The sequence below is a fragment of the Chryseobacterium sp. genome, from assembly GCF_022869225.1.
Classification (GTDB): Bacteria; Bacteroidota; Bacteroidia; order Flavobacteriales; family Weeksellaceae; genus Chryseobacterium.
Genome location: NZ_JALIHL010000001.1, coordinates 4,554,414 through 4,669,756, shown reverse-complemented (window position 1 = coordinate 4,669,756; position 115,343 = coordinate 4,554,414). Strand labels below are relative to the sequence as shown.

Genomic DNA, 115,343 nt, shown 5'->3' with positions numbered 1-115,343 from the left:
ACATTATCAAAGTAAAATTCTCCTAAATTATTGGTTTTTGCCTGATAAGACGTGTTGACAAGTCTTAAAAGAGCATTTTTTACAGGTGCCTGTTCAGACAGCATGACCTTGCCATGGATACGTTCGCTCTGCTGTGCAGAAAGAGAACTTGAAGATAAAGCAAGTGCCAAAAGTAATATAAGGGTTTTAGATGTTTTCATGCTGTAAGTTTTGTAACAGGGGATAATTTATTTTACCGTTTTGTGATAATGGAAATGATTCTATAAGTTCGGTGCGTACATATTGGGGATTGATACGCAGTTTATTTTTGATGGTCTCAGTGATGACCTGAGGGTCTATTTCCGGATTGTCATAAAGTACAACGATCTTCTTGTCATTGGAATTCAGACAAACAAAAGTATTTCCCTTCAGTTCGTTTTTAAGAATAAATTCCACCTCATCCAGATTCAGACGGATTCCAAAAAGTTTCATGATACGCTTGATCCTTCCTGTGATATAATAAATTCCATTCTGCCCTTTTCTGGCTGTATCTCCCGTATGCAGTACCAGCGGCTGTTCATAGGCAGTGAGATCTTCCAGCTTGTTCGCATACCCTCCAAAAATACTGGAGTGTGAAAAAAGCAGTTCATCTGTTTCCGGGTCTATACTGAAATTCCCCCCATGTACAGGCGTTCCTATGGACGTTTCCTCTTCCAGTAAACCGTCCGTAGTAAGATAGGCCATCCTTCCGCCGGCTTCTGTCTGGCCGTATTGCGCAAAGAATTCTTTTTCGAATTCATGGCAATAAGAAAAAAGTGTTTTTCTCAGCTCCCCGTTGATCACTCCTCCGGTATGGGTAAAATATCTTAAACCCGGGCTGTCTTTTCTGAAGAATCCTATTCTGTTCAGATTTTCATAAAGATAAGGAACGCCGCCTAACGTACTGTAGCCATACTCTTCCATTTCTTCCCAGAATGCCTTCTGCATGATATCCTTATCGGAACACACTATTCTTCCGGCACGCATACAATTGGTGGTAAAAATAGAGAAGCCGTACACAAAATTGATAGGTACATTTAAAGGAACTACATCAGATTCCAGGATAGGCATATACTGAAGAATACTTATGGCATTCTGATAAAGATTATCATCCGAAAGCTTCACCAGTTTCGGAACCCCAGTCGTTCCTGAAGTGCTCAGAAGGATTTTGATTTCCGGATGAATGCTAATCTCACTTTTATAATCATCCTTCATAAAAATCTTAATGGTATCTGAAAATTCTTTCAGGCTGTATCCGGGAATTTCTTCCCTTTGCGGATCGAAGATGTATTTGGGACGGTATTCCGCTTCAATACGGTCTTTGAATTCGGTATGCAGCTTCTGTCCCAGTAAGGCAATGGTATGCGCTGTCCCGTAAAAATTGAGCAGTACCTCTATGCCGGGCAGTTGATTGTCATTGTACAAAAATAGCAGCCCTTTTTCTACAGGATTTAAGCCTAACGACCGGTAAAGGGTTCCCACCGGAATTGTCCTGCCGCTTGAAGCTTCTGTAAACAACAGGTTCTTGTTGGCAATTATATTTTCTAAAATTTTCATAGGTCTAGTTTTCTACAAATACCTCGTATTTTTTCATTTTCTCACGAATTTTTCCGACAGTACCCATCTCCAGAATATCATTAAAATCAAATTTGATATGATAAAACTGTTCAAGTGCTTCTACAATGAGAAGATGAGACATGGAATCCCACTCCGGGATTTCCTGATAGGTAAGGTTTTCATCTACCAGTTCTTTTTTTACTGCAATGGCAGAAGCGATGATTTCATAAAATTCTTCTGTTGTGTTCATTTTAAATTTTTATAGTTTTCCATTTTCCATTTTTAAAAATCAATAAGAATAATACAGCCAGTACAATTTCCGAAGAAACAATGGCCGTAAAAATTCCTCTCAGTTCCCATTGAAATCTTACCCCTAAGAGATAAGCCATAGGAAGCTGAATAACATAAAACATGATGATATACAGCAAGGTAACCTGCATGATATTTCCTGCCGCATTAAGGGCACGGCTGATCACCATTGTGAATCCCAATAGCAGATAAGCCATAGAAACCACATGGATATACTGAACGGCATACCTCGCAACTTCAGGTTCTGCAGTGAAAAACTTCACCACATATTCTGCGGCAAGCTGCCAGAACAAGGCTACAGCAACCAGATACGTCATATTGATTGTTCCTGCTCTCCAGACTGTTTTTTCAGCACGGTCCGAATCTCCGGCCCCTAAATTCTGTCCCGTAAGGACTCCGGCAGCGTTTCCTATTCCCCAGGCAGGCATTGTTGCCACCGAAGCAATACGCTGGGCAATAATATATCCGGCAAGAGCGGTGGTTCCGAAAGTGGAGATTATTTTCACCATAATCAGCCAGCTGGATGTTGGGATGATATACTGAACCAGCCCTCCGAAAGCTATTTTCAGAATCTTTTGCAATAGTGGTAAGTCCAAATGAAAAGGGACTAAAACACTGATGCTGGTCTTTCCGGACAGCAGTATAAAAGCTTGATATAAAACCGCCAGCAGTCTTGATAAAACCGTAGCATACGCCAGGCCCATCAGTCCAAAAGCGGGAATAAATCCTATTCCAAAAACAAGAATCACGGCAAAGACAATATTAGAAATATGACAGATCCAAAGTGATTTCATAGCAAGATCAGCATCTCCTGCCCCTCTGAAAAGTCCGTTCACAGAAAGACGCAGGATTACCAGCCCTATACTCAGAAAAACCAGTCTTGAAAATGACAGTCCTTCATTGACTGTATCAGCATTGATTCCCAGGAAGCCAACGATCTCTGAAGCGAACAGGCAGGATATTCCACCTATCAGCACGGCAAAAAACAGGGCCAGCAGAATAATATAATGAGCAGTTCGGCCCATCCCCTCCTTATCTTTTTCACCAGCTCTTCTGGCGGTAAGGGTTGCTGCAGCGATACCAAGCCCTACAGCAATGGCATAGGCAAAATTGATATAATTATCCGTGATCCCTACCAGACCCAGAACCTTATCTCCTAATTTGGCGATAATTAACAGGTTAACGCTGACAAAGACGGATTCCATCACCAGCTCCATCACCATCGGTATGGCTAAGCTAAAGATGGAACGGTTGATACTTCCGGAGGTCAGTTCGACTTTTTTTCCGGCTAAGGCCCCATAGGTAAAAACCGTTCCTTCTTTTAGTATATGCAGGAATTTCCTCATATTACTGCTACAGAATTTTTATTGGCGATCTGATACAGCGGGTTAGGCAGTGCACCATCCTTTCTTGGGATAGCAAATACTTTGTTCTCGCTGTACCCGTTATTTTTCAGACGCAGACTGTTGATGTAAAACCTCTTGAATGAAGGAACATACAGATCATATTTCTCGTATCTCTCCTGCAGGTGGGCATTGTCTGCTTTGTAGCGTTCAATACAGTCATGAACAAGTGTCCAAAATTCCTCTTCCTTGAAATCTGAATACGTATGCAGTACATTGGACAGGTATCTGAAGAAAGCATCAAAAACCCCAAGAAGAATAAACAACGGAATATTTTCTTTATTGGAAGACTGGATCAGTCCGTCAGCTAAATGGGCAGGAAGTTTTTCTCTTGCTTCCGTCGTAAGTACGATATCATCCACAAAGTCTTTGATCACGATTCGTTGAGGAACTCCATTTTTTAATACCACCATAATATTTTCTCCATGCGGAGTTACACATAATGAGTGGGTATAATAAATATGGAGTAATGGAGTAAGATAAGCATCAAGATAACTTTCTATCCATTCTTTGATATTCATTCCGGCTTTTTTTGCAAAAGCTTCTACCAATGGAAGTCCGGTTTCATCTACATAAAGCAACGAAGCCATGGTTACCATTTGTTCATCCTCTTTCAGGTAATTTTCTGCACTTTCACGCCATAAAGCTCCAAGGAATTCGTTGTACTGATAAGGTACATTGGCAATAGCTCCGTACTGCGGATGCAGATAAGCGATTGAAGCTTCTTCACCCAGGAAAATGGTTCCTTTCCTCTCCAGATAAGAATCATCTTTAATCAGGCTTTTTACCCATTCTGTAATGGAAGGGGCTATCTTCATCTGCTTAGGAGACAATCCTCTGATATTTCCCGTACTCAGGATAGAAACTGCCGTTTTCAGATATCTTTTTTTAGGATGATCCATATTGAATAAAGTACGGATGCTCTGCTGCGGACTGTAGATATCATCTCCTTCTCCCAGCTGGATCAAAAGTCCTGATGCGATATCCCCTGCAAAATGAATTTGAAGCTTATGTTCCCACTGCCAAGGATGTACAGGAATAAAATGATAGTCCTCAACACATTTTCCTTCGCTTATCAGTTTTTGCTGAAAATCGTTATACAGCAGCTCTCCAATCTCGGAACGGTAGAACTCTTCCCTATTGATATGCTCCAATGACTGGAATGCCGATCTGCTCTTATGGGAAGCCAGCCAGATAACTTTTAGGTTCTCTTCAGCTTCGGGAGCAAAGGTTTTCAGATCACGGGGAGAAAAGCCCAACCTGCTTTTATTGACGATCACCCAAGGATGCCCTGTCATATGGTGCTCTACGGTCTGATAATCTGCTGCGGCCAAATCTTGTGAAGACATAATGCCTTTTGACAAAATCAAGGCATCACAGTATAAGGTATGCAGCAATTCTTCCGTATATCTTGCAATAGTATAAGGATCCAAATCAAATACAGACTGCATTTCTAGGAAGAAAGCCGCTACCTCCACAAAAGATAAGACCTCTCCGTTTTCAGTTTTTGTGATGCTGTCTTTATCAATATGCCAGTAATCCATCATTCTTTCCTGTCCGCGGAAGCTGTAGACTACGTTTTCAAATCCTGTTTCAAGCTGAAAAACCGTATACCCTTCCTGATCTTCAAATGCAGATACCGGTTTTAAGAGTTCTTCGTGCATTAATTCTGCAATCGTTTTGGCCATTAGATTTCTGTTGGCCTGCTGCCAGTTGTCCTGGCTTATCGTATTTTTTAAGTTGGTGTTCATTTTTTACAATTAAATTTGGGCAGTGGGTAAATCAGCGTATTTTTCTACATCAAAATCCTGAAAAGCGATTTTTTTCTCAATTTTATAATACTCCCTTCCAAGGATATCATTAATGATGTAAGAATTTCGGTAAGCAGCCATCCCCAGGTCTGTGGAAATATAGCTGTGGGTGTGTACTTCTGCGTGAAGTACATAAATTTCACCACCATTATGGTCTATTGAGTAATTTCTGTTGACGTCAAATAATCCGCCGGAGTCTCTTTTTATTCTGGACTGGATATTCTTTAAGAATGAAGGCTCATGATAACGGTATCCGGTTCCCAGAATCAGGTAATCCGCTTCCTGCTCGTAAGGAACTTCCTGTTCCAGTTGAGTAAATTCAAGATGGATAAGTTCCTGGCTGCTGTTGTCAACCCTATTCAGCTGGCTGTTCGGAATAATTTTAAGCAGAGTGTCAACATTGTCGATATTCAGATCGTAAATAAAATCATAGATATCGTTGATCAAATCATAATTGATTCCTTTAAACTGGCTTTGCTGCTTGCTTAAAATAGTTTTCCTTGCCGTTTCTGTTCTGTTAAAGAAATATTCTACATAATCAGGCGAAGTAAGCTCCAGGGTCAGCTTGGAGTATTCCATAGGGAAAAATCTGTCCGGACGGGAATACCAACCAAGTTCCGTTTTTTCATTCCTGCTCTGAAGAAGATCATAAAATACCTCGGCAGCACTTTGTCCGGAGCCGATAATTGCTATTTTCCTGCCTTCAGATAAGAGTTCTTCCTTTCGGTACAGATAAGAACTGGTATGGATGATACGGGAATCATCTTTAGGAATAAAAGGTGGGATGTGCGGCTGTGTTCCGGTTCCCAGGACCAGTCTTTCCGTTTTAAAAACGGTTGTTTCTTTGGTTTTTGTATGAACCGTAGTGATCAGATAAAGACCGTCCACATAATGAATGTCTACGACCTGGGTTGAAAAACGACATTCCGGAAGCTGTTCAATCACCCATTGGCAGTATTTGTTGTACTCTTTTCTGGGGATAAAGAAATTTTCCCGGATAAAGAACTTATAAAGCCTTCCGGTTTCCTTCAGGTAATTCAGGAGGCTTAGGGGATTCGTAGGATCAGCCATGGATACGCAGTCACATAAAAAAGGAGTCTGTAGGGTCACATGATCGATCATTAACCCCGGATGCCAGTCGAAACCATCTCTCTGGTCAAGAAAAAGTGTTTTCAGTTCCGGAATCGGGTGAGATAAGGCTGCCAGTCCAAGATTAAAGGGACCTATTCCTATGCCTATTACATTATATATGGTTTCATTATTCATTTGTGGTGATGTTTGCGGTGATTTGTACGTCTTTGTTTTGCGGAAACTTTTCCCAATACCATTCGCGGTAGCAGAAATTAAGATTGGCTTTTTTATGCGGCATTTCGATCACTTTTTCCACTTTGAAGCCAACGTGTGCCTTATTCATCATGGATGCAAGAGAATCTACAGATCCTTCCCCTACCATTTTACCTACCTGTGGCTGTGCAAAAACGTAGTCGACCATTGATTGTGTAGATGGAGATACATATTTCTTCTTTGGATCAATAGGGGCAATGAACTGATGGGTTCCATAATCGGTAGGCAATACTTCATAATAATCTCCTACGATATCCCTGCAGGCCCAGTAAATCTCTATATTACAGGTGGGTTCATCATTGCTTGCTATGATATAGCTGTGGGCTTCATCATCTGGAAGCATCAGCCTGTAATACGTCTCCAGCTCGTCGATTGGCCAGTTCATTTGCCATATTTTTACAGCATGCTCGCGGTTAAACCATTCGTGAAGCATTTCAAGATCATTTTCAAGGTCTATCGGACGCATGCTCATCGTCACATCTTCTTTCTGAAAATAACGGGTAAAGAAAACTTCTTTTCCTTCCGGATGGATCAGCTGGTCTGAAAAGAAATATTTGTGAAGAAGATTAGGTACTTTAGCATAGGAAATTGCAGCAGCATTTACCCCTCCATCTACCTCAGAAACCGCTGACTGAAGGTTGGATTTCGCAGCCCAATATCTTTGGTGCAAAGCATAAGCTGTCAAAGCTGAAGGCTCGTACTCATGAAGGTTCTCAAATTCCCTGTACAGAATATTGATCAGCCTTCTCTCGCTGACCAATCCTGTTTTACCTATTGAGGAGATCAGGGCACTGAGATTACTCACTAAAAGATGATGAGAAATGATATCTAAAAGACGCTCATCCCTGATAAAAAGGTCATCAACTTCAGGACAGTTCTCTATTAGCAACTGGTATTTCTCCTTAAAGCTTTCTTTCAGCAGATATCCCTGCCCGTCCCGTACATAGAGTGTCTGGGGAAGAAGCTGATCATCCAGCTGGATCATCAGGTTCTGCTGGTGGACTTCCGGTGCCATCCCTAATTGGCTGAATAACCTGTTTAAAGGCGAAAGCAGAAGATCCACATATTTTTCAAACCAGATGATTGCTGCTTTCTCCGGTTCCATGCCCAAGTGATCAGCAACATTTTTAAAGAAATGTGTTATAAAACTGAACCCGTCTATGGATTCGTCCTGACAAAGCCTTGCCAATAAAAGAACCTTATCATCAGTGGAAAAAGGATTTTCACGGATCAGGATATTCAGACTTTCCATATTCTTACCTTCATAATGAACGCTTAATGTGGAAGGTTCCATCAATAATTTAAAATTCGGGAAATTTTCTTCAAATAAGGCTTTTTCATTTTGCCACCATATTGCAGAAGCATATCCTCTGTTCAGGTCTTTTAAACTGTTTGTTCTCACAGATCCCGTCATTAAAACATGCAGGGAAAACTTCAGCATCCAACTGAAATCGGGATTGTACAGCGTCCTTATAGAAGAGGTTGCATAAAAATCTTCTCCCAGTGGCCCGATATAGATGATTTTCCCTGATCCAAGCATTTCCGGATATTCTTCTGTTGACAAAAGATACTGCGCTTCCCATGGATGGCATGGTACGATGTAGAAATCATTTGTGTTGTCAAAATCGTAACTTTCTGGTATTGACACCCATTTCTCGAATATCTCTTTTGCTGAAATTCCGGGAAGTGATTTTTCAGAGATACAGTCTTTGTGAATCAGGAAATAATCAAGTTGAAATCTTTTTCCATATTCAGGACCGTACAGCACATGCTCCTCTTCAGAAAATCCCATCCTGGATTTAGTGAACGGATGCAGATTGTGGCCTGCCGGGAGCATTTGCTCGGACTCTAAAAATGAATAGGACAAAGGTTTTTCTTTTTGAGAACAGGCCTCGGTAGTCAGTTCCAGATTTTTCAGGCTGCTCTTAACCCGTTGGGCAAAACGTTCAAAACCTGTCTCACTCTGGGTATCGGAAAATTCCTGATAAATAAGCTCGATAAGCTTTTCTGTGCCTGCTTCAAAAGTCTTTTGATTCTCATGGTCAACAGCCCAAATAGGAAATCCGTATTCATGAAAAGCACTTTCGGAGCGGTAAGAAACAGGAGCAAATAAAAAGATTCCGTTTTTCTTCATCTCAAACCTCATATGCAGTGGATAGTCACTTTTTTCAAGGGCCTGTGCGGTAAGAAGATCATATTTCGGACTTCCCTGATAAAATTTTCCGTTTCCCAGCTCTCTCAGCATTCCGTTGAGCAGAATCCTTAAGGTCATTTCACGGGCCTTCTGGCCGGTTTTATTTTTCTGTACTAAAGTCTTTTCCATGCATTTTGATTGTAGTGAGGATGTGATGAATGTCTTCTGTGGTGGTTATCGGGTTCAGGAAGGTAAACTTCAGATAGAAATTTCCGTTGACCTTTGTACTGGCTACCAGGATTTCTCCACTGTAGAAAAGTTTCATTTTGATATACTGGTTCAGGGCATCCTGATTGCTGATTTCCGGTCTTATATACCGGAAAACAAGAACACTCAGGTCAGAATCGGAAAGAAGTTCAAATTCAGGATCTTCAGTGATCATTGCAGCAGCATCTTTGGTAAGATCGATAACGGTATCCGTGTATTCTGCAAGCTGTTCCTTACCCATCATTCTTAAGGTAAACCATAGCTTCAGAGCATCAAACCTGCGGGTACTCTGGGTAATGGATTTATTGATCTGAGCAGGAATTTCCTCTTCATCCATTTCTTTGGGATTCAGGTAATCTGCATGATGCTTCAGGATCAGCAGTTCCTTTTTATTTTTTACAATAAAGGCGCTGCTGCTGATAGGCTGGAAGAAAGATTTATGATAATCTATCGTTACCGAATCTGCCCTTTCAATTCCATTCAGCAGATCACGGTATTTCTCACTTAATAATAAAGCACAGCCATAGGCAGCATCTACATGCATCCATATGTTATAGTGTTCTGCTATATTGGCGATATCATCCAATGGATCAATATTGCCAAAGTCGGTAGTTCCTGCAGTGGCCACAATACCAATAGGAATATTTCCCATCTGCTCCTCTCTTTTAATATACTTCTTCAATAGAGAGATGTCCATACGGAATCTTTCATCGGTAGGTACTTTAATAATACATTTCTCACCCAATCCCATTATGGATGCATTTTTGAGGTTACTGAAGTGAGATTTATCAGAAACAAAGATTCTGAAACGATCTGCTTCACGGGGCAGGCCATCCGCTTTAATGTTGTGATGGTACCTTTTTTGGGAAAAGCAGTCGCGCATCATGACCAATCCCATTAAGTTGCTCTGTGAGCCTCCTGCTGTGAATACACCATCACTTTCGTTGAGATTATAGCCAATCTGCTCTGCGGTCCAGTCAATGAGTTTTCTTTCCATAAAAGTCCCGCCGGCGCTCTGATCATAAGTATCCTGGGAGGAGTTGATGGCACTTACAAGAATCTCACCTGCCAAAGCCGGAATTACCACCGGGCAATTGAGGTGGGCTACATATTGAGGTAAGTGAAACGCTGTAGCATGTTTTACATAAATATCATCTACCTCTGCAAGAAGTTCGTTATAATTTGAAAGTTTTTGATTAAGGTCGATCTGTTGTACCATCCCTTTCATTTTTTTGGCTTCTATACCGCTGAAAGGTTTGTCATTTCTATGAAGAAATTCTTGTACAAGGTCTAAAGTACTGTTGACAGCATTACGATAATGATCATAATTGTCAGGATGAAAAATATTCCCAAAATTCCCCAAAATGTGAGGTAAGGTAGTGCTTGATAGCTCTTCGAGGGATATTATATTGTTATTCATAAAAGTTTTTGTAAGGTGATTTTTTTAATCAATGAGTTGTTGTGGTTTTTTGATATATAGCATTATATATCTGATAGTCAGGTTTTTAATTTTTACATTTTTTTTATATTTTATTTGGTGGTTGCATAATTATTCATAAATTTGAACTCGTTATTGTTATTTAGAATAATTAAAAACAAATATAAAAATTATTATTTAACACCAAATTTTTTTTTAATGAATTCTTTAGAAATTTTAGATAATGACAGTATTACCGAGGTAAAACTGCTTCCTACAGCAATTGAGCTCACTTCTCAAGAACGAAGAATGATAAAAGATGCAGCGGAGCATCTTCAGAGAAAATATGGCAGCTATGAAAATCGTGACTTTATAAGACACGTCCATCAGCTGGCTTCTTATTTTTTACCCGAGAGAATTTTACATATAGCGGCTGATTTTGCCAGTGACTTTTCTAAAAATCAGTATGGTGCATTGATCTTTAAGGGATTAATGGATATCGACCAGGAGAGTATAGGCTCTACCCCGCCCAATTGGCAGTCGGCCGATTATTCAAAGTTTAATTTATATGGTTTTGCCTGTGCCCTGATTCATGGAGCCTTGCCGTCGAAACCTGTACAATACTATTCCCAGCGCAAGGGAGGAGGATTGATCCATGCGATCATTCCCGATGAAAAAATGAGAGAGACACAGACGGGATCAGGATCTTCCACCGATCTTTATGTACATACTGAAGATGCTTTTCTGAAGCACCAGGCCGATTTTCTGAGCTTTATGTATGTGCGCAACGAAGAGCAGGTACCTTCAACCCTCTATTCTATCCGTTCTCATGAATCCATTGGCGAAAACTACAGGCCTCTTTTTGAGCGTATTTATAAAATACCCAAAGATGCGAATCTGGAAACCGGCATGAATGAAGAAGAGACTTTAGATGCTGTGTTGTACGGGAACTATAAGCTTCCATTCATGAGATTTGATGCTGCAGAGCAGCTTTTCAATTCAAGTATCAGACAATCGGATGAAGCTCAGCATCATTTGAAGGAATTCTGGGAGGAAGCAAGACATTTGATCTATTCTGATTTTACGCCTCAGGCAGGAGATGTTATACTGGTCAACAATCACTTATGTGCCCATGGAAGATCAGCTTTCCGTGCCGGAGTAAGAAATATTGACGGGGTGGAACATCCTTGTGAAAGAAGAATTATGCTCCGTATGATGAGTAAGGTAAGCCTTATTGATATGAGGGCACATACCCTTACGGAAGACCCGTTCTTTGTCATAGAAGAACATTTGGGCAAAAATTTTCAACATTTTTAGAATGCACCCATAGCATTTGAACAATCAATCAATGAAAAATCCTTTTTAAGCAAGCGCTTAAAAAGGATTTTATTTTGAAAATATCTTTTATTTAAAAAACCAGTTAAACAGGGTCAGCTGTTCAGATAGCGACCTGCTCCAATAGACCGGATCATGGATTCCTAAGGATTCTATATATAAATGCTGAATTTTAAGCTCAGTAAGTTTATTATGGAATTTTCTGTTCATCCCGATCATCTGGACATCTTCTGTTCCGCAGTCAAAAATATATTGCTGGCCGGCACCTGCCATCAATTTTACTTTATTATCCGTTAGAAAAATAGGGTTGATAGATTCCAAAGGTCCCAGTACTTTATTGACCATATATTTTGCGTAGCCTTCCCCGAAAGAGTTAAAATCCAATGCTCCGCATGAGCTTCCTACAATTCCAAACGTTTTGTTATAGGTAATTCCAATGTTGGTAGCCCCATAGCCTCCCATACTCCATCCCAGAATGCCCCGGAACTTTTTTTCTGCTTTCACCGGATAGTTTTTATCAATAAAATCCACAAGTTCTTTTCCAATGAAAGTCTGGTATTGAGAATCTTTAACGATTGGACTGTCTACATACCATGAACTATAATTTCCATCCGGCAGAATATAAATGGTCTTATATTCCTGAGCTTTCTGAATCAGGTCAGGAATATCCTGTTTGATGATCCTGTCCGGATTACCGCTGAAACCATGGAGTATATACACAGAAGGATACGTGGTCTTAGGTTCAATGTCGGGAGTAATAATGATCGTTTTGATCTTTTTATTCATTTTGGGACTGAATACTTCCTGATGAATAATTTTTTGTGCTGAAGCCTGAACAAACGCAGTCAGGACAACAACAATGCGGATTAACTTTTTCATGCTGTAAAAATGTTTAATGAATGATAAACATAATATCAAAGTACATCTGTATAAATGTAGGAATTTCTATTGGTATTCCGGGGTTTTGATGAAGATATTCCTTTGATCTTATGATAAGACAAAAATGAGGCGGAAATAATAAAAAAGCCTCAACATATGTTGAAGCCTTTGTTAATTTATTTCCTTTTTTATACGACTAAGTTGCGTGGGGGTAATTCCCAGATAAGAGGCAATCTGGTACTGTTTCAGCCTTTCGTACAAAGATGTGTTTTCAAGCAGTTGCAAATAGCGTTGTTTTGCAGTTTCATATTTTAAAGAAACTTCCAGCGGTTCCTTTTTGACTACCCAGTTCTTTTCCAGATAATATAAGTGAAAGAGAGCCAGATCATGGTACTTTTCCAGTAATTCCCGGTAGGCTTTTACCGGATATTGGATTACTGAGCAGTCCTCAAGCGCAGCAATAGTAAAATCACTCGGCTCATTTTTTATAATGGAAGCGGTAGAGGCAACGAAACTGTTTTCTTCAAAGAAAATTTTGTAAATATAATCTCCTTGTTCATCGATTGTATAATAGCCTATTAATCCGGATTTCAAAAAATAATAATGTCTTGCCATGCTTCCCGATTCCAGGAGAAGATCATTTTTACGGTATTTTTCTTCCGTACAGATATCCAATAAAGCCTTAATAGTCTCATCAGATAATGGATAGTACTGATTAATTTGTTGTAAAAACTCTGAATTGTTCATATTCTGGATAAGCGCAAAGTCACAGAGGATTTGATCTCTGATTCAATATAACGCTGTATTTTTCATCTATTACTATTATTTTATCTATGCTGATTTACAGATTATACAGGTTTTTATGCAGATATCTGCATTATCCCCCTTGATCTTTGAGAAAAATTGAGATTAGTTTATATCGCGGTAAAAATCTAATCCAGTATTTTCTTCATCATCAGATCTGTCTGTTCCTCTTGTCCGAGTCTGAAAATATGTTTGTCGAATTCAACGAATCCGTTTTTTCTGTAAAAGTGCAAAGCTCTTAAATTTTCTTCCCAAACTCCTAGCCACAGATAAGATTTATTGAGTTGTTGAGCCGTTTCCAAAGCCTGGTTATAAAGAAGCTGCCCTACTTTTTTGCCATGATGGCTTTTCTTTACGTAGATCCTTTCAATTTCAAGACCGGCTTCATCCTGTAATTCTGTCTGAGCTTTGCCGGAGTTCACTTTCAGATAACCGACAGGATCGTCCTCCTCCCAGGCAATGTAAAAAAGAGAATCCGGATTATTAAGCTCGGACTTCACTTTTTCAGTATTGAAACTTTCTTCCAGATACTTTTTCATAGCCTCTTCGGAATTATCTTCTGCAAATGTTTCAGAGAAGGTCTGTATTCCAATATTTTGGACGACTTCAAGATCTTTTACTCCAGCTTTATTAATGATTATTGATGACATATTATTCATTTATTGATCTAATTTATTAATAAGTTTCTTTATTTCAGGTATGCTTAATTCTGTTTTTGTTCCTGTTTTTATTATATTTTTTAAAATTCTGCTGTAGGCGGCCTTTAAAGCATTTTCAGCTTTTACTTCGTGATCAGGAATTACTCCGGTATGTTCCCAATTTTTATGATGTACTGAAGAAGAGATTTCCCCTGCCGGAACAAGCAGTAAATATTGATTTTGAATAACAAAATGATCTACCGGATTGGCAGCACCTCCGGTTTTTTCACCGATTACTTCAGCCAATGTATGTTGCTGCAAAAAGTAAGCAAGCCCTTCAGCTGCGGAAAAGGTCTCTTTGCTGGTAAGAATACAGATTTTTTTATGAAGATATTTCGGCCCGGAAACATTGGATTGTGTACTATTTACTACGGTTTTATCTTCATGTCTGAAATAAGTGGTATAAAGCTCCGTTTTTTTATCAAAAAAATAACTGCAGAATAACAGAAGCATTCCATTATCTCCCCCACCATTCTCTCTAAGGTCAATAATCAGAGCGTTGGTATTGGCCACAAAATTCATGGCAGCAGCCAATGTATTTGCACTGGATTCAGGGGATGCAAAACCTTTGAAATTGATATATCCGATATTACCTTCCAAACGCTGAACATTTTCAAAACCAAAATTTTCAAGACTGTTAAGGAAATTGGTTAATTTCTCTTTTTCTTTCTCACCGACCAGCTTTTCAGGACTGTAGTTTTCGAGATATTTAACGAAAAGATGCTTATCCTTTATTGCTGTTCTCAACTTCTGGGTCAGCAGTTCTGCAAAGTTTTTTTTATTCAGATTATGGAAAGTACCTTTCTTAAGGTCACTTTGAAATAAGGAATCTGCTGTTTTATAAGCCTCTTTATCAATATAATATTTTTTTACTTTTTCTGTAATATCAGAAAGCACTTTGGTATTGTCATCTTTCTGCGCATTAGAAAAGAATGCATAAAAAAAGAGGATTCCGGCCAGTAATTTTTTCATCGAAACAGGGTTTACTATTTCAGCAAATGTATTTCAATGAAAATCATATAAATTGTAAAAATGGAAACTTAAATAAACAACCAGATATTATTTTGTTCGGTATCTACATGATCAAAGAATTTTCCGGGACTTATTTTTGTTAGTTCTTTAAAGTCTTTAATAAGATGCGACTGGTCATAAAAAAGATTTTCGTAGGAAAGTTCCGTAAGGTTCCTGTTTTTTTTATTTGACATCAACACCTTACGGAATCTCTGGATCTTTCTGAATTCAGATGCTGGTTTGGCTAAATATCGTTGTGAGATCTTATTTACATACTGTCTCGTTATTTTATTTTTTTCAGCAATTTCTTCGATGCTGAGTTCAGTTTCAAAATCGGCCAGGATTGAATAAGCCAGGATTAAATTTTTCTGCCGGAATTTTGAAAGCCAATAATTTTCCAGCATTTCAATTTGTCTCTTTCTGTCAGCCTCTTTTAAAATAACATTCATCACTTCTTTAAAATCCGAAAGGTGAATGTTTTCTTGAAAAGCTTCCTTTCCGTCATCATCAAAAAAGTGATACATACCCAATGGCTTAAAGTAAACAGTAACTTCATTAACCGATTGCTGATAAAAAATTTCAGTAGGAACAGAACATCTCAAAACTAAATCGATCACAATATTTTCTGATAAGGACCGGTAAATTTCCACCCATCCTTTATCCTGAGTAATAGATACATCCTGACATGCTGATAGAATGAAAAAGTTGTCCGGAAATGTAAGATACCTGACCGGCTGATGATGATCATCTTTTGCTACAAAATAATATCCTTCAATATATTTTTTGAGAATAGGATGTACCGGTTGATAAAAAGTCACTTTCATAATTGGAAGCCTGCATGTAAAAATAAAGAATATAATCCTGGAATTTTCTTAAGGATTTATTTATGAAAACAATATTTTCTTAAATGCTTCAGAGGCCAGGTGTACCTGCACACTCCAATCGTCTGCAGCATCACTTCCCGCATCGTCAGAAATGTATTTCAGACATAGAAACGGAATGTTTTCCTTTTGGGCAATCAATGCCAATGGATACGCTTCCATATCCACAATATTGTAGTCCGTTTCGGAATGGTTCATTTCAAAACTGTCGCCACTTCCGCAGATCCCTTCTTGTAAACTATCCATTTTAAGACCATATTCCAATACGGGAGGCACTCCTGATAGTGGTGTTTCATACAGTTCAAATCCAAGTCCCCTTACATCCATATCCCGCTGGATGAATTTTGTGCAGCATACCACTTCTCCTTTATGAAATCCTTTACTTCCCGCTGAGCCTAAATTAACGATCAGTTTTGGTTTTCTGAAATGAATTTCTTTGGTCAGCTCTATGGCAGCGTTGACTTTCCCGATCCCGGTTATTAATTTATTTTTCCCGTCAAATACAGTTCCCGCTTCTGAATCCAATGCAAAAACAAAAAGGGTATCATCCACCGGATAATGAGTTTCGTTATTAATTTTTATCATAAAAAATTAGATTTATTGCGCTATTTATAAAGCTTTACAAAGATACAACAGGTTTTTCTTTTTTTGCATTGAGAATGATGAATATCAAATAGCAGATGATAAAAATTGATAAAGGAATTTGGAATGATAAATAATTAAACCGTTCAAGGGGGATCTGTACCATTCTGCTAATGAGTGGCAAGAGCATAAGTATGAAAATTAAAATTGTTACTGGAATCCTGTTTCTCCATCTTGTCACATTGAGCACAACCCCTAAAATCCCCAGAATTGCAAAAACCTGATCAATGTTTCCAACATCAACAACGGTAAATAAAAGCCAGCAGACCAATGGTACTCCAATCATTTCACCCGATAAAATAACGAGTAAATAAGAAAGAATAGAGACTATTCTCAGTAGGTTAATAATCTTCATGACAGCTTATTTAATAACGATATCCATATTATCATTTTATTGCTTAACTTAAAGATTTAAATTAAAACCCCCAAACTATAAATAGCTTGGGGTTCATAAGTATTAAATACTGCATCCGTCAGCGTCACACGAGGAGCCACTGCCGCCGGAAAGATCCTTAAAAGGACTCACCGTTTCTTTATATGTCTGCTGAAGCGCATCTTCAAATACCGCTGCCGGTTGTGCTCCTGAAACAGCATATTTTCCGTTGAGTACAAAAAAAGGAACACCGGAAATACCATTATTTCTGGCTTCCTGGATATCCTGATTCACCTCATAGTCTAAGTGGTCAGAAGTAACAGCCTGTCTTGCTTCTTCCTTTTCTATTCCTAAATTTTCAGCAATCGACACTAAGACTTCGGGATCCCCTACATTTTTGCCATCAATAAAATGAGCGATAAATAAAGCTTCTTCCATTTCATTGGCCTTGCTGTATTTTTTAGCCAGATGAAGCAGCTTATGGGCACTGAAAGTATTCGTGATCAATGCTTTTTCAAAATTAAAATCAATCCCGGCACCCTTACCCATTTGAGTAACCTGGCTTAGCATCTGTGTAGCCTGGTCTTCAACGATTCCTTTCTTTTCTTTAAAATATTGAATTGTATTTTGAGTTTCCTTGGGATCCAAGGTTGGATCCAGCTGAAAGCTCTTCCACTCTACTTCAACTTGATCTTTAAATGGCAATTTCTCTAAAGCCTGTTCAAAATTATTTTTCCCGATATAACAAAACGGACACATTACGTCCGACCAGATTTCTATTTTCATTGTATTTAATTTTAAATCAAATTAATAGGACAAAGATAATACATTTTTACTAATGTAACAAAAAATGTTACAGTTTAGTTTTAACAGGTAGAAAGCCTTCTGTGTTTTTCAAAAATAGTCTTTAAGATCATCATTAAAAAGGCAAGAAGGCCAAAGCCAAAGCCAATCCATGGGGTATACTCTGCTCCTTTTGTCATGATGACCCAGCCTCCGATCGTTGTTCCTAAAGTAACTCCCAGGTTTCCAAATGAGGTGGCCAGGCTGTTGGCAAATTCCAGTGAATCCGGCGCAGAAGAAATCATGTAGGTTGAAGCATTCAGGAAACTTGGCGAATAAAGAAATCCCCAGATTCCTATGACCGTAACGGTTGCCAGTAGATTTCCATCAGAAATAGACAGCAGTATAGGAACTAAAATGGTTCCTGAAAGAAAAAATGCTGTAGTTCCGGCTACATTTTTATTGAGCATTTTACCCGCGATAGAGTTGGCTAAAATTCCTATAATTCCGAACAGGAACAGCATATAGCTTACCATAGAAGTATCCATACCCTTCGCTTTGTTCAGGTAATCCGCAAAAAAGCTGTAGGTAGAAAACCAGGCGGTGATCATAAAAAAGTTCGTCAGCGTACTTAGAATAAACGGAGGATGCTTCAAGATGATGATCTGGCTTCCATACGTCTTTTTCTCTTTAACAGGCATTGGCGGCAATAGAAAATGAATGGTAATCAAAGCAATCAGACTCACTCCGGTCTGAATCATAAATGAATTTTCCCAGGAACCAAGCCCGGCGACCCATGTGGCAAAAGGAACCGTTGTGACCATGGCTATAGCGACGCCATTGAATACAATGCTCATCAGTTCATTTTTTCTGCGGTCATCTGCCCGGGATATGGCGACAGATAATGCGGTCGCAATATACACCGGCTGTAAAAATGCAGGAAGAATCCTTACAAGCAGCAATAACCAGAATGGAGGTGAACATGATGACACAATTCCTGTAATCAAAAACATAAAAATAGCCGTGATCATTATTTTTTTACGGTCAAAACCCGATGTAAGGAGTGTCATAAAAGGGCCGGTAAGGGCAATGACCAGGGCAAATACGCTTAATAGATAACCCGCCTTATCAATCCCGATATGATAGTGTTTTGCAATTTGTGGCAGAATCCCGATAACACCGAATTCTGTTGTGATTACTGCTATAAACCCCAGACATCCAATGTATGCATATTTCTTCATCGCTACTTTTGGATTACCGTTTCAAAATGCTGTTGAGCAAAAGTGGCCATTTCATCTACCGCAATTTGGGTCTCATCCAAGACTTCCCCCATATGCATAAATCCATGCACCATATCTTGATAAAAGCTTATTTTAACAGATATTCCTGCATTTTCCATATTTTCAGCCAGCTGCTTTCCATCATCGAGGAGTGGATCGTGTTCCGCTAAGATGATTAAAGTTGAAGGAGTAGCTTTAAAATCTTTGATTAAAACAGGAACAGCAAGAGGGTCATTGGCTTTATCTTCAGGAAGATACGCTTTCCAGGCTTCAATGCCTCCCGGTTTATTCAGGACCGGTCCGTTTTCATAGGTTTCCCATGATTTTGAATTGAGATGATTGTCGGTCGCCGGATAGATTAACACCTGGAATTTCAGATGCTCCCCTATTTGTGTAGAAACAGCTGTTGCAAGAGCCCCACCTGCGCTGTCCCCCATAATCCCGATTTGATTTTGGTCAATTCCCAAAGATTCTGCATGCACCATGACCCACTTTGCGGCATCAATACAGTCATGTAAACCTGCCGGGAAAGGATATTCCGGGGCAAGGCGATAGTCAATAAAAATAATTACTGATCCTGTTTTATTAGCCAGTTTTCGGGCTACAGCATCATGGGTTTCATATCCTCCAGCAATAAACCATCCTCCATGAATATAAATAATAGCTGATGATTTCTGAATTTCCTTTCCATTGGGACGGTAAATCCTGATGGGAATCCGGTGATTTTCCTTTGGTATATTCAATTCTTCTATCATGGTCATAGATTCTTTTTTTCCGCTAAGCTGAAGGGTCATGACTTCAAGATATTTACGGGTATCGTCTAAGGAATCCTGCACATTGAATGATTGTATTTTTTCTAAGTGGCTTACAATCTGGGTGATCTTTGGGGTTAACTGCATTTTATTTTTTAATTTAAGTTGATATTCTTTTTTGCAGTGAACGGTAGCGCTATTGTTCTTTACTGCTGCCTATTTTCTGCTTCTGTTGACAAAATTAAAATTCAAATCTTACATTTGCACGGTATACAATGAATTGTATGGTACTAACAAACTTGTAAGTAATGGGTAAGATCAAAGAAAATTCAACGAATAATATCAACAGACAATATATACATGAGTGTGATCTGACCTATGCCGTCTGTAAGATCGGAGGCAGATGGAAACTGCTGATTTTAGATAAGCTTAAAGATGGAAAGCTCCGTTTTAGTGAACTTAGAAAAGCTATTTTAGGAATAACAGAACGGATGCTCACCCTTCAGTTGAGAGAACTGGAAAAAGAAGGTTTGATAAAAAGAACGGTACATGCGGAAGTTCCTCCGCGTGTAGATTATGAACTCACAGACATTGCCAGAGAACTGATTCCCATCTGGAACGAGCTGAGTAAATGGGGTGGAAAACATAGAGAACTAATCCAGGAACAAAGTATATCTGAAGAATAGTTTTTTTATGTTCCTCATAACCCTGTGCCATAAGTGAAACCGGAGGGAAAATTATATTATTGTGAAACACCTATTGATTGGTACTGGAACCGCAAATGTTTTACTAAAGATTTACTACCGTCAAATGATAACCGGATCTTTATGAATACATTAATAATCCATATATTTTTGCCACAAACGCACGAATCAAATCAGTCGTGCATTTGTGACAATGATATTAAATTTTATTGTAAATGACTCTTTTTTCAATCAAGCTTATTTACTTTTTGAGAAAACAGGATATGAGCGATCAGTGCCAGTACTCCAAATAATGTCCCTATAAAGCAGACGCCGCTCCATTGTGCTTTTTGCCAGGCTATTGAAGCCAGCCAGGTGCCTAATGATCCACCGATGAAATAAGAAACCATATACACCGTATTTAATCTGTTGACAGCGTTGGATTTTATCAGGAAATAATTGGTCTGGTTCATAATATGGCTGGACTGCACCCCAAGATCGACAAGAATTACGCCTATGATAAGTCCCCAATACGTTTCTCCGGCAAAATAGGTGAATCCCCAGCTTCCAATAACGATCAGTAATGAATATAATATGATCCGGTTGATATCCAGGTATTTCTGTAATTTCCCTACTTTCGCGGCCGCCAGGGCGCCTACTGCACCTGCCAGTCCAAAACTTCCCACAACAGACGATCCTGCATTGAAAGGCGGTTTTTCCATATGAAAGACCAATGTGGTAAACAGGGCGCACATAGAGCCGAAAGCCATTGCTCCACGGAATGAGGCAAGCTGGAGAATAGGCTGTGTTCTGGCAAGATGAGCTACGGAACGCATCAGCTCTTTATAGCTCCCTTTGAAATTTGGCTGCAGTTCCGGAAGCATTTTATAAACGGCCAGCCATACTAAAATCATTAACCCTGCTGCAATACCAAACATAGCTCTCCAGCCCCAAACTTCTCCCACAATCCCTCCTACGAAGCGGGAAAGGAGTATCCCAAGCAGAAGCCCGGACATCACAAGACCAATATTGGAAGATTTTTCCTTATCCGAAGAAAGTTCTGCTGCAATAGGAACAAATAACTGAGGAATGACCGACGTAGCTCCGATTAATAAGCTGGCAGCATACAGCATCCATAATTGATTGGCAAAAAGTCATCCACAATAAAGATCCAAAAACAAGAAAAAGGTCTATTAAAATCAGTTTTTTCCGGAAAAATTTGTCTCCAAGCGGTACAATCAGCAATAATCCCAATGCATAACCGATCTGGGTGAGCACAGAAATTCTGCTGGCCGCAGCTTCGGAAACATGAAGATCTTCAGAAATAAGCGCCAGCAAAGGCTGATTATAATAATTATTGGCTACTACGAGCCCGGAAATAATGGCCATCAGCCAGATCACTGTTCTAGAAATGCCGTTAGAAGAACTCTCCTGCATATTGCATATAAAATTTGGGTGAATAGAAAACCGTTTCAGATGACTGAGCCTCATTATGTAATACTGTCAGTCAGAAACCTGTTGCTTTTAAGAGCCCAAAGGTAGTCATTTAAATAAAAAGAAATGATCTATATAATCTGTTAAAATAATAGATGATCTTTCTCAAACAAGCTTTAATAAAGTATTTTTGAAGTATTGTCCAGTTTTATCTTACATTTGTGATCTACACTAATGTTATGAATGATATGGATTCCAAAGAGCAGATCATAAAGAGGTCTATAGAAGCAAAGGAAATTTACCTCCCTCATATTTCAGCAGATCCGGTTATTTTTGGTTTTGATCAGAATGAACTGAAGGTGCTGCTGGCAAAAATGAATTACAGAAAACAATGGCTTCTTCCCGGGGGCTACGTACAGAAAGATGAGGATTTAGATGATGCCATATCAAGAATTCTGGAATCCAGAACGGGTCTGAAGAATATTTTTCTTGAGGAATTTGGTGTTTTCGGAAAGAAAGACAGAAGTGAGTATTACTTTGAAGATTTTGATGATAGTCTTTTCCAGAAACAGCGTTTCATTTCAGTGGGATATTATGCTTTGTACAAGTCTTCAGCTATCAGCCCTGTTGCAGATGAAATGAGTGAAATATGCGAATGGGTGTATATAAAGAACCTTGCTGAAATTGAGCTGGCTATGGACCACCGGGAAATTATAGAGAAAGCATTGCTTACCCTTCGGGAAAAAATTTCATATAAACCTATCGGATACAATCTTCTTCCTGAAAAATTTACCCTTCAGGAACTGCAGAAACTGTATGAAGCTTTATTAGGCAAAACGCTCAACCGCGGGAATTTTTACAGAAAGATTAAAAACTTAGGAATATTAAAAAAACTGGAAGAACAAAGACGCGGGGGAGCTCATAAGTCACCCGACCTCTACTCTTTTGACCGGGAAAATTATGCAAAAGCTTTAGAAAATGGTTTAAGCAACTGGTAGATGCTCCGTATGATTGTTTTTGTTGATGATTTACATTGATGAAATTTCTTTGAATTTTTAGAAATATTAAGGAAATTTGCAGGATGAAAATCATTCCGCTCAAAGAAGGCAATTTCTCAGCCAGTAAAACCAAGGACTTCACACTTTTAACAGCAGAAAACCTGGATACAGTTAAAGGGATTAAGATGTCTGTACAACCCTTTCTTGTTATTACAGAAAACGATTATATCCTGCTGGATACAGGAATAGGATGGAAAAATGATGCAGGAACATCTGTTGTTTCTGAAATCCTGGAAAGAGAAAATATCAACCCGAACCAAATCACCAAAATATTGCTTTCCCACCTCCATAAAGATCATATTGAAGGAGCTTTGATACGTACCGGCCGCGGTTTTGAAGCTGCATTTCCCAAGGCGGAAATTTATATACAAAGGCGTGAACTGGATTTTGCAATGGAAAATAAGGGGAATCCTTCTTTCGATTTTGAGATATTGGAAAAACTGATTGAACTCCCCAATATCATCTGGATGAATGAGGATATAGGCCAGATCACTGATGAAATCTCCTATGAAGTAGTAGGCGGTCATACTCCTTTTATGCAGGTTTTCTGGATCCGTGAAAATAATGAAACCGTTTTCTATGGTGCTGATGATCTTCCTCAGGCTTCCTATTTAAAATACCACTTAGCGTACAAAAGTGATTTTGACGGAAGAAAAGCAATGGAACTGAGACTGAAATGGGAAAAAGAGGCAAGAGAAAATCATTGGAAAATACTTCTGTATCACGATCTGGACAAAGCCATTGCAGAAGTTTGAATCTAAAAAAATGGTTTAAATTTCATTAAACCATTTATAGATATCAAATTCAGAGGGAATATTGAGTTTCTTTCTGATCCTGTTTTTCCGGTTTTGTATAGCTTTGGGCGTGACAAAGATACAGGTGGCAATTTCTTTTGTCGTCATATTGAGCTTCAGATAAATACAAAAGATCAATTCTGAGTTTTTAAGCCCTGGCTGTATCGCAGCTAACTTTTCGAAAAAATCCGGATAAACCAGTCTGAATTTATTCAGCAAACGAGGAGAATTTGCCTTGGCTAATGCCATGATTTCGTCTTGTACCAGAATCTTTTGATTCAAATCCTCTAAGTTGGTTTCAGGTGTTTTGTTTTTCATAATGCTTTCTCATCTCTACTAATTTCTGATGCAACATCCTTTTTACATCAGAACAAAATTTTTTTCCCGGGCTGATCCTATAATCCGGCTGGAAAATAATTTTTATGTATTCAAAACTTTATTTTTTCTTTGAATATAATTCAATAAAATTCCATATGTGACTCATTTCTATTGAATGATTATGTTAAAATATTTACACATATGAATTCTCCTCCATTTTACATACGGCAAAGAAATAAAAAATGATTATAATTTTATTAAAACCGTGTACCACATACGTACCACGTTACGTTTTTAAATAAAACATCATAACAGCTTTTATCAGACTGTTTGCCAATATTTATATTGACCGCTTTTAACAGGGATTAAATGTAAAGGATTCCTTTGTTCTCTTTTTATGATCTCGATCAATACTTTCAAATTTTATAACTCAAATTTTACCCGATGGAAAAAGGTTTTTTTAAAGCTATGAATCAATGAAAAACTTCAATAATAACTCTTAATATTTAGTAAAAAGATCACATTCAGGACAAAGTATAAGCAGGATATTTGCAAATATCCTGCTTTTTTAAGCTATAATGTAAAGCATATTACTGTTCAGTAGGGTTATTTTTTATAAATTCCAGATGTTGGAGATAAGTATAACAACCCTCAAAATCAAAATACTTTTCTTTTAATAAGTGTGCCTGATATGAGATAGGCAGAAATTTCCCCCATTTTGAAAAGTCAATGATTTCAGGGGTGTTTTCCAGTAAATCAATTAACATCTTCTGGGTATTTTGATTTCTGTCAATGCCTTTAAGGGATTTAATCAAATCAGCAGCGGTCAGATTGGACCGGAGAAACGATCTCCAAAATCAATCGGAACGTCTGTATTTCCGGAAACATCAATAATAAAATCGTCAGCATTTAAAGATGAAGCATGATTAGTCGGCATGATGATATGGGAATTTATTATTATAGGATTTTCTGAAGAAGTTTCTCTTTAATCTCATCAAAAACATCTAATTCATGCATCAAAACAATGATATGTCCTGATTTCCTAAGATCCAGGGCTTTATCTGCTCTAGTTTTAGAGGTAAGGACCTGTAAGTCAGAATTTTCAAATTGGGTCATCTTAATACAATTGAGTGATGGGTTGATTAGTGGTCTTGATAGTAAAATCAATTCCCTAATATAGCAATATCTTGTGTCAAATGTAGTAAAGACAGGAAAATATTACTTACGGTTTCCTGTAAATAAAGCAAATTTGAAAAATAAGAGCAGTGAATGTTTTACATTTCTATACTCAACTTCTTAAATTTTTACAGATCGAGCTGTCGTTGAAATTCCGCTACATATTGGGCAAGATGAATTCCGTCTGCCAGACCATGGTGGGCTTCGATGGAGACAGGAAGATATTTTCTGCCGTCACGGATATTGAATTTTCCAAAAGCAATCTTGGGTACCGATTCACCGGTATTAAAATCTGTTGGGTGAAGAACAGCACTGAATGAATTCCATGGAATAGCCGTGTGCCGTATGTGGTCTTTTCCCAGTCTTTCATTGCTTAGCCTGAGCCCGGAAGACTGATATACCCCTTTTATTTCTTCCTGTAATGCAGCATTGAAAACTTCAAAATCCTCTGAAAAATGGGTAAATGAAAAGCCAAAGGTCCCGTCTGGCCGGCCAATGGTGCTCCCGGCATGAACCGTATCAAACTGAACCACTTTTCCATCGATAATTCTAAGCTTCAGTTGATCCACGGTATTGATCGCAACCATAGACTTATGAAAATAATACGCGAAGAAAGAATATCCTTTTTCTTTAGCAGTATCATACGCTTTTGTACAGTCTACTTCCGTTGTAAAACCGAAATAAGGACTTGCCATATTAGAAAAAAATTCAAAATGCTCCTTTCTGTTCCAGTTTTCTATATCTACGATCTTCATTGATTCTTATTTGGTGCAAATTTCAGGATTTTTTACCGGTTTTTAAGTCTTAGAGAATAAAAATTGAATGCAGATCATCTATTTTTATTGAAAATATGGGATAAAGCATAATTATTGCATTGACCTGCCTGTTAAAAGACGATCAGCACTGAAATAAGCTGGCTGAATACAAAGGTCCCATTTACCGGAAGGTCTTGATCTTTTAAAAATATGAGATGTTTGGCTTTAAAATAGAGAGCAAAATATTCAATTCGTTTTATAATTAATAAATCTTAGTAGTATGGATGTACAAAATTTCAAAGGAAATAACTGGTCAGCCAAAAAGGCTGGCTCTGTTTATCTCGTAAGTCTTAAGAATCATTCGGGTATTACAGAAACGTTAACTGATTTTATTCAGGATCAGAATATTCTGGCAGGAGAAGTGACGGGAATAGGAGCTGTAAGTGAAGCAATTCTCCGTTTCTTTAATCCGGCAACCCAAAAATATGTTGATAAGACTTTTAAAGAACAGATGGAAGTCACCAATATCTCAGGAAATGTTTCTGAAATAGAAGGAAAATTGACCCTTCATCTTCACATTACGTTGGGAAGAGAAGATTATACCGCTTTGGCCGGACACCTTTTGGAAGCAAAAATTCAGGGCGCTGCAGAATTTATTTTTTATCCGATCAATACCAGGGTAATAAAAATCAAAGATCAGGAGACAGGTATTAATCTCTATGATTTTGAAAAATAAAGCTTGGTTGGTATTGAAAATATTATTTTTGATGAAATATTTGTTTGATGTTTGATGTCCTGCTTTCTTATATTCAGAATAAGGTTCCCTTAGGTATTGGAAAAACACAGAGACACAATTTTTTGAATGCTTTATGCGATAACCCGCAAAGATTTTACCTATACAGAAAGTGTACTGCTTCCTGTTTATGCAGGTTTACAGAAAAGTAGTATCACGATTAGTAAACAGCATTGGTGAGTTCTCTCGTTGATTCTCCGTAGTTTGTATTAACTCATTTTAAAAGGATTCTACAATGATTTTTCTTCTTTGGTGTTCTTATACTGATTTTAATTTTGGAAGTGTAGAACATAGGTTTTTGAATGTAATAACTGAAAATAATATCTCAGAGGTTAATTATGATTTTGAGTATTTGAATATTTCACGTAATTAGCTCATACAAAACATACGTATGAATAAACTTTGTATTTTCTCTATTTTTCTGTATTGTGTTTCCCTTGGTCAGGAGAAAAAAGATTCGATAAACTCGAAGTCTAACCCATTTTATGAATTTAAATTCCGTTGTTTTCAGTTGCCAGGTTCAAAATGTCCTGAATCGCTTGATTCAAAGGATAATAAAAATGAGAAAACTAAAAAACCTCAAATAAAACAACCACCCAAAGAAGAAGAGCCATCTGCTTATTATATTTATTCAAAACAGGCTTAAATAAAAATAACTGGCTCTACCACTGTTTATATGTAGTGAAACCAGTTATAAAATGTCGAATAGTGACGATTTATCTATATTTTAGAGTAATCTCGATTATAAATGATTACTTTTTCCTTATTTGAAGAATCAATAAGATTATCAAGATGCCAACTTTCACTAACATTCTGTAAATTAGTTTGAATATGTGAAACTAATTGATACCATCCCAATGTTTCTTCATTAAAACTATAATTTTTTGTATCTGTATAAATATCAATAAAAATCATCGGGTTTTCATAAAAAGTTACACTATATGAAATTATTTGTTTTATATCTATCCATTCAATGAAATCCTGTGTTTTGTTATCATTTATAGAAAAACCTTTTTCTGAAAATTTAAAAATTCCATTATCTGAAAAAGATTCATAATTTCTGTGTGGGGTCTTTTTCATAATTCCCCAATCATCAATTTGTTTAAGAAGTAACACAATAAAAAAAGTGGCAGACAAATAAAATAATACCCAAGGAATTATAGTATCTAATTTTACAATCAGAATAATTGAGATAATTACTAAAACACAACTTAATATAAAATATTTATTAATCTTCAATTTTAATATTTTTATTTATCCCAACCAATATGATTTTTTAAAGGAGATGGATTGTATATTTTATTATAACCAACAGGTTTATAAAACATTAAAGTTATTATTAATGGTTTTTTAATATTACCATTATTTCCTTGATTATTAACTACATATTGCACATATTTTTGTTTGTTATTCGAAAACATAACAATAGTATCTTTTATTTTATAGTTTTTCAATAGTATATTATTAGGATTTATTTTTTCATAGTTTTTATGAAGAAAAAATAAATCTGCTTGTATTCCTCCTGAAAACTCTTCATTTTCATCAAAAAGATTTTTATATGTTTCTATATCATTATCTTTTATAGCCTTCCAATATTTTGTGACAGTCTCTTTTATTTCCGCATCATCACTATTTTTTGGAGCATTACAACAATTAATGGTTAGAAGTAAAATAGGTATTAATAATAGATTTTTCATAATTATAATTTATCATCTGGAATTTTAGAATTATTATTTGGTTGTTGCTGTTGTACAGGAATTCCATTTGCTTTCATTATTGTATTTCCTATAAAAATAATTTGATTGTTATTCGTATCTTTAGATAAAGTTCCATCAAAAATATAGTTAGTTACCCCAGCTTTCATTTGAGTATCCATTTTTATACCACTTGAATTTACATACCCCATAGCATCATCCATTCTCATTGCTTGATTCTCAATTGACTTAATATCTTTAGAGGCTTGTACAAAATCATTAGTACTACTAATTGCTTTTGGAATATTAATAGCCGTGTCAATTGTTTTCACCAATTCTTTAACACCACTATTGATTTTACCTGCCTTATCTATACCTGTATCATAAATTTTATTCCATATATTCGTTGGACGGTCATTACCTCTTATACTTTCCATTTTTGCTTCTGATGGCGTTGGTCCGTCATATCTATAAGAATTTAATCTTAACCCTGTTCCTCCAGAACTCATTCGAACTGCATTTGGGTTATATCCACTTGTAGTCAATCCAATGTCTCCAGCTGTAAAAGTTGGACTTCCATTTAAATCTCGTTGAGAAATTGGAGCCTGTTTTACTGTCATTTCATTTCCTTTTATGGCAAAATATCCTGTTTGATTCTTTAATAATTCAAGTCCTTCTAACTCTTTACCCAATCCTAACTTATTTTCCTGAAATGCATACGTAGAATTATACGCATACTTTTCACTCAAAGGATCAATATTGAAAAATCTTCCGAGTTCAGGAATACTGTTTCTGTATTTAAACGAGTTCCATCCCGTTTCCTGTTGTCTTTCCTGCCCTTGGAAGCCGTATCTGTAATGTTGGTTTTGTGTATTAGTTCCATTATACCCCTGATATTCCATCCCAAAAGGGTAATAGTTTGTTTCTTTATCAATAACGGCGATATTGTTGGCATTCCTGTAATATGCTAATCTTATATTTCCAACTTGGTCTGCATAATTGTAAACATATCTTTTCTTTACAAAATCATAATATCCTTCACTAGTCGGAAAAAACTGCAAATTTCTGAGTCCGCCTTGTTCTACATATTGAAATCCATCTAAATATTCAGTATTTTCCGTGAGCATCATCCCGCTTCTCGGATTAAAATAAGTGTAAGCTTTATTTAATTTAACTCCGTCTGCCCTGTATAAAAAAGCAAGATTATTACTGAATGTCAAACCTCCCTGCTGAAAAAGAACACTATTAGGTAAATTTAAGAAATTATACGAAATATTCTCAAGTCCTTTATCAATATGATTTATCATATTTCCGTTCAAATCATAACCAATTGTATTTCCTCCTACCGAATATCCTAAATTATTATTACTATTGTCAGTAACGGTTATCAGCTGATTTCCTTTATAATTGCTGTAAATCAAATCATCAATCATCATCGCAGTATTATTATAGGATTGATACCTTTTCAGGGTTTGGATATTTCCGTTGGTGTCATACGTTAAAAACTCACTATATCCGTTGGTAACAGGAACAGTAGCTAACGGTTCGAGGTAAGAGGCATCTGTCATTCTATCCAATTTGTCATATTTGTAGGCATATCTTCTTAAAACATTACCATTAGCCGTTTTCCAGTCGGTCTCTGCTATATTTCCATTGTATTTGGGTGTAATATATATTGATGTACTTGCGGGATTATCATATTTTAACTCCAAACCAAATAACTTTCCGTTAAAACTGTTCGGATCGTTCGGATTATTTACCGAAGTCATCCAACCTCTGATATTATATCCATAATCAATTGACTGCAAAGGAGCTCCTGTATTGTTTCCTGTTTTCTTATTGATTAACTGCCCGATTTCATTATAGGTATTTTCTGCCAATAATTCTTCCTGCAAATTATCAACCTGATGGTATTGTTTTACCAATCGGTTTTGATTATCGTAGATAAATCTTTCCTTTACCTTAATCTCCGTATCATTAGCAGTTCTTTTATGGTAGGTGTAGCTTTCTTCCGGTAATCCTGTAAAGTCTACTTTAAGATCTTTATTGGTGTATCCTCCTAAATGGTTAACAGATTTTGTAGCAATAATTCTTCCTTTTGTATCGTAATAATTAAATGTTTTTGTCCAATTGTCGTCTTCAATATTCTTAATATAAGAAGCCGTTTGCAGACTTTTTGTAGAAGCTGTATCATTTGCTCCTAATGTTTGTGGTAGTGTATATTGTCCTAAAACAGTAGCAGGAATAGCCGGTGCTTCAGAGGGGTAAGTATCATAATAATTAACCGTTAAAACAGCAGCAAGGTCAGAAGAAAAATAATCATTGGTATAGTTAATAGTTAATCCATTTTTAGTAAAACCTGATGTGTTTCTGGATTCTCTGATAGTTAAACTACTAATCAGGTTTTGTAATGTAGCTCTGTCTCCTCCGTTGATAATTCCTGTATAGGCAACTCTTCCAAACATGTCGTATTTGGTAATGAACCATTTGCTCTGAGATTTCAACACGGAATCCTGATTTAATATTAATCTGTCGGCTTTATCATAAACAAAATATTCTTTTCCTTTGCCTGGCAATTTCCTCTCAACCTGCCTGTCCTGACCATCATAACTATACTGGTAACACAAATCATCCAAAATAGCCTGTGTAACAGTGTTTCCGTTATCCTTAATTTGTTTTACAGCTTTGGGAGGAATAATGAACGCTTTTTGATTATATTCATTATATACATAATAGGTATCAATGTTTTGGGTTCCGTCTGTTTTACGAATTAGCAGAACTCGCCCCTGTCCATCTGTAAATTGGGTTACAGGGTTTCCGTCTTCATCCGTTACGGTAGTTTTATAAAGTTGTGCTTCCTTAAAATATCCGTTTTCGGAATTAACATCAGTTGCTAAGTTGATAGCGGATGAAGTTGCGCCATTTACCCAGTTGGTATTGGTAACAAACTTCAATACTTCATTAGCGGAGTTAGCTTCGTACTTCATTTTCTGAGTATGTCCTGAGCTTAATTTCCACGAATCCCCTGCATGAGCCTGCTGTAGTACTCGGTCTAACGGTGAATTTTCGATTTCTTTTTCTGCATAAGCATTAGTAACTCCATAATAGGAATTAGCCGTACCTTCGTTGGTTACTCCTGCGTGTATTGCTGAATTTAAACTGCTTATCGGGGTTGGCAATATATCTTTTACCTGTCTCCCGAATCCGTCATAGGTAACAGGAGTAACCAAATCTTTCCCTGTGGGAGTTGCTTTTACATTAACAACCTGTTTGGGTCTGCCTAAACCATCATAATAAATTACGGTTTCTGCTTTTTTACTCCCATCTTCCGATAAATAGGTTTTTGTATAAACATAGTTTTCAGTAGGGCTAAGCTGTGCAAAAAGTTGGTTAGTTAATGCTAAAAAAGCAATCAGTGATAAATATTTTTTCATTGAGTTGTGATATTTGCTAAAATTAAGATATTTTGGTATTATGGGCAAATCTACTTTAGTAACACGTCAAAATTCGTCGTGTTATAATTATTTTCCTTTTATATTACTATGAAATGCGGTAAAATACAAAGGCAGTCCTCCTAAATTATTTGGGTCTGACTTTCCTAGCAATATGGTACAGCTATAATTTTTAGTTCCGACTTTATGAGGTTCCTTGATAATGTACAAAACATCATAATCCTGTTCGGTTTTTGTAATCGAATAAATATCTGCCGCCGATTTGTTTTTAATCCCCTCATATTTAATAGTAACTGATAATGGGTTTGGTTTGTTTAGATCATTCATTATAATGGTAGCTTTCCTTCTACTCTCTTTACGTGAGCCGTTATAAGTTTTATCAAGCTGGTAGTCGCTGTAAAACTGAATTTGTCTGTTCCGTTGTAATATTAATTCCTTTGATATTTTTTCAGAATAAACAGAGATTTTGTATTCTGTAAAGCTGTAAGCAGTAGTCAATAAGGATAAATAGACTCCTAAAGTAATTGTTTTGTTTTTCATAATATTTTGGTTTTTAACCACACTTGAAAACCAAAATGTAAAGACAAAAAAAACAGGCTTGAAACATTGTCAGTACTCGTAATCGAGGGAGTCGAAGCCCTGTACAACAAAGTAAAGCAATGCCCAAGCCTTAAACCTGAGCATTTTGCTAAACTCCTTCCTGTTGTACATGAAATTTTCGACTTTTCGATTACATAAATCAGTTCGCTAAATGCGGTATATCGTTATTTTATTTAAATTCTAATTATTTATCGGGTATAGTGATAAAACAACAGTTTCCAACTTCGGGTGGTTTTCAATGGTTAATCTGAATGTATATTGTAGTTTCATAGGAGATAAGTGGTTCTGTTTCCAGAACCTTAGCTTATCTCCGTAATGTTTAATTTGTGTAAATTCTTCGTAAAACTGTTGTAACGCAGTATCACGATTAGTAACAAAAATAATGTCAATTAATGGTATAAAATGTCATTAAATGTCACTCAATATTTTTATAAAATATTGATTAAATGCAGTATTCATAAGGGTTTACAGAGAAAGGCTATTTACCGATGATAAAATGTAATAGTCTATCTATTTTAAGATATTGATCTTTGATCTCTCACGGATTTCAAGGCTGACACCGTTGTGTACGGGGAAACCCTGTGGGAAAATAATATTAGCATGCTGCTTTTAAGATGCAAGAAAATCAAAGATTCTCAGAAAGTATATATCATTTATTTTTTGCCATGGATGCACGAATAAAATAATTCGTACATCTGTGGCAAATTTAAAACCCTTTGCTCCTTTGCATTTTCAATATCTATTTAAATGATGATAATTTTGTGTTTTTACCTTCCGGAGCTCATTTACAGTTATATTTCTGATGTCGTAACTCCGAATTTCTGTTTGAAAGAGAAATAAAAATGGGATAAATTCTCAAAACCCAGATCCAGATAAATATCCGAAGGTTTTTTATCCTTATTTTTAATTAAATAATAGGCTTCTTTTAATCTCCTTTCTTTCAGCCATTGTTTTGGTGTCCCATGAAAAATCCTTTTAAAATCACGTTTAAAACCTGAAAGACTGCGCCCTGTGAGCCGGGCAAAAGTTTCTACGGGGACGTTGAACATAAAATTTTTATTCATAAACTCCTCCAGATCGATCTTATGAGGTTCAGAAAAATCAAAAAGAAGATTTTGAAATTCGGGGTGGTTCAGCAGAAGGAGTTCTATGGCTTCCTTCACTTTTAAAGCAGCAAGTCTGGGTGATATTTCTTCTGTTTTATTAATATAAGGTATCAGCGAAATAAAATAACTTTTAAAAAACGCATCCGGTTCAAAAAACAAGAGTTGCTTCTCGGGAAACGGAACGTTTATCGGTATTTTATTCTCACCGGCATACTGCCTTAGGGTTTCATCATCAAGACTAATAGATACGAACTGGTATTTTTCATTTTTTGACGGATGTTTTACAGTTCTCACCAGCTGATTTTTTCTGACCAGAACTACTGTATTTTCTTTGATAACCGTTTTACCCTGCTCATGAAAAGCATGAGTTTCTCCTGATATCTGAAATCCCAGAAAATGGTCCGGAATAAATTCCTCATGGCCTCTGTAGGATTCAAAAGCACATGAATAAACCAATCGGTCGAATATGATCTCAGACGTATTTTCCATCACACAAATATCTGAAATTTAAATGACAGCAGAAGCACCCTGCTCTGCAATTTCCTTATCCTGTCCGGGCGTTCCTCCTGATGATCCTATCGCCCCTATCACCTTTCCTCCGGAGTCCCTGATAACCACTCCACCCGCAATCGTTAAAAGTCCGTTATTGGAATTCAACATCCCGTATCCATGAAAATCCGCTCCTGAAATAATACCTCCCATCACATCACTGTCTATCCCGAACATGACGGCAGTTCTCGCTTTCTTTACAGCAAAATCAATCACACCATACCCACTGTCGAGCCTGGCAAAAGCAATCAGATGTCCTCCTGGATCCACAACAGCAATACTTACCGGAATATTCAGAGATCTTGCCTTTTCTATAGCGGCACGCAGTGCTTTTTCCGCCAATATATAATCGATTCCCATCACATTAGCTTTTTGTTGTCCATGCATCTGCCTGAAGATGCTTTACAAAATCCTCTGTTTCTTTAGGATGTACATTTCTAAAATAACTGTCTTCATCCAGGGCCACATTGACAATAACCTCTGCCATAGATTGTGGATCAAGTTGATGCGCAAGAGATGCTGCAACTCCGTCGAAGGCTGATTCCGGGGTAAAATTCACTTTTGGATCATACCAATGGAATATAGAGTCTGCTCCCCTGTCGTTAAACCCCGTTCCGAAGACGCCCGGGTTGCATGTTGCAATTTTAATATTGAAAGGAGCCAGCTCAGTCTTTAATCCTTCAGCAATGGATTCCAGTGCATGTTTAGAGGCACAGTAAGCAGCTACATAAGGAACCGTCCATAAACCACCCATTGATGAAGTAAAAACAATCTTACCCGCTTTTTTTTCAACGAATTTCCTGATAAACCCCTGTGCAAGCTCCAAAGCACCAAACACATTCACTTCAAACATAGAGCGGATAATGTCTACCGGCTGCTCAGCAATGGGTCCGCCTTCCATAATTCCGGCATTGCTGATGAGAATATCTATTTCATACTTCTTCAAGATATAATCAATATCCCTTTGGCTGGTTACATCCAGTTTATCCACTGTAAGATCAATTCCCTGTTCTTTTGCTTCACGGATTAAATCACTCATCTGAGGATAGACCTGCGTAGTGGCAATCACCTGATGTCCTTTTTTAGCAAGTTCAAAAGCAGCAATTTTTCCAAACCCGCTTGCTGCACCTGTAATTAGAATTGTTTTACTCATTGTATTTTCTTTTTAATGATGATACAAATTTCAAAGATTTTCAGAAGGTTAATATTGGTGCAACGTTCATTTTTATATTGCTGAAAAGTTCACAAACTCAATGGGAAGGGAGTATTTTTTTGAAGAAATATCCTTCCAGATCATAAAAAAATATATGTATCATTAGATTTGTAACCTTTAAAAACTAAAAACCAACGTATGCTTAAAATTAAAACACTCCTTTTAATTTTTATCTCCTCTTCTTTTAGCTTTGCCCAAAACTGTACTTGTGAAAGCAATACACTGCTTTTAAGAATACCGTCCTTCAATGGTACTTTGAAAAAAGACATAGACAGTGTTACAGCAGCCAATCAATCTAAAATTGAAAGTACAGAAACCCTGATTATTGATATCAGAAATAATGGCGGCAGCAGTGATAACAGTTTTGCTAAAATTATTCCCTATCTCTATACCAATCCCATCAGGAGCAGGACGATGAAAGTATTGTAGGAATCAATAAACTTGATAAAATTACTCCTTATCCAAAGAATGTAGGAATTATTATCAATAATGGAAACGGCAGTACTGCAGAAGAATTTTTACTGGCAGCCAAACAAAGTAAGAAAGTGAAGCTTTTCGGAACAACCACTGCGGGAGTTTTAGATATTTCCAATATGTATTTCGTAAATTCCCCTTGCAACGAATTTAAACTCGCATATTCTCTCTCCAAAAGTTTCCGTATCCCGGATATGGCAATTGATGGAAAGGGCATTCAGCCGACTATTTCATTGACAAAACAATTCCAGATTATCAATGGATTGATGATGTAAATGATGTACTGAATGAAAAATAAAATAAGAGCTGTTTCTATTGGGAACAGCTCTTTTTGGCCTATTCCCAGGCTTTCGATCATCAAAAAATAAACAGTTTTTTGTAATTTGGTTAAGTTTTTGAAGGTTATTCTATAAAACCAGTCACACCATTGAAATTAATCACATTCACAAAAAAAGGAATTTACTGTCCACAGGGAAAATTTTATATAGATCCCTGGCGCCCGGTAGATATGGCGGTTATTACGCATGGTCATGCTGATCACGCCCGCTGGGGAATGAAAAAATACCTATGTCATCATTTTACAAAACCTATTCTCCACCAAAGAATTGGAAAGGATATCGAATGCCAGAGTGTAGAATATGGAGAAGTTATGATCATCAATGGAGTGAGACTTTCCCTTCATCCTGCCGGGCATATTATCGGTTCTGCGCAGATAAGACTTGAATATAAAGGATATGTGGCCGTAATTTCAGGGGATTATAAAGTTCAGAATGATGGCCTGAGCACTCCTTTCGAACTGGTAAAATGCAACGAATTTGTGACAGAAAGTACTTTTGGCTTACCCATTTACAACTGGCTTGAAGTTCCGGATTTAAATAAAAAACTTCAGAACTGGGTGCTGAAAAATAAGGAAAACAATAAAACATCTGTATTTATCGGGTATTCGCTCGGGAAAGCCCAGCGTATTATGAAAGCGGTAGAAGAATTGGGAAAAATATATGTCCACTATTCCATCGGAAAATTGAATGAAGCATTTGAAACCGTGGGGATTGACCTTCCGGACTATACCATTGCTGATTTCAGGGAACGCCCGAAAGAAATGGAACATGAAATTGTAATTGTACCTCCGGCTCTGCTGGACAGCAATATCATTAAAAAGATTCCGGATCCGGCTACGGCCATATGCTCCGGATGGATGCAGGTTCGCGGGGCGAGAAGATGGCGGAGTGCAGACGCAGGATTTGCAATGAGTGATCATGCAGATTGGAAAGGATTGCTTCAGACCGTAAAGGCAACGGAAGCAGAACTTGTCCATGTAACGCATGGACAGACAGAAGTATTTTCAAAATACCTGAACGAAATAGGAGTCCGGGCTGATGTTGTGGAAACATTGTTTGGTGAAGATGAAGAAGAATCTGAAAAAGAAACCCTTGAAAACCCGGAATCATGAGACATTTTGCAGACCTTATCAACGCTTTGGAAACGACCAATAAGACCAATGCTAAAATTGACGCCATCATAGATTATCTGGAACGTGCCCCTGATGAAGATAAAGTATGGTTTATTGCCCTGTTTACTGGAAAAAGACCCAAAAGAAATGTCAATACCAATTATATGAAAGAATGGGCTTTGGAAATCACAAAGCTTCCGTTATGGCTGTTCCAGGAGAGTTATTCTTCGGTGGGAGATCTCGGAGAAACACTTTCATTAATTCTTCCGCCTCCGCAGGAGAAAATTGACCGGACTTTATCCCAGTGGATGAATGATATTGTTAACTTAAAAGAGAGAACAGAAGCAGAAAAAAAAGAATTTATCCTTAATTCATGGAATGGGCTGGATTATACTGAACGTTTGATTTTCAACAAATTAATTGGCGGCAGTTTTCGGATTGGGGTATCGGACAAGACTTTGATCAATGCCCTGACAAAGTTCTCCGGACAGGAATCCAGTGCTTTGATGCACAGTCTGATGGGAAAATGGCTTCCGGATGAAGTTTCATTTAAGGAATTAATTGATGCTGAGAATGTAAATCCGGATAATTCAAAACCCTATCCTTTCTGTCTTGCGTACCCCTTAGAAAAAAAGATTGAAGAGCTTGGAGAGCCTGATGAATGGCTCGTAGAATACAAATGGGACGGAATACGGGGTCAGATCATCAGAAGGAATGATGAAGTGTTCATATGGTCGAGGGGTGAAGAGCTTATCACAGAACAATTTCCGGAAATTACTGACTCAATAAAAGCCATGAAAGGAAATTTTGTTATAGATGGAGAAATACTTGCAGTGAAGGATGGTAAAGTTTTAAATTTTAATGAATTACAGAAAAGATTAAACAGAAAAACTTTAACTAAGAAAATGCTGTCTGAAATTCCAATAGAAGTCTTTGTCTATGATTTATTGGAGCTTGAAGATAATGATCTGAGAGAAAAACCAATTGCTGCAAGAAGAGCTCTTCTGGAAGAATTATTATTGAATGAAAATCCTCAGAATATCAGCACCTCCAAAAGCCTTGAGTTTGAAAAATGGGAAGAACTGAATGTTCTCAGGGAAAATTCACGGGAAGTAAACAGTGAAGGATTAATGCTGAAACAAAAAAATTCTCCCTATCATTCCGGCAGGAAAAAAGGCGACTGGTGGAAATGGAAAATCAATCCTTTTACCATTGATGCAGTCTTAATCTATGCTCAAAAAGGCAGTGGCAGAAGAAGTGCCTATTATACGGATTATACTTTTGCCGTAAAAAACGGAGATACTTTGGTTACCATCGCCAAAGCCTATTCAGGATTGACCGATAAAGAAATTATGGAAGTGAGCCGGTTTGTTACCAAAAATGCCATTGAGAAATTCGGTCCTGTGAGAACGGTGAAGGCAGAGCTCGTTTTTGAGATTGCTTTTGAAGGAATAGGCTTCAGCAACCGTCATAAAAGCGGTGTAGCTCTTCGGTTCCCAAGAATTGTAAGATGGCGGAAAGATAAAACCGCAGATGAAATTGACAGTCTTGAAGAAATTAAAAAATTAATACAGTAATTTGGCTGCTTTTAAAAATACCGATGGATTTAAAATCATTCAGCAATGGATGACAGATAGAAGCATGTCTCCTTTCAAATTTCAGATCGACACCTGGCAGAAATTTGGAAGCGGATATAGCGGAATGGTTGTGGCCCCTACAGGTTTCGGGAAAACATTTTCAGTTTTTTTAGCCCTGATATCAGACTTTCTGAACTATCCCGAACGTTATAAAAAGGGGCTGAAAATGATCTGGATCACTCCCCTCCGCTCCTTGTCGAAAGACATTGCCAAGGCGATGCAGGAGGCAATTGACGAAATTGGGCTGGATTGGGCTGTAGGAGTAAGAAATGGAGATACAGATCCTAAAGTAAGACAGCAGCAGGTGAAGAACATGCCCGAAATTCTTGTGGTAACTCCTGAAAGCCTTCACCTGCTGCTCGCGCAGAAAAATCATCAGGCTTTTTTCCGGGATATGAAATCCGTGGTTGTTGATGAATGGCATGAGCTGCTGGGATCAAAACGCGGAGTAATGGTAGAATTGGGGGTATCACAGCTTAGAAAATATGTTCCGGATATCAGAATATGGGGAATCACTGCGACCATCGGAAATTTGGATGAAGCCATGGAAGTTCTCATTCCTTATGAAATTAAAAAAACAAAAATAACGGCAAAAGAGCATAAAAAGATAAACATTATTCCCGTTTTTCCGAATGAAATTGAGATATTGCCCTGGGCAGGACATTTAGGAAACAAGCTGGCGGATAAAGTAGTCCCTATCATTCTTGATTCAAAATCCACCATTGTTTTTACGAACACCCGGAGTCAGAGTGAAATGTGGTATCAGCTGCTGTTGGATGCTTACCCTGATTTCGCGGGACAAATTGCGATACACCACAGTTCTATTGATGCTCATTTAAGGATTTGGATCGAAGAAAACTTAAGCTCCGGAAAATTAAAAGCAGTGGTTTCCACCTCATCATTGGATTTGGGGATCGATTTTAAGCCGGTTGATACTGTGATTCAGATTGGTTCGGCCAAGGGCGTCGCCAGATTTTTACAACGGGCAGGACGAAGCGGCCACTCTCCTTTTGAAACCTCTAAAATTTATTGTGTCCCTACCCATTCTCTGGAACTGATTGAAGTATCAGCCTTAAAAGAAGCTGTAAAACAAAAAGTTGTGGAACCAAGGGAACCGCAGGCCTTATGTTTTGATGTATTGGTTCAGTTTCTCATGACTCTGGCCGTCGGAGATGGCTTTTATCCGGATGAAGTGTATGCAAGGATCAAAGAAGTGTATGCTTTCCGGGAAATAATAGATGAAGAATGGAGAAGTATTCTCGAATTTCTGACCATCGGCGGAAGTGTGTTAAAGAGCTATGAAGAGTTCCATAAAATTGTTATTATGGATGATGGGCTGTACAAAGTAACTTCCCGGAAAATTGCCATGCTCCACCGCATGAATATGGGAGTCATTGTGAGTGATGCCATGTTGAAGGTAAAGTTTATTTCCGGCGGATATGTCGGAATGATTGAAGAATATTTTATTTCAAAACTTAAAAAGGAAGAAAAATTTATTCTGGCCGGGCGTACATTGGAGGTCGCGATGATCAAAGATATGACCGTGTATGTCAGATCAGCAAAAGGAAAAGCGTTGGTTCCCAGCTACCTGGGCGGAAGACTGCCTTTAAGTTCGGATCTGGGCTACTTTTTAAGAGAAAAGCTATCCCACGCCTTAAGCCCCAAAGCTTCCGAAAAAGAGTTGAAATTTCTGCATCCGCTGCTCGTGAATCAGGAAAAAAACTCTCATATTCCCAAAGAAGACGAATTTTTGGTCGAGCTGATCAAAAACCGGGAAGGCTATCATTTGTTTATGTATCCTTTTGAAGGCCGTTTAGTGCATGAAGTAATGGCAGCATTAATTGCCTACCGCATTTCAAAGCTGGCCCCTATTTCCTTTTCAATGGCTATGAATGACTATGGATTTGAACTGTTCAGTGATAAAGAAATTCCATTGAATGAAGAAAATCTACATCAAATTTTAACACGGGATAATCTGATGACAGATGTGATTGCCAGCATTAATTCTGCAGAAATGGCCAGAAGGAAATTCCGTGACATCGCAGTGATTTCAGGAATGGTGATTCAAAACTATGCGGGGAAGCAGCGCTCCAATAAATCTTTACAAAGTTCAGCCGGGCTTATTTTTAAAGTACTGGAAGACTATGATCCCAGTCATTTTCTTATCAAACAGGCCTATACCGAGGTTTTTAATATACAGCTGCAGGAACAGCGCCTCGTGAAAGCATTTAAAAGAATTGAACAGTCCAACATTATTTTAAAACATTCCCGTTCTTTCACTCCATTAAGCTTTCCGATCAAAGTGGACAGTCTGAGACAAACGCTTTCCAGTGAAGGACTGGATGCGAGAATTAAGAGAATGCTGAAGCTGTAAAAGCTTTTATGAATCTTCAAACCAGTCTTTCATCGGGATACATGTAAAAGCCGGAGGTTTTCAAAAAAAAATTTCAAAAAAATATAACTTTTTAGGGTTAAATATCATGTGAATTCCTTTGATAAGTTTAATAATCGGCGTACCTTAGAGTATCTTCTCTGAAGAATAAAATAAAGTTTACATAATGGCAAAATTGTTCTTAGTCCGCCACGGACAGTCACTCTGGAATCTGGAAAACAGATTTACAGGCTGGCAGGATATCGATATTACTGAGGCAGGTATTGAAGAAGCCAAAAAAACAGGCACTGCTTTAAAAAAAGAAAAAATAGATATTGCTTTTACCTCTGCCCTGATCAGGGCCCAGCATACGCTCAAAATTATTCTCAGTGAAATGGGAAAACCCAATACCCCGATTATTATAGACAAGGCACTCAATGAACGTTCTTACGGAAGTCTTGAAGGGCTCAACAAAGCTGAAACGGCCCAAAAATATGGAGATGAACAGGTTTATACCTGGCGCAGATCATATGATATAGTTCCTCCGGGAGGCGAAAGTCTTAAAGATACTTATAACCGGGTAATTCCTTATTTTGAAAGTAAAATTGCACCGCTGCTGAAAAAGGGAGAAAACGTACTGATTGTTGCCCATGGAAACAGCCTCCGCTCACTGGTGATGTACCTTGAGCACCTATCCCCTGAAGAGATCCTGGAACGGGAAATTGCGACAGGAGTTCCGCTGACTTATATTTTTGACGAATACTTTCATGTGAGCAAAAGGGAAAACTAATTTACTGATACAAAATATTCATCTGGAAACCAGTGAGAATAAGTTATTCCCTGATTTTTAAATAACCAACTTTCATAATTATTAAAGGTGTTGATAGCCACAAAAAATATTTACATTCAAAATGAAACTTTCATTTTAACCAACCAGCGAGCCGTTTTCTGGGAAAAAGAAAAAGCATTGATTCTTTCTGACCTTCATATCGGAAAGACAGCCCATTTCCGGAAAAATGGGATAGCACTGGCCAATCATATTATGAAGAGCGACCTGGAAAGATTATCGGCGCTGATTGAATTCTTTCAGCCTGAAAAATTTGTGGTGGTTGGAGATCTTCTTCACGCAGGAGACAATTCTGATGTAGATGAGTTCTGCACATGGAAAAGCCAATATCCTGATATACAGTTTTATCTTATTGAAGGAAATCATGACCGGATATCTGAAGTTCTGGAGAAAAAATTATGCTTTAATCACAAAGCTGAGTGGCTTGAAATAACTGGTTTTATTTTCATTCACGATTTTAATCCGTCCAGATCAGGATTCCAGATTACAGGACATATTCACCCCGGAATTGTGCTGAATTCTGCCGTAAAGAATATCAGGCTTCCCTGCTTTGCTGTCAGCAGCAATCAATTATTATTACCAGCTTTCAGTGAATTTACAGGCCTGGACACGAAAAACCTGCCTAAGAAGAGTAAGTTCTTTGTTTTTACAGAGGCTGCCATCTATGAGGTTTAGAAAAAGTTATTTTGATTTTAACCGCATAGAATTACTCTTATAAATTTTAAGTAAGTATAGTGGATAGATCTGTTTAGCGAAGCTGTACATTTAATCGGATGAACGGGTCGATTTCTTTGTATTAAATTTAGGGAACTATATATATTTACATTAATTAACATAATAAAATTTTTCCTTTGTGATTGATTTATATTTTTACATTTATTACTCATTAAAAAACATTTATTATGAAAAATTTCATAAAACTTTCGAGAAATGAGTTGAAAAATGTATCTGGTGGTAATGTAGGTGATCCTTGCGCAGTAGCCGTTCAACAACCTAATGGATCATGGATAACTTATCCGGGCAAGTGTGCTTTTGTTATGAATATAACTTCTTCAAACGAAGTAACCAATGGAGGAAGTTATTATTGTGATACAGGCATGGGAAACAATCATGTGATTACTTCTAAGGTGGTGTAAGTCGTTGTTCTGGTGTGGTAATACAGGTTTAAGTACTGATTTAAGCTAAATAAATATGAAAGTAAGGAAAAATAAAAAAAACAAATTTCTGCATCTTTTATTTTTATTAGTATTTGCCTATTCATGCAGTGATAAACAAACCGTAAGGATCGTTGGGGATATTCCCAATCTTCCTGACGGGACTTTATATTTATGGAAAGGGACTATGCTTGACAAGATAGACAGTGTAGAAACATCAAAAGGTCACTTTGAGATAAATTATAAAGCTGAAGAAAAATTGCCTGTTTACATTGGAATATTTCACAGAGATAAAAAAAAGATCCAGAGGGTTTTTGGCTTTCTTACCAGCGTTCCTCAATGGGGATCTCCTACTTTTATGTCTGACCCTTTAATAACAATAAAAGGAAATTTGGAAGAATATACTCCTGTAAATATGACGTTACCTCCGGATGTCATTTTTATAAATAGTCCCAAAATACAAGCAGGAAAGCAGACAGAAGCATTGTTTAATACTGGTGATGTTATTTTTACAAATAGTAGTCCTAATAATATAAATACGATAAAAGAAAAACTCAAAAAATATCCTTATTCCTATCATATTCTATACAATATTATTGGTAATAAAACTGTTTTTAACACTCAACAAACAGATGATTTTCTAAAATTGTTTGATGATGAGGTAAAGCGGAGTAAACCATACAAAAAACTCTTAGAATATAATAATAGAGCAAAAGAAGTTGAAAAAATAAAAGTCCCTCAATTAGAAAACACAGAAGGGAAGAAAGTTGCTGTAGTGGATCCAAATTACAAAAAACATCTTCTTGTTTTTTGGGCAAGCTGGTGCGGTCCTTGCAGAATGGAAATACCTATGCTTAAAAAAGTATATGGTGAAAAGGGAAAAGAGATAGAATTTATTTCAATATCCATAGATGATGACAAAAATGCATGGAAAAAAGCTCTTTTGGAGGAAAAAATGCCATGGAAACAGTTTTTTATCAACAGTAAAAGTGATGCATATAATGATCTGCAGATATTGTTTAAATTTAATTCAGCAATTCCTTATACTGCTTTAATAGATAATAATATGAAGATATTGTCTTCTTCGACAGGCTTATCAAATGAAGAAGAATTAAAAAAAATAATTAATAAGTAATATATTTATCTACAATTAAATATAAATCCCCTTCTTACGTTGGGGATTTATTTTATGCGTTCGGATCAAAATCTAACCCTTTCTTGAGTTTTTGATTAAAATCAGAGAGGTTTTTTTGTGGTTCTGGTTATTCTTCAAACTCTAGTTTAAGCGGTCCAGCTATTTTTCCTGTAAAGAGTTGAAGAGATTTTTGTTCTAAATATTTGTTTAATCTGGTCTCAGCTTTTTGTTTTCTATCGTCCAATTCGTCAGCCATTTTTAAAGCTTATTGCATTCCTCATCCAGATAAAACTCTTGTTCTGTCTTCTAAAACTCTGAACGAAATGAATTGTAGTGAAGGACCATGTTTACTTTCCAAATATTCAACGACAGGCTCAGAATGACAAAGGTCTAATTTTTTGACTTTTGAGACAGCTTCTTTGCAAAGCCTCCATTCATTGGATCAATATATTGTTACTTCCCGGCTTTATCAATAGTTATACCTTATTTAAAAATATATCCCGGAATTTAGTTCTTTTTACTCAAACGGATACTGTACACTGTAATCAATACCGTAACCAACAGAAATAAAGCTCCTATCCATGGTGTACTTACCAGCCCTAAAGAGGATGTCACAATCATTCCTCCCGCATAAGATCCAATGGCAATGCCTATATTAAATGCTGCAATATTGATCCCTGAGGCGACATCTTCGGTTCCTGGCAGCTCTTTCTCTGCAATCTGCACGACCAGCAGCTGAAGTCCAGGAACGGTAGCAAAAGAAAGTGCTCCTAAAAGGAAAAGCGTAATGATACTTAAAACCGGGCTGCTTACTGTAAAATAAAATGCAAGCAATACCAATCCCTGTGCGGCAAACATCCATAGAAGCGCTTTCAACGGGTTTTTATTGGCAATTTTTCCACCAATCAGGTTTCCCAGTGCAATGGCAATTCCGTAAATCAACAGGATAAAAGTGACTGTGGATTCCTGAAAGCCTGTTATTTTCTGTAAAATGGGTGACAGATAGGTAAAAACAACAAAGGTTCCTCCATATCCCATCGCAGTCATTAAAAAAGCAAAGATCAGACGTCTGTTCCCCAGTACTTTAAACTGGCTTTTTAAAGAAGCGGCCTTCCCGTTTTTTAAATGATTGGGAACCAGGATTAAGCTCGCTACCAAACCGGTAATCCCAAGAATTGAAACCCCTATGAAAGTTGCTCTCCATCCAAAATGCTGTCCAATAAAGGTTCCCAATGGTACTCCGGTTACGATCGCCAATGTAAGCCCGGCAAACATAATAGAAATAGCCGTTGCTCTTTTTTCCTCCGGAACCAGTGATGCTGCAATGGTAGAACCTATGGAAAAATAAACCCCATGGGCAAACCCTGTCAGTATTCTCGCAAGAACCAGTGTGATAAAACCGGGAGCAATAGATGCCAATCCGTTTCCGATAACAAATAGCAGCATAATGGAAACCAAAAGCGCCTTACGGGGAACTTTCCCGGTTAAGGCTGTTAATATGGGAGCTCCGATAGCCACTCCGATAGCATAAAGACTCACCAGCAATCCTGCCGAAGGAATGGTAATTCCAAGATCAGAAGCTACTGTGGGAAGCAATCCTACGATTACAAATTCAGTAGTTCCTATTCCGAAGGCACTTATCGTTAATGCCCATAAAGCTGCAGGAAGACCCTTTTTAGCAGTCTGTGCCGCAGTATTGATCTGTATTTCTTTTTGATAATTCATCGCATTATGATTTGTTGATGTTGACAATGCAAATTTCCGATGAAATTTAATATTATAAAAATTATTTAAATTGTATTAAAGTATCAGAAAAATAATAGTTTTATTTCTTGCTGAAAAATTTGTTCCTTTGCAGTATACAGCGATAACAGTAATGAAAAAATCCGAAGCTACCCGTCTTACTATTCTCCAGAAAGCGTTCGAATTGATCTATGTGAAAGGTTTTCAGACCACAAGCATTGATGAGATTATTGCAACGACTCAGGTGACTAAGGGTGCATTCTATTATCATTTTAAAACCAAAGATGAAATGGGGCTGGCTATTATCAGTGATCTGATGAAACCCAACTTCAGGAAAATTTTTATTGATACCCTTCAAAACAATCAGAATCCTTTAGACAGCATTTATGAGGTCATGTACCATCTCCTTATGGAAAATGACTTTTTAAAAGTTGAATACGGCTGTCCTACTTCTAATTTTGTACAACAAATGGCACCATGGCATCTTGCTTTTACTGAGGCTTTACATGAACTTTCAAAAGATTGGGAAACTGCTCTCACAGAAAGTATTGAAAAGGCTAAAGAAGCTGGTATCATCAAAAAAGAAGCAAATGCAAGAGAAGTGAGCGTTTTTGTTATTTCAGGGTATTGGGGAGTGAGAAATCTGGGTAAGCTTGAAAACTCCAAAGAAGTTTATCTTGTTTATTTAAAGGGACTTAAGTCTTATTTTAGAAGTCTTCAATAATTTTTTTACCCAAAAACATACTAATTAGTATGTTTTTATTATACCTTTGCTGTGTTCAAGAAAATAACCGATGTATCAGACCCTTACTTTTTTACATTCACAAACCCGATGGCTCGTTTTAATAAGTTTGATGTATGCTGTTTACCGTTCGCTCAAAGGCTATCTCTCAGACAGAAAATTTACAGGAACTGATGATTCTGTGAGACATTGGACCGCTACTATTGCGCACATCCAGCTGGTGATAGGAATGATATTCTATTTCAAAAGCCCTGTGATTCAATATTTCTGGAAAAACCTGAATGAGGCCAAAGAATCTTTTGAACATGTATTTTTCGGGCTGATCCATATTTCACTGATGATTGCAGCTATTATTCTCATCACGATCGGTTCCGCTTTAGCCAAAAGAAAACTTTCAGACAAAGAAAAATTCAAAACGATGGGCATCTGGTTTTCCATTGCACTGATCATTATTTTCATTGCGATTCCATGGCCCTTTTCTCCTTTTGCAAACAGACCTTATTTCAGATAATTATGATGAATTTATTGAAAACAAAAATTGGCCGGTTGAGAATTCTGGCTATTCTGGAAGGCATTTCCCTATTAAGCTTAGTAGGTATCGCCGTACCGATGAAATACTGGATGGGAAATCCTTTATTTGTAAGGCTGCTTGGCCCTGTTCATGGAACTTTATTCCTGCTTTTCCTGTTCAACACGCTGAGTATTGGGGTAGAACAAAACTGGAAATTTAAAGAGGTGACATGGAAGGTGATCATGGCTTGTTTCATTCCTTTCGGAACATTTTATATTGACAAGAAGATCTTAAGCAAGCTATGAAAAGTCTCCTCATAGTCTGTGGTATAGCCCTTATACTGTATGCTGTGTATAGAATTTACCGGTTCCAGATCTTAGATAACGGACTTCCGGAACTGATCAAAAAAGGAGCTGTTATTCTTGATGTGAGAACTGAAAAGGAATATGAAACGGGACACATACAAGGTTCTGTTACTATTTCATTGGGAACCATCAGAGAATGGTAGAATTAGATCCGGAGAAAATTTATATTACTGTATGTTCACACGGACTCCGCAGTGTAAAAGCAGAAAATATTTTAAAAGAGAAAGGCTTCAGGTCCGTCTATAATGGCGGAGCATGGAGTGACCTCCAGAAAACAATCAGCCAATAAAAAATGTAATCCCTCCCGTGATAAAGTCCGTAGAGGGATTAACCTTTTTAAACAGTCTTATCATTCAGCCATACTACTATTTGTTCCGATGAATGCTCCCGCCCTATTATATCCTTGTATAATTCAGGTCTTCTGGCTTTAATGTACCTGTATCCTCCTGCTTCTGTAAGCTTCTCGGGGATAATGAGAGCTGTTTCAAAGCTGTCATCAAATGAACGGCATTCGGCAATGATATCTCCGAAAGGATCAATAATCATAGAACATCCATTTTTCAGCTGATCATCATCCATCCCGATAGGATTGGAAAAAACAATATAAGCGCCGTTGTCATAGGCTCTGGCCGGAAGCCATTTCATGAGCCAGTCTCTGCCTTTCATCCCTTCAAATTCTAACCGTAAAGACGTAGGATCTGCCTCTCTGTTTTCCCAAAGCTGAGGATCCACAAAACCGGCTCCCGGTCTTGTGGAAGGAGTACACATGGTAACATGGGGCATGAAAATAATCTCTGCACCCAGAAGTCTCGTCGCTCTCACATTTTCAATAATATTGTTATCATAACAGATCAGAATTCCGCATTTCCATCCCAGAATATCAAATACACAAAACGCATTTCCTGGGGTAAGATGAGGATTGATGAATGGGTGCAGTTTTCTGTATTTCGCTTTCAGCCCTGTTTTATCGACACATACATAGGCTTTGAAAAGATTATTGTTTTCATCCTTTTCAAAAAGACCTGCCAATATGATAATAGCATACTGGTCAGCGATCTGTTGCAGCCTTTGAATGCTTTCCCCTTCAGGAATAAGTTCGGCAACATCAAGAAGCTGTTCCCGGGAGAGTTTCCGGGCAAAAGTATATCCTGTAATGGAACATTCGTGGAAAGCAATCACCTGAGAACCTCTGGAAGCCGCTTCACCGGCTAATTTTTCTATAATGGAAAGATTATACTCCTTATCGCCGCTTTTATTTTCAAATTGTGCCGTTGAAATTTTAATATTCATTGATTTTTTTTCAGCAAAACTAAATCACAAGGTCTTTGAAAAATTGTATAAAACCGACATTGGGCTAAAGCTCAATAAAATTGACAGCCAGTTTGTTTTCGGTTTTCAAATACTGCTTTGGGGTAAGTCCTGTATTATTTTTAAATTCTCTGATGAGATGAGACTGGTCAGCATAGCCTGCACGATAAGAAAGTGCCGTCATATTTTCATGGCCTGTTCCCCTATTGAGCATATTTAAAAAGTAATGAAGCCGGATAATATTGCTGTATTTTTTAGGAGAAACCCCTATATAATTTTCAAATTTCCTTTCCAGATGTCGTTCAGAATATCCTGTAAATTTTTCCAGTGCTTTGGATGATACTGAACCTTTATGCTGAAGAATGTAATGCTGAACAGCTTTTATGGTATCATAGCCGGAACCTGTTTCTTTTTTTAAAAACGCTGTAAAAAAAATATTTAACCGGTTGATGACAGACCCAGGATCCGCTTGATGAAAAAGGCTTTCCTGGAAGGGCTCTAATTTATTTTGTAATACATCTTCCACGGAAATAATTTGATTTTTCACTTCTTTTGCGGAAGCTTTCAGAAGAATATTTAAAAAATAGGGCTGAAATACCACTGCTAGTAAAGAAAATTTTCCTTCAGAGTAGAAATCCTTGTAAGAGCTTAAAGCTCCATAAAAAAAAGAAAGAGGCATCTTTTCCCCTGAAATATGAGTATACAGAGCCATGTCTCCGGACAGGATCAGCCCGGTACTGCCATCGGTAAACAGCCTCATATTCCTGAGATCTTTTTCAGAATTTTCCAAAAAGATATAATGTCTGATGAAAGGGGCCAGATGTTTAGGTGGCGTCAGCTGCATACATCAAATGTACATAAAACTTATTGGACGGAAGAAAAATAATACGAAACCTGGGCTGAAAAACGCAAGGCTGCTTGTAAGGCACCAGAAAATCACAGGTTTTCAATCAGGGCCAATACACAATTTATAGTAATTTTCGTTGCTGATTCTACAGATTATACAACAATACTTAAGTATAAAAAAGCCTGCCTCTTTGCATTGAAACAGTACAACCTTCTATCTTTTTTATAAAATTTCAAACCATAGTACCACATTTTATTCCCTTTTGGTCAGGTATTTGAATGTTTTAGTCCGTAAGATTTTATTAGCGTCTAATATCTTACTGTTATAGAATTTACCTTTAAAACAACCTATCACTAAAATAATATATTATGTCAACACAGAATTTAACCCATCTCGAAGCAATCAAAAAAATCAAGGAACTGTCGGAAAGTGCAAAAATATGTATGTTCTGCACAGATTTGGAAACCCTTCCTGTCAATTCGAGACCCATGACGTTACAGGAAACTGATGACAGCGGAAACCTCTGGTTTATCAGCAGCGGAACCAGCAATAAGAATTTTGAAATAAAAGAAGACCGCAGGGTACAGCTATTTTTCATGAATAACAGTGATTCCCAATATCTTTCCGTATTTGGGCAGGCCTCTGTATATAAAGATAAAGAGACCATCGAGGAAAAATGGTCACCCCTGGCAAAAGCCTGGTTTGACGGAAAAGATGACCCTAATGTTACGATTATCCGCGTAGAACCTAAAGAAACGTATTACTGGGATACGAAAGCAGGAAAACTGGTAAGCCTGTTTAGTTTTGTTGCTGCTGCGATTACAGGAAATAAAACAGATAATTCTGACGGTGTCGAAGGAAATGCAGTCATATAATGATATGTAATTGTTCAGCATCTGAAAGATAAGAAAGATGAGCAGTTAAAATATTCCCACAGGTGTCACTGATTTTACCGATCCCAATATCCGCATAATTAGAGAAATCTGTGGGAAATATTTTTTTAGATAAGTTATTCTGTAATACTCCATTAAAAGAAACAAAGTCAAAAAAGACAGCCTGAGATGCTCAAAGCTGCCTTTTACAAGATTAATTAATATGACCGTGTTTCTCACTATTTTCTGACATCATCCATGGATGCTCCAAAATTAATATGGAGAACATTTCCGGATGGTGTTACCAAAGCAGGTACGGACTTTACTCCCGCCTGTTCTGCTTCTGCAATTTTACTTTTATCATTTCCTAAATGGATGATTTCTATCTTGTCTAAACCTATAAGGTTAATGATATCATGTTCTGCACTGATACAGACAGGGCATCCTGCATGATAAAAAACTGACTTTTTCATATGATGTATTGATTAACAATTGTGGTCATAATATTTTTTAATTCTTCTGATTCTTTTTCATGAAGAGGCTGTAAAGGGCTTCTCAAATTTCCGCCCTCCTCACCCAGGATATTAAGCCCGGCCTTGACCGCTCTTGGCAATCCTTTATTGACGATAAACTGTAACAGGTCAAACTGCCGATAAAAAATATCTTTTGCTTTTTCAAGGTTTCCTTCCTGCACAGCATGATACAGCCCGATATTAAGTTCAGGAATAAGATTGGGAGCCGCCGTACACCATCCACGGGCACCGGCAGAAAAAGCTGCCAGCGCCAAAGGATTTGATCCATTGTAAAACGCGACATCCTCTCCTAATTCTCTTCTCAGATAATACATTCTCTGAATATCCCCGGAGCTTTCTTTGATCATCGTAACATTGGGAATTTCCAGTAATCTTTTCAGAAGATCCGGAGACATATCTACTCCACTGGTTGCCGGATTGTTATAGGCCATAATCGGTATGGAAATTTTACGGGCTACGGCATCATAATGAGAAACAATCTCGTTATCGGTAAGTTTCCAATAGCTCATAGGAATAATCATCACTGCATCAGCTCCCGCTTTTTCAGCAAACCTGGCATGATGGATCGTTTTTTCTGTCGTAAGATTTGAAACCCCTACAAGAGTAGGAATTCTCCCCTTCACCTGATGTAAGGTAGCTTCAGTGATTGCTTCTTTTTCGTCATCAGAAAGATAAGGCATAACTCCGGTGCTTCCCAATGGCGCTATTCCATGGTTTCCTGAGGTAACCAACCTTTCTACAAGGTGTTTGAAAAGAGGAATGTCTACTTTTTCATTTTGATCAAAAGGGGTAATAGGATAAGCTATGATCCCTTTAAATGGAACATTTTTCATGTTTATTTTATTTAAATTAAAATGGAGGATTGGAAAATAGCAAGCTTTGCTTTAACTAAGTCCTTAATGGTTTAAAAACAATTAAAGATCCCTGCCCTCTTCCTCTCTCAACGCCACTCCAAGATTCTGTAATTGAGGAGCATTTTCACAGGCAATGTATTTGGCAGCTTCTGTATCGCTTAGATTTTGATGTTTATGCCAGGCCCAGGATGGGATATAAACAGCATCTCCCGCTTCCCAATATACTTTTTCATCTTCTACCTCTGTCCAGCCTTTGCCTTCCATGACAAACAATACCGTTTCATAAGTATGGCGGTGTCTGTTTGTTTGCTGTGCAGGTAATAATCCGCCAATAGTCATGCTTACATTTTTACTCGGAAGGTCTACAAAGAAAACAGGATGTTTTCTTTCTGTTGAAAACTGGTTATGCTCCCCTGCATGTTCTACATTTTTATGAATCAAATGACCTGGTTTTACATACTTTGGCCTTGCAAAGGTCTCGTGAAAATCTTTTGAACTGAATTGTTTTTTGTCCATGATTAAAAAAAATTAATGGTTCTGTGCTTTATTGCCTGACAAAATTATTTTATATTTGGACTGTTTAAATGATTCAGTTTTTACATAAACAGATAGTCCAGATGCTTCGACCTTGGAAATTAGAATTTGAAATTGATAAAAAGCTTGACAAAGCAGTTTATCTGCAGATAGCAGACACCATTATTGCAGATATCCGTTCAGGCAGATTGAAAGCAGGAGATGCTCTTCCCGGAAGCCGGAATCTTGCCACAAGCTTAAAAATTAATCGGAATACAGTCGTAGAAGCCTATCAGGTCCTGATCAATGAGGAATGGGTTATTTCTAAAGAAAGGAAAGGAATTTTTATATCTGATCAGCTTCCTGTTTTGCAGCATAAAAGAGCCGATCAGACCAGTAATTATCAGAATCAGCCAGTGATGTCCGGTGGGGTTTTCATTCATTTTGATGACGGTCATCCGGACAGCAAGATTGCTCCGGTCACAGAGCTGGCCAGAGCATACAGGCAAATCTTCAGTATAAAGGCCAAATGGCAGATGATGGGTTACGGAGATGAGTACGGAGACATAGAATTCAGGAAAATGATTGCTCAGATGCTGAATCATCAGCGCGGAATGCAGATTCAGGAAAATGAAATTTCAATCACCAGAGGAAGTCAGATGGGAATGTTTCTTACCGCCCAAAGTCTTTTAACCTCCGGAGATGCGGTTCTGGTAGAAGACCCAGGCTACCAGCCGGCATGGCAGGCTTTTGAATATGCCGGAGCCCAGCTTTTGCCTGTGCCTGTAGATGAAGAGGGTATCTGTATTGAAACTGTTGAAAAGCTTTTAACACAGCATCAAAATATAAAAGCAATTTATATCACCCCTCACAGGCAGTATCCTACAACAGTTACTTTAAGCTTATCCAGAAGATTAAAACTTATAGAACTTTCCAATCAGTACAACATTACTATTATTGAGGATGACTATGATAATGAATTTCATTTTGGCTACCGCCCGCTCCTGCCAGTTTCAAGTTTCCCGGAGCTTCGCCATTATGTCTATATCGGAACCCTGAGTAAAGTAGTGGCTCCCGCATTGAGAATTGGATATCTGGCTACAAAGAACCATGATTTATTGAAAAAGACAGGAAACCTCAGAAAGATCATTGATGTACATGGAGATGTAATTATGGAGCAGGCTGTTCTCCAGCTCATCAAGGAGGGAGCAGTAAAAAAGCATATTAAGAAGGCTACAATCCATTATAAAAACAAAAGAGATTTTGTCTTCAACCTTTTAAACCAATACATGAAAGAGGTCGCTGAGTTTACATTGCCTGAAGGCGGATTGGCATTTTGGGTCGTCCCCAAGATAAAGGCTGACTGGGATGTGGTAACAGCTTTATTATTGGAAAAAAATATTAAAATCATTCATCCGGAGCAATACGGCAGAAATAACGTTAATGGTTTTAGATTGAGCTATGGGGCACTCCCGGAAGAACAGTTGGAACACAGTATACAGGTTATTGCTGAGATCCTTTCCAGACCAGGATAATAAATAATCCTTTCATGATTTTATTCTGATATACTATTGAAGCGGTTGATAAACGCCAAGGCGCAAGGATTTTATCTCCGATAAAATTGATCCTGCTGAAATGATAGATCTGCAGGAAAAACTTGCTGAAGATCTTTTGATTTCTTGCCTTTAAAACAGGATGCGGAAATTCATTGCGACTCTGTGTTTTACTTTTATTCTACTTCAAAAACAGCCTGAATTTCAACAGAAGAATTGACAGGAACAGAGGCGGCTCCCCATGTTGCTCTCGCATGCTTTCCTTTCTCTCCAAAGACTTCAACAGTCAGATCCGAAGCAATATTCATCAGATCAGCATGCTTGGTGTAATCATCTTTAGTATTGAAAATTCCGGTAAGCTGTACACACTGTTTTACTCTGCCTAAATCACCTCCGGCAGCTTCCCTCAAAACAGACAGAACATTGAGCATGGTGATCTTTGTGGCATCCTTTACCTGCTGTTCATTAACGTCCACTCCCAGTTTTCCGGGATTCAGGATTTTCCCGTCTTGTAAGGCCACCTGATTGATAAATACCAGATTTCCTGAACGTACAAATGGCTGATAGTTTCCTGCGGGTTTAGGGACCTGGGGAAGAGTAATATTCTTTTGCTTTAATATTTCATTGAAATTCTGATGATTTTCCACGATCGCTGTATTTTTGGGTGGACACGTACCTTTCAATGCCAGAGCTACTTTTGCAAAGTTTTTCCCCTGGAGTTCTGCCAGTTTTCGCTCTCCTTTTGTTGGCCTTTCCACATCGTTTAAAGAGGCCATACTGGTTATTCCCAATACTGTATTTCCTTGTGGAATGGTCTTATCAAGATCTTCATTTCCCCGAATCCCGTTAGACACCAGAATCATTCCGTGTACTGCAAGACTGTTCCAGAAAGCCTGAAGTGCCAACTCCTTCCCTGCTCCGCTGCCAGCCGACATGAAGACAGTAGCCGGAACTCCTTCCAATCCGTGCCGGGTCCACAGCTGAACGGTTTTTGATAGAAACGCACTCATTCCCGTACTGATATTCCCGAAATATACAGGCGAACCAAAAGCAATCCCATCATAAGCAGTAAGCTCTTCTGCAGTGGCTACCGGAATATCTTTTAAACCCGGATTTTGTGATGATTTGACCTGCTTGATATAAGAAACAGCATTGTTATCACTTTCAATGCCTCTGGCAATTTCTTTAGCCAATTCGTATGTTCCCCCATTATCCGAATGGATGAGAACTAATATTTTAGCTTTATTTTGTGCCGTCATATGCGTGGTATTTAATAAGATTAAAATAAGAAAAGAACATAGTTTTTTCATGCTGAGTAAGGTATAAATTAATAGGATCAATAATAATTATATTGATTTTACAAAATTAACATTGGCGTTTTTATTAAATTTGCCAAAAAATATATACAGAACGACAATATGAAATGTGGCCTGATTGAAAAAGCTGAACGACAGTTTGTAGACACCATTGAAAAAGAAGCTTATGTGTGGTGTGAGAAAGACTGGAAGCATGATGATCATGAGCATGTGCATAACCGTGCCCAGCTTACATTTGTGGAAGAAGGCTATCAGTATTTTCACATCGACCGTAAGATTTATCTGGTGCCACAGTATCATGTTATCTGGATCCCTTCAGGAAAGGCTCACAAAATAACTTCAGAATCAAAAGTTGTGAATCTTATGGTCTTTTTGTTTAAATCTGTTTTTGAGGAAGATTTCTACCGGAATGTTCAGGTATTTGCTGTTCCTCCTGTTCTCAGAGAAATGCTGCTTTATGCTTCAAAATGGAATAAATCATTGACTGAAAATGAAGAACAAGACATCTTTTTCAAAGCCATTTTAAAAAGTCTTCCCAACTTCTGCAGAGAAAGCACGGGCCTGGAAATCCATGTTCCTACAGATATAAGACTGATTCCTGTTTGTTATGAGATCAATTCGAATTTTAAATATAACCTGGATATTGATTTATTGGCTGAAAAAGCACAAATGTCCGTACGAAGCCTGCAGAGGATCTTTAAAAATGAAACAGGAATTACTTTACAGAAATACCTCCAACTGACCAGAATTTTAAAAAGTATTGAGCTGATTGATACCCAACAGTATACTTTAAGTGAGGTGGCTTATAAAGTGGGTTATCAAAGCTTATCAGCTTTCACCGCATCCTATTTTGCGGTAATGAAAATGAAACCTAAATTGAATAAAAATCAAAGAACTTCATCATAGGAATGCAGGATCCCGCAGTTCAAATACTAAGAGCGTTTATGCAATGCTACTTTAAAATTAAAAGCCCGTTAAGCTCACTTTTAAAACAGCCTAAAATGAATTCGGTATAATACAGCTGAGCATTTAGCGCCTGGGTCTTAGGATGGAGTTCTAATTTTTTGTTAAGAATAATTTCTCCTTTGTAAGAAAATGAAAAATAGGCGAAAACTTTATAATCAGAATCTCCGCAGGGAACGCAATAGCCCGTAGTAGAGATAGACCAGTCCGAACCAAACAATTCGGCAACATTCAGGGCCATCGTCTCTGCAATGCCTGCGGAAACACAGTTATTTTCCTCAGCATCATCCCTGCTGACCTTCAACAGTTTTACTTTTTCCGGCAAGGTATAGACTGTCATTCCTCCTTTGTAAAATAAAGAGGCATTGGGCATCTGTGAAAATGCAAGCTGCAAGCAGCCTGAAGTGACGCTCTCGGCAATAGCAATGGTCTCATTGGTAGTCATCAGAGATTGGCTGATGTATTCCAGGACATTTTTTTGAAACTCCATAATATTATTTTAAAAAATGAATAGTAGCTTTATAAAGACCAAAACAACAGCAAGCACGTCAGGTATTTTAATCAGTCTACTAATGATCGTGGTGTGAAGGATCTAGACCTTATGATTTATTAAAATATCCGGTACAGACTGAAGCATGTATGCTATGATCTGTTATAAACTAATCGGATGATCATTCTGAAGAATATCCATAAGTCTGTTAATATATTCTTCTTCCTTCAGAACTTTATAATACGCTGTTTTGGCATATAAAGCAAAAGAGGGGTGCTCAATTCTCACTTCAGTATCACAATCATGGGTATCCAGAATATTTTTAGAATGGAACTCACGGATATGAAGCAGGTATTCTTCAATATTGATATCTATGGTCTTTTTTAAGATATCACATGTGGCATTATTTTTAATCTTTTCTAACGACTTGATCAGAAAGGCGGTAACTCCGTAAGAATTGATAATACCCGGAAATAAAGTTTCATTTTCTATGGCATTGCTTTTATCATTCAGTCCGGAATACCGTAACGTATCATTCTCAAATATCATATTTAATGGGGTATTAGTTATGAGTAGCTTTTTACAAGCGGTGACCAAAACTCCAAAGCGCTCTCAGAGTTTATATGAATTAATACATTAAAGATACTTCAAAATAAATCACTTACATATGATCTGGATCATATTGGCGATATTAATAGATAATTTTCCGGTTTTCCAACTTTACACTCCCTGCTTTTTCCATCTTTTTTAAAGCCCGGATCACTGTTTCTACCCGCAGACCCGTGAGATTGGCCAGCTCTTGTCTTGTAAAGGCCACCTGAAAATCTCCACAACGCTCTTCATGGAAACTTTTAAGATAATCCAGAAGACCTTCTAAACGGCGGATCGGACTTTGTGAAGCCATATTCTGCATCATCCTTAATTTATAATAGATCTCCTGGGAAAAGCAGGCATTCATTTCCAAAGAAAGATCAGGATGTTCTTTTAACATCTCTATAAAATTGATTTTAGGGAGTCTAATGACCCCAGAAGTTTCAATACATACCGCATTCATAGGATAGGCATGTTCAAGAAAAAGAAGAGTTTCTCCAAAACTTTGGTTCTTTCTCAAAATATTATGAATAAATTCTTTTCCTTCTTCATTGTAGTTGTTGAGCTTCACCTTCCCATGGACGACCTGGAAATAGTAAAGCGCATGATCTCCCTCTTTAAAAATAGTTTCTTTCGGTTGATACATCTTATCTTCCCCACCAAATGAGTACAGAAGATTTTCGTCGATATTCATACAGCTTATCCCTTTCATAATTTCATTTAAGATTCTAATATAAAAATTAAAAGTTGAAGTTAATATAAAATTTTACGGTTCTCAATTTTTACGATTTTTTCTCTTTCCATATTCTTTATCGTCCTTATTGCTGTTTCCACGCAGAGTCCTGTAAGACTGGCCATTTGCTGTCTTGTGAGCGGAATTGTAAAGGAGTATGGGCTTTCATCATCCTGAAGGCTTTTAAGGTAATCCATAAGTCCTTTAATTCTTGTACTCGGATTTTGAGATGAAATATTCTGCATCATAACGAATTTATAATAAAGACGTTGTGAAAGAAAGCTGCTGACTTCCAAACAAAGCTGAGGAGATTCATTCAGCAAAGCAAAAAAAGCTGACTTATGAAGTCTTAAAACACTGCACTCTGTGAGGGTCTCGGCATTCATTGGGTAAGGTTTCTTTATAAATAGAATAGATTCACCACAGCTCTGCCCTTTCGATAAAATATTCTGTATAAACTCTTTTCCCTCTTCATTGTAGTTGTTGAGCTTTACTTCTCCACTGATAATCTGATAATAATAGTTGGGCGTATCTCCTTCACGGAAAATGCTTTCTGAAGGCTTATAATCCCTTATTTCTGCTCCCGCCGAATGTAAAATATTTTCGTCAATAACCATGATAATTGTTTTTTTGGTGTTGTTTTCTTCTCTTGTCTCTTAATCTCAGTAAAAATATCATTGGTAACTGATTGGTACATCAATGCAAATATTAAACCCTATTGATTGGCTATCGTGTTAAATAAAGTTAATTTTTTTGTTAATTTCAATGCATTTTAAGAATATTACACAATTCAGCTCAATATAAATGTCTTATTTTTTGTAAAATCAAATTTACGTATTGAGTTGATTTAATGATGAATTGGATACAGAAACCCCCATTTTCATACTATGAAAATGGGGGTTTAAACTGATATCAGGAAATTTTTTACATTTTTACTATTTCTTCTCCCTTTACCTGCATGAATGCCTGTTTTTCTATTGCCGGGACCATATTTCTTTGGTCAGGTCTACCTGGCAAACTTTTTTGTCCCTACGACACATAAAATAACTCCAATGGTAACACCCAGCATACCTACGCTTACCTTCTCATGAAGCAGATAGGCCGCCAGGGCTAATCCGAAGAAAGGCTGCAGCAGCTGAAGCTGCCCAACGGAAGTAATTCCCCCCTGCGCCAGTCCTTTATACCAAAATATAAAGCCAATAAACATACTGAATAGGGAGATATAGCCTAATCCGAACCATCCCTTAAAGCTTACCGTTTCCAGATTGGCCGGAAAATAGATAAAAAATAAAGGAAACATTACAGGCAGTGATAACACCAGTGCCCAGGAAATCACCTGCCATCCGCCTAAAGTCTTTGAAAGCTTAGCGCCTTCAGCATATCCCAATCCGCATAAAACAATAGCCAGCAGCATCAGGACATCTCCAATCGGGGATGCTGAAATCCCCTGTGAAAAGGCATATCCTATCACCAAAACACTTCCGATAACCGAAAAAAACCAAAATATAGGATGAGGCCTTTCTCCACCGCGGAACACTCCAAAAATAGCTGTGGCTAAAGGCAGCATTCCCAAAAATACAATAGAATGGGCAGAAGTAAGGTATTGTAGTGCCAATGAAGAAAGTAACGGAAACCCTATAACACATCCGATTGCCACCAGAACCAAAGAAAATAGCTGATCTTTTGCAGGGCGTTTTTCTTTATACACCAGCAAAACAGAAAGAGCCAATAGGCCTGCGATCACAGCACGGGCAATCGTTACAAATATTGGGTCCATCTCCATTACCGCCAGTTTGGTAGCAGGCATTGAACCGCTGAAAAGCAACACTCCTATGAAACCGTTGATCCAGCCGCTTACCGCCTGATCTTTTGAAATCGTATCTGTCATCATTTTTATAAGTTTTAATTGATGCATCAAAATTAGAAAGGATAATTAAATAAACACAGTACCAGTTTTGTATATTTGCATGAGTACAGTTTAAGAAAATGAGTAAAGAATTTTTATATACAGAAATAGCAGACGGTATTGCCAGCCAAATCAGGAACGGAGTTCTTAAAGCCGGAGACAAGCTTCCATCGGTAAGAATGCTTTGTCATGAACATCAGGTCAGCATGAATACAGCGAAACGTGTTTTTCTGGAGCTTGAGTCTCTTTCGCTGGTTGAATCTAAACCGCAGTCCGGTTACTTTGTAAGCCCGCTGCTGTCTGTAAAACTTCCACTGCCCGAGGTGAGCCGGCCTTCTTTAATTGCCAATAATGATGAACCTGATGAGCTGATCAGCAAAGTATATGAAAATATGGGAAGGAAAGACCTTACCTTCTTTTCAATAGGAATTCCATCCGGTGATCTTCTGCCGCAAGCGAAATTGAAAAAAGAAATTATAAACGCAACCAGAGAACTGAAAGATGGCGGAACAGAATATGAAGAACTCCAGGGCAACCTTAAGCTGAGAAGAATGATTGCTTTCCGTTCTTTGCAATGGGGTGGAAATCTCAATGAAAAAGATCTGATTACGACCAACGGAGGGATGAATGCTTTGTCTTTCTGCCTGATGGCCTTAGGAAAACCCGGAGACACCATCGCCATTGAGAGCCCCTGCTATCCGGGAATTCTGCAGCTGGCCAACGGATTAGGCCTGAAAGTTCTGGAACTTCCTACTCATCCAACCACCGGTATAGAAATTGAAGCCTTAAAGAAGCTGATCCCTAAAATTGATCTGTGTCTTTTAATTCCCAATTTCAATTCTCCTTTGGGAAGCTGTATGCCGGATGAGAATAAAAAGGAGATTGTAAGAATTTTGTCAGAATACAATATTCCATTGATCGAAGATGATGTGTATGGAGATCTTTATTTTGGCTCTGCCCGCCCAAAATGCTGTAAATCTTTTGACCAGGATGGAAATGTATTATACTGCAGCTCAATTTCAAAGACGCTGGCTCCGGGATACCGTGTAGGCTGGATTGCTCCCGGCAGATATAAAGATAAAATTTTAAAACTCAAACTTCTGCATTCCACCTCTTCCATTTCGATTGTAAACGAGGCTGTAGCGAATTTTCTGAAATCCGGAAGATATGAAAAACACCTTCAGCAGCTCCGCAAAACTCTACAGATCAATTACCAGAATTACGTTCAGACCATTGCAGAGTCATTTCCTGAAGGAACCAAAACAAGCCGTCCCCAGGGAGGATTGTCTCTGTGGGTGGAGTTTGATAAAAAAATCCGTACCACTGAACTTTATGACCTGGCCATCAAAGAGAACATAAGTATTGCTCCCGGAAGGATGTTTACCTTTCAGGAGCAGTTTCAAAACTGTATGAGACTCTGTATTGGGCTTCCATGGTCGGAAGAAACACAGGCCAAGCTCAGACAGGTCGGAAATCTTGCAAAAAAGATTTAATACTTATCCTTTTATTTATTATCCGGAACGAAATTTTTTCTTGCCAGTTCTTTTCTTACCCGGCTTAAGCTTTCAGGAGTGATGCCAAGATAAGAGGCAATCATCCATTGGGGAACTCTTAACAATAAATCCGGATACATTTTAATGAATTTCATATATCTTTCTTCAGCAGTTTCGCCCAGCAGGGAATTGATCCTGTTTTGGAGACTTCTGATATGTTTCTGAAGCAAAAAATCACTTCTCTCAATACTGTTTGGAAATTGCTCCACCAGTTTATTGAAAAAATCAGGGTGCAGAAACAGGACTTCTGAATCTTCCACCGCTTCTATATAATAATTGGACTTTTCATTAAAGTAAAGGCTGCTTCGGTCTGAGATCAGCCAGCTTTCAGGGGCAAACTGGATGATGTGCTCTTTTCCATTTTTATCAATGGAATACATCTTTATAAGCCCTTTTTCTACAAAGAATATATGTCTGCATATTTCGCCATACTGCAGAAGAAACTGGTTTTTAGGAATCTTCTTTACTTCATAATGCAGGCTGCAGGTGTTCACACTTTGAAGCGGAACATTTAATACTTTGGCTAAATAATTATTTATATTTTTCATTATACAATCTGGCTTAAAGAAATATCCTCATGGGAAGAACTCTTGATAGGCTTTCCGTTTTCTATTACAATTAACTGCGGGCTTTCGTGCCTTATTCCAAGATCAGCTGCAATTTTGTTTGAGATAGCCCTGTGCGCCAGCAGATCCAGATAGTACAATTCTACGGAGGGTCCTGAATGCTCAACTTCTTTTTCAAAGTTTTTCAATACCGTTCTGCTGATAAAGCAACCTGTTGAATGCTTGAATATAGCTATTCTTTGGTGATAAGAACTTTCAATGGCTTTCGCCAGGTCTTCTTCAGTCTCTATCTTTTTCCAGAAAGATTTTTGGTCAGGGGTTTCACTTTTTCCACCAAATATTTTATCAAAAAAACTCATACATTAAATTGTTTTAAATGATGATCAAGATGTTTATATTCTAAAAATTCCCAGTCTTTTTCAGTCATGTTTCCGAATAATCTGTGGTCGTTCGGCAGGCTTTTATTTTGGCAGGCCTCCCGAAATTCCTCCAGTGTTTTCAGTAGATTGGTTTTTGATTCATCAAAATCACACTCAAAATTAACGATTAGTTTTTGAAAAGTAGGCATATTTCTGGGAATTCCATTATTGAAAACATACATTTCCTTTTTGGTAATGATTCCTATTGTCTTAAAAAGAGTGTTAATCCGGGGAAGTTCAATTCTTTGCAAAGCTACCTGAAGAACCAGATCACAATGCTTAAGCATCTGACATACATTCATTTTTCCCCATTTTCCGGGAGAATTTTCGGACAATCTGGAAATCCTTTCTATAATTTCCTTATCATATATTGGATTATTAAGACTTTTTCTTACCAACCTTTTTCTTTCTTCAAATTTTCAATATGGGCGAAATGATGATTACAATGCCAGGCATACAAAGCTAGACTGTTTCTAAGATCATAGTCTTTGTTGTGCTCAGGATGATGGAATGTCCTTTCAAACTGCTTATTGGTAAGACTTTTAAGAAGTGTGGTCCATCTTTGGTGAGTTCCTTTCAACATTCTCATCGCTGGCTTTACAGGCATATGAAAGCTGTCCTGAAGTTCTGCCCATTTGGCTTCGTCGTAAGGTTTAATGATCGGATTATCCTCTGTAAGAGCCAGTTTAAAACGAATAAAACTGTTCATATGGCTGTCTGCAAGATGGTTGACAAGCTGCCTTACCGTCCATCCTCCTTCTCTGTAAGGAGTATCCAGCTGATCATCCGTAAAATTTTCAATGAGATTTTTTAGTCTGCCAGGAAAGTCTTTAATGACTTTAATATAGGTATCCAATGTAATGTCACAGATGTTTTCAGGAGCTTCAAACTGTCCTATTGGAAATTTTTTGTTCTCTAAGTCACTCATTGCTCAGGGTTTTAATTTTTAAATATTGCCGATTTGTCCGATAATTTATTTTTGGACAATTTTTTGTGTATTAGTTTTGTAAATTTATCAAAAATTCGAGAAATCTAAATATGAAAAAAGCGTTAATAATAGTCGATGTACAGAATGATTTTTGTGAAGGCGGAGCACTTGCAGTCCCTGGAGCGAATGAAATTATTCCCTACATCAATCTTTTGATGGAAGAAAATGAATATGATCAGATTGTTTTAACCCAGGACTGGCACCCTGTAGGACACAAGAGCTTTGCAAGCAGTAATGGCAGAAAAGTGGGAGAAAACATCATTTTAAACGGAGTTCCGCAGTTTATGTGGCCTGATCACTGTATACAGGGAACCTCCGGAGCGGAATTCCATAAAGATTTAAACAGAGACAAAGTAACCCACGTTATACAAAAAGGAAAAAATCTTGAAATTGACAGCTATAGCGGATTCCAGGATAATAACCATTTTATGAAAACCGGATTGGACGATTTTTTAAAGTATCACGATATCCAGTTATTGGAAATTGTAGGATTGGCAATGGATTATTGCGTAAAATTCACCTGTCTGGATGCGGTAGCCAACGGCTATGTGACCTGCCTGCATTTCAACGGAACCCGTGCCGTCAACGTAAAGCCTGATAACGGAAGGGATGCAATCTATGAAATGATCGAGAAAGGTGTTACCGTACTCGGGTAACTGATGAATAAAAAGCTCTGGCAAGGTTACAATTTAGAAAACTTACACAGCTTCTAAACAATTACAATATGTAAACATTCACCATTCTTCTTACAGTACAGAATATGAATGCTATCAAAAAACAAGAAGCGCAGAATTATTCTGTGCTTCTTTATTTTAAAAATTAAGGTTATCTCAGTATATTACCTTTTCCATTCCATAAGCATCCGAACAATAATTTTACTTTTTTACGGATTTAATGTTTCCGGTATAAAAATAAAAGACGCTGAAAAACCGATCAGCGTCTTTTGTATTCTTAAAACCTTAACTTTAAATAAATTAAAGCATTTTAAGGTTATTCACTTCCAGTTCTGTAAGAATCCTCCAGTGTCCTCTCTTAATGTTCTTCTTCGTCAGTCCGGCAAACATCACTCTGTCTAAAGCTTCCACTTCATATCCTAACCTTTGGAAAATTCTTCTGATAACACGGTTCCATCCAATATGGATTTCAATTCCAATCTCATTTTTAGGCTTTCCTTCAATGTATGAAATCTGATCTACAACCGCTACTCCTTCATCAAGACGGATTCCTTCTGCGATAAGACGTAAATCTTCACCGGTAAGCTTCTTGTCCAGGGTCACATGATAAATTTTTCTGGCATCAAAAGAAGGATGCGTCAGTTTCTTAGTCATGTGTCCGTCATTTGTCAGCAAAATAACACCTGTCGTTGAACGGTCCAGCCTTCCCACCGGGAAAAGTCTGTAAGGAGAAGCATTTGCCACAAGATCCATTACTGTTTTTCTGGCCTTGTCATCTTTCGTAGTAGAAATATAACCTTTGGGTTTATTCAAAAGTACATAAACAGGCTTTTCCGGAGTAATATTCTGGCCGTCAAAAACCACTCTGTCCGTTTTCTGTACCTGATATCCCATTTCATTCACTACTTTGCCGTTAACTTCTACCAGTCCCTGAGTGATCAGCTCATCAGCTTCTCTCCTGCTGCAGATTCCGGAATTAGCAATATACTTATTAAGACGGATGCTGTCTTTATAGACGTCCTTTTCAATCTTATTCAGTCTTCTCTTCTGTACAAAAGATTTTGCTCTGTCCTCATTTCTTTCATCACCGTTAGAGGGTCTTCTGCCGTACTTCAGACTGCCTCTTTCATATTTATCTCTTGTATCAAAGTTTTTCCCGCCTCTTTTTGAAGCAGATTTTCCAAAAGATTTTTTCTCATAGCTCTCACTTTTATTGGTAATGTAAGGTTTTCTCTCAGATTTTGAGCTATTGTCTTCATTGGAGCTTTCAAAGCTTTCTGTATTTTTCTTGAAAGGTTTTTTATCAAATTTTGAATTGGACCCTTTGTGTTCTGAACCTTTTCTTTCTCCATCCTTGGAAAAAGGTTTCTTAAAAGGTTTTGATCCTGAGGAATTTCCAGATCTGGAAGCACGAGAATCATCAGAACTTTTTCTTGTTGAAATTCTTGGTCTCTTTGGTCTGTCTGAATTATTGTTATCTCTGCTCATTCTAAAAATTTCTGCAAAGATAGTAATTTAGTTACGAGTTAAAAATTAAGAATCATAACTTTGCAATATAGTTTACTTTTTAACTTTACATAAATTTGAAGATGATAACAATATTAAACGATAATTTCTCCCAGCTAAACGAGTTTCTGCACGAAAAATCTTTCAGTAAAATTTTTATTTTGGTAGATGAAAATACCCACGAATATTGCCTTCCTGTTCTTTTGGGGAATATGGAGACTGATCTTGGATTTGAAATTTTAGAAATTGAAGCCGGTGAAGAAATGAAGAATATCCAAACGGCGAATCAGCTGTGGGAAATTCTTACAGAAATGCAGGCGGACAGAAAAGCACTGGTCATCAATTTAGGCGGCGGAGTGATTACCGACATGGGAGGCTTTGTAGCGTCTACCTATAAAAGAGGAATACGGTTTATCAATATTCCTACTACCCTTTTATCCATGTGTGATGCCTCTATAGGAGGAAAAACAGGGATTGACCTGATGCACTATAAGAATATGGTGGGGACTTTTGCATTCCCGGAGCAGATTTTTATTTATCCGAAATTTTTAGACACCCTACCTTTTAAAGAATTGAGAAGCGGATTTGCTGAAATGCTTAAACACGGGCTGATTGCTGATAAAGCACATTGGGATCAGCTGATTCAGATCCATAAATTGGAGGTTGAAACGGTGATTCCGCATATTCAGGCTTCTATGAATATTAAACAGGAAGTGGTAGAAAAGGATTTTCATGAGAGAGATATCAGAAAGACCCTGAATTTCGGGCATACCATAGGTCATGCTGTGGAAAGCTTATGCTTACAGCAGGGAAATCCTATTCTTCACGGAGAGGTTGTTGCAATGGGGATGATTTGTGAAGCTCATCTTGCCTGTCTTGAAAATCTTATTTCTCGGGAAGACGCAAACTCGATTATCGAAAACATTCAGAGATACTACCCGTACTTAGACATCAGTGATTTTAAAGATGAAAATATTACCGCTTTATTACTGAATGATAAAAAAAATACAGACAGTAAAATCAACTTTTCTCTTCTGTCCGGGATCGGTTCATGTACCTATGACCATCAGTGCAGCCAAAAAAATATTCTTGAATCACTATCTTTTTACCGAAAACTGAATGATGCGTAATCCTTATGTAAGGAGATTGAACCTTGTCGTAAGATTATTTTTGACAAATTTGTCAATTTAGAACCTCTATAAACAAACGTTTAATTAACTTCGTAAATCATTTATAATCAATACTATAAAAACAAAACTGCTTATTTCCTAAGCAGTTTTTTTATTTATTTTACCTTAAAAAATATTTTTGGCAAGCAATTTGAAAGATACTCTGCGTCCGACTGAAAAAGTGGACAGTAGTAAAATTTAAAATTAAGAAAGAGTAAAATATTAAAAAATTAAAGTTATGAAAAAGTTAATTTTAGGATTAGCAGTAACTGCAAGTACATTAGCGTTCGCACAACAACAAACATCTACTAACCCGGTAACATTTGGGGTAAAAGGTGGAATGAACGTTTCTTCACTTTCCAACGGAGCAGACTTAAGTGACTCTAAATCCAAAATCGGTTTTAATGCAGGTGTTTTTGCTAATATTCCATTAGCAAGTTCATTCAGTGTACAACCCGAAGTTATTTATAATGACCTGGGTTCAAAAGTAACAAGAGAATTTACAGCAGGGGGAAATACGTATAGAAATGAATATTCAAGAAATCTTGGATATGTTGCAGTACCGGTAATGTTCCAGTATAACGCAACTCCTGAGTTTTTCCTTGAAGCAGGTCCGGAATTCGGATTCCTGGTAAGTGCTAAGGATAAATTTAAAAACTCAACGAACAGTAACAGCAGCACTCAGATTGCAACCCTTAATAAAGATGATTTTCAAACATTCAACTTTGGGATCGGTATCGGAGCAGGTTATTATTTCATTCCTAACTTAGGAATTACAGCAAGATATACAGCAGGTCTTACAGATATTTACAAAAACAACTCTGGTGACGCTGTAAAAAACAATGTATTCCAGGTAGGATTAGCTTATAAATTTAAATAATAAGCTTCACATTCACTAACAAATTTTATATTCAATAGAAAAGATCAGATTAATTTTTTAATCTGGTCTTTTTTTATTGGATTTCTTAAAATATGTTAAACACATGATCACTTTACTTTTTAAAAATTTGATAAAAATAGCAGACCATATAAAGATCTGAATGAATTGATCAATGTATTACTGATTATTAAAAACTTAACAACAATTTAAAAAAAATTGGCATATAATTTGATAGTAAACAAAATGTTAAACAAAACTTAAAAACTATTAAATAAATACTTATGAAAAAGATTCTTTTAGGCCTGGCTCTTGTAGCAGGTACTTTTACTTTTGCACAAAAAACTTCTACTAATACTTCTGCATCTTCTCCTATTAGATTTGGTTTAAAAGCCGGTCTTAATGTTTCCAGTCTATCCAATAGTGACTGGAATTCAAAAGCAGGATTCTATGGAGGTGTATTTGCAAATATCCCTGTAGCTCAGGATTTCTCAGTTCAACCGGAAGTTTTATACAGCGGAATGGGAGCAAAAGCTAAATCTAACAGTGATGTAAAATTCAACTTAGATTATATCGCAGTTCCTGTAATGTTCCAGTACAATGCACTTCCTAACCTCTATTTAGAAGCAGGACCTCAGTTCAGTTTCTTAGTGAGTTCAAAATTAAAAGGCAACTCAACGTCTCTAGATGTTAAAGATGAAACTAAGAGTTTTGATTTTGGATTAGGTCTTGGAGCCGGTTATTACTTCACTCCAAACATCGGGGTAAATGTAAGATATGTTGCTGGATTATCTGATATCGCAAAAAACAGACCTAACGGTTCTGATTCTGTGAAAAACGGAGTATTCCAAGTAGGATTGGCTTATAAATTCTAATACGAGTGTAGTAACAAATTTTTATATCATAAAAAAGTCAGGTTATTCTTTAACCTGACTTTTTTTGTACTCAACTTTGGCAAGGAATTTGTAAACTCAATACTAATTGTACCACATAATCATATTCTTGAATTGTAATTCCTGTTTTCCATATTTAAAACAATATTCCTGTAAGATTTTCAGCATTAGTTTATAATTTCAAAGATTCATATCATCTGTATGACATTGAAATGGTTTTAAAATAATGAAATACCATATGGATTTTAGAATAGATTAAGATGGAAATAGTTATTTAGTAATACATTTTGATTTCAATAGAAAAGGTCGGACTTTATTTTAAGTCTGACCTTTTCACTTTTACGATTAGCCTCCGGCAATCCCTTATCTGTTTCAATAGAATTAAATGTCTGCTATGTTTCCTTCTCATTCCAATGTGTAATCAACTTTTTGGCACAGCGATCAGCATAATAGCATCCTAATAATATCAGATTATACTATCCTATTTTTCATATTAATCCTATATTATAAGTATATAATTCAAATAGCCTTGGATAAAACCTCAATATCTGACTATCTTCCTGTACATTATTCCTTAGTAAGGGATATTTCAAATTAAAAGAAATTTAACTTAAAATTTATCATAAAAATTCAATATCAATTGAAATATTTTACAAAAAATAGAAAAATACAGTTGTTTTTAAATATTCAAAACCCGCTATATATGCCTGTAAATAAAGGTTTTCTGAGTTTGGCAAGCAATTTGTAAAATAAAGAAGCAAATAGTAAAATTAAAAAAAAGAATTATGAAGAAGTTATTTTTAGGACTGGCGTTAACAGCTGGAACATTAGCTTTTGCTCAGGAAACACAAACTGTCAATAGTACGTCGCCACTTAAAAAAGATGCTCAGCCGGTAAGATTCGGTATCAAAGCGGGTGGAAACTCAGCCTACCTAAGCCAGCAAAGCTTTGGTTTGAACAGCCAAAAACTAGGTTTTCACGCTGGGGTATTAGTGAACATTCCACTTTCCAAACAATTCAGCCTGCAACCTGAGGTACTATACAACCAAATGGGAGCAAGAGATGTAGCCTATTCAACAGAGGTGACTAACGGAAACACTACCGTAAAAACCAAAGGACAGGATAAACTGACTATGAATTATATTTCAGTTCCTGTAATGGTTCAGATGAAGCCTTTTGATGGTTTCTATATTGAAGCAGGCCCGGAATTCAGTTATTTCCTGAATGGTAAAACCAAAGGGGAAGCTACTGTTGCAAGTACTACAGGCGGTGTTACAACGACAACGACTCAATCTCACTCTGAAGACCTTGAAAAAGATAATATCAACAAATTCAACTTTGGTCTGGGACTTGGTTTAGGGTATGATATCACCCCGAACATCGGTATCAATGCAAGATATGTAAACAGCTTGACAAAGATCGATAAAAATACCCCTGCAGCTGACAGCAACAACAGAGTATTTCAGTTAGGTCTGAACTATAAGTTTTAATTAATCAATAACCAATTTTTTAACTCCAAATGCATGTATGCATTGTAAAATGGCCGGAAGAATTTATTCCGGCCATTTTTATTGCGTAAAAAAGTAAAAATTTATTCAAAAATCCGGGGATCATCACTGATCACTCCATCTATTCCCATCCCTTTTAATTCCTGCAGCCTTTCTTTAGTATTAACGGTCCATGGTATAACTTTCATACCCAATGCGTGGCATTGCTCTATCAGTTCGGGGGTAACGAGGCTATGATCAGGACTGTAAATGGTAGGAGTAAAGCTCAGAAATTTCATATCCGCTGCTACTCCATCCAGATGATGGGGATATAGCCTGAATTTCTCTACAGGTATATTTTTGAAATAAAAGCGCTGCTGCGCCAGTTTTTTATCATCCACTTTTTCTACCAGCAAAGCCGTCATTATTTTAGGATATTCCTGATGAATAATCTCCAGGGTTCTTGGATCAAAAGACTGGATAATAACCCGGTCCTGGATTCCTTTTTCTACAATGACCTTCATCATCAGGGCAACAAACTCTTTCGGTTCAGGGTGAAAGATATTGTCTGAGAAAGGCCGGGTTTTGGTTTCTATATTATAAAAAGGCAAAGGTCTCTTCAGCTCCCGTGAATAAGTCTCACACGCATCTATTACCTCTGAGAAAAGAGGTTTCCGGGCCCTTACCTTCTTCTGATCAGGATAATTGTTCAGTCTTTTTAAGCCCACATCAAATGTTTGAATCTTTGCATAAGGCATATCATAAATTTTATAATAAAAACCTGAATCTTTTGGAATAGAAGTACCGTCAGGTTTTGTGGTCAGTTCAGGAGAGAGAAAAGCATCGTGAGAAAGAATTACTTTTTTATCCTTTGTGATAGCCAGATCCATTTCCAGCGTGGTAACGTTCATTTGTAAAGCATTCTTCATTGCCGGGATCGTATTTTCCGGGTATAAAGATTTTCCTCCCCGGTGGGCCTGTTTATCAAAAGCCTGTCCGGAGTACAGCTGAGCAAATACAAGAAAAATACCGGTAAAGAATGCGTTTTTCATATCCTGAAATTTTAATTTTATAAAATTAAAACTTACCTGTGTATTGTGTACTACCGGAATATTAAGCTTCTGCTAAATTATCTCCTTACTTATAGGCTGAGATGATAAAAAAAGCATATCTTCGTAATGATATAGATCCGTTTACAATGTAAAAGAGTCAGGTAATATGATACCCGACTCTTTGTTTTTATTTGAGAATATGTTTAACTGAATAATTCTACCTCCTCTCCTTTTCCTACCGGATATTCTTCGGTAAAACAACCGAAGCAGTGGTTGGAAGATCCTAAAATCTCTTTAAGGTTTTCCGTACTTAAAAACTCCAGAGAATCTACTCCTAAGTAGTTTTTAAGTTCTTCCGTACTCATATTGGCAGAAATCAAATCATCTTTTGAAGGGGTATCAATTCCTAAATAGCATGGAGCAATAATAGGCGGCGAAACACTTCTGAAATGGATCTCCTTCACTCCTGCATCTTTTAAAATTTTAACCAGCCTCTTGGATGTTGTTCCACGGACAATAGAGTCATCAATAATAACTACTCTTTTATCTTTGATCTCAGAAATAATGGGGTTAAGCTTCAGATTCACTACCCTTTCTCTCATTTCCTGGGTAGGAACAATAAAGCTTCTTCCGATATATCTGTTTTTGATCAGTACCGGGCGGAAAGGGATTCCTGAAGCTTTTGAGAATCCGATAGCAGCGGGAACTCCGGAATCCGGAACTCCAATCACCACATCAGCATCTACAGGCGCCTGCTCCCAAATCTTCTCCCCGGATTTTTCCCTGATCTCGTAAACATTAATATTTTCCAAAGTAGAGTCAGGTCTAGCAAAATAAATATATTCAAAAGAACAGATTCTCTGCTTCCCTTTCTTTTCATCCACCATATAAGAATGAAGTTTTCCAGGTTCATTTTCATTGGTATAGATAATCTCTCCCGGAAGAATGTCACGAACATATTGAGCGCCCACTGCATCTAATGCTACAGATTCTGAAGCTACCACATATGATTTCTCATCAATTGCTCCTAAAACCAATGGACGGATCCCATTGAAGTCCCTGAATGCAAAAAATTTATTTCTGGTCATTCCTACTACAGAATACGCTCCCTTGATTTTTTCCATGGTCGCTTTAATAGCCCCGCGAAGTCCTAAATCAAGGTTTTTCTGGATCAGTCTCAGGATCACTTCAGAATCGGAAGTCGCTCTGAACACTACGCCTTCAGCTTCCAGCTCTGTTTTTAATTCTTTAGCATTGGTAAGGTTACCGTTATGCGCTATAGAAAGTATAATCTGATCATATTCGTTTTTTGCGAAAAATGGCTGAAAATTATATTTCTTTTTATCTCCTGCAGTGGTATAGCGGGTATGCCCGATTGCAGAATTTCCCATAAAAGCCTCAGGTTCCTGAATGTCTTTATAAACGTCCAAAACCAGTCCTTCATCTTTCATATTGGTGATCTTTCCATTTTTTAAAACGGAAATACCACATGCCTCCTGGCCTCTGTGCTGTAATGCAAAAAGTCCGAACTGTGAAAGAGAAAACGTATCCAGATCATTGTCAGAATACAATCCGAAAATCCCACACTCCTCATGGGGAGCATCCAGCCTTTCTTCCTCTTGCGTTCTGAAAAGATTTCTTCCGTACGTCTGGTCTTTAAACTGTTTTAAATATTCACTTTTATGAATGTCTAAACTTTTCATTTCTATTTTTTCTAATTGTAGATCTTAGAAGTCAGATTTCAGATTTTCAGACTAAAACTAACTTCGGTTTTGATTTTGTTTTACCTAACAAATTGTTTTCAGCTGTCGATATCTGATGTCTGGCATCTGAAATCTTATTTCTGCAGAAGATTTTTAAGACGGTTATAGATCTCAACATAAGCTTCTGTAACTTCACCCAGGTCTCTTCTGAATCTGTCTTTATCCAGTTTCTTCATTGTATCTTTATCCCAAAGTCTGCAGGTATCCGGAGAAATTTCGTCCGCTAAGATGATCTCACCATCTGAAGTTTTACCTAATTCGATTTTGAAGTCTACCAGAATGATATTGATTTTATCAAAAAGATCGATAAGGATTTCATTGATATCGGAAGTCAGTTCATACATTTCGTCAAGCTCTTCATAAGTAGCCGCTCCCAAGAAAACGGCATGGTGATCGTTGATAAGCGGATCTCCCAATTCGTCCTTTTTATAGCAGATATCAAAAATTGTTACCGGAGATTTGATGCCTTCTTCCACTCCAAGTCTTTGTGCCATACTTCCTGCAGAGTAGTTTCTTACCACCATTTCTAAAGGAATAATAGACACCTTTCTTACCAATTGCTCTCTTTCGTCCAATTGTTTGATGAAATGAGTTTTGATCCCTTTTTCATTTAAGTATTCAAAAATAAGGGTGGTGATGGCGTTATTCATCTCTCCTTTCAGATCAACCTGACCTTTCTTTTGAGCATTAAATGCTGTAGCATCGTCTTTGAAACGTACTACTACTTCATCAGGATTATCGGTAGCAAATACTTGTTTCGCTTTACCCTCGTACAACATTTCTTTCTTTTGACTCATAATTTTACTTTTCTAAATTGTAGTTAGATTTATTGATTTATTTAATTATAATTCCTGTTAAGACAGCCAGTCCAAAACTCAGCAATGTACCGATCAGTACATATTCCGTAAGTTTTCGCTGTTTTGCCTGTGCAAGGTCACTGAACCTGAAAACAGATTTGGCAGCCACCATGAAACCTACGCCTTCCCAGTGGTTCACCATAATAAAGGTGAAAACCAGCAGACGTTCTAAAATTCCGATATATTTTCCGGCACTTGTTAAAGATTCGGTTTGTATATTGTTTTGTGCATCAGGAACAGGAGTCCATGATGACAGCAGTATTTTGATAAACACGGAAGCAGGCGTTGTGAGAAACAAAGCTGCCATGATGATCTTTAAGATTTCCTGGTTTTTTAAAAAGCTGAAATCAAATTCCTGAAAATAAAAAGAAACTCCGCTGATTACCAGAACATGCAGCAGCTGATCTATGAAAAACCATCTTTTTTTGGTTTTTACATTCTGAAAGCTCAGCTTTACAGCATCAATTATAAAATGAGAAACTCCTATCAGAACGGCTACCCACCAAAGTTGTATGTCCCAAAGGAAAACAAGACTTAATACCGTGTGAATCAGAACATGAAAGTATAAAAACTTACTTTTAAGTTTATGGTTCTCCTTATCTGCAACCCATGAATTTGGCTGAAGAACAAAATCTCCGAGTAGATGTGCCAATATGAGTTTAATAAAGATCATGCTTAAAGTTCTGAGATTTTCTTTTTAAAATACTGGTTGGTTTCAACGATGAGCTCATAGTTGGCTCGTTTCAGCCTCTGGCTTACAGAAGACTGTGAAATAGTAAACTTCTTGGCAAGATCTTCCTGCGTGATATCCTGATTCATAATCATTTCATGAATGATCTCTGAAGTAGCCATAGTCCAGTTGTCAAAGTCTTTTGATGACCATTTCAACAGGATATTAAGATCTCTGTCTACAGACTCATTTGAGGTTTTGATAGCTACTGTATGACCATCATTCTTCAGGTCGTTCAGCAACCTTCCGGAATGAACATACGCGGTACCATTGGATTCAGTGATCTTCTCAGAAGAGAAACTTTCCTCACCGATGCCTATGGCCATTCTTACATCTAAATTTTCCTGACTTTTAATAAGGGATTTTATGGCTAGGAAATGCCAAAATACGTCATCAATACTGCATTTGAACTGAAATTCGTCTCCTCTGTAGATCTCCCATGTCTGAGGAGTGCTTCCCCAATTTTCGAGAAGATTCTTGAGTCTGGTGATCCAAACTTCCGTGTCCGCATGCTGTGAATTTATAATATCACCGGTAATGACCGCTATCATACTGCAAATATAAGCATAATTACTTATAAATAAAAAATATAAGCAGAAACCCTTATAGATATTGATTATTAGTGAATATGCTTATATCGATGATCCTGTAAACATAAGGTTTTTAACCTGTTATCAGCAAACCGGAAATGATAACAAAGACAAAAATCTGATGATTTTTTTGATCATCAGGAAAGATTAACTCTAACTTTTATCTTTAATTTTTATGAGGAAGCTGTTTCCCGCTATCCGCTCATACTCCTCGCTCCCATGATGAAGCCATCCCCTGCTGCGGGGTAACCGCTTCTATCGGGGCTATGAAATAGTACTTTTTACTTCTTGATAAATTGCTGAACCTGACCATCAAGTCTTAAGAAATAAGTACCGGCAGGAATCGTCTGAACAGAAATATTTTTCTTATTCCTGAACGGATCCTGTTCAGTATAGATCACTCTTCCTGATAAGTCAATAATCTGGGCTGTTTTTATCCTATCCGTTTCTCCGCTTACAAAAAGATAGTCATACACAGGATTCGGATATATCATAAGTCCTTTGTTATGAGAAGTGATCAGTTCTGCAGTTGATAATGTTCCGCCTAAATTCTGGCAGTAATTTGCCGGATAAGAATCCCATTCACTGATGTTAAAGGTGTCGGTTGGCTGGTTAATGCTGCTTTTTCTGTATAAAGAAACGTTACCATTGCTGTTGACAGTATATTTTACTCCTATCGCATCTACGGTAACTGTTTTATTATAGGCAAGCTCTACATAATTCTCTCCTCTGAAGGTCATAGGATCCGAAGCCGTTACAAATTTGGCCTGATCGTTGGAATAGCATGATAAGTTAGCTTTAGGATTTAAAATAACAACACTTTCATTGTTCCCTATCTTCCCTTCCAGTTCGTAGGTATCGGCCCGATAAAAAGCTCCGGTATTTATATTTTTAAGATGGATATTAATCCTGTAATCGTTCAAATTGACTTCATGCCCTGTTTTATTAATGATTTCTAAGGCATTATTACTAACGGTCGTATTGTTTGTCCCTGAAATATACTTAGCAATCATAAGATCCTTCATATAGGAATCTGTGGCAGATGTTGTCGCGGTAACTGTATTGCTAAACGGAGATTCCAGATATCCTTTATCAAAAGCCTTTACTGTAAAAGTGTACGTTGTGGAAGGAGCAAGATGATCGATACTTATGGAAGTGCTTTTAGTGGTTGCTACAGGAGTTGCTGAACCATTCATATACACTCTGTAGCCCAATACATCGTTATCAGGAGAGGAAGTCCAGTTTAAGTGAACAAAGTATGCGTTTTGCTGGGGTGAAGCAAGGCTGCCGGGAGCAGTTGGGGCTATGGCATCCGGTGTTTCAGACCAAATCACATCTACCCATTCCGGATGATCAATAAATGGATTCCTGTTTTTTTGTATTGCATATACAGCATTGTTTCTGTCAATCTCTCTCTGCGATACAGGATCTAACGCATTCCATTGTTTCAACATAGCAATATAGGGTAAATCAATAGCCCTTTCTTCAGTTCCGTCAAGCGGACATTGATCCGTTGCAGGGGTTATTGTTGCTGACGTAGTATATGCTGTGTTGAATGAGCCTAATTTTCCTTCATACCTGACTGCAAAATACAATAAACTTCTTGCGATATCTCCCTTAAATTCATCAAGAGGTTCATATACCCTTCCCACATAAGGATAGTTGGGAATTGCAGCATTGGCTACCCTGGAACCATTGGTAAAAATATAGTGGTTGGTGTTCCCTCCTTTTCCATAAGGGTAATTTTTTCTTAACTGATTGATTCTGGCATCAGCAGGTATTATAAAGTTCAGATCTGAAAACATAGGATAATCACTGATGGTTTTACCCGGTTCAAGCGTAGTGCTAAAAGTACTTTGCGGCATCATATGTTCTTTATTGTAGCCTAATCCTTCTGCCGAGGCACCTGCGATTAATTGATCTACCTTATATTCATAAGCGTCAGGGCCTGCAGGTTTCTCAGAATAAATATCCAGCAAGTATTCTGTATTTGAACCATCATGATCATAATATTTATCAAGATCAGTCTGGCTATAGAATGCCTGAATAGTTTCATAATGCCAGTTGATATTTTTCCGGGAAATAATATCATGCACCTTTGATTTCAGTGCATAACCGGTTAATCCGGCAGTCCCGTTATAATATCCGGCCGGCAATTGTGCTGAAATACAGGAAGAAATCAAAAAAATAGGAAATAGAAGTTTTTTCATGCCTTAAAAATTGGGAGACTAAAATAGTGAAATAAAATACGTAATCTATAGAATATTTTATTATGAAAATATTAATTTTTTAAAATATAAAAATTTGAAAACTAATACTATTCAAGCTAAAACAAAAGGTTTGAAATATTTTTTTTGGCTTTCCGTCAATTTAATTATCTTTGGGAACTAACTATTATCTATATGAATACAGAGACTATTGACAACATCAAAATGATAGCGGAGACAGCTAGAGAATTTGCGGAGAAGAATATCCGACCGAATATTATGGAGTGGGATGAAAGCCAAACCTTCCCAAAAGACCTGTTCCACCAGTTGGGAGAAATGGGATTCATGGGAGTTGTAGTTCCTGAGCAATACGGCGGTTCCGGATTAGGATATCATGAGTATGTTACGATTCTGGACGAGATTTCTCAGGTAGATCCATCAATTGGTCTTTCTATAGCAGCCCATAATTCTCTTTGTACCAACCATATCTATGAATTTGGAAATGAAGAGCAGAGAAATAAATGGCTTCCTCAGCTGGCTTCAGGAAAAGTGATCGGAGCCTGGGGATTGACAGAGCATAATACAGGTTCAGACTCAGGAGGGATGTCTACTACCGCTGTAAAGGACGGTGATGAGTGGATCATCAACGGAGCCAAGAACTTTATTACCCATGCCATTTCAGGAGATATTGCGGTAGTCATGACCAGAACAGGCGAAAAGGGTGCTAAGAACAATTCTACTGCTTTTGTTTTAGAAAAAGGAATGCCCGGCTTTACTTCAGGAAAAAAGAAAATAAATTAGGAATGCGTGCTTCCGAAACGGCAGAATTAATTTTCGACAACGTGCGTGTACCGGACTCTCATCGTTTAGGTGAAGTGGGTGAAGGGTTCAAGCAGGCTATGAAAATTCTGGACGGAGGCAGAATTTCTATCGCAGCTTTAAGTTTAGGAACCGCAAGAGGAGCTTATAAAGCCGCTTTAAAATATGCCAAAGAAAGACATCAGTTTGGAAAACCAATTTCAGATTTCCAGGCAATCAACTTTATGTTAGCTGATATGGCAACAGAAATTGATGCTGCTGAACTTCTTATCCAAAGAGCATCTACACTGAAAAATGCTAAGCAGAAAATGACAAAAGAAGGAGCTATGGCAAAGCTGTATGCTTCTGAAGCTTGTGTTAGAATCGCTAACAATGCAGTTCAGATCTTCGGGGGTTACGGGTATACAAAAGATTTCCCTGCAGAAAAATTCTACAGAGATTCTAAGCTTTGCACCATTGGCGAAGGTACTTCTGAGATCCAGAGACTGGTTATCGGAAGAGATATTACAAGATAATTTAAATCTCAATACAAATGATTAAACAAGCTCTTTTGGGTGAATTTCTGTATGAAGCAGAAAACACAAGAAAAATTTTAAAAGCAATCCCTGACAGCGCCTTAGACTGGAAACCGTCTGAAAAAAACTGGACAACCGGCCAGCTCGCGTCTCATATTGCAGAAGTTTATAACTGGTATGCCCCTACTTTCAATCAGGACGTTTTTGATATGGAGAAATACGGGTATGACAAAGGAGATATTTCCAAAGCTGAAAATATCCTTGCAAAATTTGAAGAAAATGTAGCTAATGCACAAAAAGTATTAGAAGAATCCGACGAAAGCACTTACTTCAACGAATGGAAAATGGAAATGAATGGAAACGTTCTTTTTCCGCCTGCTCCAAAAATTCAAGTGATCAGAGGCTTTTTGTACAATCATTTGTATCATCACAGAGGTGAACTGGTTGTCTATTTAAGATCAACAGGAAATAAAGTTCCCGGACTTTACGGCCCCACTGCTGATGACAAAATGTAATTAGAAATTAATTTATTTGAATAAGAAATGACACGCATATTGATGCGTGTTATTTTTTTTGCATTTATACCATATTAGCTTATTATTTCAATCATATTTAATGTATTGCATAATATTTTGAACAAATAGTCTAAATTTTTCTTAAAAATATTTGTTTTTCATAATATATTTTTTATAGCTTTGATATTCCACAATTAAAATTAATATTTAATATGAAAAAACAATTAACCCTGATTGGAATGCTCCTCATTACGGGCATTTCCTTCGCACAGACAGACCGTCTTTGGTCAGAGAGCTCTAGAAAAAATTCTTCAGAAATCTTTGAAAACAAATCCAGCATTAATAATCCCAAGGTATACAGCCTGGATATTAACGGATTGAAAAGCGCTCTGGCGAGAGCTCCCAAAAAGACTGGCAGTCGGCGAAAAATCAGAAATCATCATTTCTTTTCCAAATTCCGAAGGAAAAATGGAAAACTTCAAAGTAAGAGAAAACTCCAATTTTGCTCCTGAACTGGCAGCAAAGTATCCGGATATCAAATCTTATGTGGGAGAAGGACTTGGTGATTCCAATTCAACGGTATACTTCAGCATCTCTCCACTGGGACTGTCTTCAATGGAAGTATATGGAGACCGGTCTGCGGTATTCATTGAACCTTATTCTAAGGATCTGTCCACTTATGTTGTGTACAGAAAATCTGATAAGAAAGATGATCTGAGTAAATTTGAATGTACGGTTATTGATGTGGCAAAAAAAGGCGCTGCCAATGCCGGACTTGCCGCAAGACCAAATGCCGATGATGCCAAATTAAGAACATTCAGACTGGCATTATCCTGTACCGGAGAATATACAGTCTATTTCGGAGGCACAAAAGCTCAGGCAATAGCTGCAATGAATAACACAATGACCCGTGTAAACGGTGTTTTTGAAAAAGATTTCGCAGCAAGAATGGTTCTGATTGCCAATAATGACGCTGTCGTTTATACCAATGCTTCTACTGACCCTTATTCTGCTGCTTCAGGAATGAGCAACTGGAATTCTCAGCTGCAAAGCACTTTAACTTCTGTAATTGGTGAAGCCAATTATGATATAGGGCATTTATTCGGTGCTTCTGGAGGCGGAGGAAATGCAGGCTGTATCGGCTGTATCTGTGTTAACGGCTCAAAAGGAAGCGGCTACACCTCCCCTGCGGATGCGATCCCTTCAGGCGATAATTTCGACATCGACTATGTAGCTCACGAAATGGGACATCAGTTCGGTGGAAACCATACGTTCTCTATGAGCAACGAAGGTACGGGAGCCAATATGGAACCGGGATCCGGATCGACTATTATGGGATATGCCGGAATTACAAGCCAGGATATCCAGCCCCATTCTGATGCATTCTTTCACGCGATAAGCATCCAGCAGATCACTAATAATATCAAGGCTAAAACCTGTTCTGTTAACACCAATACCGGAAATTCTATTCCGACAGCTAATGCCGGGCTAGATTATACGATTCCTAAAGGAACGCCATTTGTACTGACCGGAACAGGAACGGATGCCGACGGCGATTCTCTAACATATATATGGGAGCAGATGGATAACGCGTCATCTTCCCAAACCGGAGCAAGTTCCGCAGCAAGCGCTACCAAAGCTTCCGGTCCTAATTTCAGATCATGGGCCCCTGCAACAGTTCCTGTGAGATATTTCCCTAGAATGGCTTCGATACTGACAGGAGCGACCACAACTGCCGGTTCGGAAATCACTGTAGAAGCGCTTTCCTCTGTAGCAAGAACTTTAAACTTCAGATTTACGGTTCGTGACAATAAATCCGGAGGTTCCGGAAATAATTCTGATGATGCTGTAGTTACAGTAAACGGAACTGCCGGCCCATTCGTTGTGACCTCTCAAAATTCAGCAACAACCTATACGGGAGGAAGCTCCCAAACTGTTACCTGGGATATTGCAGGAACTACTGCAAATGGCGTAAATACGGCAAACGTAGACATTCTTTGGTCAACCGACAGTGGAAATACATGGACCACTTTATTGGCAGGAACACCTAATGACGGGTCTCAGGCAGTAACAATTCCTAATTCGTCAACCAGCTCGGGAAGAATTATGGTAAAAGGAACGAATCATATTTTCTTTGATGTTAATAATGCTAATATCACGGTAAATGCAGGTTCCGGAACTCCGGATACTACAGCGCCTACAGCGCCTACCCTTGCGGCTTCCGGTACAACAGCAACCACGACCAACCTTTCCTGGTCCGGGGCTACTGATAATGTAGGCGTTACAGGCTATGATGTATATCAGGGAGCTTCACTGATCGGTTCTACCGCCTCTACAACGTATACGGTAACAGGACTTACTCCTTCTACAACGTATTCTTTCTCTGTGAAAGCTAAGGATGCAGCTGGAAACGCATCTGTTTCAAGCAATCCGGTAAGTGTAACCACTCTTTCCGGCGGAACAGTTTCTTATTGTTCTTCTTCAGCATCAAATACCGCTGATGAAAGAATTGGAAATGTAAAATTCGGAACAATCAACAATACTTCTACGGGAACTGCCGGATATGAAAACTTTACCTCTATCTCTACCAATGTGACAAGAGGAACTGCCTATACCATTTCGATCACTCCGGTTTGGACTTCTACGGTTTACAGTGAAGCTTATGCAATATATATTGATTACAACGGAGATGGCGACTTTACAGACAGCGGAGAGCTGGCATGGTCAAAAGCCGGATCCACAACCACTCCGGTGACGGGATCTATCACAATTCCTGCTACGGCCAGTATTGGCTCTACCAGAATGAGAGTGATGATGAAATACAGCTCTGTTCCAACTTCTTCTTGTGAGGCATACACGTACGGACAGGTGGAAGATTATACACTGAATATTGTTTCTTCCGGAAGAGGCGAATTATCCGGTTCTAAGGATCTGATCACTGATATTAAACTGTATCCTAATCCTGTAAAAGATGTACTATATGTTTCCAACACTTCTTCTGAAGACTATACAATCTTTGACATGGGAGGGAAACTTATTGATTCAGGAAAACTGCAGAGAGGTTCTGTCAATGTAAGCAAACTTATTAAGGGAGCTTATATGATCCAGGTAGGTGAATCATCCAAAAGATTCATTAAAAATTAAAGACCTTAAAATTAAACAATGTGAAAAAAAGGCTGCCCTCAACAGGGCAGTTTTTTTATGGGAAAATTTCATCACAGCCAGTAATCTCTTAATGAAATCAATATATAAACATAAATTATCATTAAAAAAAACATTATAAAAGAAATTAATTTATTAATAATATATTATTTAAATAAAAAACTAAATTTTAATTTATTTAATTTAAATTTACAGCCCAATACTATTCCTGTATTGTACCGTTTACCCAATCTGTATTTAAGGGGAGCATTATAATCGTTGTCTTAACGATTGGGCGATCTATTATTTTTTGAACATATTCCCTGGTGAGCATTGATCATCAGACCCTATTCTCTTTATTATGATTCAAAACGGTATACTGCCTTTCTGCCCTCAAAATACTTGAATACATTCTTACATAATTTAAACCTTTTATATGAAACATTTATTTAAGTACATTTTTTTTGTAACCATGGCTGCTTTTTCAATGGCCTGTAGTTCAGACAGAGAAGAAGAAATTGACAACAATCCTGTCACAATCGTATTCTACAAAAATGCTGATGATTTTGCATTAACGTATGATCCATCCGGAAATGTAGGACCGGCGATGAGAAATCAGGCGTTTGATTTGTACAAGCAAGGTAAATGGGGTGAGCTGGAGGCTCTTTTTAAAGCCAACAATCTGAATGGTGGATGGCCGCCAGCGAATGGAGGGTATAATATTGTAGATGATGTTTCCATTCAGGCCGGACAAAAGTTTGACAGATACAGTGGCGCCGTTGGAAACTATAACGGAACGGGAGTTCCTACTTTAGGAGGGAGTTTTACAAGCCCAATCATCAATGGATATGTGTATACTTTCACCCAAAGAGCATTAAATCAAGATGAAAATAAATATGATTTTTATTATGAGATTGATGTTCTGAATAATTTACTACCTTTCAAGTCGCAGACTGCAGATATTATCCCATGGTTTAATCAGGCCGGCAACGGCAAGCAGACCATGTGGAAAATTCCGGTTGATATCACAACAGGCTATCCAAAGACATGGAATAAGCTGGCAGAAGAAGGATATATAAAAGTCACCATTAAAAAGAGCCCAAGCGGAAAATATAATAATCTGGTAGGAACAGTGATTCAGTAATTAATAAGCTCAGATGTATTCAATAACAAACAAAATAAACATTGGCAAAAAAGCCCTTATTCAAAAGGATTTTTTTATTAATGATGAAATTTCTCCCTCAGCAGCCACAAAATTCACCTGTAATGGCTGCGGCCATGAAAACAGCATTGAAATAGTTCCTTATCAATCGGGATTTCCTATTCTTCAGCTGTATCATGAAAATAAAGTAGTGTCCCAGGATGAATTATTAAAAAACAGAATGGTTACCGAAACTTCACCGGGAATGCTTTATTTTGGAAAATTAACGCTAGATAATTTACCTACTTTATACTTTGGGACGGATTGCCCATCCTGCCATTCAAAATATATCTGTGTATTCAGCTATGGCGAAAAGCAACCGGGATTGACCGTTTTACATATCTCAGGCGTTTGGAAATATGAAGTACCGGAATAATATATGCTGAACATACACCCTAATTTCTTAAAAAACAAAAACCACAACTTTAAAATTGTGGTTTTTTTGATAAAACGGGAAGACTGAAAGTTTATATTATTTAAACACTCTTTAAAATACAATACTCTGTAAAAATTAAATCCGGAAGAAGAGAGTATCAGGAAACACTATTCTTTCGCTCCCTTCGTTAGTACATTTTATGCTGTACATTTTACCATTAACAAATCGTTTTCTATCTTTGCGATAAATAAAAAAATTCATGGATAAAATTGATAGTCTGAACCAAGTAGCAGAATTCCATACTACTTTCAAAGCCCCTATTTTAGATACCCCACAAATTCCTTCTCCGGAAAGATGCCATCTTAGAGTAGAACTTCTACAGGAAGAATTAAATGAACTGAAGCAAGCGATCGCAGATGATAATATTGTAGAAATTGCGGATGCGCTTTGTGATCTTCAATATGTATTGAGCGGTGCGGTGCTGGAATTCGGGCTTGGCAACAAATTTGTAGAGCTATTCAACGAAGTTCAGCGTTCTAATATGTCTAAAGCTTGTGACAATGAAGAACAGGCAAAAGAAACGGTTGAATTTTATAAGGAAAAGGAGGTAGAATCTTTTTATGAAAAGTCCGGAGAAAAATTTAATGTTTACAGACAGGCGGATCATAAAGTATTGAAAAACAAATACTATTCTCCTGCTGATTTGAAATCCATTATTGAGAAATAAAATATGAAGAAATTTATTACAAATATTGTTGCCTTTTCAAGCCTGTTTCTGGCTGCCCAGCAGTTGAGCGCTCAAAAAGTAGTGGTCAACCGTGAGGTTGAAACTCAGAATGACGGTAAGATGCTTCTGGGACATCAGCTGAAAGAGCAGTTTTTGAAAGCTCCGTATGCTGACTGGTATGTAAAAGAGCATGATGAGTATGCTCTTGACCCAAAAGCGATCAATGAGCTTAAAAAAGAAAGATTAGGCTCTTATGATATTATCGTTTTCATGGGAACGTGGTGCGAAGACAGCCACAGAGATTTCCCAAGACTGATGAAAATATTGGAAGAGGTAAGCTATCCTGAAAGCAAGCTGACCATTATCGCTGTCAACCGTAAGAAAGAATCTCCTACCGGGGATGAAGGTCTTTACAATATTCAGAAAGTTCCTACTATCATCCTGAAAAGATATGGAAAAGAAGCTGGAAGAATTATTGAAATGCCTACCAGCGGATATATTGAAAGAGATTTAGCTGAAATTTTGAAAAAGAACGATTCATCGGTAATCAAAGAAATTTTTAAATAGATTTTGAGAAATTATAAAACAATCTTATCATTTGTAGCAGGCGCAGGTGCCATGGTGCTTCTGTTTTTCGGTCTAAAGTCCTGCCTCAATCTTGGCGGTAAAACTGAAAAGACGGATTATTATATCCTGACCAATCAGATTTCCAAGATGAACAAAATGGTGGTGATGGAACAGAATATTTCCAGTATGCAGAAAACCAAAGTGGGATACGAAGTATTCGGGAAGGAGGTTTCCAGCAACAGCATCATTACGTTTACCAAAACCAATGCACAGGTTTCCTACGATCTTAATAAAATGAAGATTGAGGTAGACTCTATCAACAAAAAATTAGTGATCACCGAGCTCCCGGACGCAGATATAAGAATTACACCCAGCGTTGAAATTCAGTCTCTGGATGACTCTTTTTTCAATAGAATTTCTGAGAAAGACATTAAAAATGTAACGGATAAAGCCAAAACAACAGCGGTAAAATCCATTGATCAGAATCAATTGAGAAGTGAAGGCCGTAAACAGCTAATGGAAAATCTTGACCATATTTTTGTTTTAGCCAAAGCTTTACATTATACTATAGAAGATAAGACCGGAAAAATAGGCATTTTAGATCTCTAAGGTTAATTTACTTTTTTATTTTGGCAAGCCCTTTGAATGATACCTCTATATTCTTGAATAGTAAAAATGTAAAGGTATGGACTCAAAAACAAATAGCAAAAAGAAAGAACCTGCTAACAGTGCAGAGACTCAGAAGCAGAATCAGGATTTCCGGGATATTCCTGCTTCATCAAAAAAGACCAATCCGCCTGATATTGATAAAGAGGATATTCAGAAGTCTTCAAAGAATAAATCAGGGAAAACGGATAATACAAAACAGTAAAAATAAAAGGTTCTGTCTCTTGCGAGGCAGAACCTTTCTCTAACTATCTATCTATTTAAAGGACCATATTCATTCTATACGATGGTTGATTTTCCGATTTTTATATTTTCAAAATTATAATAAGACTTCTCTGAGTACCTGATATGGTCAGCAATAAAGCTTCCGACTTCCTGGGTAGAATAATATTGCTTGGTATTAAGATCTATCGTTACATATTTATTCTCAATGGCATGCTCAACAGACTGTCTTAGCTTTTCAGCAGCCGGCTGTAAGTTGAGATGGTCAAGCATCATGGCAACACTCAGAATAGAAGCAATAGGATTGGCTATTCCCTTTCCTTTTGCCTGTGGGTAAGAACCGTGAATAGGCTCAAACAAAGCGTTTTTTTCTCCAATGGAAGCCGAAGGAAGCAATCCTATAGATCCGCCGATCACACTTGCTTCATCAGAAATAATATCTCCAAACATATTTTCAGTTAAAATAACATCAAACTGCTTAGGATTAAGGATTAACTGCATTGCTGCATTATCTACAAACATATAATCCAGCTGTACATCTGAGTATTCCGGAGCAATCTCCTGGCAGATTTTTCTCCATAGCCTCGAAGTATCCAATACATTGGCCTTATCAATAAGAGTCAGCTTTTTATTCCTTTTCCGGGCTTCCTGAAATGCCATATGGGCAATCGGAAGAATATCCTCGCGGCTGTATCGGCATACATCATAAGCATAGCCGCCATCAGGATCCGTAAATTTTTCACCAAAATAAATCCCGCTTACCAATTCTCTGAAAATCTGGATATCCGCTCCTTCAATAATCTCTTTTTTAAGAGGGCTTTTTTCGATGAGTGAAGAATAGGTCTTCAAAGGTCTGATATTGGCAAATAACCCTAGTTCCTTGCGAAGTTTTAAAAGCCCCTGTTCAGGTCTTACTTTCGCTTCCGGATTGTTGTCAAAAGCAGGATCACCGATCGCTCCAAAAAGAACGGCATCAGATTCTTTACAGATCTTTACTGTTTCTTCCGGCAGCGGATCTCCGGTTTTAAAAATAGCTTCCGCTCCTATTAAACCATACTTAAATTGAAAATGGTATTGAAAAGCTTCTGTAATGGCATCAAGAATCTTAATGCTTTCACTGATAATTTCCGGCCCGATCCCGTCTCCGGGAAGAACGGCAATTTTAAAATAATTGTTGCTCATTTGTTTTTTGTGTTTTTCGTTCAAACTGTTTGATCGCCTGTTTTTTGCTGATTAAAAAATCAATATCGTCATAGCCGTTCAACAGGCATATTTTTTTATAAGAATCCAGTTCAAAAGTTTCGGTTGTATCTTTAAAGCTGATAGACTGCAACTCTACATCAATGGCGATTTCATTGTCAGGGTTTTCATTGATCCCTTCTAAGATCTCTTTTAAAAACGCTTCAGAAACCTTTACCGGAAGAAGTCCGTTATTTAAAGCATTTCCTTTAAAGATATCGGCAAAATAACTGGAAACAATAACCTTGAAACCATAATCCGCCAATGCCCATGCTGCGTGCTCACGGCTGCTCCCGCAACCGAAGTTATTTCCTGCCACCAAAATCTGGCCATTGAATTTAGGATTGTTTAAAACAAAATCCGGATTTGGTTCTCCTGTATGAATATTGAATCTCCAGTCTCTGAACAAATTTTCACCGAATCCCTTTCTATCAATACTTTTTAGGAATCTGGCCGGAATAATCTGGTCGGTATCTATATTTTCTGCCGGCAGTGGAACTGCACTAGATTTTATAACAACTAATTTTTGCATGTACTCTATATTGTTAGACTTAGAACCCCAAAAGTCACAAAAGTTTTTCTTTTTTACCCTTCAGTTCACTTAAGAAAGGACAAAAAAGCATCATATTAGAAGTTCACATAAAGATGGCAAAAAGCTTAAGTGCTCTTTTTTTATGTAAGCAAATGATAACTTCCTTTTACTTAAGTGTTACTCTTTTGTGTCTTTGTGGTTAAAATATATTTTAAAATTCCTTTTTCTTTTAGTTCAAGCTTTCAAAAGCTGAAATTCTACCTTCTATAGCTGCTTTTGCTGCAGTAAGCGGACTGGCAAGAATGGTTCTCGCACCTTGTCCCTGTCTTCCTTCAAAATTTCTGTTGGAAGTAGAAACACAATATTCTCCTTCAGGAATTTTATCATCATTCATCGCTAAGCAAGCTGAACATCCCGGTTGACGAATCTGGAACCCGGCCTCGTTGAAAATCTTATCCAACCCTTCCTCGTAAATCTGCTTTACGACCTGTTGAGATCCGGGTACGATAAGAGCTTTTACAGCTTCCGATTTGCTTTTTCCTTTAATATACTGAGCGGCAGAGCGGAAATCTTCAATCCTGGCATTGGTACAGCTACCTATGAATACATAATTCACCTTAATGTTAGAAGGTGACTGCCCTGCTTCTAGTCCCATATATTGCAGCGCTTTTTCTTCGGATTCATTTTGAGGAAAAGGAATTGTTTCATTGATTGAAATTCCCATTCCAGGATTAGTTCCATAAGTGATCATCGGATAAATATCAGATGCATCAAAACTCAATTCTTTATCAAAGCTTGCTCCTTCATCCGTTTTTAAAGTTTCCCAGAAGGTCACTTTTTCATCCCATTCCTCTCCTTCCGGAGCAAAAGTTCTTCCTTTTACGTATTCAAAAGTGGTTTTATCAGGAGCAATCATTCCTCCCCGGGCGCCCATTTCAATACTCATATTACAAACGGTCATCCTTCCTTCCATTGACATCTCTTCAAATACATTTCCGGCATACTCACAGAAATACCCTGTTCCTCCGTCCGTTCCTATTTTTGAAATAATATAAAGAATCACATCTTTGGGCTGAACATTTTCATTCAGGGTTCCGTTTACTGTAATTCTCATCGACTTCGGTTTATTGAGCAATAGGCATTGACTCGCAAAAACCTGTGCTACCTGGCTTGTTCCGATCCCGAAAGCTATCGCTCCAAAAGCTCCATGGGTAGAGGTATGGCTATCGCCACAAACGATGCTCATGCCGGGTTGGGTGATTCCCAACTCTGGGGCAATGATGTGTACAATCCCCTGATATGGATGTCCGAGCCCGAATAATTCGATATTATTTTTTTTACAATTTTCTGTCAGCTGCTGGACCTGGTTCCTCGACAGGTCATCCCTGATGGGCTGTTCCTGGTTAAGAGTAGGCACATTATGATCAGCCGTTGCCACAATCTGCTCAGGTCTGAACACCTCCAGATTTCTGGATTCAAGTTCTGCAAAGGCCTGAGGACTGGTGACTTCATGAATCAAATGTTTGTCAATATAAATGATCTGGGGGCCGTCAGGAATCGTTTCTACAACATGGGCATCCCAGACTTTATCAAAAAGTGTCTTTTTATCGTTCTCCATTTTAATTTATCTTGATTTTAAATCAAACCTATCCTATTTTTCGATTGAAAGTTTCCATAATCAGGCTTAAATCATCATTGCAGATTTCTTTTTTAAGGTCTGCAATTTTTAAAAATTCCTGGTACAGATAATCGAGTTCGTTTTTGGTCACCTCATAGCCAATATGCTTAAATCTATAGGCTAATGCTGAACGTCCGCTTCTTGCCGTAAGAATAATAGAAGACGCATTCACGCCTACTTCCGCAGGATCAATGATTTCATAGGTTTCCCTGTTTTTGATCACTCCATCCTGATGAATTCCCGAACTGTGGGCAAAAGCATTGGCGCCTACGATCGCTTTATTGGGCTGTACAGACATTCCCATCAGGTCAGAAACCAGTAAGCTCATCTCATTCAGCATCCTTGAGTTGACCTCTGTGTGAAGATGTAAATCTTTATGTTGTTTTAAAATCATGACCACTTCTTCTAAAGCCGTATTTCCCGCTCTTTCGCCCAATCCGTTGATCGTACATTCAATCTGGCGTGCCCCGTTGATGGCTCCGGCAATCGAATTGGCCGTAGCCAGGCCTAAATCATTATGACAATGACATGATAAAATGGCTTTATCAATTCCTTTTACATTTTCTTTCAGATACTTTATTTTCTGTCCGTATTCCTCCGGCAGGCAATATCCTGTCGTATCCGGAATATTCAAAACGGTAGCTCCGGCTTTGATAACTGCCTCACAAACCTGCGCCAGGTATTCATTGTCTGTCCTTCCGGCATCTTCAGCATAGAATTCTACATCTTCCACATAGCTTTTAGCATATTTTACCGCTTCTGCAGCACGTTCAATAATATCTTCTCTCGTTGAGTTGAATTTGTATTTAATGTGAGAGTCAGAAGTTCCTATTCCGGTATGTATTCTGGGTCTCTTTGCAGATCTGAGTGCTTCAGCTGCGGTATCAATATCTTTTTTATTGGCTCTTGTGAGTCCGCATACTTTCGCATTTTTTACGAGTTTTGAAATTTCTGAAACAGATTCAAAATCTCCAGGACTGGAAACCGGAAATCCTGCTTCAATGATATCGATCCCCAGCGCATCAAGCCTTTCTGCAATCATCAGTTTTTGTTCCGTATTCAGTTTACATCCCGGAACCTGTTCCCCATCCCTCAGTGTGGTATCAAAAATTTCAATTTTTTCGGAATTCATAAATAAAGTTTTTTACTTAATTTTGATCCAAAACTACAGCTTGCGATATTTTTATAGTTTCAATTTTTATAAAAATTACAATACTCAATAGTTAAAACAATAGCTGTATATAGTTGATAGTTAAATATTTAAATCCTAAAAATTTACAATGGCAGAATTGCAGAAAGATTTTTTGTTTGTATTGGTAAAGTCATTGACCACCTCAGAAAAACGTCAGTTTAAGCTGTATGTAAACCGTCTCGGAATCAACGTAGATGCTAAATTTCTTTTGTTATTTTCAGAAATGGATAAAATGAAGGAATATGATGAAAGCATTATTATCGAGAAGAAAATCTCAACGAAGCAGCAGCTCTCTAATCTCAAAGCACACCTCTACAAACAGATTCTGGTGAGTCTCCGGATGAATCCGAGTCATCAGAATTATAGAATCCAGCTGAGGGAACAGCTCGATTTTGCCAATATCCTATATCAGAAAGGACTGTATAAACAGGCTTTAAAAATCCTGGATAAAACAAAACAGACAGCACTGGAACTGGATGAGAAAAGTATTGCTTCGGAAATCATTGATCTTGAAAAAGTAATTGAGTCACAATTCATTACAAGAAGTATCGAAGGACGGGCGGATGAATTGATCAGACAGTCTCAGGAACTCAGCCGGCAAAATCGTTATACGACAAAATTATCCAATCTTTCACTGAAATTATACAGTGAAATGCTGACCCATGGCTATGTGAAAAATGATACTGACCGGCAAGAAGTTCTGGATCTTTTTAATGAAGAAATTAAAAAGATCAGATTTGATAAGTTGAACTTCACAGAAAAGCTTTGGTATTTTAAAGCCCACGTGTGGAAAAACCAACTTCTTCAGGACTATAAATATACTTTGAAATATGCCTATCAATGGGTCGATCTGTTTCATAAAAAGCCTGAAATGATCTTCAGCCATCCGGTTTGGTATATTAAGGGCAACACGTACCTGTTGAAGATTTTATTTTTGTATGGGAATATTGACATTCTTGAAGAACATTTTGAAAACTTCAGCAAAACAGTTCATGCGGAAAGTTTCGCTCAAAATGAAAACCTTCAGTCACTGATCTTTCTTACCCATGCCAATACCCTGATGAATATTCACTTTGTAAAAGGTGAGTTTTTCACGGGAACAAAACTTATTCCGGAGATTGAACTGAAAATGGAAAAGCTTCGTGAAAGAATCGACGAGCACCATTTTATGATTCTATACCTTAAAATGGCAGCGATGTTCTTTGGCAGTAAAATGTACAAAAAAACGATTCAATACTGTATGAGAGTAATTGAGTCAAAAGGAAATGTACAGGAAGACCTGCTATTTCATACCCGGATTCTGATATTAATGGCCAAGTATGAATCGGGAAATGACGAAGATTATGATGAATTTACGGCTTCTACTTTGAAGTTTGCTAAAAAAATGAAAAAGCCGGAAGACTTCCACTTTGAAAGCATCCAATTTTTTAAAAACCTGAATAATCTGGTCTTGTCAGATCAACAGAAGTCATTTCAAATTTTTGACAAAAAACTGGAAGAATTTTCCAAGAACGAATATTACAGAAGGTCATTATTTTACATTGATATTCATGGATGGATAAAATCTAAGATTCAACATGTAGATGTGATTGAGATTATTAAGCAGAAAGTAAAGTATAAAAGAAAACATTAAATAAAAACATTTAAAAATTTGTTTTCAAGATAGTTACACTATATTATTTAAAGTAAAATAAAGACTATAAAAAAGAAAATTTAAAAAAAATCTCTCGCATATCTGGTGGCTTTCGCACATGCTCATAAAAAGATCGGCATCATCTGCTCAATCTGCGAGAGAATAAAATTATCTTCAAAAGTTCAGTCTTATATCTATACGACCTTTTCTTATCTGTACATATTTTCTATAAAACTCAGCGCATTTCTGTGGCTGATCTTTTCTACCAATTCAGATGAAAACCGCTCTTCAATTTCTTTATTGACTGCAGGATATACAGAAGCGTTTGAATGTTCAGGAAAGAAAAAAGGATGGCGGGATGTGTCCGGATGATCCTTCCAGTAAAAATAATCTGCTCCATACGCCATACTGTCTTCGCCTCCCAGGTCTAGTCCATACTGAATATGGTCATATAATCTTTCAGGATGATTGATATCAATATAATCTTTGATAAAATTAAGCCCTATCAATCCTTTTCTTATAATTACTTCTTTAGCCAGTTCATCAGGGAGGTTTCTGTTGTTTTTATAGACGGTTCTAAAATTGGAATGGCTTGCCAGAATAGGAATGGAATAATTCTTTTGATCTATATAATTGAAAATATCATGCGCCAGCCGGTCACTTGTGTGAGCCAGGTCAACCGCAATCTTTTTATCTGCAATATAATCCAGTAAAACCTTCCCGTCATCTTTTAAGCCAGCTGTAGCATTATTTCCTCCTCCGAAACGGTTTTCAGTATGATGCGTGATCCCGATGTACAGAACTTTTTGTGTATTTTCAATCATGGTTTCCAATTTTTTAAAACCGGATTCAAGGCTTTCATCCTCATCGCAGAAGGCCGAAGCATTTTCTATAGAGGCAATGACTCCTACCCTGTCTTTATTTTCAGGGGTTTTATAGCTTTCATTATTGAAAAGGAAAAAATTTTCATTCTTGATCAGGTCCAAAAACAATCTGCTCTGCTGTAATCCATAATCAGTGCTTCCCTGTCCTGTTCCTGCATAGATAGCCATCACCTGAAGCTTTACATTTCCCTCCTTTAAATAGGGCAGCGAGCATCCCAGCTCTTTATCATCAATTCTTGATTTTGAACCTAAAAGGTAATATAAAAGGTCACAATGTAAATCTATATTCATCATATTCATAAATTATAATCCTGGAATTTTACTATTATTTGATTATTTCCGAAACCTAAAATACTGTATTTTAAATAGTTAAAAACACCAAATCATCAGGTCTTCATATACCAGATTATTTGAATTTATCATCAGTATTTCCCGGCATATTCACCGGATTAAGGTAGTGCTTTTAATTCTTTGCCGCTATATTTTTATACATTTTATCAGATTTAAATTTTCTATTGATTTTTCTACTCTTTGTGAAAAAATAGCTGTAAAGAAGTAAAGTTTACTATTCATCACAGAAAAAAAATTGTAGAATTATTTTCTGTGAACAGCAGAATACAGCAATCATCGGACCCCAAACAGCTAAAATCTTTTTGATCTTTAGTATTAATTCTTACTCTAAATGTGGGCGGATATAGTATTTTATCTAAAAAATGCGTATTTTTGCATCTTAAAATTTCTTAGTAAACAATGATAAAAATTACACTTCCAGACAATAGTGTCAAAGAATTCGAGGGAGCAGTGACTCCCCTAGATGTGGCAAAATCTATAAGCGAGGGATTGGCTAGAAATACCATTTCCGCAATTGTTAATGACAAACAAGTAGAAACGACCACACCTATAACCACGGATTCTACGGTACAGCTTTTGACCTGGAATGATGATCTTGGAAAGAAGGCTTTCTGGCACTCTTCTGCCCACCTTTTGGCGCAGGCAATCCTTGAGTTTTATCCGAATGCTAAGTTGACCATTGGTCCTGCGATTGAAAGCGGATTCTACTATGATGTAGATTTCGGGGGTGAAAGCTTATCTGAAAAAGATTTTGAGAAGATTGAAAAGAAGATCCTTGAAAATGCAAAGAAAGGTTCTACATTCTCTTTGTATCCTGTTTCTAAAGAAGAGGCTTTAAAAACATATGCGGACAATCCTTATAAAGTAGAATTGATCTCTAATCTTAATGATGGAGAGATTACTTTTGTAACTCATGATGACTTTACAGATCTATGCCGTGGCGGACATATTCCTAACACAGGTATTGTAAAAGCGGTTAAGATTTTAAATGCTGCCGGAGCTTACTGGAGAGGAAATGAAAACAATCCTCAGCTGACAAGGGTATATGGCATTTCTTTCCCTAAACAGAAAGATCTTACTGAATATCTTGAAAGACTGGAAGAAGCTAAAAGAAGAGACCACAGAAAATTAGGCAAAGAACTTGGGATTTTTGCATTCTCGGAAAAAGTAGGTGCCGGCTTACCGCTTTGGCTGCCCAAAGGGACTGCTTTAAGAAGAAAACTGGAAAACTTCCTTTCAGAAGCTCAGAAAAAAGGCGGTTACGAATTCGTCATGTCTCCTCACATCGGGGCAAAGGAATTATATGTAACTTCCGGACACTGGGATAAATATGGAGCAGACAGCTTCCAGCCGATCAAAACTCCGAATGAAGGAGAAGAATTTTTGCTGAAACCCATGAACTGTCCTCACCACTGTGAAATTTATAAGACATCACAATGGAGCTACAGAGATCTTCCTAAGAGATATGCGGAGTTCGGAACGGTTTACAGATATGAGCAAAGTGGAGAGCTTCACGGATTGACAAGAGTTCGTGGATTTACTCAGGATGATGCTCACCTTTTCTGTACTCCTGATCAGCTTTCTGAAGAATTTGAAAAGGTAATTGACCTGACTCTTTATGTTTTCAAATCTTTAGGTTTTGAAGATTTTGTAACTCAGGTATCTTTAAGAGACCCTGAAAACAGAGAAAAATATATCGGGTCTGATGAAAATTGGGAGAAAGCGGAAAATGCAATTATCAATGCAGCTCAGAAGAAAGGATTAAAAACGGTAATAGAATATGGTGAAGCTGCATTCTACGGTCCGAAGCTTGACTTCATGGTGAAAGATGCTTTAGGAAGAAAGTGGCAGTTAGGAACGATCCAGGTAGATTATAACCTGCCGGAAAGATTTGATCTTCACTATATAGGAAACGATAATGAAAAGCACAGACCGGTAATGATCCACAGAGCACCTTTCGGTTCTATGGAACGTTTTATCGCGATTTTATTAGAGAACACGGCAGGTGACTTCCCGTTATGGCTGAGCCCTGACCAGTTTATCCTATTACCGATTAGCGAAAAATACGTAGATTATGCAAAAAAAGTTTCACAATTTTTGGAAAATCACGATATTAGCGGTCAGATTGATGACAGAAACGAGAAAACAGGTAAAAAGATCCGTGATGCTGAATTGAAGAAGATTCCTTTCATGTTGGTGATTGGAGAAAATGAAGAAAAAGATGGTACGATTTCTGTAAGAAGACGTGGCGAAGGAGATCTTGGAGTCATGAAAATGGAAGATTTCGTTTCTTATTTCAAAAAGGAAGCAGCGATATAATTTAAAATTAAAAGATTGCAGGATTCAAAAACTAATGGAATCTTTCAATTTTTCAATCTTTAAATCAATTAAATTAAGTAATTAACCAATAAAATTATAATACAATAGCACAAAGATTTAACAACAGGGGCCCACAAAGACGTCCTGTACAAGAGGACGCTCACTTGATCAACGATAAAATTCGTGTGAGAGAGCTTCGTTTGGTGGGCGATAACGTAGAGCCGGGAATTTATCCAATTGACAAAGCAAGACAGATTGCTGCGGAACAAGAATTGGATTTAGTAGTAATTTCTGATAAGGCTGAACCTTTTATTGCAAGAATATTAGAATACAAAAAGTTTCTATATGAGCAAAAGAAAAAACAAAAGGAATTAAAAGCTAAGCAAGTAAAAGTAGTTGTGAAGGAAATCCGTTTTGGACCACAGACGGACGATCACGATTATGAATTTAAGAAAAAGCATGCTGAAAAATTTCTTGAAGAAGGTTCAAAATTGAAAACCTACGTATTTTTTAAAGGACGTTCGATTATCTTTAAGGATCAGGGAGAAATCTTACTTTTAAAACTGGCTCAGGAACTAGAGCACGTTGGTAAGGTAGATCAGCTTCCTAAACTTGAAGGAAAAAGGATGATTATGATGATGAGTCCTAAAAAACCAGCAAAATAATTAAGTCATTATTTTAATATAAAAGCCTCAAATTACTTTGAGGCTTTTTTTTATCGTGAAGTTTTCATGGAAAGGGTATTGAGATATAGAAAAAGATCGTTGATCCGGATCAAGCGTCAAAGTTGGGGAAGCTGACTCACGGAATTTACATTCCATGGTATTTGATGCTATATTTTTAATGTTGCAAAGGTAAAATCAATCTCATGGATTCGTTCTAAGCATATGCATAACTCTATAGCTTTACTTACAATTAAAATGATTATATATTATTTTTGTGTTTTTATACAAGTAAATCATTTTAAATGTACGTTTCTTTTGAATAACTAAAGATTCTCCCCCAACTTTTAAGACAGCTCTGCTGATCCATATTATTCTCTAGTCCGGATCAACTGCTCATTTTCTAAAATATATTTATAAGATTGTATTATCCTTCAAAATCGCCACAGTCATGCTCCTTGAAAAGAGACAGAGCTTTTTGGGTGGTAAAATATCTGGATACTCTTTTATTATTTAATTCCAGCTTTTGACCTTCTACAACCAGTTCGTAAACTGGCGCTTTATCTATTTGAGTTAAAATATAAGTTCTTTCTGACGTTTTTAGAACGGTTTTGTTTCCTTCGACAGAGAATGAGAACTTATCAGTTTTAAAAGTATCCATTTCATCACAGATATTGGTCCATGTCATTGCATCCTTTGTGATGGATAAGCTTGCCAAATCGCATGAATAGCAGTTGCCAGAGAACTCTATACCATATTTTTCGTACACATTTGTACTTTTACTATTCAATACATCAATAGGAACCAATGCTGAAAAATCGCCTGGTATATCAACTTTTGAGATATGATTCCTTACCGGGCCGGATGCAGGAACAGTATCTGATTTCATCTCTGTAGAAGCCAGGCTGTCCACTTTTTTCTGTAGCAGGTGAACAGGAGGCCAGCAAAACGATTACAACAGAGCAGCTGATTATTATATTTTTCATCTATATAAAATAATTTACAGTACTTAATTTATCTTTTGCAAAATTGTCTAAAATATACCATTCAATATATCCCTGTTTTCAGCCATTTATTGCCCATATTAAGCCGTTTTGTTGGCCGCTGCGTTGAATACCGATACCTTTGGCCAAAAAATATATAAAATGAAAGTCTTACATCAATTCTTTATATCCTCTATCGTTGTTGTTTTTGTGGGATGTAATCCGCAAAATAAAACGTCAGAAATTAAGAAGCCAGAAGCCGGAATTACGAAGAAAACCATAACATTTGCCGATTTCAAAAAGATAAAAGGCGTAGACAATGTGCAGGATGTCCCCTTTCAGCTATTTACCAAGCTGGATTCTGTACAGTTTTTTGCAGCTCCAAGCAAAGATGCAGCTCACCTGAAAATGGCTTACAATAAACTCGATAATTATTATGGGTTTGAAGAGTTTGATGACTTCTACTCTATTCATTACAGCATTAATAATAATATTTCGAACAGCATTGAAGCTTTTGTTTTGAAATCAGAATTCACCGCAGCATTTGAGCTGACTTTACAAGGTGTTGATCTTTATGAGATCAGAAGCAGTACATTTAAAAAGTCTGACGATTTTAAGAACAAATCTTTTAAGAAATTTGGTACCATTACGGAGATTTCAGAACAAGAATTTAAAGCTAACTCCAAAAACCGAATCGGTGAAACACTGGTGAAGAACCCGAATATAAGACTGCAGGATGATAACTGGGTCTATATTGAAAATGACAGAAAAGAACTCATTACACAACATGAAAATATATCTACAGAGAGCGGACCGTTTGCTAATCAATATGTAGGAAGATCATCTTTCTTAAACCTGGAAGTCTTCAAAGAAAATTCTGACGAGGTCGTAGATTCTTTCTATTCTTTCTACAATATAAAAAATGCTGTCATGTTTGAACTTGGTACAGAAGGATATCCTCAAATTCTTCCTACCAAGAGCTGGGTTACATTCATCTCATCCAATAATGATGTGGGAAGTAATTTTCTTATCACTAAATATTTACCGCAAACCAAAAAACAGGAGAATCTTTTATACGTAAATTTTACCAACTTCAAAATAGCTGATGATAAAAAGGCATTTTGGACAGATAACGATACTTTTTATGCAGAAGTTTATCCACTTAATTCAGCTTCGGCTAATGGTAAAAAGCAGAAAACTGCTTTTATAAAAATTCAGCTGAAAGCTAATCTTTTTTAATTAACCTGAATCAGGGATAATAATGAAGGGTAAGAGGTTTGAAGCCAGAAGAGGTTTGAAGTTAACATTGCACAAATAATTTGTGGCTGTTATCACAAAACTAGATCGAGGTCGTCGTAAAACATGAATAAAACTGAGCACCGGCTATTTTTCAGACCTCAATAATTTCCTTTTTCCATCCTTCAGCTTGCCTATCCAGTTTAAAACAAAATGCCTTATCCCAAATTCAGGTTAATCATGCGAACTTGTGATTCCCTATTGCCATTTATGCAGGCTTAGAAAGATGAAAAACCCCTGAAATCAGCCAGTGTGTATGGAGATAAAGTACCATATCTTTGCTGCAGTTATTTAAAGATATACAATGAAAAAAATAAGTTTGACCCTCCTGTTTTCTTTACTAAGTCTGTTGACTTTCGCACAATCGTTAAAAGTAGTTATCAAACAGGACGGAAAAGTAATTGAGCCGGTAAATGATGTTTACGTACTGAAAAAATCTACTTTCCTGTTTGAAATTACCTCTACCAATCTGGAAGGGTTTTTAGTGGGAGCCACTACGAATAAAGATATTTATGCGGCGGCTTTAGGTCTTTACAATGCCGAGGTGCCATGGTTTCAGAGCACGGGTATGGCGGAGGAATTGTATAATAAGGACAAAGAACTGTTTCTGATGGATCAGGCACCATCGTATTGGTACTATACAGATGCGAAAGATCACAGGTTCGATAAGAATCCTAAAGGCAACTTAAAACAATGGACCGCTACACGTACCATTACAAGGTTTTATGATATCATGACAGATCAGCCCATTGATTTAAAAGATTTTGACGGAAGTGCTTATGTATTGATGTATGAACCTGTATATAATGACGAATATGATTTAACAGGAAAGAAAAACCTATTTCAGGCTGCGCTGAGATTCAAAGATTAATGAGTACACACCTAATTATTTGATTTATATAAAAAAGGTCTGCTTTTACGATGTAAGCAGGCCTTTTTGTTGGATGAATATTTTATTCGATAATCAAACCGTATTCTATGGCCAGTTTAATGGCTGAACTAAGATTAGAAGTCTGAAATTTTTCAATAAGATTTTTCCGGTGGCTTTCTACGGTGTGCGGGCTGATAAAAAGTTTTTCGGCCATTTGATTGGTGGTAAATCCTTTCGCTGCCTCGGCTAAAATTTCCTTTTCTCTTCGTGTTAATTTTGGCACCTGATGTAACCCATCTGATGATTTCTTCTCCAAAACAGACTTGGTTTGTGAGCATAAAAACCGGTTACCGGCATATACGGTATTGATCCCTTCCAGAATTTCGGAAACTGAAGCATTTTTTTGAATGTATCCCAACGCCCCTTCAGACAAAGTACTATTAATCACCGGCAGTTCGTTGTGAACGCTCAACATGATGATCTGGAGGTCCCCATACTTTTTCTTTAAAGGTTTTATAAGTTCGATGCTGTTGATATCTGCCAGATTGATGTCCAGCAACAAAATATCAACAGCGTGTTTTGCCAGGCCTGCATTCATTTCTGAAACGCTTTTGAAACACGCTACTACATCTATCGTATCGCTATTTCCTAAAATATTTTTCAGTCCTTCCAATAGAAGCGGATGATCATCTGTTATGGCTACTTTTATCATGTGTAATGAATAGGAATTTGAAGTTCTATACTGGTCCCAATATTCAATTCGGAAGTAATGTTCATCGTTCCTTTTAAAAACTGGACTCTTGATTCTATATTATGAAAACCTGCTGTTTTTCTTACGTCTAAGCTTGTTGGGTCAAAACCTTTGCCGTTGTCTTCCACTGTAAGATTTAATACATTTTCTTCTTCACTTATCTGAATGATAATTTCGGAAGTATCGGCATGCTTTATGGCATTATTGACCAATTCCTGAATGATTCTGTACAGGATCAATTGCTTTTCTTCTGATATGGAATTCGTGTAACTGATAAATTCGGTATGAATATCTAGTGCGCTATTGGACATTCGGGTAGCAAACTCCTGAATAGCAACTTCCAACCCGTATTTCATTAATAAATCGGGCATTAAATTATGCGCTACCCGTCTCAGTTCTTCTACAGCACCATCAATCTGGGTAATCGATTTTGAAATTTCTTTTTCTATGCTTTCAGATTTATGAGGCTCTAAAGAAGACAACTGAAGTTTAGTTCCTGAAAGCAAGCCTCCCAATCCATCATGAAGATCCCGGGCTAAACGGCCGCGCTCCTGCTCCTGCCCTTCCAACAATGCCGTAAGCGTAGATATTTTTGAATTTTGTTTCTCTTTTTCCATGGCTAAGGCATGCAATTCGTCTCTTTGCTTCATCGACTTTGCACGTTGCTTATAAGCATACAGCAATAAGGTGATCAAAACGATGAAAATGAAAATAAAAATAATGTAGTAGGTATTGATCTTTTCCTTGAATGTCAACAGCTTTTTATAGTTGCTGATATCATTGTTCTTTTGTGCGGTTTCTAACTTTGCCAAACGAAGCTGCTGTTCTTTTTTCTCTGATTCAAGTTCTGAAAATTTCAGTCGTTCCCGTTGATTTTCTTCTACCAATTTTAAATTGTTGTAAACCTGTTCGCGTTGTGCCCGCAGTATGTTTATCAACCTGATTTCTTGTGCTTTTTTATCACTTTCCAGCTGCAGTTTTATGTACTTCTGTTCCTGCCGTTCTTTCTCAAACTGCGATTCTAATCTTTTGGTAATATCCAGTTTTTCCTGATCGTAAACACTTTTGTATTTATCAACATACCCTTTATAATAGGTTAGCGCTTCTTTGTAATCGCCTTGCTCTTCGCTAATTCGGGATAAAGATTCAAGAATAGATAATTCTATATTATGATCTCTAACCGGGCTTTTTCCAATTTCCATGGAGGCTTTTAGAAAGTAAGACTTCGCTAAATCATAATTTTTATCTTGCATGGCTAGCTCTGCCAAAATCCCAAATGAAGAAGCGATATGAATGGCATCACCGGTTTCCAGGCTCACACTATTGGCTAATTGAGCATATTGCATCGCCTTATCTCTATCAAAACCAGTATACAAATTGGCTAAATTGATGGCTGCATAGGAAAGACTGCTCCTGTTGAGCATAGCCTCTTTATTTTTGTTGAAAGTCTTAATAGCCTGCAAATAATACTGCTCTGCTTTATTTCTCAACTCTATATCCGATGGATTTTGCGCGTATTTTTGTTCGTATACGTAGCCCATTCGCATATAGGCATCAAAGATAAGATTAGGGTCATTTTGTCTGGATGCCAGCAACAAAAACTGCTTACTGTATTTTTCTTCCAGCTGGTATTCGTTGAGATTAGAATAAATAGTGGACAATTCTTTAACTACGGTAGCAAACCTTCCGTACAGCGTAGAAGTCGTTGGTGAATTTTCATAGTAGTCAATCGCTTTCAGATAAGCGGCAACGGCATCGGTTGTTTTATTATTACGTATCAGAATCCAGCCCTTTGCATATTGAAAGTAACCTTTAGCCTCGTTACTATTCGTTTTTAAGCTATATACCCTTGCCATGTCAAGACTTTTTAAAGCTTCAGTTCCTTTATTGTCAAGTCGATAATTCATAGCCTGGACAGCATACAAAATGGTGGCGTATTTCCCATCCGTTTGTTTGGCTGCGATAGGAATACTGGTTTCCAAAATCTGGTAGGATTTTGATTTTAAGTTATGTAAAAATAATGCTTTCGCGTATTTTGGAGCTATATCTAACTGCTCTATGGTTTTGTTTGAAGCATTGTTATAGTCCTTCTCTAATTGGCTTACAACATCTTGTGCCTGAGCAAAAAAAGAACAAATAAGCAAAGTAAATATAAATAACAACCTGTACATCAAACCCTTATCTCTATTGAATTGTATTATAGTAAAGAACGTAAATATAAGTAAAATACCTGCTAATCTATTTCAAAACCATGGTGTTCAGCGAAAGATTTCCACTTCTGAAATTTCGTTTCATTTTTAAATGCCGGATCTTCACCATAGTAATACACCAGGCGTTGGGTAGCATATTCGTAAGTGCTGTAAGCATTAGCCTGTTCGTAATACTTAATAGCTTTCTTCAGATCTGCTTTTATACCCAGACCATGTTCGTAGATAATACCGTAATAGATGCCTGAATAAGACTGATCATAATCCTTCTTTAAGTAAACCAAAAGGTTTTTATAATCTCTTAACTGATAATAGATTTCTGAAATTTTATCGTAATTGTAGTAGTATTTTTTCTCGGCCTTTTGATAAAAATCCAAAGCTTTATCGTAATCCTGTATTACATGCTCTCCAAAATAATACAGATCGCCCAAATTGACCAGTGCCATTCCATCACCAAGCTCAGCTGCTTTTTCGTAGGCCCGAATTGCTTTTTTGATATTAAAAGAATACCCTGTGCCGTTGTGATACAAAGCACCGATATTGTTCCAGGCTACCGGATGATTGTGTTGTGCTGCTTTTTCGTAATATGCAATGCCTTTCTTTGGATCAAACAAGGCTTCAATGTCACGATCCGTGAGTAATAAACCCATTTCCACCCAGCTATCGATGTCATTTCTTTGAGCAGACAGTTCAAACAGGCGAAACGCTTCCCGGTAATTTTGATTTTCTTTTGCGTCAAAAGCCATCCTTTTAATGGTTTCAACATCCATGAACCGCTCGGAGTTGCTACCTGCCTTGTTTTTCCAACGATTATAAAAGGAAACAAAGTATTCCAAATCTTTTCCCCGAAATGAATACCGGTCCAGATAAATCGATCCATACTCACGTATCTCTACCCGATGAATGCTTTTGTCTTCATTCATTCTCAACATATTTTCACCCTGGTACAGAAACAGCAAACCTTCTTCCATTCTATAATTCAAAGGATTAGAAATATAATCGTACAATTCGTCTGACAAACCATTTTCGAAATCAAACAATTGATAACTTTCTTTTTTTTGAACCGATAAAAATCCATTATCCAAATAATGAATCTGTTTAATTTCAGATTGAGGAGCAATTAACCAATGATCATTGTCTGCATCAAAAAGTCCTGATCCGTTTTGGGTTTCCAGCGTAAAGACATTGTTTTTATATCCGATATTAGATTCTCCTTTTACTTTGGTAATGTGCTCATTTTCTAACAAAAACTGATGTTGTAAGGTGTGATAAATCTTCCAGTTTTTATCTTTACGAACGGCAAGTGTTTCAAAATTATCTAATAAAATCAGTTGATCCGCTTCATCTATTATAAGTTGACCTTTTTCATCTATCAGCCTTCCTTTTTTGTCAAATTTATTTGGTTTAATCCAATAACAAACAGATGTCTTGACGATACTGCCTTCTAAAAAATTACCCAGATAGTTTCCTTCTTTTGTGTAATACCTGCGCTTGCCGGTTCCTTTTTGTTTGGTAAAAAACAACTCCGGAAAATAATCATACTCATAAGGACTTTCGCTTTCAACAGGAATAATGATCCCGTTTTCATCGTTATACACTCCAAATTTTCCATCTTTTTCTACGCCTAAAAATCCATAAGCTACTCTTTCTATGGTGTCATAATCCGCAGGAACCAGCCAGGTGTTTGAATAAACTTTTAAAATCCCCGACTTTCCGTTCACTTTTACTTCACCCAAAGGTTCCAGTGCAAAATCGAACACATCGAACGCTTCTTCATAAACTGGAGGAACCAGTTCTTTCCCGTCACTTTGCAGGTAACCGAACAAAGCGTCTTTTTGAACTACCGATATACCGTAATTATAGTCTGCTTCAAAAATATCATCATACATGGCCGGAGCCAAAACGGCTCCTTTAGCATCCTTCAGACCCAATTTTCCGTTTACTTCAAATGTTGAAGATGCTACTTTCTTATACGCAAGTTCCTCAAAATAGCCCAGTCCGTAAATGATCCAGTCGGTTTGTAAGATATCGAGAAATGAGGAGTAACCTGTCTGCGAAAACAAGGAATCTAACAACGAAAGATTTTGAGTTTGTACCGCCTTTTTATACAGTTTACTTTTCTGCTGAATCTCCACCAGCCATTCCTTTGCCTGTACTTTATGCTTTTCTTCGTTCATGTTAAAAACATCTGTTGCATTCAGTACGAAGGAATCATAAGGCAATGCTTCCAGAAACTCAAACATTGTGTTGACAGGCTCGTAGTAAGCTTTTTTGTAATGCAATTGGTAGGTATCAGCCAGTAAATTGAAGAAATAACGGAGATGAATAATTCCTTGTTCTTTATTAGAGAAAAACTCAACGCCTTCCACTTTGATATCTTCTGCAATGAGAGGATACAGCAATAATGGAATTTCGTAGTTCCATTCGCCTAAATAGGTATCGAAAGATTGATTCGTTTTCTGATCGTAATTGTATAAATAAATACGGTGTGCCATTCGCTAAAATTAATAAATCGTAAAGTTTTTGAAATATCCTTGTTTACAGTGATTTGATAGATCTACTTTCAGATTAAGTATACTCAAAACAGATAACTGCTTTTTTAAGTTCTTTGTCATAAAATAAATATAATTGGTCTGCTGCTGCATTTTGAAAATCATACCCTTCTAGACATCCGATATAATCCATCAATGTATTATCTTTTTTATAAGGTTTCTCGATGAGGTTATCTCCTCCGAAGTGCGATTCTTCTAAAGGCAGAGAATCGGTATTCAGCTCATCAAAAACGCCAAAAATCTTTTTCTGCAAACGTTCCTCTGCATATTCTGAGTAATCATCCTTCTCCAGATCTTCAACTGTAAGCTTACGTAAACGCTCTAAACGGCGAATATCATCTACCGTCAAACCTGGTCGATAACTATCTTTGTCATAAAGCGTATTGTGTTTTTGGTAATATTCTTTTTTCAATTGATACATTGCCTCATTCATATTGTATTCAATCTCTAAATCTGAATAATCATTTCCATCATCTTCCGGAGAAATCTCGGTATGGGCTGAAAAATAATTCCAGTCTGCATCAAATTTGTATTTGCCATCAATCACATCAAAACCAAACATATCCGCTTTGGTAAATTCTGTGTGATATTCTGGCTTATCTTCCCCAACCAGCCATCGTAAATTTCCTTTACCGAAACAATATGCAGCCATTGATCTTCTGACGGATCAACAACCTTTAAATTAATTGAACAAATGGGAAGGAAATACTTTTTATGATTTTCGATATCATCATAAAATACGTCTTCATATTCCGGGAAAATTTTTATTAAATCTGTCATATTATTTTCTTAAGTCTGTTTAAATGTTACCACAAAAGTCACAAAAGATTTTTAAACACTTAAGCTATTTAAGTTATATACCTTGTGTATAAGAAGTACACTAAAGTTTTTTTGAAAATCAAAGATTTTCATCTTATGTGAACTTAATTGTGCGGTATTCCTTTAAACTTTCTAAAGTGCACTAAAGTGTCTAAGAAATAAAAACTTTTGTGTCTTTTGACTACGTCGAATCTTCGATTTGTGGTTTAGTAAAAAAGTTTGAATAGTTTTCTTATTAATTTTAGATGATGTGTTTTTATGGTCATTCGAATTATATTTCATCTAGCTTAACAAATCATCAAGTACATCTACTTCGTCCCAATTTTGGTCTGTAAATAGGAGAGAAATATCAACTTTCGATTGAGTCTGGTTATACTTGTTAAGTTCATTTTCTTGAAATGCAGTCAAATCCTGCAAATAATTGGGATCTTTTATAATGAGAGTATTCTTGTTATAAAAAATGACATATCCTATTATTTCTTTCTGGCTGTTCATTTGATTAGATAGAAAATCTACATAGTCTACAACAGAAGAAATATTATAAAAATCAACTGGGAAATTAACTTTTTGCTTTGCTATCTGTACCCCTTCTTCACCATGAATATCAAGAATGGATATAATATCAGGCTCAGCGCTTAACATAGCCCAGTCAGGCATAGCATATGTAAATTTATCAGAATAATGATTCTCAATTTTTTGTTTTATTTTCAGGATAACTTTATTGTGGTTAAATTCTTCTCGCCTATCTTTCATATCATACTGAAATTTGACATTTGAAAATTCTTTGTATTTGCCATCAATCACATCAAAACCAAACCTATCTGCTTTGGTAAAATTTTATTTTCTTATTAATTTTAGCTGTTCCCCTTCTTTTGCAAGGTTAAAAGACATGACTTTGGATGGTTTGAATGTTTGTGTAGGCACGTCACAAAATTCAGATTTTCTAATACTATCAACTTTCCATGTCAATCTGATTAGTTTCCGTAAAATAGTATCTTCCATGTATTTCTGTGAAGCAATCATTTCCACATTCCCAGCTATCATAACTTTTAAATTTTTCTTCATCCAAAAAGTTTACAGCATGAAAGTTGAAAACAATTGCAGAGTCTATTCTCCTGGATAGATAATAGGTTTTTTCGCCATCTGGGGTCATAAGTCCGCCACTATCTACAATCCAGTTGGTGTTTTTCAGGTAATCCGGGAAATTTGTTTTTTTCTTTCCGGATTTTTGCAACTGGAGATCATTACCAAAATGACGCTTAAAAATGGGAAAGCAAAAGTTTTTTTCATTGTAGCTAAGTTTATAATTACTTATTCAGTTTTCTCCAAAATCCGTATTCGCTATTATCGTTTTCAGGTGTTTAGATTTTTGCAAAGAAATTAAAGGTCTGTTGGGCAATACGCTTTGGTTTCGTATCTGATGTATCATTAATCCGGTCTTCGTACAATTCAATTTTTATTATTTTAACATCATCCGGTATTTTGTAACTTTCATCTTTTGTATAATTATAACCCTTCACATCAGCGCTTTCTTTACCAGGAACTTTTTTAATCTCCACATAATATCTCAGCGTAATACTATTGCCATTTTGTTCTCCTTCTTCAAAACGGATTTTTCTAACCTGATGAATGGTATGTCCACCGGAACTGATATTTCTCTGTATACGAAACTTAAGTGTTTCAGCATTTTTGGAAAGCATAAAATCATGGGATCAAGACGTTCTGTCACTTCTTTACGAGTTGTATAAGTCTGTATTTTACCTGTTTCCGAACTTTTCTTGTAATCCGTTTGGGTTCTATAAATATAGTAACTTTTAATTTTTGAGCATTGGTTTTACAGCCAGACAGTACCAAAAGTGAAGTTAAAATCATGAGGTTTTTCACCGTTTTATTTTTAATTAAAGATAATTAAAGAAGGTGGATGAAAATATCCCCGATAATGGTGGTTTTTTAACCGCTCTAGTTCATTCCGTTTTTGGCATCTTTCAATATCTTTTCGGCTTTCATCCTTATCGCTTTAGGCAATAACTTGAAATTAGTATCCCTTTCTTCCCGATATTGATCTTCTTCCTGAAACGGAATCCAACCCGTAATTTTTGATTTTGAAAGTGTTTTCACCCCTGTGTTGGTGTACACAATCACTTTCAAGGGTTTGGCATCTAATCCGTCTGATTCTTCAAAATAAGTAAGGTAAAACTCAGGAAAGTTATCTTTGTCTGCATCACCAATTTCACAGAAGTTAATCAGATATTTAGGTTGTGCCAACCCTTTTGCAAAATCTTTAAAGGTCATTTGAGAATTAATCCACCATGGTCTTCCAGAAAAATGCCCGAGTGCAGATCCTTTGGGTTTTCATCAAAATAAGCGGAATTTTTGGATTTGCTTTCGTTCAGATACCAAACATAACTCCCATAATTAGGAACAAATGATGTTACGATCATGACCGGATTTCCCGATAAAGGATTTCCAAGTTCTTCCATAATCTCGTTGTATTTTTTATCTGAAGAAAAATATATTCCTGTTCTTATTTGTGCAAAAGATACTGCACTTACAATACAAGCGGCAACAGACAATAACTTTCTAAAAATCATAGTTTTAATATTTTCAATATATTATTTAACTCTCTTTATATTCTTTTCCGGAGTAAATATCAATATAATAAAACATATTTTCCCCTGAATTCAGTTTAACATTCACCAACCCATCTGAATTAATAGATTGATAAGCTTTTGATCCAATATTTTTTTTATTCTTATGATCATAAAGGGTATACAAACCGTCTTCCTCTTTTTGAAGAGCATAGATCTCTTTTTCTGTATCCAACACCGATATATCATGGTATTCAGGCTTTATCTCCCAAGTCTTTGTCTTACTATTCCATAATCCCATGGTTCTTAATTGTTTTTCGTCTTCAATCCGGATAAGGTATAAATCATTCATACCTTGATAAGAATTTATTTTTCCGAACTTCCAGTTTTTATCAATGAACTGATTGGGCAAAATCATTTTTCTATCGGGCCAAACCATATTTCCGAGCTGGTCCAGAACCTTAAAACTATAGGTATCAATGGAATCTGCAACATTTCCTTTGGTGTCAATATAAAGCCAGTCATATGCCCAGATATCATGATCGTAATTAAAAACACCCAGCAAAAAATAAGGAGAATTGGTTATAGAATACACTAAGGAAGTCTTTTTGATGAAATCAATCTGCGAAGCTGTTGCTTTTGTAATTTCTTTCGGAAATACCTTTTCATATTGTGGAAAAGGGTAAATATCATTGGTTTTGCTGTCTGCCAAAAGTTTAGGAACTTCCGGAGCATAGCGTTCTTTATTCACTTCCTTCAGGATTATGGTTTCCTTTCCAAATTGAAGTGAAAGTGTTTCAGTACCTTTTAATCCGCTGTGAACTGCTTTTTTCTGGTTCAGTTCATACATGGAGAAACTGGCGTTTGAAGCTTTGATAAAGCGTTTGTTCTCTAACAACTCAGCAATATTATTGTCGATTGTATGTAAGCGGTCTTTTTTGATTTCGTAAAGACTTCCATTCCAAAAAATATGGTTTTCATCTACAGAAACAAAATTCAGATAATAATTATCCTCCAGATACGGAATATCTTCATGAAGTAAGATTTGTTTGGTTTCTAAAACCCCAATCTCAATTTTATGGTAGGTTTGTTCTTTCTTGATGCCGCCTCCTAAGATATTCCAATCCCATTTCCAGGCAGGCATTTTCTTTTCGTATTCAATGTCTTTTTTATAAAATGTAAGTCCGTTTATAACATTTAAACTGATCTCGCTGGCCGAAAAATCCAGCATTGTTTTTCCATTTTCGTCTATGACAGCATATTCATTCTTTTCATTTTCAACAACGGCAAAACCTGTAGGAGTAAATACTGTTGCACTTCGGAACTTTTGATTCGTGACAGGCTTCAGGCTTGTTTTATCTACATAGACAAAATCATTCTGCCTGGTTAAAAGCGGAACCGTATTTATTATCTTCGTTTTGGAAGGAACTATAGGAGAATTATCTTTTTTTTCTTGTGTGCAGGCAGTCACTGAAGTCAACATAAAAAGGATACTAAATACTATTATTTTCATGCTTCGAAATTTTATTCTTTGTATTAATCAATATTAGAGAGAAGTGCAGAATAAAACAATCCCGATTATCAGCTATATTTTAATTGTATAAATCCCTTGTTAAATTAGTGTTAATGATGCATTCCGTTGCTTTTATATTTTAATCAATATATTATCTTAGGTCAATGTATTGTGAATATTTTCCAGCTACATTTGTGAATATAAAAATAAAATACATTATTAATTTATTAATCATAAAAAACAAACAATGAACACACTTACATTAAAAGACGGAACAGAAATTTACTACAAAGATTGGGGAAAAGGACAGCCCGTATTTTTTCATCACGGGTGGCCATTATCCAGTGATGACTGGGATGCGCAGATGTTTTTCTTCTTAGAACAAGGTTATAGAGTGATCGCCCACGACAGGAGAGGCCACGGAAGATCAGAACAGACCCCTTATGGACATGATATGGATACGTATGCTTCTGATGTTGCAGAAATTGTTACAGCGTTGGATTTAAAAGATGTTATCCATGTGGGACACTCTACAGGAGGTGGCGAAGTGATCAGATATGTTGCCAAACATGGAAACGGAAGGGTCGCAAAAGCTGTTTTGGTAAGTGCAGTAACGCCGATCATGGTTCAGAATGAGAATAACCCAAATGGGGTTCCCATGTCTGTTTTTGATGATATCCGCAACAACACCGCCAAGCACAGACAACAGTTCTTTATTGATCTTACCTTCCCTTTTTATGGGTATAACAGAGAAGGTGCCAAGGTTTCTGAAGGAATCCAGAGAAACTGGTGGAGACAAGGAATGAGTGGCTCTATCAAAGCCCATTATGACTGTGTTAAAGCATTCTCTGAAACGGATTTTACTGAGGATCTTAAAAGTGTAGACGTTCCTGTGTTGGTCATGCATGGTGAGGATGATCAGATTGTTCCTTTTGAAACGACCGGTAAAGTAGCTGCTAGCCTTCTTAAAAACGGGAAACTGATCTCTTATCCTGGTTTTCCACATGGGATGCCTACTACAGAAGCTGAAACGATCAACAGAGATCTATTGGCTTTTTTCCAGTCATAATTTGATTTACTATGCTGGAAAGAAACTACGAAAAGGTAGATTTCCAATACAACCTATCATAAAAAGACCGCTCTATGAGAGGCGGTCTTCTTATTTACTAGGATAAAATAACAGATTATAAAAGTTCGAATTGATTTTTTTTGTATCTTTGCCCACTATTATTCCTAATGTCCTTAGGAGTAGCCAAAACAGATATTGATAACAAAAACAATAAAAAAGCAAACAATGCCAAAATTAAAAACGAAATCAGGTGCTAAGAAACGTTTTGCTCTTACCGGTTCTGGTAAGATCAAAAGAAAAAATGCTTTCAAAAGCCACATCTTAACTAAGAAAGAAACTAAGCAGAAGAGAAATCTTACTACTACTTCTTACGTAGCTAAAGTGGACGAAAAAAGTGTTCAACGTCAATTAGCCATTAAGTAGTTTTTATAAATCTATATTCGGTTTATAAGAATTCAAACAAATTCAACATTTTAACCCTGAAATGGAGCATCTAACAATGAAACATATGTTGTCGCCCATTTCAAAAAAACAATTTAAATTATGCCAAGATCAGTAAATGCGGTAGCTTCAAGAGCTCGCAGAAAGAAAATTTTTAAGCAAGCTAAAGGTTTTTTCGGTAGAAGAAAGAACGTGTGGACTGTAGCTAAAAACGCGGTAGAAAAAGCAATGCAATATGCTTACCGTGGTAGAAAAGAGAAAAAGAGAAACTTCAGAGCCCTTTGGATCACTCGTATCAACGCAGGTACTAGAGAGCACGGAATGTCTTACTCTCAATTTATGGGAGCTCTTAAAAAGAACAACATCGAGCTTAACAGAAAAGTTTTAGCAGATTTAGCAATGAATCACCCTGAAGCTTTCAAAGCTGTTGTAGATCAAGTAAAATAATGTAGAATACTATTTTTGTTATCAATATAAGTCCCGGGTTTTTCCGGGATTTTTTGTTATAGTCCTGCATTGGTTCGGGCTTTAAGTCTGTATTGAAAATCTATCCCATTTCTATTATAATCATTGGGTGATGTAGAAAGTAAAGACTCTTCTAAAGAAACACTACAATAATATCAACAAATTCTTCAGAAAGAATTATTTTTTACTTAAAAACAACTCAACCACAGTTTATATTTAAAATTCTTAACCTGAAACAGGCATTAATTGTTATATTAGCAATTCGAAATAATCAAGAAAAATGAAAAGAATTGCTGCTTTTTTGTTTGCCTCTGTAATGATACAAACTATTGGAGCTCAAAGTTTTATCCAGACCTACCAGAACAGGGCTAATATGGTCACTCAGACCAATATTACGACCAATCTTCAGGAGTTTGCCAATTTAGGTGTAAAAACCACCGGTTCACCGGCAAATGCGAATGCTTTAAACTGGCTTAAGAATAAATATCTTTCTTACGGATATGCAGCCAATCAGATGGTGGAAGATCCTTTCACTTATGGAAGCCTGTCTTCGAAAAATCTGATCATCACCAAAACCGGAACGGTTTATCCTAATCAGTATATTATTATCTGCGGACATTTTGATACCATTAACGGTCCCGGAGTCAATGATAACGGCAGCGGGACGTCTATCATTCTGGAAGCAGCACGGATATTAAAAGATGTTCCTACGGAATACTCTATAAAATTTATTCACTTTTCCGGAGAAGAACAGGGCCTTATCGGGAGTTATCATTATGCAGATAATGTTGCCTATCAGGGGAATACCCGTGTTTTAGATATTAAACTGGTTCTCAACCTGGACCAGGTAGGCGGAAAGAACAGCAATGTCAATAATACGGTGTACTGCGATCAGGACCTGGGAGGTGTTACTACGAATAATCCTGCTTCAGCAGTGATCACGCAGGAGCTTAGAAACTGTACAGCACTCTACTCTCCTCTTCAGACCGCAGTAGATCCTGCGGAAAGATCTGATTATATCCCTTTTGAAGAAAAAGGGGAAGTCATTACCGGTTTTTTTGAAAGAATTGAGAGCAATTACCCGCATACTTCTCATGATACGTTTGCCAATACAGATCCTGTATACATTTATAATATCGGTAAAGCTACCGTAGGGGCACTACAGCATTTTGCAGTGGCTACCACAACAGGTTCAGCATTGGGAACCAATGAAAATAAAGTGAACGTTCTGGAGTCTGTGAAAATATACCCCAATCCGGTAAAAGATATTGTTAGTATTGAACTTCCCGATTCTAACCTGAAAAACTTCAGTTTTGAAATCACCGATTTTCCGGGCCGCTCTCTACTGAAGACCACAAATGAGACAAAAATCAATGTTTCCCATCTTGAAGACGGAGCCTATCTGGGAGTTTTAAAAACAGCTGACCAGACCGTTGTAAGAAAAATCCTGATTAAAAGATAAACACGCTTATCTGCAAATAATTATACTTATTATAAAAATAATGCCTCTGAAAGATCTCAGGGGCATTTTTATGCTTTTGAAATGATAAGATCTTCTCTACAAGCAGTCATTATTGATATAATAGTTAAAATTCAATTGTTTTCATACATTATTAAACACTGCATTGGGATTTATTTACTACATTCGCAATACACAACCAAAATAAATAATATGAAAAGAATCACAACATTTTTGTGTGCATCTCTGATGATCCAGAGTATTGCAGCGCAAAGTTTTATCCAGGCTTACAAGAACAGAGCGGATATGGTAACCCAGGCTAATATTACCGCCAACCTTCAGGAGTTTGGTAATCTGGGAATAAAAACTACCGGTTCACAGGCAAATACCAACACGCTCAACTGGATTAAAAACAAGTATACTTCCTATGGATATTCTGCAAGCCAAATCGTCGAAAGCCCCTTTACCTATGGCTCAGCTACTTCTAAAAACCTGATTATCACCAAAACAGGTACTCTTTATCCTAATAAATATGTAATTATCTGCGGGCATTTTGATACCATTTACGGGCCTGGTGTGAATGATAACGGCAGCGGTACTTCTATTATTTTGGAAGCAGCCAGAATATTGAAAGATATCCCTACAGAATACTCCATCAAATTCATCCATTTCTCAGGAGAAGAACAGGGGCTGATCGGAAGCAGCCATTATGTGAATAATGTAGTCTACCAGGGAGGTGTCCGAAAACTGGATATTAAACTGGTCTTCAATCTGGACCAGGTAGGCGGTGTAAAAGGAAATAACAACAATACCATTTATTGCGATGAGGATCAGGGTGGTGTTTCTTCCAATAACGCGGCTTCCGCAGCAGTGACCCAGCAGCTTAGAAACTGTACGGCACTCTACTCTCCTCTTCAGACTGCCGTGGATCCTGCCGAAGATACAGACTATATTCCATTTGAACGTAAAGGTGAAGTGATCACCGGATTTTTCGAAAGGATAAGAAGCAGCTATCCCCATACCTCTAAGGATACCTTTGATAATATGGACCCTATATATGTGTACAATATAGCAAAAGCAACCGTGGGAGCTTTACAGCATTTTGCAACCGCTTCTGTAACAGCAGCAGCAACTAAAACCGCCCCCGCAAGCTTCCCGGAAGCTGTAAAAATCTACCCTAACCCTGCCAACGACGTCCTAAATATTGAACTGCCATCCCAAACAACCCAGTTCAGCTTTGAAATGACCAATGCCACCGGAAGATCATTCCTTAAAACAACCAATGAAACAAAAATCAATGTTTCTAAACTGGAAAAAGGAGTATATATCGGTATTGTAAAGACAGGCGATCAAACCGTTGTGAAGAATATTCTGATTGACAGATAAATAACTAATCCTAATTTAAAATAAAAGCAGAGCCGTTGTAGCTCTGCTTATTTTTTATGGTCCCTTATCTCCTGAAATCGTTTGAAAATCTGACTCTTTTCTTCCATTGTAAGAACGATCAACAGATTGAAAAAAGCTGAAG

Annotated in this window: 118 protein-coding genes and 1 pseudogene (1 of these 119 only partly in view); 48 read left to right on the top strand and 71 right to left on the bottom strand. The window is 37.2% G+C overall.

What is annotated here, in order from left to right; translation table 11 throughout:
- The 8 genes in view from MUW56_RS21825 to MUW56_RS21790 are tightly spaced (at most 9 nt apart) and all read right to left on the bottom strand, a layout consistent with a single transcriptional unit that may run on beyond the window.
- On the bottom strand, window positions 1–200 hold the start of the coding sequence (locus MUW56_RS21825) for a TonB-dependent receptor (protein ID WP_292015185.1). 2,218 nt of this gene lie to the left of the window's left edge; only the first 200 of its 2,418 coding nucleotides appear in the window; its start codon is at window positions 198–200; the stop codon falls past the left edge of the window.
- Complete coding sequence (locus tag MUW56_RS21820; protein ID WP_292015184.1) at window positions 187–1,575, bottom strand: AMP-binding protein; 1,389 nt, start codon at window positions 1,573–1,575, stop codon at window positions 187–189. The genes MUW56_RS21825 and MUW56_RS21820 overlap by 14 nt, the downstream gene beginning before the upstream one ends.
- Before the next feature lie 4 nt (window positions 1,576–1,579).
- Window positions 1,580–1,825 carry an acyl carrier protein gene (locus MUW56_RS21815; RefSeq protein WP_292015183.1) on the bottom strand — a complete coding sequence of 82 codons (246 nt, stop codon included), beginning with the start codon at window positions 1,823–1,825 and terminating at the stop codon, window positions 1,580–1,582.
- A 1-nt stretch (window position 1,826) separates the two neighbouring features.
- Window positions 1,827–3,230: an MATE family efflux transporter gene (locus MUW56_RS21810; RefSeq protein WP_292015182.1), complete on the bottom strand. Its 1,404-nt coding sequence runs from the start codon at window positions 3,228–3,230 to the stop codon at window positions 1,827–1,829.
- Window positions 3,227–5,038: an IucA/IucC family siderophore biosynthesis protein gene (locus MUW56_RS21805; RefSeq protein ID WP_292015181.1), complete on the bottom strand. Its 1,812-nt coding sequence runs from the start codon at window positions 5,036–5,038 to the stop codon at window positions 3,227–3,229. The genes MUW56_RS21810 and MUW56_RS21805 overlap by 4 nt, the downstream gene beginning before the upstream one ends.
- A 9-nt stretch (window positions 5,039–5,047) precedes the next feature.
- Window positions 5,048–6,364 (bottom strand): SidA/IucD/PvdA family monooxygenase, encoded by a 1,317-nt coding sequence (locus tag MUW56_RS21800; RefSeq protein WP_292015180.1) that lies wholly within the window; start codon window positions 6,362–6,364, stop codon window positions 5,048–5,050.
- Complete coding sequence (locus MUW56_RS21795) at window positions 6,357–8,765, bottom strand: GNAT family N-acetyltransferase (RefSeq protein ID WP_292015179.1); 2,409 nt, start codon at window positions 8,763–8,765, stop codon at window positions 6,357–6,359. The genes MUW56_RS21800 and MUW56_RS21795 overlap by 8 nt, the downstream gene beginning before the upstream one ends.
- Window positions 8,737–10,263: an aspartate aminotransferase family protein gene (locus tag MUW56_RS21790; protein ID WP_292015178.1), complete on the bottom strand. Its 1,527-nt coding sequence runs from the start codon at window positions 10,261–10,263 to the stop codon at window positions 8,737–8,739. The genes MUW56_RS21795 and MUW56_RS21790 overlap by 29 nt, the downstream gene beginning before the upstream one ends.
- Before the next feature lie 216 nt (window positions 10,264–10,479).
- Between MUW56_RS21790 and MUW56_RS21785 the strand changes: the two genes are divergently transcribed.
- On the top strand, window positions 10,480–11,577 hold the full coding sequence (locus MUW56_RS21785) for a TauD/TfdA family dioxygenase (RefSeq protein WP_292015177.1): 1,098 nt from the start codon (window positions 10,480–10,482) through the stop codon (window positions 11,575–11,577).
- Between the two features lie 87 nt (window positions 11,578–11,664).
- Here the strand turns inward: MUW56_RS21785 and MUW56_RS21780 are convergent, their stop codons facing one another.
- From MUW56_RS21780 to MUW56_RS21735, 10 genes are all read right to left on the bottom strand, one after another.
- Window positions 11,665–12,474: an alpha/beta hydrolase-fold protein gene (locus tag MUW56_RS21780; protein ID WP_292015176.1), complete on the bottom strand. Its 810-nt coding sequence runs from the start codon at window positions 12,472–12,474 to the stop codon at window positions 11,665–11,667.
- Window positions 12,475–12,645: 171 nt separating this feature from the next.
- Window positions 12,646–13,221: a Crp/Fnr family transcriptional regulator gene (locus MUW56_RS21775; protein WP_292015175.1), complete on the bottom strand. Its 576-nt coding sequence runs from the start codon at window positions 13,219–13,221 to the stop codon at window positions 12,646–12,648.
- Between the two features lie 185 nt (window positions 13,222–13,406).
- Entirely contained in the window at window positions 13,407–13,928 is a 522-nt protein-coding gene (locus MUW56_RS21770) for a GNAT family N-acetyltransferase (protein WP_292015174.1), read from the bottom strand.
- A 9-nt stretch (window positions 13,929–13,937) separates the two neighbouring features.
- Window positions 13,938–14,948 (bottom strand): S41 family peptidase, encoded by a 1,011-nt coding sequence (locus MUW56_RS21765; RefSeq protein WP_292015173.1) that lies wholly within the window; start codon window positions 14,946–14,948, stop codon window positions 13,938–13,940.
- Between the two features lie 68 nt (window positions 14,949–15,016).
- A complete protein-coding gene (locus MUW56_RS21760; RefSeq protein ID WP_292015172.1) occupies window positions 15,017–15,811 on the bottom strand; it encodes an AraC family transcriptional regulator in 795 nt (264 codons plus the stop codon).
- A 60-nt stretch (window positions 15,812–15,871) separates the two neighbouring features.
- Window positions 15,872–16,453 (bottom strand): nucleosidase, encoded by a 582-nt coding sequence (locus MUW56_RS21755; protein ID WP_292015171.1) that lies wholly within the window; start codon window positions 16,451–16,453, stop codon window positions 15,872–15,874.
- 34 nt (window positions 16,454–16,487) lie between these two features.
- A complete protein-coding gene (locus tag MUW56_RS21750) occupies window positions 16,488–16,865 on the bottom strand; it encodes a hypothetical protein (protein ID WP_292015170.1) in 378 nt (125 codons plus the stop codon).
- Window positions 16,866–16,967: 102 nt separating this feature from the next.
- Window positions 16,968–17,669, bottom strand: a complete 702-nt coding sequence (locus MUW56_RS21745) for a DsbA family oxidoreductase (protein ID WP_292015169.1) — start codon at window positions 17,667–17,669, stop codon at window positions 16,968–16,970.
- A gap of 80 nt (window positions 17,670–17,749) precedes the next feature.
- The gene (locus MUW56_RS21740; protein WP_292015168.1) at window positions 17,750–18,907 is read right to left on the bottom strand and encodes an MFS transporter; all 1,158 of its coding nucleotides are present in this window, start codon (window positions 18,905–18,907) and stop codon (window positions 17,750–17,752) included.
- A gap of 2 nt (window positions 18,908–18,909) precedes the next feature.
- Window positions 18,910–19,845 (bottom strand): alpha/beta hydrolase, encoded by a 936-nt coding sequence (locus tag MUW56_RS21735; RefSeq protein ID WP_292015167.1) that lies wholly within the window; start codon window positions 19,843–19,845, stop codon window positions 18,910–18,912.
- 161 nt (window positions 19,846–20,006) lie between these two features.
- Here MUW56_RS21735 and MUW56_RS21730 point away from each other — a divergent pair, with 161 nt between their 5' ends.
- The gene (locus MUW56_RS21730) at window positions 20,007–20,384 is read left to right on the top strand and encodes a helix-turn-helix domain-containing protein (RefSeq protein ID WP_292015166.1); all 378 of its coding nucleotides are present in this window, start codon (window positions 20,007–20,009) and stop codon (window positions 20,382–20,384) included.
- 245 nt (window positions 20,385–20,629) lie between these two features.
- Here MUW56_RS21730 and MUW56_RS21725 read toward each other — a convergent pair whose 3' ends face one another.
- Complete coding sequence (locus MUW56_RS21725) at window positions 20,630–21,514, bottom strand: MFS transporter (RefSeq protein WP_292015165.1); 885 nt, start codon at window positions 21,512–21,514, stop codon at window positions 20,630–20,632.
- Window positions 21,426–21,818 (bottom strand): MFS transporter, encoded by a 393-nt coding sequence (locus tag MUW56_RS21720; RefSeq protein WP_292015164.1) that lies wholly within the window; start codon window positions 21,816–21,818, stop codon window positions 21,426–21,428. Before MUW56_RS21720 ends, MUW56_RS21725 begins: the two co-directional genes overlap by 89 nt.
- 236 nt (window positions 21,819–22,054) lie before the next feature.
- On the opposite strand from MUW56_RS21720, the gene MUW56_RS21715 reads away from it, so the two are divergent.
- Together MUW56_RS21715 and MUW56_RS21710 are read left to right on the top strand one after the other, a co-directional pair.
- The gene (locus MUW56_RS21715; RefSeq protein ID WP_367118549.1) at window positions 22,055–22,813 is read left to right on the top strand and encodes an NUDIX domain-containing protein; all 759 of its coding nucleotides are present in this window, start codon (window positions 22,055–22,057) and stop codon (window positions 22,811–22,813) included.
- Between the two features lie 83 nt (window positions 22,814–22,896).
- On the top strand, window positions 22,897–23,628 hold the full coding sequence (locus tag MUW56_RS21710) for an MBL fold metallo-hydrolase (RefSeq protein WP_292015163.1): 732 nt from the start codon (window positions 22,897–22,899) through the stop codon (window positions 23,626–23,628).
- A 15-nt stretch (window positions 23,629–23,643) separates the two neighbouring features.
- Here MUW56_RS21710 and MUW56_RS21705 read toward each other — a convergent pair whose 3' ends face one another.
- From MUW56_RS21705 to MUW56_RS21690, 4 genes are all read right to left on the bottom strand, one after another.
- Entirely contained in the window at window positions 23,644–23,985 is a 342-nt protein-coding gene (locus MUW56_RS21705) for a hypothetical protein (protein ID WP_292015162.1), read from the bottom strand.
- 590 nt (window positions 23,986–24,575) lie between these two features.
- Window positions 24,576–24,752, bottom strand: coding sequence for a hypothetical protein (locus tag MUW56_RS21700; protein ID WP_292015161.1), 177 nt, complete (start codon window positions 24,750–24,752; stop codon window positions 24,576–24,578).
- A 190-nt stretch (window positions 24,753–24,942) separates the two neighbouring features.
- A complete protein-coding gene (locus MUW56_RS21695; RefSeq protein WP_292015160.1) occupies window positions 24,943–25,101 on the bottom strand; it encodes a hypothetical protein in 159 nt (52 codons plus the stop codon).
- Window positions 25,102–25,289: 188 nt separating this feature from the next.
- Window positions 25,290–25,916, bottom strand: a complete 627-nt coding sequence (locus MUW56_RS21690; RefSeq protein ID WP_292015159.1) for a chloramphenicol acetyltransferase — start codon at window positions 25,914–25,916, stop codon at window positions 25,290–25,292.
- A gap of 280 nt (window positions 25,917–26,196) precedes the next feature.
- Between MUW56_RS21690 and MUW56_RS21685 the strand changes: the two genes are divergently transcribed.
- Both MUW56_RS21685 and MUW56_RS21680 read left to right on the top strand, forming a co-directional pair.
- Window positions 26,197–26,652, top strand: a complete 456-nt coding sequence (locus MUW56_RS21685; protein ID WP_292015158.1) for a PPC domain-containing DNA-binding protein — start codon at window positions 26,197–26,199, stop codon at window positions 26,650–26,652.
- A 448-nt stretch (window positions 26,653–27,100) separates the two neighbouring features.
- On the top strand, window positions 27,101–27,355 hold the full coding sequence (locus tag MUW56_RS21680; protein WP_292015157.1) for a hypothetical protein: 255 nt from the start codon (window positions 27,101–27,103) through the stop codon (window positions 27,353–27,355).
- A gap of 74 nt (window positions 27,356–27,429) precedes the next feature.
- Here MUW56_RS21680 and MUW56_RS21675 read toward each other — a convergent pair whose 3' ends face one another.
- From MUW56_RS21675 to MUW56_RS21645, 7 genes are all read right to left on the bottom strand, one after another.
- A complete protein-coding gene (locus MUW56_RS21675) occupies window positions 27,430–27,948 on the bottom strand; it encodes a hypothetical protein (RefSeq protein WP_292015156.1) in 519 nt (172 codons plus the stop codon).
- Between the two features lie 11 nt (window positions 27,949–27,959).
- Window positions 27,960–28,406, bottom strand: a complete 447-nt coding sequence (locus tag MUW56_RS21670; protein WP_292015155.1) for a hypothetical protein — start codon at window positions 28,404–28,406, stop codon at window positions 27,960–27,962.
- Window positions 28,407–28,408: 2 nt separating this feature from the next.
- On the bottom strand, window positions 28,409–31,837 hold the full coding sequence (locus MUW56_RS21665) for a DUF6443 domain-containing protein (protein ID WP_292015154.1): 3,429 nt from the start codon (window positions 31,835–31,837) through the stop codon (window positions 28,409–28,411).
- Window positions 31,838–31,924: 87 nt separating this feature from the next.
- On the bottom strand, window positions 31,925–32,395 hold the full coding sequence (locus MUW56_RS21660) for a hypothetical protein (protein WP_292015153.1): 471 nt from the start codon (window positions 32,393–32,395) through the stop codon (window positions 31,925–31,927).
- Between the two features lie 851 nt (window positions 32,396–33,246).
- Entirely contained in the window at window positions 33,247–34,050 is an 804-nt protein-coding gene (locus MUW56_RS21655; protein WP_292015152.1) for an AraC family transcriptional regulator, read from the bottom strand.
- An 18-nt stretch (window positions 34,051–34,068) separates the two neighbouring features.
- Complete coding sequence (locus MUW56_RS21650; RefSeq protein WP_292015151.1) at window positions 34,069–34,470, bottom strand: heme-binding protein; 402 nt, start codon at window positions 34,468–34,470, stop codon at window positions 34,069–34,071.
- A gap of 4 nt (window positions 34,471–34,474) precedes the next feature.
- The gene (locus MUW56_RS21645) at window positions 34,475–35,263 is read right to left on the bottom strand and encodes an SDR family oxidoreductase (protein WP_292015150.1); all 789 of its coding nucleotides are present in this window, start codon (window positions 35,261–35,263) and stop codon (window positions 34,475–34,477) included.
- Between the two features lie 198 nt (window positions 35,264–35,461).
- Between MUW56_RS21645 and MUW56_RS21640 the strand changes: the two genes are divergently transcribed.
- From MUW56_RS21640 to MUW56_RS21600, 9 genes are all read left to right on the top strand, one after another.
- Window positions 35,462–35,752 carry a S41 family peptidase gene (locus MUW56_RS21640; protein WP_292015149.1) on the top strand — a complete coding sequence of 97 codons (291 nt, stop codon included), beginning with the start codon at window positions 35,462–35,464 and terminating at the stop codon, window positions 35,750–35,752.
- Complete coding sequence (locus MUW56_RS21635; protein ID WP_367118573.1) at window positions 35,746–36,072, top strand: S41 family peptidase; 327 nt, start codon at window positions 35,746–35,748, stop codon at window positions 36,070–36,072. The genes MUW56_RS21640 and MUW56_RS21635 overlap by 7 nt, the downstream gene beginning before the upstream one ends.
- A 152-nt stretch (window positions 36,073–36,224) precedes the next feature.
- The gene (locus MUW56_RS21630; protein ID WP_292015148.1) at window positions 36,225–37,247 is read left to right on the top strand and encodes a ligase-associated DNA damage response exonuclease; all 1,023 of its coding nucleotides are present in this window, start codon (window positions 36,225–36,227) and stop codon (window positions 37,245–37,247) included.
- On the top strand, window positions 37,244–38,824 hold the full coding sequence (locus tag MUW56_RS21625; RefSeq protein ID WP_292015147.1) for an ATP-dependent DNA ligase: 1,581 nt from the start codon (window positions 37,244–37,246) through the stop codon (window positions 38,822–38,824). The genes MUW56_RS21630 and MUW56_RS21625 overlap by 4 nt, the downstream gene beginning before the upstream one ends.
- A gap of 1 nt (window position 38,825) precedes the next feature.
- Window positions 38,826–41,258 (top strand): ligase-associated DNA damage response DEXH box helicase, encoded by a 2,433-nt coding sequence (locus MUW56_RS21620; RefSeq protein WP_292015146.1) that lies wholly within the window; start codon window positions 38,826–38,828, stop codon window positions 41,256–41,258.
- A 184-nt stretch (window positions 41,259–41,442) separates the two neighbouring features.
- On the top strand, window positions 41,443–42,045 hold the full coding sequence (locus MUW56_RS21615; RefSeq protein WP_292015145.1) for a 2,3-bisphosphoglycerate-dependent phosphoglycerate mutase: 603 nt from the start codon (window positions 41,443–41,445) through the stop codon (window positions 42,043–42,045).
- Window positions 42,046–42,132: 87 nt separating this feature from the next.
- Complete coding sequence (gene pdeM, locus MUW56_RS21610; protein WP_292015144.1) at window positions 42,133–42,777, top strand: ligase-associated DNA damage response endonuclease PdeM; 645 nt, start codon at window positions 42,133–42,135, stop codon at window positions 42,775–42,777.
- A 227-nt stretch (window positions 42,778–43,004) separates the two neighbouring features.
- On the top strand, window positions 43,005–43,238 hold the full coding sequence (locus tag MUW56_RS21605) for a hypothetical protein (RefSeq protein ID WP_292015143.1): 234 nt from the start codon (window positions 43,005–43,007) through the stop codon (window positions 43,236–43,238).
- Between the two features lie 55 nt (window positions 43,239–43,293).
- On the top strand, window positions 43,294–44,391 hold the full coding sequence (locus MUW56_RS21600) for a TlpA disulfide reductase family protein (RefSeq protein WP_292015142.1): 1,098 nt from the start codon (window positions 43,294–43,296) through the stop codon (window positions 44,389–44,391).
- Between the two features lie 127 nt (window positions 44,392–44,518).
- On the opposite strand, the gene MUW56_RS21595 is transcribed toward MUW56_RS21600, so the two are convergent.
- Entirely contained in the window at window positions 44,519–44,647 is a 129-nt protein-coding gene (locus MUW56_RS21595; protein ID WP_292015141.1) for a hypothetical protein, read from the bottom strand.
- 251 nt (window positions 44,648–44,898) lie between these two features.
- Window positions 44,899–46,116 (bottom strand): MFS transporter, encoded by a 1,218-nt coding sequence (locus MUW56_RS21590; protein WP_292015140.1) that lies wholly within the window; start codon window positions 46,114–46,116, stop codon window positions 44,899–44,901.
- A 151-nt stretch (window positions 46,117–46,267) separates the two neighbouring features.
- Between MUW56_RS21590 and MUW56_RS21585 the strand changes: the two genes are divergently transcribed.
- From MUW56_RS21585 to MUW56_RS21565, 5 genes are all read left to right on the top strand, one after another.
- Window positions 46,268–46,858: a TetR/AcrR family transcriptional regulator gene (locus tag MUW56_RS21585; protein ID WP_292015139.1), complete on the top strand. Its 591-nt coding sequence runs from the start codon at window positions 46,268–46,270 to the stop codon at window positions 46,856–46,858.
- 70 nt (window positions 46,859–46,928) lie between these two features.
- Window positions 46,929–47,387 carry a hypothetical protein gene (locus MUW56_RS21580; protein WP_292015138.1) on the top strand — a complete coding sequence of 153 codons (459 nt, stop codon included), beginning with the start codon at window positions 46,929–46,931 and terminating at the stop codon, window positions 47,385–47,387.
- 2 nt (window positions 47,388–47,389) lie between these two features.
- Complete coding sequence (locus MUW56_RS21575) at window positions 47,390–47,692, top strand: DUF3817 domain-containing protein (protein WP_292015137.1); 303 nt, start codon at window positions 47,390–47,392, stop codon at window positions 47,690–47,692.
- The gene (locus MUW56_RS21570) at window positions 47,689–47,895 is read left to right on the top strand and encodes a rhodanese-like domain-containing protein (protein WP_292015136.1); all 207 of its coding nucleotides are present in this window, start codon (window positions 47,689–47,691) and stop codon (window positions 47,893–47,895) included. The genes MUW56_RS21575 and MUW56_RS21570 overlap by 4 nt, the downstream gene beginning before the upstream one ends.
- A complete protein-coding gene (locus MUW56_RS21565) occupies window positions 47,889–48,041 on the top strand; it encodes a rhodanese-like domain-containing protein (RefSeq protein ID WP_292015135.1) in 153 nt (50 codons plus the stop codon). The genes MUW56_RS21570 and MUW56_RS21565 overlap by 7 nt, the downstream gene beginning before the upstream one ends.
- Window positions 48,042–48,088: 47 nt before the next feature.
- Here MUW56_RS21565 and MUW56_RS21560 read toward each other — a convergent pair whose 3' ends face one another.
- Window positions 48,089–49,042, bottom strand: coding sequence for a nitrilase family protein (locus MUW56_RS21560; protein ID WP_292015134.1), 954 nt, complete (start codon window positions 49,040–49,042; stop codon window positions 48,089–48,091).
- A 64-nt stretch (window positions 49,043–49,106) separates the two neighbouring features.
- Window positions 49,107–49,904 (bottom strand): helix-turn-helix domain-containing protein, encoded by a 798-nt coding sequence (locus MUW56_RS21555; RefSeq protein ID WP_292015133.1) that lies wholly within the window; start codon window positions 49,902–49,904, stop codon window positions 49,107–49,109.
- Between the two features lie 371 nt (window positions 49,905–50,275).
- Here MUW56_RS21555 and MUW56_RS21550 point away from each other — a divergent pair, with 371 nt between their 5' ends.
- Window positions 50,276–50,782, top strand: coding sequence for a pyridoxamine 5'-phosphate oxidase family protein (locus MUW56_RS21550; RefSeq protein WP_292015132.1), 507 nt, complete (start codon window positions 50,276–50,278; stop codon window positions 50,780–50,782).
- A gap of 236 nt (window positions 50,783–51,018) precedes the next feature.
- Here MUW56_RS21550 and MUW56_RS21545 read toward each other — a convergent pair whose 3' ends face one another.
- From MUW56_RS21545 to MUW56_RS21535, 3 genes are all read right to left on the bottom strand, one after another.
- A complete protein-coding gene (locus MUW56_RS21545) occupies window positions 51,019–51,252 on the bottom strand; it encodes a thioredoxin family protein (RefSeq protein WP_292015131.1) in 234 nt (77 codons plus the stop codon).
- The gene (locus MUW56_RS21540) at window positions 51,249–52,145 is read right to left on the bottom strand and encodes a dihydrodipicolinate synthase family protein (RefSeq protein ID WP_292015130.1); all 897 of its coding nucleotides are present in this window, start codon (window positions 52,143–52,145) and stop codon (window positions 51,249–51,251) included. The genes MUW56_RS21545 and MUW56_RS21540 overlap by 4 nt, the downstream gene beginning before the upstream one ends.
- Window positions 52,146–52,226: 81 nt before the next feature.
- Window positions 52,227–52,682 (bottom strand): cupin domain-containing protein, encoded by a 456-nt coding sequence (locus MUW56_RS21535; protein WP_292015129.1) that lies wholly within the window; start codon window positions 52,680–52,682, stop codon window positions 52,227–52,229.
- A gap of 101 nt (window positions 52,683–52,783) precedes the next feature.
- On the opposite strand from MUW56_RS21535, the gene MUW56_RS21530 reads away from it, so the two are divergent.
- Complete coding sequence (locus MUW56_RS21530; RefSeq protein WP_292015128.1) at window positions 52,784–54,214, top strand: PLP-dependent aminotransferase family protein; 1,431 nt, start codon at window positions 52,784–52,786, stop codon at window positions 54,212–54,214.
- Window positions 54,215–54,408: 194 nt separating this feature from the next.
- Here MUW56_RS21530 and MUW56_RS21525 read toward each other — a convergent pair whose 3' ends face one another.
- Complete coding sequence (locus MUW56_RS21525) at window positions 54,409–55,542, bottom strand: Atu1372/SO_1960 family protein (RefSeq protein WP_292015127.1); 1,134 nt, start codon at window positions 55,540–55,542, stop codon at window positions 54,409–54,411.
- 108 nt (window positions 55,543–55,650) lie between these two features.
- Here MUW56_RS21525 and MUW56_RS21520 point away from each other — a divergent pair, with 108 nt between their 5' ends.
- Window positions 55,651–56,454: an AraC family transcriptional regulator gene (locus tag MUW56_RS21520; protein ID WP_292015126.1), complete on the top strand. Its 804-nt coding sequence runs from the start codon at window positions 55,651–55,653 to the stop codon at window positions 56,452–56,454.
- A 46-nt stretch (window positions 56,455–56,500) separates the two neighbouring features.
- Here MUW56_RS21520 and MUW56_RS21515 read toward each other — a convergent pair whose 3' ends face one another.
- The 5 genes from MUW56_RS21515 to MUW56_RS21495 form a co-directional block, all read right to left on the bottom strand.
- The gene (locus MUW56_RS21515) at window positions 56,501–57,001 is read right to left on the bottom strand and encodes a CinA family protein (RefSeq protein ID WP_292015125.1); all 501 of its coding nucleotides are present in this window, start codon (window positions 56,999–57,001) and stop codon (window positions 56,501–56,503) included.
- Between the two features lie 162 nt (window positions 57,002–57,163).
- On the bottom strand, window positions 57,164–57,550 hold the full coding sequence (locus MUW56_RS21510) for a hypothetical protein (protein WP_292015124.1): 387 nt from the start codon (window positions 57,548–57,550) through the stop codon (window positions 57,164–57,166).
- Window positions 57,551–57,692: 142 nt separating this feature from the next.
- Complete coding sequence (locus MUW56_RS21505) at window positions 57,693–58,304, bottom strand: Crp/Fnr family transcriptional regulator (RefSeq protein WP_292015123.1); 612 nt, start codon at window positions 58,302–58,304, stop codon at window positions 57,693–57,695.
- A 41-nt stretch (window positions 58,305–58,345) separates the two neighbouring features.
- A complete protein-coding gene (locus MUW56_RS21500; protein ID WP_292015122.1) occupies window positions 58,346–58,942 on the bottom strand; it encodes a Crp/Fnr family transcriptional regulator in 597 nt (198 codons plus the stop codon).
- Between the two features lie 389 nt (window positions 58,943–59,331).
- Entirely contained in the window at window positions 59,332–60,216 is an 885-nt protein-coding gene (locus MUW56_RS21495; RefSeq protein WP_292015121.1) for a DMT family transporter, read from the bottom strand.
- A 95-nt stretch (window positions 60,217–60,311) separates the two neighbouring features.
- Here MUW56_RS21495 and MUW56_RS21490 point away from each other — a divergent pair, with 95 nt between their 5' ends.
- Entirely contained in the window at window positions 60,312–61,724 is a 1,413-nt protein-coding gene (locus MUW56_RS21490) for a PLP-dependent aminotransferase family protein (RefSeq protein ID WP_292015120.1), read from the top strand.
- An 11-nt stretch (window positions 61,725–61,735) separates the two neighbouring features.
- On the opposite strand, the gene MUW56_RS21485 is transcribed toward MUW56_RS21490, so the two are convergent.
- From MUW56_RS21485 to MUW56_RS21470, 4 genes are read right to left on the bottom strand one after another with little or no spacing between them, the layout of a single operon-like run.
- On the bottom strand, window positions 61,736–62,332 hold the full coding sequence (locus MUW56_RS21485; RefSeq protein ID WP_129057585.1) for a Crp/Fnr family transcriptional regulator: 597 nt from the start codon (window positions 62,330–62,332) through the stop codon (window positions 61,736–61,738).
- Window positions 62,332–62,709 carry a bacillithiol system redox-active protein YtxJ gene (gene ytxJ, locus MUW56_RS21480; protein WP_292015119.1) on the bottom strand — a complete coding sequence of 126 codons (378 nt, stop codon included), beginning with the start codon at window positions 62,707–62,709 and terminating at the stop codon, window positions 62,332–62,334. The genes MUW56_RS21485 and ytxJ overlap by 1 nt, the downstream gene beginning before the upstream one ends.
- The gene (locus MUW56_RS21475; RefSeq protein WP_292015118.1) at window positions 62,706–63,167 is read right to left on the bottom strand and encodes a DUF1569 domain-containing protein; all 462 of its coding nucleotides are present in this window, start codon (window positions 63,165–63,167) and stop codon (window positions 62,706–62,708) included. The genes ytxJ and MUW56_RS21475 overlap by 4 nt, the downstream gene beginning before the upstream one ends.
- Window positions 63,161–63,697 (bottom strand): YfiT family bacillithiol transferase, encoded by a 537-nt coding sequence (locus MUW56_RS21470; RefSeq protein ID WP_292015117.1) that lies wholly within the window; start codon window positions 63,695–63,697, stop codon window positions 63,161–63,163. Before MUW56_RS21470 ends, MUW56_RS21475 begins: the two co-directional genes overlap by 7 nt.
- Window positions 63,698–63,807: 110 nt before the next feature.
- Between MUW56_RS21470 and pncA the strand changes: the two genes are divergently transcribed.
- A complete protein-coding gene (gene pncA, locus MUW56_RS21465) occupies window positions 63,808–64,413 on the top strand; it encodes a bifunctional nicotinamidase/pyrazinamidase (protein ID WP_292015116.1) in 606 nt (201 codons plus the stop codon).
- Between the two features lie 318 nt (window positions 64,414–64,731).
- On the opposite strand, the gene MUW56_RS21460 is transcribed toward pncA, so the two are convergent.
- Window positions 64,732–65,652, bottom strand: coding sequence for a pseudouridine synthase (locus tag MUW56_RS21460; RefSeq protein WP_367118572.1), 921 nt, complete (start codon window positions 65,650–65,652; stop codon window positions 64,732–64,734).
- Window positions 65,653–66,020: 368 nt separating this feature from the next.
- On the opposite strand from MUW56_RS21460, the gene aroB reads away from it, so the two are divergent.
- The 4 genes from aroB to MUW56_RS21440 all read left to right on the top strand — a co-directional run bounded on the left by aroB (window position 66,021) and on the right by MUW56_RS21440 (window position 70,366).
- On the top strand, window positions 66,021–67,067 hold the full coding sequence (gene aroB / locus MUW56_RS21455) for a 3-dehydroquinate synthase (protein WP_292015114.1): 1,047 nt from the start codon (window positions 66,021–66,023) through the stop codon (window positions 67,065–67,067).
- Between the two features lie 277 nt (window positions 67,068–67,344).
- Window positions 67,345–67,986 (top strand): porin family protein, encoded by a 642-nt coding sequence (locus MUW56_RS21450; protein ID WP_292015113.1) that lies wholly within the window; start codon window positions 67,345–67,347, stop codon window positions 67,984–67,986.
- A gap of 281 nt (window positions 67,987–68,267) precedes the next feature.
- Window positions 68,268–68,858 (top strand): porin family protein, encoded by a 591-nt coding sequence (locus tag MUW56_RS21445; protein WP_292015112.1) that lies wholly within the window; start codon window positions 68,268–68,270, stop codon window positions 68,856–68,858.
- 803 nt (window positions 68,859–69,661) lie between these two features.
- Window positions 69,662–70,366 (top strand): porin family protein, encoded by a 705-nt coding sequence (locus tag MUW56_RS21440; protein ID WP_292015111.1) that lies wholly within the window; start codon window positions 69,662–69,664, stop codon window positions 70,364–70,366.
- Between the two features lie 101 nt (window positions 70,367–70,467).
- Here the strand turns inward: MUW56_RS21440 and MUW56_RS21435 are convergent, their stop codons facing one another.
- The 6 genes from MUW56_RS21435 to MUW56_RS21410 all read right to left on the bottom strand — a co-directional run bounded on the left by MUW56_RS21435 (window position 70,468) and on the right by MUW56_RS21410 (window position 77,565).
- Window positions 70,468–71,415 (bottom strand): glycerophosphodiester phosphodiesterase family protein, encoded by a 948-nt coding sequence (locus MUW56_RS21435; protein ID WP_292015110.1) that lies wholly within the window; start codon window positions 71,413–71,415, stop codon window positions 70,468–70,470.
- A gap of 203 nt (window positions 71,416–71,618) precedes the next feature.
- Complete coding sequence (gene purF, locus MUW56_RS21430; protein WP_292015109.1) at window positions 71,619–73,118, bottom strand: amidophosphoribosyltransferase; 1,500 nt, start codon at window positions 73,116–73,118, stop codon at window positions 71,619–71,621.
- A gap of 134 nt (window positions 73,119–73,252) precedes the next feature.
- Window positions 73,253–73,975 (bottom strand): phosphoribosylaminoimidazolesuccinocarboxamide synthase, encoded by a 723-nt coding sequence (gene purC, locus MUW56_RS21425; protein ID WP_027372243.1) that lies wholly within the window; start codon window positions 73,973–73,975, stop codon window positions 73,253–73,255.
- Between the two features lie 37 nt (window positions 73,976–74,012).
- Window positions 74,013–74,708 (bottom strand): DUF3307 domain-containing protein, encoded by a 696-nt coding sequence (locus tag MUW56_RS21420; protein ID WP_292015108.1) that lies wholly within the window; start codon window positions 74,706–74,708, stop codon window positions 74,013–74,015.
- A 2-nt stretch (window positions 74,709–74,710) separates the two neighbouring features.
- Window positions 74,711–75,316: a SatD family protein gene (locus MUW56_RS21415; RefSeq protein ID WP_292015107.1), complete on the bottom strand. Its 606-nt coding sequence runs from the start codon at window positions 75,314–75,316 to the stop codon at window positions 74,711–74,713.
- A 320-nt stretch (window positions 75,317–75,636) separates the two neighbouring features.
- A complete protein-coding gene (locus MUW56_RS21410; protein WP_292015106.1) occupies window positions 75,637–77,565 on the bottom strand; it encodes an endonuclease in 1,929 nt (642 codons plus the stop codon).
- Between the two features lie 192 nt (window positions 77,566–77,757).
- On the opposite strand from MUW56_RS21410, the pseudogene MUW56_RS21405 reads away from it, so the two are divergent.
- The 9 genes and pseudogenes from MUW56_RS21405 to MUW56_RS21365 all read left to right on the top strand — a co-directional run bounded on the left by MUW56_RS21405 (window position 77,758) and on the right by MUW56_RS21365 (window position 86,294).
- Window positions 77,758–78,896, top strand: a pseudogene (locus tag MUW56_RS21405) (acyl-CoA dehydrogenase family protein).
- A 17-nt stretch (window positions 78,897–78,913) separates the two neighbouring features.
- Entirely contained in the window at window positions 78,914–79,411 is a 498-nt protein-coding gene (locus tag MUW56_RS21400; protein ID WP_292015105.1) for a DinB family protein, read from the top strand.
- Window positions 79,412–79,879: 468 nt separating this feature from the next.
- Complete coding sequence (locus MUW56_RS21395) at window positions 79,880–82,555, top strand: reprolysin-like metallopeptidase (protein WP_292015104.1); 2,676 nt, start codon at window positions 79,880–79,882, stop codon at window positions 82,553–82,555.
- Between the two features lie 433 nt (window positions 82,556–82,988).
- Complete coding sequence (locus tag MUW56_RS21390; RefSeq protein ID WP_292015103.1) at window positions 82,989–83,696, top strand: glycohydrolase toxin TNT-related protein; 708 nt, start codon at window positions 82,989–82,991, stop codon at window positions 83,694–83,696.
- A 13-nt stretch (window positions 83,697–83,709) separates the two neighbouring features.
- The gene (locus tag MUW56_RS21385) at window positions 83,710–84,129 is read left to right on the top strand and encodes a hypothetical protein (protein ID WP_292015102.1); all 420 of its coding nucleotides are present in this window, start codon (window positions 83,710–83,712) and stop codon (window positions 84,127–84,129) included.
- Between the two features lie 259 nt (window positions 84,130–84,388).
- A complete protein-coding gene (locus tag MUW56_RS21380; protein ID WP_292015101.1) occupies window positions 84,389–84,856 on the top strand; it encodes a nucleoside triphosphate pyrophosphohydrolase family protein in 468 nt (155 codons plus the stop codon).
- Between the two features lie 3 nt (window positions 84,857–84,859).
- Window positions 84,860–85,423, top strand: coding sequence for a thioredoxin family protein (locus tag MUW56_RS21375; RefSeq protein WP_292015100.1), 564 nt, complete (start codon window positions 84,860–84,862; stop codon window positions 85,421–85,423).
- Between the two features lie 3 nt (window positions 85,424–85,426).
- The gene (locus MUW56_RS21370; protein ID WP_292015099.1) at window positions 85,427–86,032 is read left to right on the top strand and encodes a DUF4230 domain-containing protein; all 606 of its coding nucleotides are present in this window, start codon (window positions 85,427–85,429) and stop codon (window positions 86,030–86,032) included.
- 76 nt (window positions 86,033–86,108) lie between these two features.
- Entirely contained in the window at window positions 86,109–86,294 is a 186-nt protein-coding gene (locus tag MUW56_RS21365; RefSeq protein WP_292015098.1) for a hypothetical protein, read from the top strand.
- 74 nt (window positions 86,295–86,368) lie between these two features.
- Here MUW56_RS21365 and leuB read toward each other — a convergent pair whose 3' ends face one another.
- The 4 genes from leuB to MUW56_RS21345 form a co-directional block, all read right to left on the bottom strand.
- Window positions 86,369–87,493 (bottom strand): 3-isopropylmalate dehydrogenase, encoded by a 1,125-nt coding sequence (gene leuB, locus MUW56_RS21360; protein WP_292015097.1) that lies wholly within the window; start codon window positions 87,491–87,493, stop codon window positions 86,369–86,371.
- Window positions 87,474–88,082, bottom strand: coding sequence for a 3-isopropylmalate dehydratase small subunit (gene leuD / locus MUW56_RS21355; protein ID WP_292015096.1), 609 nt, complete (start codon window positions 88,080–88,082; stop codon window positions 87,474–87,476). Before leuD ends, leuB begins: the two co-directional genes overlap by 20 nt.
- A 229-nt stretch (window positions 88,083–88,311) precedes the next feature.
- Complete coding sequence (gene leuC, locus MUW56_RS21350; RefSeq protein ID WP_292015095.1) at window positions 88,312–89,700, bottom strand: 3-isopropylmalate dehydratase large subunit; 1,389 nt, start codon at window positions 89,698–89,700, stop codon at window positions 88,312–88,314.
- A gap of 28 nt (window positions 89,701–89,728) precedes the next feature.
- Window positions 89,729–90,892: a 2-isopropylmalate synthase gene (locus tag MUW56_RS21345; RefSeq protein WP_292015094.1), complete on the bottom strand. Its 1,164-nt coding sequence runs from the start codon at window positions 90,890–90,892 to the stop codon at window positions 89,729–89,731.
- Window positions 90,893–91,040: 148 nt separating this feature from the next.
- Here MUW56_RS21345 and MUW56_RS21340 point away from each other — a divergent pair, with 148 nt between their 5' ends.
- Complete coding sequence (locus MUW56_RS21340) at window positions 91,041–92,585, top strand: hypothetical protein (protein ID WP_292015093.1); 1,545 nt, start codon at window positions 91,041–91,043, stop codon at window positions 92,583–92,585.
- Between the two features lie 209 nt (window positions 92,586–92,794).
- Here the strand turns inward: MUW56_RS21340 and MUW56_RS21335 are convergent, their stop codons facing one another.
- Complete coding sequence (locus MUW56_RS21335; protein ID WP_292015092.1) at window positions 92,795–93,763, bottom strand: membrane dipeptidase; 969 nt, start codon at window positions 93,761–93,763, stop codon at window positions 92,795–92,797.
- A gap of 456 nt (window positions 93,764–94,219) precedes the next feature.
- On the opposite strand from MUW56_RS21335, the gene thrS reads away from it, so the two are divergent.
- Together thrS and infC are read left to right on the top strand one after the other, a co-directional pair.
- The gene (gene thrS, locus MUW56_RS21330; RefSeq protein WP_292015091.1) at window positions 94,220–96,139 is read left to right on the top strand and encodes a threonine--tRNA ligase; all 1,920 of its coding nucleotides are present in this window, start codon (window positions 94,220–94,222) and stop codon (window positions 96,137–96,139) included.
- Window positions 96,140–96,303: 164 nt separating this feature from the next.
- Complete coding sequence (gene infC, locus MUW56_RS21325; RefSeq protein WP_172625635.1) at window positions 96,304–96,804, top strand: translation initiation factor IF-3; 501 nt, start codon at window positions 96,304–96,306, stop codon at window positions 96,802–96,804.
- A gap of 424 nt (window positions 96,805–97,228) precedes the next feature.
- Here infC and MUW56_RS21320 read toward each other — a convergent pair whose 3' ends face one another.
- A complete protein-coding gene (locus MUW56_RS21320) occupies window positions 97,229–97,714 on the bottom strand; it encodes a hypothetical protein (RefSeq protein ID WP_292015090.1) in 486 nt (161 codons plus the stop codon).
- A gap of 232 nt (window positions 97,715–97,946) precedes the next feature.
- On the opposite strand from MUW56_RS21320, the gene MUW56_RS21315 reads away from it, so the two are divergent.
- Window positions 97,947–99,023 carry a resolvase gene (locus MUW56_RS21315; RefSeq protein ID WP_292015089.1) on the top strand — a complete coding sequence of 359 codons (1,077 nt, stop codon included), beginning with the start codon at window positions 97,947–97,949 and terminating at the stop codon, window positions 99,021–99,023.
- Between the two features lie 361 nt (window positions 99,024–99,384).
- A complete protein-coding gene (locus MUW56_RS21310) occupies window positions 99,385–99,951 on the top strand; it encodes a hypothetical protein (protein ID WP_292015088.1) in 567 nt (188 codons plus the stop codon).
- A gap of 82 nt (window positions 99,952–100,033) precedes the next feature.
- Here MUW56_RS21310 and MUW56_RS21305 read toward each other — a convergent pair whose 3' ends face one another.
- The 10 genes from MUW56_RS21305 to MUW56_RS21260 all read right to left on the bottom strand — a co-directional run bounded on the left by MUW56_RS21305 (window position 100,034) and on the right by MUW56_RS21260 (window position 110,381).
- Window positions 100,034–100,663 carry a response regulator transcription factor gene (locus MUW56_RS21305; RefSeq protein WP_292015087.1) on the bottom strand — a complete coding sequence of 210 codons (630 nt, stop codon included), beginning with the start codon at window positions 100,661–100,663 and terminating at the stop codon, window positions 100,034–100,036.
- The gene (locus MUW56_RS21300; protein WP_292015086.1) at window positions 100,660–102,846 is read right to left on the bottom strand and encodes an ATP-binding protein; all 2,187 of its coding nucleotides are present in this window, start codon (window positions 102,844–102,846) and stop codon (window positions 100,660–100,662) included. The genes MUW56_RS21305 and MUW56_RS21300 overlap by 4 nt, the downstream gene beginning before the upstream one ends.
- 89 nt (window positions 102,847–102,935) lie before the next feature.
- Window positions 102,936–105,404, bottom strand: a complete 2,469-nt coding sequence (locus MUW56_RS21295) for a tetratricopeptide repeat protein (RefSeq protein ID WP_292015085.1) — start codon at window positions 105,402–105,404, stop codon at window positions 102,936–102,938.
- A 73-nt stretch (window positions 105,405–105,477) separates the two neighbouring features.
- On the bottom strand, window positions 105,478–106,023 hold the full coding sequence (locus MUW56_RS21290) for a hypothetical protein (protein WP_292015084.1): 546 nt from the start codon (window positions 106,021–106,023) through the stop codon (window positions 105,478–105,480).
- Between the two features lie 539 nt (window positions 106,024–106,562).
- Complete coding sequence (locus MUW56_RS21285) at window positions 106,563–107,033, bottom strand: hypothetical protein (RefSeq protein WP_292015083.1); 471 nt, start codon at window positions 107,031–107,033, stop codon at window positions 106,563–106,565.
- Window positions 107,034–107,232: 199 nt separating this feature from the next.
- Window positions 107,233–107,514: a hypothetical protein gene (locus tag MUW56_RS21280; RefSeq protein ID WP_292015082.1), complete on the bottom strand. Its 282-nt coding sequence runs from the start codon at window positions 107,512–107,514 to the stop codon at window positions 107,233–107,235.
- Between the two features lie 127 nt (window positions 107,515–107,641).
- Window positions 107,642–107,980: a hypothetical protein gene (locus MUW56_RS21275; RefSeq protein WP_292015081.1), complete on the bottom strand. Its 339-nt coding sequence runs from the start codon at window positions 107,978–107,980 to the stop codon at window positions 107,642–107,644.
- Between the two features lie 259 nt (window positions 107,981–108,239).
- The gene (locus tag MUW56_RS21270) at window positions 108,240–108,572 is read right to left on the bottom strand and encodes a hypothetical protein (protein ID WP_292015080.1); all 333 of its coding nucleotides are present in this window, start codon (window positions 108,570–108,572) and stop codon (window positions 108,240–108,242) included.
- Complete coding sequence (locus tag MUW56_RS21265; protein WP_292015079.1) at window positions 108,569–108,871, bottom strand: hypothetical protein; 303 nt, start codon at window positions 108,869–108,871, stop codon at window positions 108,569–108,571. Before MUW56_RS21265 ends, MUW56_RS21270 begins: the two co-directional genes overlap by 4 nt.
- Window positions 108,872–108,896: 25 nt before the next feature.
- Window positions 108,897–110,381, bottom strand: a complete 1,485-nt coding sequence (locus MUW56_RS21260) for a hypothetical protein (protein ID WP_292015078.1) — start codon at window positions 110,379–110,381, stop codon at window positions 108,897–108,899.
- A gap of 247 nt (window positions 110,382–110,628) precedes the next feature.
- Here MUW56_RS21260 and MUW56_RS21255 point away from each other — a divergent pair, with 247 nt between their 5' ends.
- From MUW56_RS21255 to MUW56_RS21235, 5 genes are all read left to right on the top strand, one after another.
- Window positions 110,629–111,450 carry an alpha/beta hydrolase gene (locus MUW56_RS21255; RefSeq protein WP_292015077.1) on the top strand — a complete coding sequence of 274 codons (822 nt, stop codon included), beginning with the start codon at window positions 110,629–110,631 and terminating at the stop codon, window positions 111,448–111,450.
- A 225-nt stretch (window positions 111,451–111,675) separates the two neighbouring features.
- Window positions 111,676–111,873 (top strand): 50S ribosomal protein L35, encoded by a 198-nt coding sequence (rpmI, locus tag MUW56_RS21250; RefSeq protein ID WP_292015076.1) that lies wholly within the window; start codon window positions 111,676–111,678, stop codon window positions 111,871–111,873.
- A gap of 120 nt (window positions 111,874–111,993) precedes the next feature.
- The gene (rplT, locus tag MUW56_RS21245; protein ID WP_034694451.1) at window positions 111,994–112,338 is read left to right on the top strand and encodes a 50S ribosomal protein L20; all 345 of its coding nucleotides are present in this window, start codon (window positions 111,994–111,996) and stop codon (window positions 112,336–112,338) included.
- A 298-nt stretch (window positions 112,339–112,636) separates the two neighbouring features.
- Complete coding sequence (locus MUW56_RS21240) at window positions 112,637–113,818, top strand: M28 family peptidase (protein ID WP_292015075.1); 1,182 nt, start codon at window positions 112,637–112,639, stop codon at window positions 113,816–113,818.
- A gap of 210 nt (window positions 113,819–114,028) precedes the next feature.
- Window positions 114,029–115,201: a M20/M25/M40 family metallo-hydrolase gene (locus MUW56_RS21235; RefSeq protein ID WP_292015074.1), complete on the top strand. Its 1,173-nt coding sequence runs from the start codon at window positions 114,029–114,031 to the stop codon at window positions 115,199–115,201.
- Window positions 115,202–115,343: the final 142 nt, after the last annotated feature.

Excerpts from the sequence above, each read along its gene's own strand:
- MUW56_RS21290 (WP_292015084.1), bottom strand. The coding sequence starts at position 106,023 with ATGTTTGGTTTTGATGTGATTGATGGCAAATACAAATTTGATGCAGAC.
- MUW56_RS21550 (WP_292015132.1), top strand. The coding sequence starts at position 50,276 with ATGTCAACACAGAATTTAACCCATCTCGAAGCAATCAAAAAAATCAAG.
- MUW56_RS21710 (WP_292015163.1), top strand. The coding sequence starts at position 22,897 with ATGAAAATCATTCCGCTCAAAGAAGGCAATTTCTCAGCCAGTAAAACC.
- MUW56_RS21600 (WP_292015142.1), top strand. The coding sequence starts at position 43,294 with ATGAAAGTAAGGAAAAATAAAAAAAACAAATTTCTGCATCTTTTATTT.
- MUW56_RS21255 (WP_292015077.1), top strand. The coding sequence starts at position 110,629 with ATGAACACACTTACATTAAAAGACGGAACAGAAATTTACTACAAAGAT.
- MUW56_RS21625 (WP_292015147.1), top strand. The coding sequence starts at position 37,244 with ATGAGACATTTTGCAGACCTTATCAACGCTTTGGAAACGACCAATAAG.
- MUW56_RS21295 (WP_292015085.1), bottom strand. The coding sequence starts at position 105,404 with ATGGCACACCGTATTTATTTATACAATTACGATCAGAAAACGAATCAA.
- MUW56_RS21565 (WP_292015135.1), top strand. The coding sequence starts at position 47,889 with ATGGTAGAATTAGATCCGGAGAAAATTTATATTACTGTATGTTCACAC.
- MUW56_RS21570 (WP_292015136.1), top strand. The coding sequence starts at position 47,689 with ATGAAAAGTCTCCTCATAGTCTGTGGTATAGCCCTTATACTGTATGCT.
- MUW56_RS21590 (WP_292015140.1), bottom strand. The coding sequence starts at position 46,116 with ATGAATTATCAAAAAGAAATACAGATCAATACTGCGGCACAGACTGCT.
- MUW56_RS21805 (WP_292015181.1), bottom strand. The coding sequence starts at position 5,038 with ATGAACACCAACTTAAAAAATACGATAAGCCAGGACAACTGGCAGCAG.
- MUW56_RS21240 (WP_292015075.1), top strand. The coding sequence starts at position 112,637 with ATGAAAAGAATTGCTGCTTTTTTGTTTGCCTCTGTAATGATACAAACT.
- MUW56_RS21440 (WP_292015111.1), top strand. The coding sequence starts at position 69,662 with ATGAAGAAGTTATTTTTAGGACTGGCGTTAACAGCTGGAACATTAGCT.
- MUW56_RS21780 (WP_292015176.1), bottom strand. The coding sequence starts at position 12,474 with ATGAAAAAGTTAATCCGCATTGTTGTTGTCCTGACTGCGTTTGTTCAG.
- MUW56_RS21760 (WP_292015172.1), bottom strand. The coding sequence starts at position 15,811 with ATGAAAGTGACTTTTTATCAACCGGTACATCCTATTCTCAAAAAATAT.
- MUW56_RS21530 (WP_292015128.1), top strand. The coding sequence starts at position 52,784 with ATGCTTCGACCTTGGAAATTAGAATTTGAAATTGATAAAAAGCTTGAC.
- MUW56_RS21380 (WP_292015101.1), top strand. The coding sequence starts at position 84,389 with ATGGATAAAATTGATAGTCTGAACCAAGTAGCAGAATTCCATACTACT.
- MUW56_RS21725 (WP_292015165.1), bottom strand. The coding sequence starts at position 21,514 with ATGCTGTATGCTGCCAGCTTATTAATCGGAGCTACGTCGGTCATTCCT.
- MUW56_RS21670 (WP_292015155.1), bottom strand. The coding sequence starts at position 28,406 with ATGAAAAATCTATTATTAATACCTATTTTACTTCTAACCATTAATTGT.
- MUW56_RS21310 (WP_292015088.1), top strand. The coding sequence starts at position 99,385 with ATGAAAAAAATAAGTTTGACCCTCCTGTTTTCTTTACTAAGTCTGTTG.
- MUW56_RS21730 (WP_292015166.1), top strand. The coding sequence starts at position 20,007 with ATGGGTAAGATCAAAGAAAATTCAACGAATAATATCAACAGACAATAT.
- purF (WP_292015109.1), bottom strand. The coding sequence starts at position 73,118 with ATGAAAAGTTTAGACATTCATAAAAGTGAATATTTAAAACAGTTTAAA.
- leuD (WP_292015096.1), bottom strand. The coding sequence starts at position 88,082 with ATGCAAAAATTAGTTGTTATAAAATCTAGTGCAGTTCCACTGCCGGCA.
- MUW56_RS21535 (WP_292015129.1), bottom strand. The coding sequence starts at position 52,682 with ATGGACAAAAAACAATTCAGTTCAAAAGATTTTCACGAGACCTTTGCA.
- MUW56_RS21235 (WP_292015074.1), top strand. The coding sequence starts at position 114,029 with ATGAAAAGAATCACAACATTTTTGTGTGCATCTCTGATGATCCAGAGT.
- MUW56_RS21470 (WP_292015117.1), bottom strand. The coding sequence starts at position 63,697 with ATGAGTGACTTAGAGAACAAAAAATTTCCAATAGGACAGTTTGAAGCT.
- MUW56_RS21645 (WP_292015150.1), bottom strand. The coding sequence starts at position 35,263 with ATGAGTAAAACAATTCTAATTACAGGTGCAGCAAGCGGGTTTGGAAAA.
- thrS (WP_292015091.1), top strand. The coding sequence starts at position 94,220 with ATGATAAAAATTACACTTCCAGACAATAGTGTCAAAGAATTCGAGGGA.
- MUW56_RS21745 (WP_292015169.1), bottom strand. The coding sequence starts at position 17,669 with ATGAAAATAGAAATCTGGTCGGACGTAATGTGTCCGTTTTGTTATATC.
- pncA (WP_292015116.1), top strand. The coding sequence starts at position 63,808 with ATGAAAAAAGCGTTAATAATAGTCGATGTACAGAATGATTTTTGTGAA.
- MUW56_RS21435 (WP_292015110.1), bottom strand. The coding sequence starts at position 71,415 with ATGAAAAACGCATTCTTTACCGGTATTTTTCTTGTATTTGCTCAGCTG.
- MUW56_RS21365 (WP_292015098.1), top strand. The coding sequence starts at position 86,109 with ATGGACTCAAAAACAAATAGCAAAAAGAAAGAACCTGCTAACAGTGCA.
- MUW56_RS21770 (WP_292015174.1), bottom strand. The coding sequence starts at position 13,928 with ATGTCATCAATAATCATTAATAAAGCTGGAGTAAAAGATCTTGAAGTC.
- MUW56_RS21595 (WP_292015141.1), bottom strand. The coding sequence starts at position 44,647 with ATGGCTGACGAATTGGACGATAGAAAACAAAAAGCTGAGACCAGATTA.
- MUW56_RS21390 (WP_292015103.1), top strand. The coding sequence starts at position 82,989 with ATGAAACATTTATTTAAGTACATTTTTTTTGTAACCATGGCTGCTTTT.
- purC (WP_027372243.1), bottom strand. The coding sequence starts at position 73,975 with ATGAGTCAAAAGAAAGAAATGTTGTACGAGGGTAAAGCGAAACAAGTA.
- MUW56_RS21490 (WP_292015120.1), top strand. The coding sequence starts at position 60,312 with ATGAGTAAAGAATTTTTATATACAGAAATAGCAGACGGTATTGCCAGC.
- MUW56_RS21445 (WP_292015112.1), top strand. The coding sequence starts at position 68,268 with ATGAAAAAGATTCTTTTAGGCCTGGCTCTTGTAGCAGGTACTTTTACT.
- MUW56_RS21260 (WP_292015078.1), bottom strand. The coding sequence starts at position 110,381 with ATGAAAATAATAGTATTTAGTATCCTTTTTATGTTGACTTCAGTGACT.
- MUW56_RS21580 (WP_292015138.1), top strand. The coding sequence starts at position 46,929 with ATGTATCAGACCCTTACTTTTTTACATTCACAAACCCGATGGCTCGTT.
- MUW56_RS21660 (WP_292015153.1), bottom strand. The coding sequence starts at position 32,395 with ATGAAAAACAAAACAATTACTTTAGGAGTCTATTTATCCTTATTGACT.
- MUW56_RS21695 (WP_292015160.1), bottom strand. The coding sequence starts at position 25,101 with ATGACCCAATTTGAAAATTCTGACTTACAGGTCCTTACCTCTAAAACT.
- MUW56_RS21515 (WP_292015125.1), bottom strand. The coding sequence starts at position 57,001 with ATGGAGTTTCAAAAAAATGTCCTGGAATACATCAGCCAATCTCTGATG.
- MUW56_RS21735 (WP_292015167.1), bottom strand. The coding sequence starts at position 19,845 with ATGCAGTTAACCCCAAAGATCACCCAGATTGTAAGCCACTTAGAAAAA.
- MUW56_RS21650 (WP_292015151.1), bottom strand. The coding sequence starts at position 34,470 with ATGGGAATCGATTATATATTGGCGGAAAAAGCACTGCGTGCCGCTATA.
- MUW56_RS21720 (WP_292015164.1), bottom strand. The coding sequence starts at position 21,818 with ATGCAGGAGAGTTCTTCTAACGGCATTTCTAGAACAGTGATCTGGCTG.
- MUW56_RS21715 (WP_367118549.1), top strand. The coding sequence starts at position 22,055 with ATGAATGATATGGATTCCAAAGAGCAGATCATAAAGAGGTCTATAGAA.
- MUW56_RS21795 (WP_292015179.1), bottom strand. The coding sequence starts at position 8,765 with ATGGAAAAGACTTTAGTACAGAAAAATAAAACCGGCCAGAAGGCCCGT.
- MUW56_RS21820 (WP_292015184.1), bottom strand. The coding sequence starts at position 1,575 with ATGAAAATTTTAGAAAATATAATTGCCAACAAGAACCTGTTGTTTACA.
- MUW56_RS21510 (WP_292015124.1), bottom strand. The coding sequence starts at position 57,550 with ATGATATTTGAGAATGATACGTTACGGTATTCCGGACTGAATGATAAA.
- MUW56_RS21400 (WP_292015105.1), top strand. The coding sequence starts at position 78,914 with ATGATTAAACAAGCTCTTTTGGGTGAATTTCTGTATGAAGCAGAAAAC.
- MUW56_RS21485 (WP_129057585.1), bottom strand. The coding sequence starts at position 62,332 with ATGAAAAATATAAATAATTATTTAGCCAAAGTATTAAATGTTCCGCTT.
- MUW56_RS21705 (WP_292015162.1), bottom strand. The coding sequence starts at position 23,985 with ATGAAAAACAAAACACCTGAAACCAACTTAGAGGATTTGAATCAAAAG.
- MUW56_RS21680 (WP_292015157.1), top strand. The coding sequence starts at position 27,101 with ATGAATAAACTTTGTATTTTCTCTATTTTTCTGTATTGTGTTTCCCTT.
- MUW56_RS21740 (WP_292015168.1), bottom strand. The coding sequence starts at position 18,907 with ATGAAGAAATATGCATACATTGGATGTCTGGGGTTTATAGCAGTAATC.
- MUW56_RS21410 (WP_292015106.1), bottom strand. The coding sequence starts at position 77,565 with ATGAAAAAACTTCTATTTCCTATTTTTTTGATTTCTTCCTGTATTTCA.
- rplT (WP_034694451.1), top strand. The coding sequence starts at position 111,994 with ATGCCAAGATCAGTAAATGCGGTAGCTTCAAGAGCTCGCAGAAAGAAA.
- MUW56_RS21560 (WP_292015134.1), bottom strand. The coding sequence starts at position 49,042 with ATGAATATTAAAATTTCAACGGCACAATTTGAAAATAAAAGCGGCGAT.
- MUW56_RS21810 (WP_292015182.1), bottom strand. The coding sequence starts at position 3,230 with ATGAGGAAATTCCTGCATATACTAAAAGAAGGAACGGTTTTTACCTAT.
- MUW56_RS21640 (WP_292015149.1), top strand. The coding sequence starts at position 35,462 with ATGCTTAAAATTAAAACACTCCTTTTAATTTTTATCTCCTCTTCTTTT.
- MUW56_RS21375 (WP_292015100.1), top strand. The coding sequence starts at position 84,860 with ATGAAGAAATTTATTACAAATATTGTTGCCTTTTCAAGCCTGTTTCTG.
- MUW56_RS21420 (WP_292015108.1), bottom strand. The coding sequence starts at position 74,708 with ATGATCTTTATTAAACTCATATTGGCACATCTACTCGGAGATTTTGTT.
- MUW56_RS21395 (WP_292015104.1), top strand. The coding sequence starts at position 79,880 with ATGGAAAACTTCAAAGTAAGAGAAAACTCCAATTTTGCTCCTGAACTG.
- MUW56_RS21315 (WP_292015089.1), top strand. The coding sequence starts at position 97,947 with ATGAAAGTCTTACATCAATTCTTTATATCCTCTATCGTTGTTGTTTTT.
- MUW56_RS21525 (WP_292015127.1), bottom strand. The coding sequence starts at position 55,542 with ATGAAAAAACTATGTTCTTTTCTTATTTTAATCTTATTAAATACCACG.
- leuC (WP_292015095.1), bottom strand. The coding sequence starts at position 89,700 with ATGGAGAACGATAAAAAGACACTTTTTGATAAAGTCTGGGATGCCCAT.
- MUW56_RS21815 (WP_292015183.1), bottom strand. The coding sequence starts at position 1,825 with ATGAACACAACAGAAGAATTTTATGAAATCATCGCTTCTGCCATTGCA.
- MUW56_RS21335 (WP_292015092.1), bottom strand. The coding sequence starts at position 93,763 with ATGATGAATATAGATTTACATTGTGACCTTTTATATTACCTTTTAGGT.
- MUW56_RS21575 (WP_292015137.1), top strand. The coding sequence starts at position 47,390 with ATGATGAATTTATTGAAAACAAAAATTGGCCGGTTGAGAATTCTGGCT.
- MUW56_RS21495 (WP_292015121.1), bottom strand. The coding sequence starts at position 60,216 with ATGATGACAGATACGATTTCAAAAGATCAGGCGGTAAGCGGCTGGATC.
- MUW56_RS21755 (WP_292015171.1), bottom strand. The coding sequence starts at position 16,453 with ATGATAAAAATTAATAACGAAACTCATTATCCGGTGGATGATACCCTT.
- MUW56_RS21385 (WP_292015102.1), top strand. The coding sequence starts at position 83,710 with ATGTATTCAATAACAAACAAAATAAACATTGGCAAAAAAGCCCTTATT.
- MUW56_RS21450 (WP_292015113.1), top strand. The coding sequence starts at position 67,345 with ATGAAAAAGTTAATTTTAGGATTAGCAGTAACTGCAAGTACATTAGCG.
- leuB (WP_292015097.1), bottom strand. The coding sequence starts at position 87,493 with ATGAGCAACAATTATTTTAAAATTGCCGTTCTTCCCGGAGACGGGATC.
- MUW56_RS21520 (WP_292015126.1), top strand. The coding sequence starts at position 55,651 with ATGAAATGTGGCCTGATTGAAAAAGCTGAACGACAGTTTGTAGACACC.
- MUW56_RS21415 (WP_292015107.1), bottom strand. The coding sequence starts at position 75,316 with ATGATAGCGGTCATTACCGGTGATATTATAAATTCACAGCATGCGGAC.
- MUW56_RS21790 (WP_292015178.1), bottom strand. The coding sequence starts at position 10,263 with ATGAATAACAATATAATATCCCTCGAAGAGCTATCAAGCACTACCTTA.
- MUW56_RS21685 (WP_292015158.1), top strand. The coding sequence starts at position 26,197 with ATGGATGTACAAAATTTCAAAGGAAATAACTGGTCAGCCAAAAAGGCT.
- MUW56_RS21540 (WP_292015130.1), bottom strand. The coding sequence starts at position 52,145 with ATGAAAAATGTTCCATTTAAAGGGATCATAGCTTATCCTATTACCCCT.
- MUW56_RS21690 (WP_292015159.1), bottom strand. The coding sequence starts at position 25,916 with ATGAAGATCGTAGATATAGAAAACTGGAACAGAAAGGAGCATTTTGAA.
- MUW56_RS21615 (WP_292015145.1), top strand. The coding sequence starts at position 41,443 with ATGGCAAAATTGTTCTTAGTCCGCCACGGACAGTCACTCTGGAATCTG.
- MUW56_RS21800 (WP_292015180.1), bottom strand. The coding sequence starts at position 6,364 with ATGAATAATGAAACCATATATAATGTAATAGGCATAGGAATAGGTCCC.
- MUW56_RS21265 (WP_292015079.1), bottom strand. The coding sequence starts at position 108,871 with ATGATTTTTAGAAAGTTATTGTCTGTTGCCGCTTGTATTGTAAGTGCA.
- MUW56_RS21605 (WP_292015143.1), top strand. The coding sequence starts at position 43,005 with ATGAAAAATTTCATAAAACTTTCGAGAAATGAGTTGAAAAATGTATCT.
- MUW56_RS21285 (WP_292015083.1), bottom strand. The coding sequence starts at position 107,033 with ATGAAAGATAGGCGAGAAGAATTTAACCACAATAAAGTTATCCTGAAA.
- aroB (WP_292015114.1), top strand. The coding sequence starts at position 66,021 with ATGATAACAATATTAAACGATAATTTCTCCCAGCTAAACGAGTTTCTG.
- MUW56_RS21765 (WP_292015173.1), bottom strand. The coding sequence starts at position 14,948 with ATGAAAAAATTACTGGCCGGAATCCTCTTTTTTTATGCATTCTTTTCT.
- MUW56_RS21785 (WP_292015177.1), top strand. The coding sequence starts at position 10,480 with ATGAATTCTTTAGAAATTTTAGATAATGACAGTATTACCGAGGTAAAA.
- MUW56_RS21555 (WP_292015133.1), bottom strand. The coding sequence starts at position 49,904 with ATGCAGCTGACGCCACCTAAACATCTGGCCCCTTTCATCAGACATTAT.
- MUW56_RS21305 (WP_292015087.1), bottom strand. The coding sequence starts at position 100,663 with ATGATAAAAGTAGCCATAACAGATGATCATCCGCTTCTATTGGAAGGA.
- MUW56_RS21505 (WP_292015123.1), bottom strand. The coding sequence starts at position 58,304 with ATGAAAGGGATAAGCTGTATGAATATCGACGAAAATCTTCTGTACTCA.
- MUW56_RS21750 (WP_292015170.1), bottom strand. The coding sequence starts at position 16,865 with ATGAAGATTATTAACCTACTGAGAATAGTCTCTATTCTTTCTTATTTA.
- MUW56_RS21700 (WP_292015161.1), bottom strand. The coding sequence starts at position 24,752 with ATGTTAATTGATTTACTGGAAAACACCCCTGAAATCATTGACTTTTCA.
- MUW56_RS21275 (WP_292015081.1), bottom strand. The coding sequence starts at position 107,980 with ATGCTTTCCAAAAATGCTGAAACACTTAAGTTTCGTATACAGAGAAAT.
- rpmI (WP_292015076.1), top strand. The coding sequence starts at position 111,676 with ATGCCAAAATTAAAAACGAAATCAGGTGCTAAGAAACGTTTTGCTCTT.
- ytxJ (WP_292015119.1), bottom strand. The coding sequence starts at position 62,709 with ATGAGTTTTTTTGATAAAATATTTGGTGGAAAAAGTGAAACCCCTGAC.
- MUW56_RS21270 (WP_292015080.1), bottom strand. The coding sequence starts at position 108,572 with ATGACCTTTAAAGATTTTGCAAAAGGGTTGGCACAACCTAAATATCTG.
- MUW56_RS21345 (WP_292015094.1), bottom strand. The coding sequence starts at position 90,892 with ATGAATTCCGAAAAAATTGAAATTTTTGATACCACACTGAGGGATGGG.
- MUW56_RS21655 (WP_292015152.1), bottom strand. The coding sequence starts at position 34,050 with ATGGAAAATACGTCTGAGATCATATTCGACCGATTGGTTTATTCATGT.
- MUW56_RS21340 (WP_292015093.1), top strand. The coding sequence starts at position 91,041 with ATGGCAGAATTGCAGAAAGATTTTTTGTTTGTATTGGTAAAGTCATTG.
- MUW56_RS21665 (WP_292015154.1), bottom strand. The coding sequence starts at position 31,837 with ATGAAAAAATATTTATCACTGATTGCTTTTTTAGCATTAACTAACCAA.
- MUW56_RS21545 (WP_292015131.1), bottom strand. The coding sequence starts at position 51,252 with ATGAAAAAGTCAGTTTTTTATCATGCAGGATGCCCTGTCTGTATCAGT.
- MUW56_RS21775 (WP_292015175.1), bottom strand. The coding sequence starts at position 13,221 with ATGAACAATTCAGAGTTTTTACAACAAATTAATCAGTACTATCCATTA.
- MUW56_RS21500 (WP_292015122.1), bottom strand. The coding sequence starts at position 58,942 with ATGGTTATTGACGAAAATATTTTACATTCGGCGGGAGCAGAAATAAGG.
- MUW56_RS21585 (WP_292015139.1), top strand. The coding sequence starts at position 46,268 with ATGAAAAAATCCGAAGCTACCCGTCTTACTATTCTCCAGAAAGCGTTC.